We start from the raw sequence: 115343 nt of genomic DNA on the forward strand, positions 1-115343 counted from the left end.
GATGAGCAAGCTGCCTAACGGAATTATCCTGATATCCGGGCCGACAGGAAGCGGGAAGACCTCCACCTTGTACTCCATTTTGCGTGAAATGAAGGATGAAGAGATCAAGATTATCACCGTCGAAGATCCGGTTGAATACCGGTTTAACGGGATTACGCAGGTGCAGGTGAACACGCAGATCGGCATGACGTTTGCTTCCAGCCTTCGTTCCATATTACGTCAGGACCCTAACGTCATCATGGTTGGTGAAATACGTGATCCGGAGACGGCGGCTATCGCGGTTCGAGCTTCATTAACCGGTCATTTGGTATTAAGCACAATTCATACCAACAATGCACTAAGCACCATTAACCGTTTGCAGGATATGGGCATAGAGGGTTACTTGATTGCTTCCTCGCTTGCTTGTGTTACTGCCCAGCGGCTGGTGCGCCGATTGTGCAGTCATTGCGCGGCCAGAACTTTGGCTACGGAAGAGGAGAAGCTATTGCTGATCTCTCACCGTCTCGTCTCTTCCCAAGATGCCCAGCAGCTTCAATTAATGAAGGCAAGGGGATGTGGGGTGTGTGGTCACACCGGTTACCACGGCCGCATCGGCATTCACGAGGTATTGGCTATTGATGCTGACATACGTACCGCTATTGTGGAGAATCGGACCCGCGGCGAGTTTGAGCAACTGCTGGAGGGCAAAGCTTTTCGAACGATGATGGTTGACGGCCTGGAGAAGGTAATGGCTGGACAGACCGATGTACAGGAAGTGTTGAAGGCTGCCTTCAGTGAATGATATCAGAATTGGAGCAGATGCTTATGCCAAGCTTTGTATATGAAGCGGTGAACAAGAAGGGGAAAAGCATTCGCGGCATGTTGTGGGCACAGAACAAGCAGAAGGCTATTCTGGAGCTGCGTAACGGCGGCTTGATGGTGAAGTCGCTGGAAGAGAAGCAGAAATCCGTATTGGACCTGGAGATTCGGCTAGGCAGCAGTATCAGTAAGAAGGAATTCGTTGTGTTCTGCCGCCAGTTCGCCACGCTGATTCGCTCTGGTATTCAGATCGATCAAGCTTTGCGATTGCTCGCCAATCAGACGAAGAGCAGGTTGATGAAGCGAGCATTGTCTGAGGTGCTGGATCACTTGCGCGCAGGGCTACAGCTTTCGGATGCCTTAGCCAAAAGACCCAAGGATTTCCCATCCATGTTTGTGAACATGGTGGCTTCTGGAGAAGTGGGTGGGAATCTCGACGATATTCTGGACCACATGGCCAATCACTATGAGAAGGACAGCAAATCAATAGCGAAGGTACGCTCAGCGTTAACGTATCCCTGTATCGTGCTTGTTATAGCCGCGGGTGTCGTGGTCTTCCTGCTCCGTAGCATTGTGCCAACCTTTGAGGAGCTCTTCGCCGAGCAAGGGGCAGATCTTCCGGTCATTACGAAGTCTGTCGTGGCTGTAAGCAACATACTGGGAACGTATTGGTATGGGGTGCTTGCCCTGCTCATTGTTCCAGTAGTGTTGTTCCGGGCGGTCATTGCCACAAAGACAGGCCGTTACTGGCTGGATTCCCTGAAGTACCGAATTCCGCTGTTTGGCTCGCTGCTGAAGAAGTCGACACTGGCCCGCATGGCCCGAACGATGTCCGCTTTATTTTATGGAGGTATTCCAATCACTCAGATTTTGTCTGTATCGGAGAAAGTGGTACAGAATGAAGCGGCCGCCCGGGTGCTTCAGCGGACAAAGGAGAAGATGATGCAAGGGAAGCAGATGTCTGAGCCTTTCCGCGAGAGTGGATTTTTCCCGGATCTGTTCAACCAGGTTGTACAAGTGGGGGAGGAAACAGGGCAGATGGATGTCATGCTGTCCAAGGTAGCCGATTATTATGAATCGGATGTGGAGCGGGCCATCGAGCAAATCAAGACGCTGATTGAACCGGCGATGATGATGGTATTGACGGCGGTGGTCGGGGTAATCGTCGCTGCAATTATTACCCCGATGTTCTCGCTATATGAGCAAATAATCAAATAACCCACTATACGAATAGGAGTGCTACAAATGGAAGCTGTAACTTTGACGCAACAAAAGTCCGTTGCTATCAAGCGGTTCCGCCCGCTAAAAAACCAAAAAGGCCTGACCCTTATCGAATTGCTGGCCATTGTCGTCATTCTAGGCATTATCGCGCTCATCGCTATTCCATCCATTGGCGGGATCATTAATAACACCAAGAAAAATGCCCACCGGGCCAACGCGCAAATCATTGTGGACGCGGCGAGGTACAAGTTGATTACCGAAGGGTTCAAGCCAGGAACAGGAGCGACAACTCAAGATATCACGTATGAGCAATTGCGCGATGAGGGTTATTTGGAGAAGAAGATCAAGGACCCGCAGGAACCAACCAAGGAATATGCAGATACGACTACTGTAAGAATTGGTCAGCAAACAGGATCACTTAGTTATACCTACGACATTAACTTGCTACGGAGGGGGGCCAGTGACACCGCGACGATTAGGGTTTTTGCCGAGGTTGCCACAGAACTTCGCTATGCTGGCTATGTCCCGGAGGAACAGATCAGAGATATAGGATTTTTCACTACTAATAATTAAGAGTTACCAGGGAGGTCCCTATCATGTTTGCACTCAAGCGTCCCAGACATGCCTGCGGTCTGTACATTACCGATACCCTCATCAAGCTGGTCAAGCTGAAAAGCAATAATAATAGCCTGACGATCCAGCATTGCTCTGAGCTGCCGCTTGAAGAGGGCATTGTATCCAAGGGGACGATTTACCAGGCCGAGGAACTGGCGGCTCAGATTGAACGATTGGCTGTGAACTCCGGAACGAAGGGGGAAAAGGTACATTTATCCGTCCCCATAGGCAAGAGTATTTTACGACGCTTAACCCTGCCGGCTGCTCGTGATGAAGAGATGCGAAAGCAGGTCGATGTTGAAATTCATTCATGGCAGTTCCTGCCCTTTGAGGACTTCTTGTTTGATTATATCGCTCTAGGACCGCCATACATACCGGAAGCAGGGCAGGATGCACAGCGCAAGCGAAAGGGCAAGGAACAAGATGTTCTGGTGTTCGTGACCTCTGGGGAAATCGTCCAGCAGCATGTTGGCGTGGTCAAGCAGGCGGGCCTCTTGCCGGCTTCGGTGGAGCTGGCTCCGCTGGCTTTGCAGCGGATGCTCTACAACATGGACCAGTACGGCTTGCATGGGTTAAGCCCACTGTACGCGATCCTTCATGTGGAGGCCGACGAAGTGAATTTATCCATTTTTGCCGAAGGGGTACCTGTGTTCATGCGGTCCATTCAGACCAACCATGCTGAAGCCGAGCTTGAGATGGAGAAATATTACTTGAACCATACGACACAGATGTTTGCCGCAGAAATTATACGGATGATCAATTATTACGTCTATTCGGTATCGGAGCAGCAAGAGAACGTCAGCACCATCTATTTGGCCGGGGATTTGCGCAAGGTGCAGATGGTAGCGGAATTTCTTGAGAAATCTTTCAAAGGGAAGATTGAGCAGTTACCGTTACAACTGCTCATCCAACAGGCGGAAGATACTCCCTACGATTATATTGTTCCAATCGGACTGGCCATGAAAGGGGCATAGACATGGGGAGTTTGGAACGCGATAACAAGCCCATGGAGATTAACTTTATCCGAAGTCAATCGGGCATCAGTGTTCTAAGAAAACGAGTGCAGAAGTGGGCCGTGGCGACGACATCCACAATTACCTTGCTGCTGCTCGCCTGGATGTGGCTGAGCGCCATGGTCCAAACCAGCCAACTCAATGGAGAACTGGACCGCATCCAATTACGAATCTCTGAATTACAGGCACCTACTCAATTGTCCAGGCAGCCGTCGGTTCAGCAAATTCAGCAACTAGCCGAGCAACTCAAACATAATGAACCGGATCATGTTGAACTGCTGGAACAATTCACCCGAATGTTGCCGGAGCTTGTGAATGTGCAAAGCCTGACGATGGAAGGGGCATCTCAAGTTAAGCTGACAGCTTTGTATGCTACTACAGAGGAACTGGCTCAGTTTGTTCAGTCTCTGCGGGCATCAGAACATTTTACAGTTGCTGAACTGGGTGATGTGGAGAAGGTGGGCCTGATTGTCTCTGGACCCGGTCAGACAGGAACGTCGCATAGTCTGGAACCACCATTAAGAACGACGTTGGTTATTCAAACGGTAAGTCCACCCGAGACAGGCTCCGGGCAGGGAGAAGGTGATGCACCATGACATTTTTGGCAGATACGCAAGTGCGAAGGGGCTTCACTATTGGCTGTGCCATCTTCTTGCTGCTGGTTGCTTATTTCTATTTAGTTCGGCCTTCCCAAGTGGAGCGTGAGGTGGCTTCGCAGATGCTGCTTCGCAAGCAGCAAGAATATCAGTTGCTTCTCAATAACAGCAGCAATTTTAAGGAAGAGGCTGCCAAAGGCAGCTATGAGTTAGCGTTAATTCGCCAGATTGTTCCGGAGCAGGCATATACAGACCAACTGCTGGAGCAGATGAAGAGGCTGGAGACGGTGAGCGGCGTACAGATGAAGGGCTACCAGTTCGCGCTAGCTGATACGCAGGCAGGAGAAGCTGCAACAGGCTTGCGCAAGGTGACGATGACGACTAGTCTAACTGGCACATATGCTCAATTTGTTCGTTTGTTGAAAGAGATTCATGGTTCCACGCGTCTGTTGACTCTGGACAAGTTGGAACTAAATGTGGTGCAAGAGAATGCGGATATCCTCAAGAAAAATGTAAAAGACCCTGAGGTAGCCTGTCAATTGAGTATAGCTGCTTATTATGCACCGGAACTGGCGAGCTTCGGACAATTCCGCAAACCGGCAGCTCCACAGGAAGTATCCGGGAGAAGCCAGTTGCTTTACTGAGTTCTTTACCAGGGTTGTATAAATGTGTGTTCAAAAAGTAGGGTTTACAAGATTGGGGATTCCAAAATGATGGCGGAGGGAGTGTGTGGATTGTGAGAAGAATTATGGTGGTCCTGACGTTGCTGCTGGCACTGCTGACGGTTTCCTTATGGCCGGGGCAGAGCATGAATGCGGCGGGCTCGCCTCAAATGGAAGGAAGTGTATCTGCGAGCAAGACGGATATATTCGTAGGCGAGCAGTTTACGTTAACCTACACAATTCGGCCTACCGAATCGGCAAATTTTAAATTCCCCAAGATTGTCCAGCCGATTCCCTATGGCTTTGCAATCGTCTCTCATCAGGGGGACGTGTTCAATAATGAAGTTGAAATCAAGTATAACGAGTTAAGGATATCCTTTACCGAATATCCTTATGGTTCAGGCCGTGATACCAAACGAGCAACAGTGACGCTGGTATATAAGGGCAAGCCGGCTCGCCATCAGCTAGGTCAGGCGAAGCTGGAGTATACCGTTAATGAGGATTGGAGTACGCGGAATCCAAGAAATCTGAATGCCCCCGCCTTAAGCTTCAAGAACCGGGTGGAGGGTCCCTCGACACGCATGACTGATCCACAATTAAATGGTACGTTGGCAGCCCCAACGTCCACTGTCTACATTGGTGACCCGTTTGCCCTGGAATATTCGCTCACACCCAATATCGAGATCGAACGGCGGGATCAATCGGACTACATTATATTATGGGATATCTCCAAGAGCATGGAGCGAGATGCACCAAATGCCCCTGGAGGGGATCGTCCGCAACGCCTCGATGCAGCCAGGTATGGCATCAGGGCATTTGTCCAGCAATTAAGGCAGTTGTACCCCGATGACCAGCAAGAAAACTATTATGGAATAACCAAAGTCAGTAATGAGACTAATGGTAAATCGGGCTTGAGAGAGAATCAATTCGTCAGCAGTTGGACCAAGAGCAAACCGCTGACGAAGCGAACGGGGCCTCAGGTAGGTAAAGCGCCCCGTGTGACGTTCATTCCGTTCTCCGAGCATATCGTGTACGAGCATATCATTGAGCGTACCAATGATTATTCTTTCTTGATTGAGAAGGCGGATTCTCTCCATGTGACGGGAACACATACCGATGTTACGCGCGTGCTTCATGAGACGATGGATTATGTATTATACGAGCGTGAGCATGGGGATCCCAACTATGAACCGGCGGTGATTCTGATTACCGACGGGGGCTTCGACACGTATACACGTATCTTTAATGAGAAATATGAAGCGCGCTATTCTACCGATTCCAAGATGGCGGGAGAGATCACCAAGGCGGTGGAGGCTACCTATGACTTTGATAATTTGTATCTTGCCATGGGCATCCCCCTGCATCTCATTCGTCTGGATGATCCGGCCAATCAAGAGATGAATTACCGGGAGGGCTTAAAGGCGCTGGAGAACATTGTGCAAAAGAGCGGGGGCCAGCGTTATCTGTCGATGTACCGCGTTGATCGCTCCTATGGGGGTGTGAATTATACAGGTACTGAGGCTGCATTTGCCGATCTGGTTCGACGAACGGAAGCCAAGAGAAAGCCGTGGGGAGATTACCGCAATATCGTAATTAATCAGCCGCTCCCCGCAGGGTACCAATTGGTGGAGGCGCCCAAGGGCGTTACTTTATCAGGTGGCACACTGCGCATACCTATCGACAACTTTATCTACAACAGTGGCAAGCTTACCTTGAAGAACAACATCCGTCTTGCCTATACCGGTCTCCCTGGAACTTATCGACTAGCTGATGCAACTACCAGCTTCCAGGCGAATGGCATTAACCGGACGGCGGCGATTGCGGGTAAAAGCATCGTCTTCAAGTCCAAAAATCCGCCAAAGGTGGAGGTGACTGTGCCTGATGACGATCAACCTGATGTGGTGACCGGGGCTGATTTTATTATTGTTCGTGGTAAGGAGCCGGCATTCTCGATCAAGGCTTCCAGACAGGAGTCCTACGATGATCTTATTCAGCAGATTGAATACGGATTTGCCCAGGACGTGGGTAAGGAGATACGGTTCGAGACGAAGCAGATTAATCCGGAACGGGAGGGTGCCAATTATACCCTTGCTTTTAATAGCGGAGGAGGCAGTGCAAGCCACCGCTTTGAGCAATACGGCTGGTATCAGATGGTGATCAAAGTAACCAATACGGGCGGACTATCTACCACGAAGGAGATGTACATCCTGGTGTTACCGGAACTGGATTTCACTATTGAGATTGATCAGCCCGCTGCAACCGTGTCCTACAAACCGGTTATTGCCATGCTGCGCTGGGGCGATCCTGAACTCAGGATACCCATTGCTCCCAAATTCGGCATGCCGGGAATGACGACCTTAGTGGAATACTCACTATCTGGCCAGCCCTGGAAACCAGCTGTATTTGACAAGATTCATATCATGCGTCAATCCGCGAGCACACAATATATCACGGTCAGAATTGTCCAGAACTTCAACAGCGGGGCCGCAGCGCCGTTTAACGGCATCACCTTTCAGTCGGATCAACGGAAAAACTATGCCATCAATTACGATCAGAAAAAATACTAGCTCCAAGCATCCGGCTGCGGCTCCGGGGAGAAATGAGCATGGGTTTACCTTAATCGAAATTTTGGTAGCCGTCACGATATTGTCTGTTGTATCGCTTGCCTTCATGGGATATTTCGTTACTGCAATGGAGCGCTCGGCTGACAATAACCATCGAACTATTGCCGCCAATTTGGCCCGTTTGAAGGCGGAGGAATTGAAGGAAGCCTTCAGGCAACCCCTTCCGACAGGAGGTAGATATGAGACCTATTACGCACAATTAGTAGAAGCGATGCCTCCTGGAGCCTACGCCCTCATTTTGTCGGCAGATGCAAATACAGGGCAAGGCGTAGCCGGCATGTTCAAGGGAATGCTGGATCCCCACCTTCCGGTTGATGAGGCAGGCGGATCAGTTCACTCGACCCTGTATCGATATCAAGTGGAGATCAGCAACAGATCCGACGAGCGGCTGCAACAACTAAATGCAGCTAATCAGCTTTTGTTCCCGTTACGGATGGAAGAGTCATTGCTGCGGATGGTGGTGACAGTTTTTTGGCAGAACGCGGAAGACGGAAGCCCCGTAGCAACCAAGTCCGTATCTCTGGATACATACCTCATTGGGAGATGAAGTTATTGACGAGATTGAAGCGACTTAACAATCAGAAGGGCTTGTCGATTCTGGAAGTGCTGACAGCCATCTTCATTTTCTCCATGGTAGTGTCCATTGCCTATTCTATGTTATTCATGGCGTTGTCCATTTATAAGAGCGTACTGATCGAAGGCGAGATGCGCAGTAAAGGAGAAGCCTTGTTCAGTGAGCTGATTATGGAGCTAAAGGATGCCATTTATGTGGAGAATGTGCCTGCTGGTTCTGGTTCGGGTGAATGGCAAGCTATCGCTTACATCAAGCGTTCTGCTAATCCAGAGGTGTACTTGGAACAGTATCAGATGACCATGATTCCCGATCAAGGCGATGGGAAAAGCGCTATTGAGGTAACAGATATGCAATCGGGAGCGTTAATCAGAACGTTTGATTTGGGGGAGCGCTTCCGTATCCGTGAGGGACGTTTGGAGGCTGTGGGCAATCAAGATGCCGTACATTTGCTTGTGTTATATGGGCACCGTAATGTCGGGCAAAAGGAGGAGCAGAAGGAAATGAAAATTGATTCGCGTATTCCGCTGCTGCGAGCCAATTAATGCACAGGAACACTAGACCCCGGATATTAGCTTCAGACAAGGGCTCCGCCCTGTTAATTACGCTCTTAGTCGTCACTTTGTTCATTATTCTGGGGGTTGTGCTGCTTGGTGTGGTAAACCAGGGCATTAAATCCAGCGCGGCTGGGGAAGCGAGAATTATTGCTGAATCCCTGGCTCAGAAGGGACTGGATGAAGCCACCGTGGCCCTGCGGGAAGCGGTATCCAGCGCCAATCGAACGGAGCCCGATTATCGGCAAAGGACCGAACTGCTGGAACAGAACTTGCTGGGGATGAATGGGATGAACAGCCTGCTGTCTACGCTGGAAGGGACCTATCCTGGTGCGGAGCCGCGCGAGAGTTACGAGATTAAGATTGTCAGTGACCCGGTAGCGGATTTGAAGTCAACGCCGACAGGCCGAGTAAGCGTTGATCCCGATTATCCCTATGTACGTAAAGTGACGGTGTATTCCACGGGTAAGGTGGATATGATGCCAGCCGTCAGTGTAGCCAAGAGCCGGGTAATGTATGTGAATTCTATCAACCAGGTTATGCGTTATGCGGTATCGGCCAATATGGAAGACGGGGAAGGTAGTCCCCCTGCGCTGACCATGAATGGGGCTGTCTATACGATCGGCGATATGTATGTGCAGGGCGATGTGCAGATGGGGGATCAGGCCACCTTCCTGAAGGAGCCGGGTCAAACGGGACAGATAGCGACCACTTTACCGGCTTTAAGAGGATTCTATAATGCGACAGGTCGTCTGATTAACTCATCAGGACAGACCTTTGACGCCCGCTCCCTGCCCGTTCAGGATACTTCGCTTGAACAAGCTGAGCGGGTAGAGGTAGATCAAACGGTTGCGACCGTTATGAATCGTTATACTGGCGCTTGCACTCTATGTCTGATTCCACCGGAGCCTATGGAATGGCCAGAATGGATCTTGGCGGATGCCGAGCAGGAGGGCTGGAAGCATTATGATCAGGTCTGGGCGCAGATTAGTGGAAGTTCGCTGATCAGGCCGCAGGCTGGAGCCAGACCAGCGGATATATTGCTGACCAACAGCCTGCTTAGTATGGAGCCAGGCTCCGAGTTGACAGTGCAAGGGGGTTCGCTGACGGTGGATTACCAGGACCCCGACCTGGTCGTTGCCGACCTTCAAGGGACAGTGCGACTGGATGAAGGACAGGTCCTCGCCATTAACGGGAACACAGTGATTGGGGACGGATTTCGGCTGGAAGGGGGGCAACTGTTTGTACGTGGGGATTTGAAGGTGTATGGTGCAGTCAAATTGTTCGGCACGGTGTATGTGGATGGGAATGTGGAGCTTCGGGATATAAGTTCGATGAATACGGGGTGCGCGGAGCCATCCGAAGGGTCGTGTCGACCGTTGATTATCGCTGCCTCCGGGTCTATTGAGATCGGTGAATATATCCATGATGACGCAGACACAGAGATTGCAGCCTATCTCTATGCCAACGGGGCGATCAAGCTGTATGGTGTGTATTCTCGTCTTCGGCTGGTAGGAGGAATACATGCCGACCAGGGCCTGGAGCTTAATGCCGTATTGGGTGAGTTATCGCCACTCCCGGGTGCCCCGCAATCGGAGCCGATATGGGAGCGATATGCGATACGTTCCCAGACCGGTCTTGAACCGGAGACATCCCGCCTGCGTATCACTCATGATATTAACCTGTATGAGACCCCGCCTGCCGGGATTCCCCTTGCTCATCAATTTAATCTTTATATTAGCCGCACGGCTTATGAGAGCGGACAGGAGGCATTATGACAAGCTATAAATTCGCCTTAATCGATGATTCTAAGTTTACAAGGCAGTTGTTAAAAGAATTATTGCTCAAGCAAGGCCATAAGGTGGTGGCCGAGCTTGATCTGAATGAGGATGCCATTCAGCGGTGCTGGGAGCTAGATGTGGATATGATCTTTCTCAGCATGTCCTCGTCAGAGGAAGAAGGGATTCGTCTACTGCGTGATCTCATTGCCGCAGGATTGGATGCCCCGATGGTGGTCATTTGTTCAGGCGCTCAACAAGAGTTAATTATGTCGGCTGTTCGATTGGGAGCCAAGGGATATTTGCTCAAGCCCTTCCATGCTGAGGACGTGCGGGAATGTATAGACAAGCATGTTGTGGCGCGGGACACACGGCCAGCTTCATGGAGTACGGATGCTCCTGCTGCCCCAGAGCAAGAAGAGCATAAGGAGCCAGTTTATCAGGATTGGCCAACTAGAGAGAATGTAGAAGAAGTACCTTATGTGGAACCGCCTGTTGTCAAGCCCATACAGGATATCCCTTTTTCCGTTGAACTGGAGTCACCGCAAAGGCTGGTGGAGGCTATTCATCTGGATAGCGGTATTCACTTTACGCGTAAGGAGCTTGAACGACGTGCCTTGACAGAGATGGATAATCCCTCGGCAGATAGCTTCTCCCAAGTTGCCGTTATGGAACGGGAGGAAGCCGAGGAGGAACTTGTAAGCTGGGAAGACGAGACCCTGGCTTTGGAGCAGACGGAAGTAAAGGAACAGTCAGGTCATGAGGAGCTAGAGTTAACAACCATTAAAGAGCAGGAGGAAGAAGTTATGAGAGAAGCGTTGCATGCGGTGGAAGACGTAAAGGCGGAGGAACAGGATTTCAAGAACACGGGAGAAATTGATCGGGGATTAGAGAAAATGGCCCGGATGTTTGAACAGATGCAGACGATGATGGCCCAGATGCCAGCTCCGGTAGCAGCAGCCCAAGAGGTACCAACCTCCGCGGCCTCAACGGATGAGGTGCCTCCCGCACAGAACGATCGTTTAGTTCCCGGCATTCTGCGGGCCCATCCGGATCAGGAGGTGCAAATCCGTAAGCGCATGACCAAAACACATATGTGTAACTGGAATGAAGACATTGACGGGGAGACCAAGCAATATTTAGTCGTATGCACGGAAGGGGAGAACAAGCTGAACATCGAGATGGGCAGCCTGAATAAAAAGCAGACCCTTACCTTTACCTTGGAAGGCTTCTTCGAACTGGTGGGCTGGCTGGAGGAGACTGTTGGACGCAGCGCAAAACGCAAATAAGGTTCATCGGGCAACGACTGGCGGCGGAGTTCGGCGGTGGATACAAGGAGAGAAAGGTACGTTTACCATCGAAGCTTCATTGATCTTTCCGATTTTGTTGCTTGCGAATGTAGCTTTTCTGGTATTTGCTCTCTACGTGTATCAGTTGGTCACGCTGCATATTCACGCGGCAGTTGCTGCTGAACGGATTGTGACGTATTGGCATGTAAGCCCGGCTGAGGGGCGATTACCTCTCTATTGGCGAATTCTGGACAACGGCAGCACCGAGGTGTCCATTCCTAAAACGGGCCATGCCAACTTCAAGGGCGGAAGTATCCAGGAGCAGAAGATTGCCCGGGGCGTCCGCGGGATTCCGGAAGGCATGTCCGGCACGGTAGAGTTTCAGAATAAGGTGATCCGCCAGTTTGTGGTGGTCAAGCTGGAGCATCCCATCAAAGTATCACCGTTCGTTACTTTCTTTCTGCCGGACTTCCAAAGCGATGGCAAGTTACAAGCGAAAGCAACGTCGGAAGTGATGGATTCCACGGAATTTGCCAGGTATATCGATTTCGCCTTCGGCTATGCGCTGAAAACCGAAAAAAATTCGATTTCCGCCACGACTGGAGCCTACAAGAAAATTTTTGACTCTATTCTATCATTTATCAAGTAGGCGACCTTGGGGAAGGGATGGGCATGAGAAAATTTTGGAAGAATAAAAAGGGCTCCGTGTCTCTATTTCTACTCATGATTTTGACGGCAATCTTCTTTTTCGATGCCGTATTGATTGATTATGCAAGAATGATGGCGGCCCACTTGCAGACGGAGCGTGCGTTGGCCGCGGCCAATCGTTCCATTCTGTCCAACTATGATCGTGAGCTTCAAGAGAAATATGGTATTTACGGCACGAATATATTTAAAGACGCTAATCTGGAAGCTATGCTGAAGGATGTTGTAGAGCGTAACGTAACGGTGCCAGAGGGCAGTGAGACGGACTTCCTCAATCTACTATTGGAAGACACGTCATTTAACGGCAATGAGGATGTATCCCTTACTTTGGCCGACCGTAATGTATTTACAATGCAGGTACTCGACGATATGAAGTACAAGGGACCTATTGAATTTTCACTGGCCATGCTGGACCCGTTAAGCGAAATGGCCCAGAAGCTGAAGTCCAATTCCTCCGAAACCAAAGCCTTAGATCGTATGGAGAAGGACAATGAGACGATTCAAAAGGCAATAGACAGTTTGAAGCTGGGCCTGGATGACATTGAGAAGAAATATGATGACAGCTCATTGACGCCGCAGTTTATTTCCTATGCCGTATCCAAGGGCTTTCGCATGAATTATACGACCAAGCTGCCCATCGCTCCTATCGTTACTTATGTACTGATGTATTTGCGAGCAGATATCTACAGACAGTATTTGGATTTGGTCAATAAGGCGGAGACGGATAATTTGGCGGAGGTGGCGCAAGACCCGGGTCTTAAAGAAAGTGTCAATACGTATTTGGGGATGTACATCATCGCCAAGAACTGGATTGAGGCGTCCGCAACTTCCTACGGGGATATTCATAGCAAATTAAAAAGCTTGACCGCTGCCCAATCCGATCTCGATAAGGCTATTGCCGCCTCCAAGCGGATTGATGAGCACAATAACGGCGGTGATCCATACAATACCCGCCAGAATGAAGGTAACTATGACAATGTATCGCAAGCGGCGGAGTCACGCCAAAAGGATACCAAGTCGATTGTTGGCGATAAGCTGAAGGCTGGATTTTTTGGTTCATGTAGCCCTTGTGGGCAAATGGTCAAGGAAGCACAGGACAAGCTGAATAAGTTGAAGGATAAGAAGAAAAATGAAGCGGCCAGCGGTGGTGGTGGCCCTTCCCAGCTAACGAAGGACCTGGAATTAATCAAGAAGGGAATTAAGGATGCAGAAATAGCCATGTCTAACCTAAAGACCAGAGCTGATGAATGGAAGGCGCCGATTGTTGATGGGGGTAAGCCAGTCAGGGAGGATCAGGAGCCGTTTAACTTCTCCGGGTCCAAGGAGATGCTGGAGATAGCCAAGAAGGATATTGAGAAGAAAATTGCTACCCTTCTGCAGGCGTCTAATCCGGGCGACTTTACTGTGGAGAATTCCCCGGCAGATACCTTTGATGCCCAGAAGTTGAAGGACTACGTATCATTCATGCAGTTGATTGGCTTCTCTCAAGGGTTTGAGAATAGTTTAGGCCTGGTTAAGGATACCATCGATAAGCTGAAGCGAGAGAGTGATGAAGCCCGCAAGGAACGAGCGGAAATTATGGGTCTGTTCAATAGCGTGAGCAACTGCTTTGACGATATCTTCAATCTGGGGCAATTTGCTTCCACTACAGCCAACTATCAATCCTATGTACAGAAATATGACAAGATGGCTGGGTACCATGACAAATTTGCTTCGGCCTCCAGCAATGTCAGTCTGAAGGAAATCGGAATGGGCGAAGACCCGGTCGATGCAGCCAAGGGCGGCGGCGATATGCTTGACGAGAAGATGGTCTCCCTGGCTGCCAATCTGGACAGTGGAGATAACTTGTTGATTAATGAGTATACCTTGCTGCGCATGAAGACAGGAGACATTAGTAAAACCGACTACGCGGTGTACAATTTGCTGTTTGATGAAGAGGTCGAGTACGTCATTCAGGGGAGCCATACACCCGGAGATAACTATAAGGCAGTTATGGCCTACACATACCTGATGCGTTTGGGGCTTAATTTTGCCCATATGGTCGTTGCCAAGGAATATGCGCCGATTCGGGCCATTCCGTTCGGGATCGGTTATATTATTTTGCTGGTGCTGGCCATATTCGACTCCTTTATGGATATGGCATGCTTGAAGAAGGGGGAGCGAATTCCGTTGTATAAGGGATTCCCTGAATTGGGCTGGAAGTATAAGGACTATTTGCGGTTCTTCTTAGGCACCCAGAGTAATGCAGAAGAGAAAATTAACCGACTGCAATCCATTATCCAGATTAAAGACCCTCGTTATGATCTCTATACCAAGTATACGAGGATTGATACGGAGGTGGATGTGTCTATGCGATTATGGTTTTTACCCCAGGTATTTAAATGGGTGGACTATGGAGGAGACACCTCTCAGGTGGAAGGGAATCGCTATAAATTCAACAAATCTATGGAGCTAAGTTATTAAGCAGGTAGAGGATGGTTCTAGTGGGAAAGAGACTCCTGGCTTTTGGCAGAGGGACTAAGGGAACTTTGGTTCTTGAATCGGGAATTTTGCTGCCAGCCTATTTGATTTTGCTATTGTTCCTGTTAACGTTGATCAAGCTATCCGTAGTGTTTGCTTTCTCCAATGAGCTTGCTTATAGCACGGCCTCTTATAGTGCTCGCGCCGCTAACTTGTTCGATAGAGCCTACTTCTACTTTGCTGAGGAACAATCCAATGTGGAGGCGTACAGGCAGTTCTTCAAGGCCGCGCAGCAGGCTAATTCGGATAACGGGTTAGGTGAACTGCTGAACGGCATCAGCAATGGCTCCCAGGAATTGACCGACAGCTTGGGCAAGGCGATCCTGGTGGATGTCCGGCTGAAGGAGTTCGAGGACCACGTACTGTTCCGCAAGGATAGCATTGAGGTCGAGAAGGTAAGCTTCGACAATAAGATGGTCGAGGTAGTTATTTCCTACAAGACCACCATCCCCGTTCCTTTCAAGCGGCAGGATTTTGTATTTACTGCCGGAGCCTATGAACGGCAGTGGATTGGCAAATGGTGATGAATGCTCCGGCTTCGGATTTGCTCGCCTCCCGGTACCGTATCCTCTATCCACTGGGGCAAGGGATGGAGGCGATCGTGTTCTTGGCAGAAGATACGAAGCTATGCGGCAGATTAAGGGCGGTCAAGTTATATAAACAAGGGATTGAGAGCCGCTATATACAGGAACGCGATATTCTGGTCGGTCTTCAGCACCCCTTCGTTCCATCCATTGCGGACACAATTGACCCTAGTGAGGGAGCGCCATCCGGAGGGGTGGTTATGGAGTATGTGCAGGGCACTAGTGTGCTGGAGCACTTTCGGGCAAGGGGGAAGACGCTGAATGAATCTCTGGTGCTGGACTGGGGGATACAGCTATGTGCCATCTTGGACTATTTACACAATAGCCTACCCCAGCCGGTCATACACCGGGACCTGAAGCCGGGCAATGTATTGCTGGATGAGCGGGGGCGGCTTCATCTGATTGATTTCGGCAGTGCCAGATGGTATAAGGTCGATGGGTTGCTGGATACGGTCCGTCTGGGCACTACGGGATTTGCTGCGCCCGAGCAATATGAGCATGAGCAGTCGGATGCTCGTACGGATTTATATGGGCTTGGTGGCTTTATGTATTATTTGCTGAATCAGGGCAGGCTGCATTATTTCGCCCAAGCCGATGACAGAAGCAATCATGCAGTGACCGCAAGAACTAGAGGAATTATGAAGAAGCTGCTGGCGTATGAACGTCAAGCTCGATTTCAATCGGCCATGGAAGCCGGACAAGCTATGGAGAAGGCCAGGCGCAAAGCGTTGTCGCTTTGGAACTTATACTGATCTTGATTACTTGAAGAGGGGACAAGCCGATGGTCATAACCGTGCAGACCTTATTTAATTTTGCCAAGAACGTCCAGGCATCGGATATACATATTACCACGGGGGCGTATGCGATGTTCAGAGTTAACGGTCGGCTCCGTCCGCTGCCAAATTCTGCCCTGCTGACATCCCGGGATGCGCAGGATATTGCCAAGCAACTGATGAGTGAAGAGCAACTTGTCCGGTTATATGACCGGGGGCAGACTGAATTTTCTTACACAGATGATATGCAGGCACGTTACCGCATCAGTGTGTTTTTGCAGAAGGGGACCGTCAGTTTGGTCATTCGGCTGTTGGCTTCGCGAATCCCCTCGCTGGAGCAACTGGGTCTACCGCCTGCTATCGTCGAGCTGGCTAACAAGCGACAAGGCCTGCTGCTTGTGACCGGACCTACGGGGAGTGGGAAGACGACAAGTCTGGCAGCCATCCTGGACTATATCAATGATACTTGTGATTATCATATTCTTACACTAGAGGACCCGATAGAATTTGTCCATCCTCATAAGCAATCCATCTTCAACCAGCGGGAGATTGGCCGGGACTCGGAGAGTTTTGCCATGGCGCTGAAGGGAGCACTGCGTCAGGACCCTGATGTGATTCTTATTGGGGAGATGCGGGATTTGGAGACAATACAGATTGCCTTAACCGCTGCGGAGACGGGACATTTGGTACTGGGGACGCTGCATACCGGAGATGCTCAGCAAACGATTGATCGTATCATTAACGTCTTCCCGCCGGAAGGGCAGCAGCAAGTTCGGCAGCAGCTATCGTCCGTGTTGCTCGGCGTCATGTCTCAGCGGCTGATTCCCCTTAAGAATGGCCGGGGGCGGGTAGCCTCCGTGGAGCTGCTGATTAACACACCTGCAATTGCTAACCTGATTCGCTCGGAGAAGGTGCACCAAATCCGCTCTGTCATGCAGACCAGCCAGCTCAAAGGCATGCAAAGCATGGACACCGCCGTGCGTGAGCTGTTGTTAAAGCGGCTGGTAACCGAAGAGGCGGCAGCGGAGGCGTTGGCTGGACTGGTTGAGCTAACATGAGCGGCCTGATCCTGCCTGGCTTTGGTGCTTTGGGCATTATCTTTTGCAGTATACTTGGTTTGCTGGTAGGCAGCTTCATCAATGTGGCTGCAATCCGCATACCCCTGGGTCAATCGATAATAGCCCCGCCGTCTCATTGCATGCACTGCCATCGTCGGTTACAAATCGTTGATCTGATTCCAGTGGCAAGCTATTTGCTGCTAAAAGGAAAGTGCCGCTATTGCGGTATCCGAATATCTGCTCGTTATATCCTCGGTGAACTCATTGCTTGCGCTGCATTTATGTTGCTTGGGCTTTGGTGGGGAGTGGGAACGGAATTGATTGTAGCTCTGGTCTTGGCAAGCGTGCTGCTTACCGCTGCGCTGACTGACTCGCAGGAGCTGATTATTCCGGATAAGCTGATCTGGTTTGCTATTGTGAGTGGGGTTGTGCTGCGTTTATGGATTCATCCCTTGCCATTATGGAACTATGGGCTTGGATTCCTGGCTGGTGGAGGTGTCTTGTACGCCGTAGCCTGGGTCGGCTGGAAGCTGTATGGCAAGGACGTGATGGGCGGAGGAGATATCAAGCTTCTTGCTGTCATTGGCTTGTTTGCGGGACTCCCTGCCGTGGTAGTTACACTGATGGCAGCCAGTGTTCTTGCCCTTGGAGTGACGGGATTGCGAGCCTTGTTTGGGGCATACCACCGCGGAGAAGTCATTGCCTTTGGCCCTTATTTGGCTCTGGGGGGCCTTATGGGGTATCTATGGGCCGAGCCGCTAGCCGCTGGTTACCGTTCCTGGCTATTATCCCTGATGGGAGCTTATTAATTAATAGTTAGTCTATCGTCATGCCGCAAGGGTCTTGTCAATCAGGCATCATTATTCTTATAAAAAACGCTCCCCTTAGAGTGAACAGGTTAGTGTTACACCTGCTACTTCCATGGGGAGCGCGATAATTACTGTAACGAAGATTTCAAATAAACAATGCTGCTGTTATACTGTTCTCCATCCCACCACGTATACACAAGCTGCTCTCCGGTAGGGCTCCAGCAAGTTAGGGCATTTGTAACGTCCACGGCAATCGAGGTGGACTCACCAGCGAGCAGATCATGTACGTATAAGCCGCTGACGGAAGCCCCGTTCTCTTCGCCCTTCATGCTGTACGCAATCATTCGTTGGTCCGGGGACCAGGAAATACCGCCCAGTTCGACGCCCTCAGCAATCTTCTTAAGATTACTTCCATCCGCATCTGCCAACGATAACGTTTGTTTAGCTCCGTTATACTGCAAGACCAGAATTTTGTTCTGATCCGGGGAAGGGTAGAGACCGCCCACATTAGGCAGGTCCAAACTGGTTATATCCCGGGTGGTCAGATTAAGAGCTTGCAGTGTATTGTCGCTGGAAGTATTGTAATAAACCGTATCCTTGACCTTCCTAACAATAAACAGGGCCTCCTGACCAAGTTCAGAGAGAGAGGTTGCTTTTCCCTTCGTATCCGAGATATAAGCCCCATTCATATACCCGGCCCCGACAATGGTGTCCTGATCCGCCCAGTAGGCGCTACCTACATTGCCGATATTCTCTCCGGAGATCTTAAAGCTATTCAGACTATCAAGTTCGAGCACCTCATACGACGGGTCTCCCAGGCTATTTCCGGCATAAAGTAAATACTTATGGTCTGGCGAGAGCTTGGCTCCGCCCAGATTCAGGTTAGGCTCTTCTTTAAGCAAAGTATACTCTTTGGTAGCCAGATTGTATTTGTATAAGCTCCTTGGGTGATGACCAGCCAATTCTTCCAGGGGCATTTCTTCCAAGGACTCATTCTCCTTCGCAACGATGAGCGTGTTCTCATCCAGCCAATCCGAGATTTCCACTTCCTTATAGGCATCGATTTTGACAACGGATATTCCAGGCTCACCCGCATCGCCCTGTTCATCGTCAATAATTGTAATGGAACTCCCTGGCTCCTGAATGGTGACCTTCCCATTCTCCGATGCCCCGTTGCATCCTGCGGCCAGGAGCAAGATGGTCAACATGCATAACGCTTTGGTTAATGTGATAGTTTTCATTTTGTCTTCGCCTCCTCGATAATTAAATTATCAAGAACTTGTTTCGCGGGAATCTACAAATGTAGCCGTCAGGTTAACAATTGTATCCAACTTGTAAACAAAGGGACTCAAGCTGAATCAGATGGGGGAAAGACCATTCTGAACTGGCTGCCCTCAGGTCCGGTGTGGATGAGAGCAATGGAGCCTCCCATCATTTCTGCGTGCTTCCGGGTAAGCGACAAGCCAAGTCCGGCCCCGCCCTGCTCCCTGGACCTATTCTTATCCACCGTGTAGAAGGGTTCAAATATTTTCTCCGCCAGCTCAGGGGGAATGCCGATCCCGGTATCGGCAATCTCAATGTACACCAGGTCAGCGGCTGCGTAGCTTTTAATAGAAATGGTTCCATTCGCTTTATTATATTTAATCGCATTGTCCAGTAAATTAACCAGAACGAGGGTTAAGCTGTCTTTGTCGCCCTGGATATAGGTGTCTTCCAGTTCGACATGAAGCCTAATACCAAACTTATCGATTTTGCCCTTCAAGCTGCCCAGTACCGATTCGATCGCCGGTTTAACCGCCAGCTTCTCAAGCTTAAGCTCGAAATCATATTTCTCCAGCGCCGATAACTGCAAGACCTTATCGACCATCTGATAAAGGCGTTCGGTCTCGCTCTTCACATTGACAATCGCCGTCTGCAGCAGCTTCTCGTCATCGGGATACATTTCCAGCAGGTCGATGTAGGCCTTGATGGAGGTAAGGGGCGTCTTGAACTCATGAGTTACATTACCAATGAATTGCTTCTGCTGTATGTCCAGCAGGGACAATTTGTCGACTGCCAGCTTAAGCTTGTTTTGCTCGTCTTCCATGCCCTGAATGGTTCGTTTGATCTGTCCGCTCATCGCATGAATTCCTTGACTTAGCTTGCCGATCTCATCCTTGCGTTTGAGGGTAGTGGTGTCATAATGACCCTTCCCTATGAGGTCCACCAGTTGATTAAGTTTGATGATGCCTGTGGCAAAGGAATTGAAATATATATTACCAACGAGGAAGCTTAAGATGAATACACCCGCGCCTATATAAATAAACAACTGCCGGATATCGTTATAAAAGGCCAGATGGGTGGAGAGGGAGTAATAGAATTGTATAACTCCAACCTGCTCATTGCCTGCCCGAAGTGGTGTCAGATAAAATAGAGAATCTCCTTCCACAAGATAAGCCGTTTTATGTTCCAGGGCATAGGCGAGGGTTTTCTTGATGTTGTCAGCGGAGAGATTGGCTGTTTTTCTGCTGACGGGTTCTCCTTGCATATTATATAAGACCAGCGATTGCCCGCTAATTAGCTCCAGTTGCTCAGTGAACTCCTGGCCTTTCATCGCGAGAAAGGTCTCAGGGACTTTGCTTTCTTCCGATAAGAGGGTCTGTATAAAATACATGTTTGCCGTCTTGGCTTGCTGGGCTAAATATTGCTCGTATTGATTCTGCTGGTTGTCCTCAATACCTCGTAACACTAGTAAACTTAGCAGAAATACGACAAGGAGCAGCAGGGCGGCCAGAAACAGGCTGAATTTGATTCGGATACTAATTTTCACGACTGCCTCCCAAGGCTTTGTAGCCTATGCCGTATACGGTTTGAATGATGTTGTCAAAAGGCGAGCCGAGCTTCTTGCGTATACGCTGAACATGGATATCCACAGTGCGCGTACCCCCGAAATAATCTATGCCCCACACTGTATTGAGCAATTGTTCTCTGGTGTAGACTCTTTCGGGATGAGCCAGCATCAAAGTGAGCAAGTCATATTCCTTGGGAGTCAACTCCAGAGAGCGGTCACCCGCCAGCGCGATGCGCTTATCCGTAAAAAGTGTGATGCCGCCAACGCTGATTGCATCCGAATCCTGATTAGGCTGGGCCGTCTGAATTCTACGCAACAGAGACTTCAAACGGGCCAGCAGCTCCCGCATGTCAAATGGCTTCGTCATATAATCGTCCGCACCTAATTCAAGGCCCAATACCTTATGGACAATATCTTCCTTGGCGGTCAACATGATGACCCCGACACGTGCTTTTCCTTGAAGCTTCTTCAAAATCTCATACCCGTCCATGCCGGGGAGCATCACGTCCAGAATCAGGGCATCCGGCTGAAATTCTTCCATTCTTTTTAGAGCAGCTTCACCATGATAAACCGCCTCGGCCATATAGCCCTCTCGGGTTAAGGCATAGGTGATGGCATTGGCTATAGTTTGCTCATCCTCTATGACCAGAACTTTCTCCTTCATTGTTAGCCACCACTCCTTTCTGGACATATGTTTTTAGCATATCCATATCCCGGGCTTAACAGTAGCGAATGCTGGGAGGATGGGCTACGAACTCTCCTTCGAGCTTTTACCTATCTGGTGCCGCAAAATTCCCTGCAATAACATAGAACCCAATAAAAGGATCAGTAAAACCCACCATCCGGCCGATTCAAAAATTTCCTGTGGAAAAAGAAAGGTGTAGCCAAAGTAAGCCAAGAACAAAGTGCCCTGAAGTATTTTGAACGTTTTTGCATCAGCTTCATTATTTAAGGCTACAAGCCTTTCGTCATTCTCTCTAATCAGCATACTTCTCATCTTCTCGGGCGAATTCTTAATTCTTGATAATTTCAAGAAAGAAACGAAAGCCATACTAAAAGGCAGGAGCGACAAAGCCAATAATGCCTTATTGTCTGACAGGAATCCGAAATTCAACTGTCTTGTTACAAGACCAATGGCGAGCAGAATAAGACCCGCAATTAGCGATACAGTCATCATTACTTTCGTTTCTTTAACTGTTTTGTCGGCGCTCATATTCATTCCTCCCAAAATAAATCATTTAAAGTTTTGTTCAGTGCTTTGCATATCTCAATACATAACTTAAGGGTGGGGTTGTAGTTACCTGACTCAATTAAATTTATGGTTTGTCTTGTGACTCCGACCATTTCGGCTAAGCGTTCTTGCGATACCTCAGCTTCCACCCTGGCAATCTTCATTTTTTTATTCTTCAAGCTGCCCCAACTCCTTTCAATAACACTGTATCATTACATATTACTAAATGTCAATTATATATTACATTATGTAATGTGGTTTTGGGACGAAAAGAAGCCCAAGCAGATCGTCTGCTTGGACTTCTCAAGGAAAGCAATTGTATGTTATTCACTGTTCATTAATAGTTGGATGCGCTCCACATCCTGACTGAATTTTTTGGTTAGCCGCGCTTTACCAAGGTTGGATTTTACGATTTTCAACATCCGCTTGTCCTCAGTAACGGCGAATTTGGCCAGCAGTTCAAAGCCTGCTTCAGGGGCATGTTCCACAAATACGCTGAGCGCATACTCCAGACCTTTGGACAGGACACGGAATTCTTCCGTGTTATAACGGGTTTGTCCGGCAGCAATCTCATCCAAAATCTGCTCTGACAGCTTCAGCGCATACAAAGCATGAGCAGGCTCCTTGAGCAGGGGAGGGTGGGCCAATGTCGCTATAAAGGCTCGCTTCTCCAGCGCTCCAGCCGTGTCCAGCATCGAATCAAACAAGCTTTGGAGCACTCCAAAATCCTGTTCCCCGATTCGTTGCAGTGCGATTGCTGCCGCCTCACGCATCCGCCATCTGGAATCATTCATTGCCGCTTGGCAACACTGGAGGATGACCTCTTGCTGGGAAGACTCTGCATAACGGTAGTAGGCTCCCATAGCCTGTAGCGCGCAAAAAGGCAAGAACTCGCGGGGATCATCCGTGGGGGCATCCAATACTTGGCTCCATTCCACAATCAATTCCCATGCTTCGCGGGTTACCTCACTGAATGCGAAGGCATCCGCAAAGGCGGAAGCTGCTCCCAAATTCGCCCGTGGTCCTGGAAGATTCGACTCCCCCAGCAATCTGTGCTCAAGCTGTTTGAAATTCCCAGCCTTCTGAAGATCGTCGTAGAAAACGCTTTTTACCACTTTGCTCACCATAGGCCCCTCCTCGTTTTACTGAAGTACCAACTTTGTCACGCACTCCACATGGCTTGTCTGCGGGAACATATCGACCGGCTGGAGCCATTCCAGCTTGTATCCGCCATCCAGCAGGATTTTGCAATCCTTGGCCAGGGTGGAGGGATTGCAGGATACGTACACAAAGCGCTTCGGCTTCGTCCGCAGCACGGCTTCGAGGAACCGGTGATCCAGCCCGGTACGGGGCGGGTCGGCGACGATGACGTCCGGCGAAAAGCCGTTCTTGACCCAGCGGGGCAGCAGTTCTTCGGCATACCCCGTATGGAAAGTAGCATTGGTGCGTTCGTTACGTTCTGCGTTGGCTCTAGCATCCTCGACTGCTTCGGAGATGGACTCGATTCCGCGTACCTCCTTGGCATAAGGTGCCAGCCACAAGCCGATAGTTCCTGTGCCGCAATAGGCGTCAACCACCGTTTCTTGTCCCGTCAATCCGGCTGCTGCGCGTACCGACTCGTACAGCTTGACCGTCTGAAGTGGATTAAGCTGGAAGAAGGCGCGAGGGGACAGGGAGAATTCAAGGTCTCCTAATGATTCCTGAATTCCTTCGGAGCCCCAAAGAATCTCGGTCCGCTGCCCAAATACAAGTGAGGTATTCTTCGGATTCACATTCATCGCCAGACAGGTGAGGTCCGGGAGGGCAAGACGCAATTCCTTGATTAGTTCCTGACGACGGGGGAGCTTGTCACTCGCTGTAACCAGCGTCACTTGAACCTGATCTGATTGAAATCCTACGCGGACCACGATCGTCCGTACCAGACCCTGATTACTCTTCTCCTTATATACCGGTATGTTAAGGCGCTCCAGTATCCCTCGCGTCTTGTCTACCACTTCATTGACCTTGGGATGCTGAATGGGACAACCGGTAATATCAATTAAGCGATGGGAATCAGCCGCGTATAGTCCTGCGATGATGCCCTTCGGGGAGGTGCCAAGCTGAAGCTGGGCTTTGTTGCGGTACCCCCAGGGATGATCCATACCGAGCATCGGCTTCATTCTTAGCTCCTGCAATCCGGCATAACGCGAGAAGGCCTCACGAATGATGTCCTCCTTACCCGCAAGTTGTCCCTCGTATTTAATATGCTGAATCTGGCATCCGCCGCATACGTCAAAAACGGGACAAGGGGCATCCGTACGCCCAGGGGAACGCTTCTCAATATCTTTGATCCGAGCGGTTATATATTTGGGATCAACCTTGGCAACTTCGGCCTTAACGACCTCCCCGGGGATGCCGCCTTCAATAAATACGGCCTTACGGCGATAATATCCTACGCCCTCCCCGTTGATGCCCAGTCTCTTGATCGTGATGACAATACGGTCACCGGCGCGCACTTCTTCCGCTTGTTCGCGTTTGGCGGCATAGGGCTTGGAGCGGTTCGCCGGATTGGCGGAGCTATTCTTTTTGCTATTTCGCGGGGTAGCATGCTTGTTTTCTTTCATTTCCAGTCTCCATCCTCAAAACATTTATACAAGCTCACTATACCACGGGCAGAGGGAATGGTTCCATATCCCGGGTTGGATGGATTCGGTTGCCCAATTCGGCAAACCTCGTTAAACTTAATTCATGAAGTCTTTGAATGGGATGTTAGGAGAAATGCTGAAATGACCACGGATGTATTAACGATGGAACAAGCGCAGCAATTGCTGCAAAAATATTACGGTTATCCCGATTTTCGTGAAGGACAACGGCGTATAGTGGCCAGCGTGCTGTCCGGGGCGGATACCTTGGGGATTATGCCAACGGGCGGAGGGAAATCGATCTGTTATCAGATTCCTGCGCTAATGCTACCGGGTCTGACACTGGTAGTGTCCCCGCTGATTTCGCTCATGAAGGATCAGGTGGATGCACTAACAGCCACCGGGATATCCGCTGCTTATATTAACAGCACTTTGTCGGGAAAAGAGGTCAACGACCGCATCCGCGCAGCACGGCGGGGTGAGCTTAAGCTGCTGTACGTGGCGCCGGAGCGGCTGGAGCTGGATTGGTTCCGCGAGGAAATGAGCGGGTTGACTATCTCCTGCGTAGCGGTTGACGAAGCGCATTGCGTCTCGCAATGGGGACATGACTTCCGGACGAGCTATCTAGCGGTCTCGCCGTTTGTGGAGAGCTTGTCACAGCGGCCGATTCTGGCCGCGTTCACAGCTACGGCCACGCCAGAGGTTATGGACGATATGATTCGACTGCTAAGGCTGGATACGCCAGAGGTGTTCGTCACGGGACTGGGACGTGACAACCTGTCGATGTCCGTACTTCGCGGTGAGAACAAGAAGGAATTTGTGTTGAATTATGCCAATACCCATGCTCATCAGCCGGGGATTGTGTATGCAGCTACCCGCAAAGAGGTGGACGACCTCTATGAGCGGCTCAGCCGCTCAGGTATTCCCGCCGGACGCTACCATGCGGGCTTGGCCGATAAGGAGCGGGAGGAGAGCCAGGAGGCTTTCCTATACGATGATATCCGGGTGATGGTGGCAACGAACGCTTTTGGCATGGGGATCGATAAGTCCAACGTTCGGTATGTCATCCATTACAACATGCCTAAGAACATGGAGGCTTATGTGCAGGAAGCGGGGAGAGCCGGACGGGACGGTGAGCCCAGCGATTGTATTTTGCTGTTCAGTCCGCAAGACATCATGACTCAGAAATTCCTGATCGAACAAAACCCCCAGGACGACGAACGGAAGCGCAATGAGTATCGCAAGCTCCAGCAGATGGTGGAATACTGCTATCAGACGAAGTGTCTGCGCTGGGCGATGCTGGATTACTTTGGTGAGGTGCATGATCATAAGCCCTGTGGCATTTGCAGCTCCTGCCGAGACGAGCGCGAACTGGTGGACATGACAAGGGATGCGCAAATCATTTTCTCCTGTATTCATCGGATGAGGGAGCGGTTTGGTGTGTCCCTAGTCGCATCGGTGCTTAAGGGGTCGCAGAACAAGAAAGTGCTCCAGTATGGCTTCGAGAAGCTCCCTACGTACGGGATGCTGCGCACCCAGACGGAGAAGCAAATCTCTGAGCTGATTAATGTGTTTATTGCCGAGGGGTATCTGGCTTTATCTGAGGGGCAGTATCCGGTAGTTCGCTTGCAGCCGCTGGCCGTGGAGGTACTGAAAAGCCGGGAGCAGGTGATGTTGCGTGCTCCAGAGCCAACAGCGGCCAATCGTCCATCCGGCAGTTCACGGCGTCGCAGCTACGACGATGGCCCATCAGCAGTCAATGAGACCGTGTTCGAGCAATTGCGCTTGATTCGTCGGGACTTGGCAGAGAAGGAACATGTGCCCTCTTATATTATATTTAACGATGCGACCTTGCGGGAAATGAGTGTCGTTTGCCCGACCCGTGAAGCGGACATGCTGAAGATCAAGGGCGTAGGTGAGGTCAAGTATCGTAAATATGGCAAGCCGTTTCTGGATTTTTTTCAAAATATGGAGTAGGGTTGTGAGCCTGTGAAAGTCATATTGGCAACTTTGAACGCAAAATTCATTCATACCTCGCTGGCGATCCGCCTGCTGAAGGCCTATAGCGAAAAGGAATTTGATATTGAACTGGCGGAGTATACCATTAAAGATCCGGTGATGAATATCGTCTCCGATCTATTTCAGAAACGGCCAGACGTAGTTGGCTTCTCTTGCTATATCTGGAACATTGAAGAGACGCTCAAGCTGGCGACTTTGCTCAAAAAGGTGCTGCCGGAGCTTCAAATTATACTCGGTGGCCCGGAAGTATCTTATGATGCCAGACATTTTATGGCGCGGTGTGACGATGTGGACTTTATTGTCATGGGAGATGGAGAGGAGACGTTCCATCATTTGCTTCAAGAGCTGTCAGGTGAAGGGAAGTTCCATTATGTCTTTGGGGCAGCTTATCGCAAGGGCGAGGAGATCGTCGTTAATCCTCCACGTCCCAACTCTGATCTTAATACGTTGCCATCACCACATCGTTTTGCGGATGATATTCCCGATTTGGGCAAGCGCATCGTCTACTTTGAGACGAGTCGGGGCTGTCCGTTTAACTGTCAGTTCTGCTTGTCCAGCGTAGAGGTGGGGGTGCGTTATTACGATATCGAGCGAGTGAAATCTGATATTTTGTACCTGATTGAGCATGGTGCCAAAATCATCAAGTTTCTGGACCGGACCTTCAACATTAACCGCAGCTATGCGATGGAAATGTTCCAATTCCTGATTGAGAATCACCAGGGCTGCGTGTTCCAATTCGAGATTACAGCGGATATCATGCGGCCAGAGGTCCTGGATTATTTGGCGGAGAATGCGCCGCCGGGAATTTTCCGCTTTGAGATCGGAGTGCAGTCGACAAATGATGCGACCAATGAGTTGGTCAAGCGCCGGCAAAATTTCACCAAGCTCACCCGGACGGTTATGAAGATCAAGGACTGTGGGAAAATTGATCAGCATCTTGATTTGATTGCCGGGTTGCCGGGAGAGGACTACTTCTCCTTCCGTAAAACCTTCAACGATGTATTTGCCATGCGTCCGGAGGAATTGCAGCTTGGATTTCTGAAAATGCTGCGGGGAACGGGACTGCGCAATGAAGCGGCCAAGTATAATTATACATTTATGGATCATGCGCCCTACGAGATTTTAGGTAATGATATCCTACCGTTCTCGGATGTAATCCGGTTGAAGCGATTGGAGGACATTCTTGAGAAGTATTGGAATGCCCATCGTATGGATCATACGCTGGAGTATCTGATTAGTCGTGAGTTTGAATCCCCATTCGACTTCTTTCAGGAATTTGGCGACTATTGGGAGGGACAGGGCTGGCAACGCATTGGGCATCAGCTTGAGGATTTATTTACCCGTTTGTATGCGTTCCTGGAGCACCGTGGGATGAACGAGCCGGAGATGGTGCTTGGCTTGTTGAAGCTGGATTATTTGCTGGAACATAAATATAAGCCCCGCAAAATCTGGTGGGAGGACCGCATGAATAAAGAGCGGCGCAGCACAGGCTTTAAGGTGCTGGCAGGGCAGTCGCCGCTGCTTCCGGCACGTTATAAGGCATATGGCCTTGAGGAACGCGATTTGCAAAAGTATGCCGTCTTGGAGGAAGTGCCTTTGGCGTTAAGAGAGCATGTGGATGCCGCTGTTCAGCTTGAGCTTGATCCGATATTGGACACTGCACGAGAGGGCATATTGCCTGAGAGCTTGCTGCTGGTTGTTCTTTATCAGCAGGAGCTAGACGAGCGTCCTGTGTATTTCTTGGTATCACCGAACCAGATGGCTATATCGGGAGGGGCATCGTCCATATAATCAAGTAAGCGGGTAACGAGCCGGGAGGAATCCCACTCGTTACCCGCTATTTCTTTGCGTACTGAGACTGCATTGCAACCAACAACACCATACTGGCGACCGTCTACTCCGGCAGATGCCGCTCCAGCCAGTCACATAAATGCTTCGTGACCTCATCCCGGTTGATTTCATTCAGCATTTCGTGCCGACCATCGGGATATAACCTGGTCTCGACATCCTGGAGGCCAAGTTGTTGGTACAATTCGGCCAAGCGGCGCACACCAGCACCATTCAGGCCAACCGGATCAAGTTCTCCGCCAAAGATATAAACGGGCTTGTGATTCGGAATTTTTTGCATATTGCGGGGCTGATGAATCTCCTGGAGCAAGGTGAAGAAGTCGTAGAAGAAGCCTGCACTGCATAGAAAACCGCATTCCGGATCTTCCAGGTACCGATCCACCTCCTGCTCATCGCTGGACAGCCAGTCAAAGGGCGTTCTGACGGGCAGGAATTTGCGATTGAAGCCACCGAAGGTTACTGCATTTAACAGCAGGCTCCGGTGGCTGTCCCCCTGGAGCCTGGACTGTACACGAGCCAGGCTCTTGCCCAAGGTGAGCAAAGGGCGGGGGCCGTTGGTACCGGAGAGAATAAAGCCGTTATAATGTTCCGGCGCCAGGTACATGACTTTTTGCGTCAAGAAGGAGCCCATGCTGTGACCCATCAGAAATAGCGGCAATCCTGGCTGCTCTTGCCGGATGATTTCGGATAATGCCAGCATATCCTCTGCCATGCCGGTAAAGCCGTCGCTGCCAGGATAGCCGAGTTCCTCCGGGCAGCCCGCAGTACGCCCGTGTCCCCGGTGGTCGCTGGCATACACGATATAGCCGCAGGCAGTCAAGCTACGGGCTAATCGCTCGTAACGCTTGGCCGTTTCTGCCATCCCGTGCGCAATTTGCAGGATGCCCACGGGAGGCGTCTTCGAGTCTTCAGCCCGCCAGCGGTAGACGAAGACGTCATGACCTGTTCCATTATCGAAGGTAAACGTAAGTTCCTCCATACGTCAATCCCTCTCTCACACTCTTTATGTTAGGTCTAACTAATCAGGCCAGAAACGCGGGTTGGAAGAACTCGATTCGTTCCCCATCCGGGCCATTGAAGAAGAAGAAGCGGGCACCACTCGGCAGATCACGAATCTCCGGATCAAGACCGGAGAGGCCCAGTGAAGAAATACGTGCATACTCCTCTTCAATATCACTAGCCGTAAAAGCGAGATGGTGAACCTTGCCTTCATTCGGCAGTTCTTCGCTATCCTTGATGCTGATTAGTTCGACTTCTACCGTTTCCTGCCCGGGAAAGGCTAGAAAAGCCAGACGAAGTCCATCGTCGACTTCCCCAATGGTATGAAGCAGCTTCATACCGATAATTCGTTCATAAAATTCAATGGAGTCCTCCAGCGCCGAAACGCGAACTCCTATATGTTCAATCTTGCGAATCCCCATTAGTATGCCCCCCATGGTATTGTTCATTTCAAATTAATGTTCAAAAAGTCGGGTTTACAGGACCGAGAAGGTTGTATGAATGCAAGATTCGATGTCGAATCTACTCCTCGAACAGCTTCGTCATGGGAAGACGACTTTTTGAACTACCTATTTTAGAGTTTATTTTCGATCAACTGCGACTAAGTATGGTGCAGAGGGTCGCTGCAATTGCCTATAGATGATAGTCTGTCCCATGGACGCAGGCAAAGCTTTCGCCCAATCCTCGACAGCCGCCGCTTCAATCTCCCCGCCCGGATGCCCGGGGTAGAGAACCGCCGTCAAGACACCGCGTGGACGCAACAGACGAAGTCCGGCCTCCAGTGCGGGGATGGTGCTGTCAGGAACGGTAATTAACGCCGGATCAGCCCCTTCGGCTGGCAGGTAGCCAAGGTTGAACATGACGGCAGCCACCTGTCCGTGCACATTCACGGGCAGTTCTTGCTCCATCCGCGCATGACTGGTGTTCAGCAGAGTGACCTCTGCAATCAAGCCGCTCTCTTCCTTGGCCATCCTGGCCTGGGTCAAATCAAGAGCCTGCTGCTGAATATCAAAGGAGAAGACGTGGCCCTTCATTCCGCATGCCTTAGCTAGAAATAACGTATCTGCCCCAGTTCCAGCAGTCGCATCCACGGCGATATCGCCTGGAGTGAGCCGTTCACTCACAAGCTTATGGGCGAAGCTTAACACCGAGAGAAAGCCCATGCCTAGCGTCCCCTCCAGTATTTTCCTTGCCATGTATCCCGTTGCTTCAGTTCATCATCAATGGCATTGAGCACTTCCCACTTCTTCAGGCTCCACATGGGACCGATTAATAGATCGCGCGGGGCGTCTCCTGTCAGGCGGTGGACAATCATGTCCGGTGGAAGAAACTCCAAAGTATCCACGATGAGCTTAACATATTCATCCTGCTCCAGAAATTGCAATAAGCCAGCTTCGTATTGCTTCACCATTGGTGTTTTGCGCATCAGATGAAGCAGATGAATCTTGATTCCCTGCACATCCATGGCGGCAACGGCCCGTCCGGTATCAAGCATCATCTCATGCGTTTCTTGCGGCAGTCCGTAAATAATGTGGGTGCAGACGCGAATGTTTCGTTTGCGCAATTTCTCAACTGCGTCGGTATAGCATTTCGTATCATGGGCCCGGTTAATAAGCTCAGACGTGGATTCATGAACAGTTTGCAAGCCCATTTCCACCCAAAGATAGGTCCGCTCGTTGAGCTCAGCCAGATAATCAACCACATCGTCCGGCAGGCAGTCTGGACGCGTAGCGATAGACAAGCCCACAACACCTGGTTGCTCCAGGATAGCTTCATAGTATTCACGTAGTTGCTCTACCGGTGCATACGTATTCGTATAGGCCTGGAAATAACCGATGTATTTGGCGTGCGGCCATTTCTGGTGCTGTCGGTCGCGAATTGTGCCAAATTGGGTCACCAGGTCTTCCCGGCGGCTTCCGGCAAAATCTCCCGATCCCCGAGCACTGCAAAACGTGCAGCCGCCCTTAGCAATCGAACCATCCCGGTTAGGGCAGGTGAATCCGGCATCCAGCATGACCTTGAATACCTTCTCGCCGAACTGGCCGCGCATTTCCGTATTCCATGTATGAAATCTCTTGTCTCCCCATAAGGTGGGAGAGGTTGTCATCTGTATGCTCATCATAACTCCTTCAATCTGTCACAAAATTTTCTTCTGTATATTTATTCATATAAAAAAACGCAGTAGATTCGCCGCTTCTACTTGCTTCATTGTATCAAATTTTGTGCCAAAAGGGGAATAGAGCCTGCCGTCTTCCTTGCGAAGGGTTACAGAATATGTTATTTTGATAGTATCAAATTCGTGGAACCCCAATTCCAAAATATATCGAAAGAGGAATCATCCGTTCCGTCTCCCCGGCGGCCGTTTGATTCCTTTTTCATTGTGGTCTTTACTTTTACGACGATCTTCGGCAAAATATGCAGGGAATGGATAACACGAAAGCGGAGGAATAGCATGCGTTTACGCGGTAGAAAAGGGATTAGGGAAAACTTGGAGCAGCAACAGGAATTGGTGGTGCTCCATCCCAAGGAATATAAAGGTCGCTGGGCCGAGGTGTTTGGCAATGACCGACCGATTCACATTGAACTCGGCATGGGCAAAGGGCAGTTCATCAGCGGTATGAGTGTCAAATACCCCGACGTTAATTTTATCGGGATGGATATGTATGACGAGTTGATTCGGCGCGGAAGTGAAAAGGTACGGGCGAAGTGGGCCGAGTATGATGGTAGCGAACCGCAGAGCGTCCGCTTGGCGCTGGGCAATATCGAAACGATTGAGGAATTTTTTGCACCTGGAGAAGTTGAACGAATTTATTTGAACTTCAGTGATCCGTGGCCGAAGAAAAAACACTGGCGCAGACGCCTGACGCATCCACGGTTCCTTGAGAAATACCGTACCCTGCTGAACGACGAGGGGGAAATTCACTTCAAGACCGATTCCCGTGTCTTGTTCGAATTTTCGCTTAATGCATTCTCGGCAGTGGGCCTGCAAATGAGCGACATTACGCTCAGCCTTCACGAGGATGGCATTAACGAGGCACATGTGCTGACGGAATACGAAAGCAAATTCGTAGGCAAGGGAATGCCGATCTATCGCTGTGAGGTCATGGTGGGCGAGGCGGCCCTCAAGCGCTACCAAGACCGAAAAATGGATATGTTTTAAGGCTCAATGACCCGGATATCGCGTTTCCCCGAGGCCTATCCGGGCTTCCCTTTTGTGAATTATAGGGAAAAACTCCCGTTAAACCGCTTAAATTCGCCACAAAGCGGGTTTTATAGTGATTTTCTCCTGCTAATCTTGATGGAATCGTCTATTGCTGGGAAAAATCCCAAAATTAACAGGAGAATTTCCCGTTAGTGGTGGGTTCAATTCGTTTACGAATGGTTGTGACCCTGTTTTAGACAAAAAAACCTTCAACTGCACGATCCTGATCAACATGGTCACGATCCAGCGAAGTTGAAGGTTTTTTTTGATAGGTGCTTATTTTCGGATAAAGTTTGTATTCCCAAGGAGATCAATGATGGCTTGAGCACTTTGCATAGGACGATACCCGGCGATGTGGTTGATTACCTCTTGCCGTGAACGTACAACTTCATCATAATTCTCAGTCAGGCGCTTAATCCAAACGGTGATATCATCGAGTGAGTTGATGGGTGTTCCCCAGCCTTGCTGCGTGAAGTAGTGAGAATTCTCCTCCTCTTGTCCTGGAAGCGGCTTGTGGAACAGCATGGGAATTCCCTTGGCCAAACCTTCGGAGCAGGTCATGCCGCCGGGCTTGGTAATCAACAGATCGGAGGCTTCCATCAGCTTATCGATTTCTTTCGTAAATCCGAGAAGATGGATATTCGGATGATCATAGCGGGGGTCCTTCTTCATCTTCTCCAACGACTTCTCATTGTTGCCGAAGCAAAAGATAAGCTGGATCTGTTCCCGGTACGAGGCGAGTAAGGAATAAACAGCCTCATCCTTCATAAATCCCCAACCTCCGCCCATCACAAGCACTGTGGGCATATTGCCAAGCGCAAGCTGCTGGCGGATATCCTCCTTCCGGTGCCGCTCCCAAAAATTCGGGTGTACGGGAATGCCGGTGATGAGAATCTTGTTTCTTTCGACGCCCCGCTCCAGTAATTTCTGCTTCACTTGATCGGTCGAGACCAGATAGCAGTTAACCTCGCGGCTTACCCATGCCCCATGCACGTCATAATCTGTGATGACAGTGGAAAGCGGGACATTCAGCATGCCAATTCTCTTCAAACGTGAGATTACCGCACTCGGGATCGGGTGAGTGCAAACGATAACGTCAGGATGCAGTTGACGAATAATCTGAATGGTACGGGTATAAAAAATCCGATGAAGAGCAAGTGTCGTCAATCGGTTCAAGGATTTCTTGTAATTGCTGCGATACATCATACGAATCAGCCGAGGTTGCGAGGACACCGTCTTCTTGTAGGCGGTAATGATGAGTGGCGCCACTCTAGGATTCAAAAAACTGCCCAACTCCAGCACTTTCGTTTGTACATTCGGCGCGAGCTTTCGCAAACTGCTGGAGAGCGCGTAGGCCGCTTGCGTATGACCGGCTCCAAACCCCTCGGATAAAAGCAAGACTCTTTGTTTTTGCACTGGTTTCACCTTTTCCTGCAAGGTTTTCCTATTGTCTACAATATCCCCTTTAGCTCCACAATGCAACCGTGCCAAGCGCCACAGAAGAGCCGATGACAGCCCCGGCTAAGGTATCGGATGGGTAATGCAAACCCAGGTAAATACGGGAAATTGCCACTAGCAGAGACAAGGGCATTAAGGCCAGAATCAGTCCGGGAGCAGCGGCCATGAAGGGCACGGTCACCGAAAAGATTGCCGTTGTGTGGCCGGACGGGAACGAATGGTCGGTTAGCGGATTACGAAAGGTGTTCGTGCCGGGCAAGGCCAAATAAGGACGTACACGCGGGTAGATTTTCTTAACCAAGGCCACCGGAATGTGGCTGGCCGCCAGCGCAACGCAGGACTGCAGACCGATTTTGCTCCATGGCTGCGGCGCCGCGATCCAGATTAATAAGGAGGAAACGATCGTAAACCATGCTCCACCCAGATGAGTTAAATGATAAAGCCAAAAATTCAAAAAACTGCGATGCAAGCGACCATTAATTCCTACAAAAAGCTTTCGGTCGAGTTGTTGTAACTTATGAAATAAACGAATCATGAAATCCCTCCGCATGATGTTTGACCGCGTGTTGCGGCCTGAAGTGCCTTGCAGCACACCTCTCAAAATCGCTGCCCATCTAAAGTAGCATGGCATTTTCAGGTTAGACTTATCATATTTTTAATCCATGGCCTTTTCAAGGACGTTTTTTCGTATTGGGGGCCACAGGGGCAGAAAATGAGCTTCTTTTTACAATAGGCTGATTCAAATGATAACAAAAAAGTTTAAAGAAGATGGTGCGGAATTGTAAACTTTTTGCCGGGAAGCTTCGTCTGTATACATGTCATGCCGATGAAAACCTTGCCGATCATGAAAAAAAACAGAAAAAAGAAATAAAAAATGCCAAAAGTGATGAAAATAAGATGTAACCGTCCCTGAATGCAGCAAGTAGGGGCCCTGTGTGTCCTAATTGACTAACTTCAAGGTATTTGGGCTGCGAAGGGGCCAGAGTCGTTTTGACAAAAGACGTGAAGTCATGGAAAATCGTAATGGTTTACTTCAACAGAGCAAGGCAATAAAAAACAGAGAGAAAGACGAACCAAAAGAAAAAACAAGGGTCATGACAACAAAACAAACTCCAAACAAAGAGAGAACACAACAACAAAAGGGGTTAAAAGGGGGCAAGAAATCATGTTGGGAGTCTTTTTGATCGCACTTCAGGTCGTGCTAGCAGTGATCGGGGTATATCAATTCGGCTTGGCTTTATTCGGCATGTACAGGAACAAACACAAGGAGCAATTTGCTCCGCGTAAATCATTTGCCGTGCTGGTAGCGGCGCATAACGAGGAAAAAGTAGTTGGGGCTCTAATGGAAAATCTGAAGCATCTCAACTATCCGAAAGAATTGTACGACGTTTTTGTCATTTGCGATAATTGCACAGACAATACGGCAAGCATTGTCCGTAGTCACGGAATGAACGCCTGCGTGCGCAGCAACCCGAACTTGCGTGGGAAGGGCTACGCTATTGAATGGATGCTGAAAGAGCTCTGGAAGATGCCACGGCAATATGATGCCGTAGTCATGTTCGACGCCGATAATCTGGCACATCCGGATTTCTTGCGTGAGATGAACAATGATCTCTGCAGCGGTGCTCGGGTGATTCAGGGCTATATCGATACGAAGAATCCTGAGGATTCATGGATTACCGCTTCTTATGGTATTTCCTACTGGTACTGCAACCGTTTGTGGCAATTGTCCCGGACGAATCTCAAGATGGCCAATTTCCTGGGCGGTACGGGCATGTGCTTCGAAACCGAACTGTTAAAGGAAATGGGTTGGGGTGCAACCAGCCTGGTTGAAGATTTGGAGTTTACAATGCGTTGCGTTGAGCGCGGGGTTTACCCGGTCTTCAATTATGATGCTAAATTGTTTGATGAAAAGCCGCTCACGTTCAAGGCATCTGCTCGTCAGCGTTTGCGCTGGATGCAAGGGCACTTTACGGTTGCCCGCCGTTATTTCTTCCCGTTGCTCTGGAAGAGCATCAAGGAACGGAATATGGTGAAGCTGGATATGGCTTTGTACGGTGCCAATGTGTATGTGGTGCTGCTAACCTTCCTGCTGACGGCCTTTATCTGGGTTGATCAGGCCTTGCTGAACGGTCCGCACTTTGACACGCTTTACGGCTACTTGCCGCTATGGGTTTCTTTTGTGGCGATATTGGCTAATGTATTTATTTTCTTGGCAGCCATGGTGCTGGAGAAGGTTACGTTCAAGAAGGTATATGCTTACCTGATCTTGTTCCCGGTGTACCTGATCTCATGGTGGCCAATTACGTTCTATGCTTTCTTCACTCAGAACAACAAACAATGGAGTCACACGCAACATACGCGGGTGGTCCGCCTGGAAGAAGTGCAAAGCAAACAAGGATAATTGCTGCTTGACGGACTATTCTTGAATGTGATATAGTATCTAAGGTTACAAGAACGACTTTGATACTTGGATTGCAAGTAGAGGCCCTGGCTTCTCACCTGATCGACTTTATGTCGGCTGGTTTTGATCCGTTGATTTGTGAATGGTATGTTCATGAAGATTAACGATCAATGAGGGATGCAGGCAAATGTCTGTATCCCTTTTTTAGTGTGTAAGCCCGGTCACGGTAGATTTAACACTATTTGGAGGTGGAGAATTATCAGTAAGGAACACATGATCAATGACGAGATTCGTGCGAAAGAAGTCCGTCTGGTGGGTGCCGAAGGCGAGCAAATCGGTATTACGCCTCTGCGCGAAGCGCTGCAGATGGCAATTGACCTGAATCTGGATCTGGTGAACGTTGCGCCAACTGCCAAACCCCCGGTTTGCCGGATTATGGACTATGGCAAGTTCCGTTATGAGCAGCAGAAGAAAGAGAAGGAAGCCCGTAAGAATCAGAAGATCGTGGACATCAAGGAAGTATGGTTTCGTGCCAATATCGAGGAACATGATTACCAGACCAAACTTCGTAATGTGGTCAAGTTTTTGAAAGAAGGCGACAAGGTGAAATGCTCAGTTCGCTTCCGCGGGCGGGAAATTACCCATGCTGATATCGGGAAGAAGATTCTCGATCGCGTAAGAGAAGAAGTTACTGAGATTTCTGCTGTTGAGCGCTTTCCGAAGTTGGAAGGCCGCAGTATGATCATGATTTTAGCACCGAAAAACTAACGTTTGTTTTCTATATATAGTGAAGAAAGCGGCGTTCACAAACTTTGAGGGGGAAGTACAATGCCTAAAATGAAAACCCACAGCAGCCTGAAAGGCCGCTTTAAAATTACCGGAACTGGTAAAGTAAGACGTTACAAAGCGAACCGCAATCACTTGCTGTCCCATAAGTCGAAACGTGGTAAACGTGTTTTGGCCAACAGCCCTGTTGCTTACGCCGGTGACGTTAGCCGTATGAAGCAACAACTGGCAAACCTGAAATAATTAAAAACAGACAAATAAACACAATTACCTGGGAGGTTTTATAAATGGCAAGAGTTAAAGGCGGATTCGTCGTTCGTCGTCGTCATAAAAAAGTATTGAAATTGGCTAAAGGTTACTTCGGTTCCAAACACCGTATCTTCAAAACAGCAAATGAGCAAGTGATGAAATCCTTGCTTTACGCTTATCGCGATCGTCGAACGAAGAAACGTGATTTCCGCAGATTGTGGATCGTGCGTATTAACGCTGCGGCTCGCATGAACGGTTTGTCTTACAGCAAGCTGATGCATGGTTTGAAGCTGGCTGAAGTGAACATCAACCGCAAAATGCTGGCAGATCTTGCTGTAAATGATCTGAACGCATTTAATTCCTTGGCTGCTGTTGCAAAGGAAAAGATTAACGCTTAAGAAGAGATGTTAATCAAGGCGCTGTCTCCGGTAAGACACCGGGGCGGCGCTTTTTTTGAGAGTGAATGGAAAAAACAGGCTTTGCTTGCTTGGTAATTGATGGTGTTCTGGCATGGAAATGCAGGGAATTTGGAACACTATAGGCAAGAAGTCGGCACTAGACTTAGCAAACAAAATCGAAGTTCACATGAAGCGAACATTGAATGATATTTTTGTCGTAAGAAAGCGCTTTAAAATGAATAAACCCGAAAATTATTTGACCAAGGGTTGTTAAAGGTATGGATTTTAGCACATTTTGAAGGTATAATCTGTCTGTGTGGTGAAACCTAGACAGGCCACAATATTTTAAGGGGGATATAATCGCAATGAACAAAGCCTTTAAACTATCTTTACTTATGGTGCTGGCACTCACTTTGGTTCTGGCGGGATGCGGCAACAATGCAGCAAACAACGGTGGAGCGGCCAATACCGGGAACACAGGTAATGCCGACAATACGCAAGCAGGCAACGGCGGGGACACCGCGTCTGATGCATCCAAGTTTAAAATCGGTCTCGTAACCGACGTAGGCGGCGTAAACGACAAATCCTTCAACGAATCTGCATGGGAAGCTCTTGAAGCAATGAACCAAGAGCAAGGGATTCAACATCAGTACCTGCAAAGTAATCAAAGCTCGGACTATGTTCCGAACCTTAACCAATTTGTGCAAGGCGGCTACGACCTGACTTGGTCTATCGGTTTTGATCTCGGGGATGCCACTAAACAAGTAGCTGATGCTAACCCGAACTCCAAGCTGGCAATCATCGACAGCGTGGTTGAAGCCCCTAACGTAGAATCTGTTACCTTTTCCGAGAACGAAGGTTCATTCCTCGTTGGTGTTGTAGCAGGTCTGACTACAAAGACGAACAAAATCGGTTTTATCGGCGGGATGGAAAGTCCAGTTATCAAACGCTTTGAAGTTGGTTTCCAAGCTGGTGTAGCTGCTGTGAACCCGGATGCCGAAGTGAAGATTACCTATGCCGGTGCTTATGACAAGCCGGATATCGGTAAGTCCCTGGCTGGTCAATTGTTTGACTACGGCGCGGATATCGTATTCCCTGCGGCAGGACAAACGGGTAATGGCGTATTTAACGAAGCAACAGCGCGCAACAGTGCCGGTGGAGCAAATAAAATGTGGGTTATCGGCGTGGACAAGGACCAATCCATTGAGTTTGGCGATGAAGTAACGCTGACTTCCATGATTAAACGTGTAGACGTAGCCGTTAAGAACGTGACTCAACAAGTAATCGACGGCACTTTTGAAGGTGGTAAAGTTACAACGTTGACGCTGAAAGAAGATGGCGTTGGCTTGCCAGAAGAAAATCCGAACGTAAGCCAGGAGATTCTGGATAAAGTAGAAGAGTACAAGCAAAAAATCATCAGCGGCGAAATTACGGTTCCTGCTGAGTAATGAAGGATAGCAGGTGCTAACTTAAGCCTGCGTCGAAAGTAGAATACAGGTTTCAAGCAGGCAAGGCCAGTGGATCAACTGGCCTTGTTGCTTGCGTTAATCCCAATATGGTGAGGGTGATTTCATGAGTGCTGAGGCTCCGGTAGTCGAGTTAAAGCAAATCACAAAGCGTTTTCCAGGTGTAATCGCAAACGACTCTATTAGTCTGGCTCTGCGCAAAGGGGAGATTCATGCCCTGCTCGGCGAGAATGGTGCGGGCAAATCAACGCTGATGAACATTCTGTTTGGCCTCTATCAACCGGATGAAGGTTTGATTGAGATGAATGGCAAGCCGGTGACCATTGATAACCCCAATAAAGCAATCAAGCTTGGAATTGGGATGGTTCACCAGCATTTCAAGCTGGTACAGCCTTTTACGGTGACCGAAAATATTATTCTTGGTATGGAACCCAAAAAAGGTCTTAATATCGACTATAAATCCGCGTCTGCCCAAGTGGCTAAATTGTCGGAGCAATACGGTCTTCAAGTGAATGCGAACGCTAAAATCCAGGATATTTCTGTCGGGATGCAGCAACGGGTCGAGATCATGAAGATTCTGTTCCGCGGCGCGGATGTACTTATATTTGACGAGCCTACCGCTGTGCTTACGCCGCAAGAGATTCAGGAGCTCATGGAAATCATGAAGCGATTGGTTGCAGAGGGTAAGTCAATCATACTGATTACCCACAAGCTGAAGGAGATCATGGACATTTCTGACCGCGTGACGATTATTCGTCGTGGGAAGGTAATTGATACGGTGGATACAGACAAGACTAACCCGCAGGAACTGGCAGAGAAGATGGTTGGTCGGGACGTCTCTTTCAAAGTGGACAAGCAAGAACCGCAGATCGGACAGCCTGTATTGCAACTAAGCCAGGTAACGCTTAAGGGCAAACATGGTATATCTGTTCTGAACGGGCTGAATTTAGACGTGAAGGCTGGCGAAATTGTTGGTATAGCTGGTGTGGATGGGAATGGTCAAAGTGAATTAATCGAGGCCATAACCGGGCTGCGTAAAATCGATTCCGGCTCCATTCAGCTTGGGGGCAAGGAAATCGCTAATTTGCCTGCGCGAAAAATCATCGAAAATGGACTCTCGCATATTCCTGAGGACCGTCATAAGCACGGGCTAGTACTGGATTTTTCGGTGAGCGAAAATATGGTCTTGGAGACATATTACAAGGAACCCTACAGCAAACGTGGCTTCCTGGATCACAAGACGATTGACGAGCATGCCAAGGCGCTGGTGGAGGCTTTCGACGTTCGTACGCCAAGTGTCGAGACAAAGGCACGTTCCTTGTCTGGCGGGAATCAGCAAAAGGCGATTATTGCGCGGGAAATAGATAAAAATCCGGATCTGCTCATTGCTGCACAGCCAACGCGAGGTCTGGATGTGGGAGCCATTGAATTTGTTCATAAGCAATTAATTGAGCAGCGCGATCAAGGGAAAGCGGTATTGCTCGTTTCCTTTGAATTGGATGAAATTATGAATGTATCGGATCGCATCGCAGTCATTTACGAGGGGCGTATTGTGGGCGAGGTGCTTCCACAGGAAACCAACGATCAGGAGCTTGGCTTGATGATGTCGGGAAGCCTGGAACGGGGAGGTCATAGCGTTGGATAGATTACGCAAAATATTCACTATGGACAGCCTGGTTTTGCCACTGGTGGCCATCATTCTAGGTTTGCTCGTCGGTGCGGTAGTTATGCTGGTTGGCGGCTATAATCCGCTGACAGCTTATGGTGCGCTGATTCAGAGGGTTATTGGAAATCCCTATGACTTCGGGGAAACGATTCGTCAGATAACACCGCTGATCTTTACTGGCCTAGCTGTTGCTTTTGCTTTCCGTTCCGGTATGTTTAATATCGGTGCTGACGGTCAGGTATTGATTGGCATGACCTCGGCTACGGCTGTATCGCTATCCTTGTCGAGCCTTCCATCGGCAGTGGTTGTACCCTTGGCTGTTATCGCAGGGGGGCTGGGAGGTGGCTTATGGGCGGCCATAGCAGGTTATCTGAAGGCTAAACGGGGTATCAACGAGGTTATTACTACAATCATGCTTAACTGGACGGCGTTGTACTTATCGAATTATGTTATTCGTCATTTCTTCCTGCTGAAGGGGCAGAATCGTTCCGAGAATATCGAGGCTTCTGCAGCTATGACATTTTTGAACGACATATTTAACAATGCGCGAATCCATTGGGGAACAGTGGTCGCGCTCTTGGCTGCGGCATTCTTTTTTATCTATCTTTGGAAGACCAAGCAGGGTTACGAAATGCGGTCTGTAGGCTTGAATCCGAATGCTGCTGAATATGCCGGTATGAATGTGGGCCGTAATGTGGTCAAAGCCATGTTCATCAGTGGAGTGTTCGCTGGACTGGCCGGCACCTTTGAGGTGCTTGGAGTGTTCCACTATCAATCTGTCTTTGCCGCTTCGCCAGGCTATGGCTTTGACGGCATCGCCGTGGCGCTGCTGGGTATGAATCATCCCTTCGGCGTGGTGCTAGGCGCCATTCTATATGGTGTGCTGACCTATGGCGCTGCTGGTATGAGCTTTGGCGCCGGGGTTCCCCCGGAAATAATCAAAATTGTCATCGGCTCAATTATATTCTTCATTGCGGCTCAAGGCATCGTCAAACTCATAGTGAAGCCTTTGGTTCTGAAGCGCAAGAAAGAGAAGGTGTTGTAACATGGATGTGCTAACACTACTTGGTCAATTACTTAATTCGACCCTGGTTTTCTCGACGGCTCTGATCTTCACGGCCCTTGGGGGAATTTTCTCGGAGCGCTCAGGCGTAGTTAACATCGGGCTGGAAGGCTTGATGATCTTTGGTGCATTCGCTGCTGGGGTAGGTACTTATTATGCCCAAGAGGCGGGCATGGGGGCGTTTGCTCCATGGATAGGGGTACTGGCTGCCGTCATTATGGGGGGGCTAGGCGCGCTTATCCATGCAGTAGCTACGATTACGTTCAAAGCGGATCAAACGATCAGCGGGATTGTCATCAATTTCCTCGCTGCCGGATTGACCGTTTATATTGTGAAACTTCTGTTCGACGGCTCTGCAGAAACGCCGCTGATCAATGTATTTCACAAGGTTCCGATTCCATTCCTTCGCGACATTCCGATTATCGGTGAGGGTTTGTTCAATGCTTATCCGACGACCTATCTGGCCTTGATTCTCGTGGTTGTCATTTACTTCGTCTTGTTCAAGACTCCGTTTGGGCTGCGGCTGCGTTCTGTCGGTGAACATCCAAGTGCGGCAGACACGCTGGGAGTTAACGTCACGAAGATGCGTTATATCGGCGTGCTGCTCAGTGGTATGCTGGGTGGTATCGGTGGTGCAACCATTACGTTGACCACTACCAGTACCTTTGCGCATAATACCATTTCCGGGCAAGGTTTTATTGCCATCGCGGCTATGATCTTCGGTAAATGGAATCCCCTGGGTGCCTTTGGTGCTGCAGTATTCTTCGGGTTCTCTCAGGCGATCCGCAACTACGTGCAATTGTTCGAATGGTCCAGAAGCATTCCGCAGGAATTCATCTTCATGATTCCTTATGTACTGACCATTATCGTACTTGTGGGAGCGGTAGGACGCTCTTCCGCACCATCAGCATTGGGGACTCCGTACGATCCAAGCAAACGATAATAGCATTTAATCCAGAGGGTTCCGTCTTTTGACGGAGCCTTTTTGGCATGGGCGAAACCGGGAGAGGCAAGCCCGAATTAGCCTGGCAGAGGCGATGGTGCAAGCACAGGGGGAGATTTGCGAATAGGTTAGGTTGAACACAACATAGTCGGCTGGAATGTTCGGACAGGGATGGATGTTCACGGCTATAGGATGTAACCTGACAGGAGGAGTTTGCGATGGGCAAATCGGTGACAAGAAGAGAAGCCGGGAAATGGCTGGGCAAATCAATCACGGCTTATAAAAAAGATGGTACTGTGGTGACGGGCAAGCTGGTGAAAATCAGCGGAAACCGCTTGATTATTCATCAAGCTCCCGGGAAAAAAGTGAAGACTAAGGCGCTCATTCCCCTCGTTCTATTCGACTTGCTGGCAATCGGTACGGCTCCGGGCTTTGGTGGTGGCTATGGCGGCTACGGTGGCTACGGCGGTGGCCCCTATGGAGGTCCTTATGGCCCCGGCCCCGGTTATGGCGGTTATCCTTACCCCTATTTCTGGTAAATTTTGCTCAAAAACGAGCAGGCAGCGTCTTCTCCAGTTCATAGCATTGAGACGTTTGAATATAGCGCAGCGTTCGGTAGCCCAATTTGCGGTAGAACAGGTGGGCTCGGGGATTACTCCGGTCCACCATGACTTTTGCCCGCTTGCAGCCACGGGACAAGGCAAAGTTCTCGGCGTGGGCCATCAGCGTTTTGCCGATGCGTTGACGCTGATGAGAAGAGGCTACTGCCATCATGTCGATGTACAAGAGTTCGCCATGAATCAAGAAATGAATGAAACCGACCGGGTCAGCCTCATAATAAGGCGAGGAGACGAGTGATACCCCTCGTGACATACGTGTAGGAAGCTCGCGTAGAGCCGCTTCGACTTCATGGGAGGGCATATGAGAGAAGGGGACGAGCTCTTTACCAATCAGATCATAGATAAAAGGATCGTCTTGCTTGGGCCTTCTATAACGAATCATACGCAGTTTCTCCTCCTTGCTGTTCGTGTCTGGGCACTATCCTTTATCATATGTTGGCAAGGAAGGAAAGGGTTCCGCATAAAAAACTTTAATTCATTAGGGTATTGACTCGATGTGTGAACTAATCATATAATGTTCCTAAACATTTTAAGACTATATCATGTATCGGCGATGAAGAGGACGAAGGTTTAGGGGCTCTTTGCTCAGAGAGTGTGTGGAATTGCTGAAACCACCACCAAAATCCCTTAAATGCGAGCTCACCTCGGAGCTGTTTTCCTGAAAGGTCGCGAGCCATTCCGCGGTGGCGCTTGCGCTGAAGGCTTATTAGGGAAAATCGTCAGGTCCGCGTTACGGACCACGAGTAAGGACGGCATACGTCTATACTCGTCAAGGCTCGGCATTGCGAAGTGTCGGGTGAAAATGGGTGGTACCACGAAAGATCAAACCTTTCGTCCCTCGGAATAGGAAACTGTTCCGGCGGACGGAAGGTTTTTTTGATTTTGTTTTTTATTTGCTTTAAATGAGGGTTCAAAAAGTCGGCTTTTCAGCACCGAGAAGGTTGGATGAAGCCAGGGGCTGAGCAGCGGAGCGTACGATTTGGGTACGTGAGCAGCGGAGGACCGGGCTGAATTCAAGATTCGACGTCGAATCGCTCTCTGATGTAACTTCGTGATCAAAAGAGGACTTTTTTGAACTACCTTTGGAAGGAGGATGACTGATGAGCGCGCAAATTCCAGAAATGCGGTCTACAGAACAATTACGTGAGAAATGGATGAAACCGGAAGTCATTTCGGGTTCGGAAATACTACTTCGCAGTTTGCTTTTGGAAGGTGTCGAGTGTGTCTTCGGCTATCCGGGTGGTGCGGTATTGTACATCTACGATGCGCTGTACGGATTCACCGATTTCCATCACCTGCTGACAAGACATGAGCAGGGAGCCATTCATGCAGCAGATGGTTATGCACGGGCCACCGGCAAAGTTGGCGTATGCATCGCTACCTCCGGCCCAGGGGCAACTAACACCGTAACCGGAATAGCTACAGCGTTCATGGATTCGGTACCGCTCGTTGTCATTACAGGCAACGTCGTGTCGAGCTTGATTGGCACGGATGCTTTCCAGGAGGCGGACATTACCGGTATTACAATGCCAATTACAAAGCATAGCTACTTGGTGAGAGATGTAGAGGATCTGCCAAGAGTTATTCATGAAGCGTTCCATATCGCCAATACAGGCCGCAAAGGACCGGTCCTGATCGATATTCCGAAGGACGTATCGGCGAACAAAGCTCGCTTTGAACCGGTGCAATCCGTTAACCTGCGGGGTTACAATCCGACGGTTACCCCTAATCGTCTGCAGCTCGACAAGCTGGCAGCGGCCATTCAGGAAGCGGAGCGGCCGGTAATTATCGCCGGAGGCGGTGTTGTGTATTCCGGCGGACATGAGCAGTTGTTCGAATTCGTGAACAAAACGCAAATTCCGATTACGACAACCTTGCTCGGGTTAGGTGCTTTCCCAAGTGGACATGAGCTATGGATGGGTATGCCGGGAATGCATGGCACTCTTACGGCTAACAAGTCCATTCAGGAAGCGGATTTGTTGATTAACATCGGGGCCCGCTTTGATGACCGGGTAACGGGCAAACTGGATGGGTTCGCTCCGAAGGCGAAGATTGTCCATATTGACATCGATCCCGCTGAAATCGGCAAAAACATTCGTCCGGATATTCCGATTGTTGGCGATGTGAAGACGGTACTGGAACTGCTGAACCCGCTGGTAGCGCGTGCCGATAAGGCAGATGCGTGGAGAGCGCAAATCAGCCAGTCCAAGATCGACAAACCGCTGAAATACAAGGATTCCGACGAAGTGCTTAAGCCACAATGGGTCATTGAACTATTGAATGACACGACAGGCGGAGATGCGATTGTCACCACGGATGTGGGGCAGCATCAAATGTGGGCGGCGCAGTATTACAAGTTCAATAAACCTCGTTCATGGATTACCTCTGGTGGACTTGGCACGATGGGCTTTGGCTTCCCTTCCGCAATCGGTGCTCAAATGGGCTTCCCGGACCGACTGGTCATCTCGATTAACGGTGACGGCGGGATGCAGATGTGTGCTCAGGAACTTGCGATTTGTGCCATCAATAACATTCCGGTCAAGGTAGTTGTCATCAACAACCAGGTGCTGGGGATGGTTCGTCAGTGGCAGGAATTGATCTACAACAATCGTTACAGCCATATAGATCTCGAAGGCAGCCCGGATTTTGTGAAGCTGGCTGAGGCCTATGGTGTTAAAGGTTTGCGTGCTACGAACAAAGAGGATGCGAAGCGCGTCTGGCAGGAGGCGCTCGATACCCCGGGACCTGTGCTGGTAGAATTCGTAGTCAGCAAAGGGGAAAATGTATATCCGATGGTTCCTCAAGGTTCTACCATTGATCAAATGCTGATGGGGGACAGTGAATGATGAGAAGAAACCATGCGATTGCCGTATTAGTCAATGATCAGCCAGGTGTTTTGCAACGTGTAGCGGGCTTGTTTGGCCGCCGCGGCTTCAATATCGAGAGCATTACGGTGGGCCAATCCGAGGAGCAAGGGCTCTCCCGGATGGTCATCGTCACAGAAGGTGACGACAAGACGCTCGAGCAAATCGAGAAGCAGCTATACAAATTGATCGATGTCATTAAAGTCGTGAACTTGAGTTCCCGGCCGATGGTGGCTCGTGAGCTCGCCTTGATCAAGGTGAAGGCCGAGCCGGCCGAACGCCCAGAAATTATGGGGGTTGTGGAGACCTTCCGCGCTGCGGTTGTCGATATTGGAACGGCCAGCATGATCGTACAGGTTGTTGGGGATACGGAGAAGATTGACGCGATGATTGAATTGCTTCAACCTTATGGTATCCGTGAATTGTCAAGAACAGGCGTAACCGCCATGATTCGGGGTAACGCTTGACGTAAGAACAGGTGTATAGTTAATCTATGAGTTCACCGCAGTACGCGGATTATATCCTCCGTCAGGGATGGCTGGTGTTTGAGGGGATCGAAGGTATTAGGATCTTGCTTTATTGCTTCAAGGCGTCGGTCCGTTGAAACACCCGCTCATCACCTGGCGGAGGAACCATACCAAATCAAGGGCACAGCTTGACTGTCCCGCAAATTTTAGGAGGGCACTAGAAATGGCAGTTACTTTGTACTATGAGCAGGATGCAGAACTTAGCGTATTGAAAGGGAAAACGATCGCAATTATCGGTTACGGTAGCCAAGGACATGCCCATGCGCAAAACCTGCGCGAAAGCGGACTGAATGTTATTATCGGTCTGCGTGAAGGTAAATCCTTCAACAAAGCGAAGGAAGATGGGTTTGAGGTATTGCCTGTAGCAGAAGCAACCAAACGTGCAGACTTGGTGCAAATCCTGATGCCGGACGAAACACAAGCTGCAGTTTATAATAGCGAAATTGCTCCTAACCTGAAAAAAGGTGCTGCATTGCTGTTTGCGCACGGCTTCAACGTCCATTTCGGCCAAATCGTTCCTTCTCCGGACAACGACGTATTGCTGGTTGCTCCGAAATCTCCGGGCCATATGGTTCGTCGTACTTACGTAGAGGGCTTTGGTGTACCTGGTCTGATTGCTATCCATCAGGATGCAACGGGCAAAGCGAAGGAAATCGGCTTGGCTTATGCTAAAGGTATCGGCTGTACGCGTGCCGGGGTTATCGAAACCTCGTTCCGTGAAGAAACCGAAACTGACCTGTTTGGCGAACAAGCCGTACTTTGCGGTGGCGTAACTGCCTTGATCAAGGCAGGATTTGAAACGCTGACAGAAGCTGGCTATGCTCCGGAAATGGCTTACTTCGAGTGCTTGCATGAGATGAAGCTGATCGTCGACCTGATCTATGAAGGTGGCATGGCTACTATGCGCGATTCGATCTCCAACACGGCAGAATACGGTGACTATGTAACAGGTCCTCGTATCGTTACGGAAGAAACGAAGAAGGCGATGAAGGAAGTGCTTGCGGATATCCAGCAAGGTAAATTCGCTCGTGACTTTATCCTGGAGAACCAATCCAACCGTGCATTCCTGACGGCTACTCGTCGCAACGAAGCCAACCATCCTATCGAGGTTGTGGGTAAAGAACTGCGCGAATTGATGCACTGGATCAAGAAATAAGTCATAAGCCTTAACAGAACTCCAAGGTGGGCGTGCCCTGAGCACGCGGCCTTGGAGTTTTTTTAATCTGAATGAAATAGCTGAATTCGATGCCGAATGTACTTCCTGATCCGCTTCGTGATCAAAAGATAACTTTTTGAACTACCTTATAGGCAAAACCTATTAGTCTAATAGATACTATATCTTTGTTAATCCTCACATCGTATGATAAAACAGAAGAAGATGATGTTTACGAGAGGGAGCGGTAGGAATGGCAGAAGTAAAAAAAATCGCAATAATTGCGGGCGACGGTATTGGCCCCGAGGTGGTGGCCGAAGCAGAGAAGGTATTGAAGCGTACGGAGGAATTGTTCGGTTATCGCTTTGAAACGGAACATGCCTTGTTCGGCGGCATCGCGATAGACGAGAAGGGGACGCCATTACCGCAAGATACACTTGAGGTGTGTCAGCAAGCGGATGCGGTACTGCTGGGGGCGGTTGGCGGTCCTAAATGGGATAACAACTCGAAGGAGCTGCGTCCCGAGACGGGCTTATTGGGTATTCGCAAAGCGTTGGGATTGTTCTCGAATCTGCGTCCGGCAGTCGTGTTTGATTGTTTGAAGGATGCTTCGACGCTTAAGCCGGAAGTGCTGGAGGGTACGGATCTGATTGTGGTTCGTGAGCTTACAGGAGGCATCTATTTCGGGGAGAAGTACCGCCGCGAGACGGAGTATGGACAAGAAGCGGTAGATACCTGTGCATACAATGTTACCGAGGTTGAACGTATCGTGCGGCAGGCATTTGAGATTGCCGGCAAACGTCGCAAAAAGTTAGCCTCTGTGGACAAAGCGAATGTACTGGAAAGCTCGCGACTATGGAGAGAGGTTGTTAATCGGGTAGCTCCCGAATATCCCGAGGTGGAACTGGAGCATGTGCTCGTAGACAACTGTGCGATGCAATTGCTGCGTCGTCCATCCAGCTTCGATGTTATTGTGACGGAGAACATGTTCGGGGATATTCTGAGCGATGAAGCAGCCATGCTGACGGGTTCAATCGGCATGTTGTCCTCAGCTTCCCTGGGCGAAGGCAGCTTCGGATTGTACGAGCCAGTCCATGGTTCGGCACCAGATATTGCTGGACAGAACCTGGCCAATCCGATTGCCACGATTCTGTCGGTTGCCCTGATGTTCCGTATGACCTTCGGGTATGAAGATGCTGCGGATGCCATTGAAGCGGCTGTAGCCGATGTGCTGGATGCAGGTCATCGTACAGGTGATATCGCAGTGGACAAGAGCAAAGCCATCGGTACTCGTGAGATGGGCGATCTGATTATTGCCGCCATTAAGAAATAAGCAGCAGCGAACAAGGCTGGTTTGACTTTGAAAATAGCCGATGATACCATGTGAGTTGTAGGTTTGCAAAGGAGGTTTTTGAAGTGGCAGAACGTTTGGTTGGAAGACCCGCACCGGATTTTGATATGGCCGTAGTGACTGGGGACGGTAAGGAATTTGGACGCAAGAAGCTGTCCGATTATCGTGGTAAGTGGTTGGTATTTTTCTTCTATCCGCTTGATTTTACCTTTGTATGTCCGACTGAAATTACTGCATTGAGCCAGGCGTACGAAGAATTTCAGAAGCTGAATTGCGAAGTTCTTGGTGCCAGTACGGACTCCGAGCATAGTCATAAAGCATGGATTAATACACCTAGGGACAGTAACGGTCTTGGCCAGTTGAACTTCCCGCTGGCTTCTGACATTACGAAGAGCGTAGCGCGCGATTATGGTATCCTCATTGAAGAGGAAGGTATTGCTCTTCGCGGCTTGTTCATTATTGATCCGGAAGGCGAATTGAAGTATGAAGTAGTTAACCATAACGATGTGGGACGTAGCGTGGATGAGACCCTTCGTGTCTTGCAGGCGCTGCAATCTGGTGGACTATGCGCAATGAACTGGAAGCCAGGCGACAAGAATTTGAACGGATAGCATCAATATTTTAGCAGTACCCCCTGTTTGGGCAATGCCCCCGCAGGGGGTTTTTTGCCCCACTATGCATGGTTTGAGCCCCCTGGCGGAAAAGTAAACATAAATGAGATTTTATTGATTTTCGCAGGAATTTGCAGAGGGCTCCACGAATAAATTATATGACATCCCTGCTTGTGTGCACGAATTGGGGAATGAACCAAACGCGGGAAAGGGTGAAGGGGAATGAGTTTTTGCTGCGGAGCCAGTATGTTGGGAACAAAGGGAACATTGAAACATTATCGTACGCAGGTTCATAATGTGCCCCTTTTATTTTGCCCGGTATGCCATCGGGTTGAGGTTCATTATAAAGTCGAAAATGAATATGAAATTTTGGCGGAGTACGCTCATAGCGATGGCGTTTCCGAGATCGACTTTCAGGATTTCATCATGGAGGACGATGATTCGATCTTCGGTAATTGCGTCAATCGGGAGGATGAAGATCCACTCGTTATCGTACAAAGTCAAATTGATATTTCTCTCGATCTTCTGTCTGTAGCCAAGCAAATTGGCGATGAGAAGTGGGAAGATGAGCTGAAGAAGAGGCTGGCCGTGATGAGCCGCCGCAGAGCCAGACTACAGCATAATAACCGCTAAATCCGCAAAATAGTCTTCCGGGAGGAAGGCTATTTTCTTTTTTTAGGACCAGGGTCGTTCTTTTGCGTTGATCCAACCTTTTTCGACAGTATCTCTGGTTGACGGTATTTGGAAAACTTTACTATGATTGAAGCAGGATGCTCTGGGGGACGGCACAGTCAGCGTTATGGCAAGCAGAATCAATAGATATTGCTAAATATAATATTTATGTGCGCCGGTTAGGGTAAAGTTCTTCTCAGGTAGTGATCGTATGTTGTCGGTAGGCAAGTACATCATTTGTGTAAAGGGGGAACCAACTTGTTGAGTGAATTTCAAGAGACACTGCTCCAGTCCGTCAAAGCATTCCAATCAACCCAACTCGTCAAAAACAAGTATGAAAACGTGCTCCAGCACCTGGACAGCGGTATTATGCTGTTTGATAGCGACGGGGTTCTAACCTTCATCAATGTTCAAATGGCCAAGCTCCTCGAACTACCGCGCCAGTCCCTTATTGGCTGTAACTTGCTGCATATGCTCAGGCATCCGCACCTGAACTCCTTCAAGAAACGCAAAATTATGCGGATTTACCGAGAGACCATTTTTCACCGGAAGAAATATCACGAATTAATTGATGAATACGGGAGGCATTGGTTAATCACGGTTACCTATGGGGATCAGATGGACGGAGATTTCTTACTCAGTGTTAAGGATGTTTCCGACTTTAGAAGAATTGAAGAGGCTGCTTACCAAAATGATAAGATGGCGATGCTGGGCAAAATATCAGCCGCAATCGCCCACGAAATTCGCAACCCGTTAACAGCCATTCGTGGATTCATTCAATTGCTGCGACCGCATCTTATGGAGTTGGGCAAGGATGAATATGCCCGGATTATCTTGACGGAAATCGATCGGGCCAATGATATCATTCATGAATTCCTGAACTCGTCCAAGCCGTCAGCTCCACAGAAATCAGCGGAGAGCGTATCTTCCTTGCTGAAGGAGGTTGTTCTATTAACCGAGAGCGAAGCGGTCATGAAGGGCTGTCAAATGATATTGCATGCCCCTTCACAGGAATTGTTCGTCTCCATTGATGTGAAGCAGATTAAGCAAGTGCTGCTGAATATTATCAAGAATGCGATGGACGCTATTGCTGAAGTGGAAGGCGAACATCAGGGAGTTATCGATGTGGGAGCAGAAATGGATGGGAAATTCGTGAAAATCTCCATCCAGGATAACGGCAACGGAATGGATAAGGGGATGCTTGTTCGCCTCTTTGACCCATTCTTCACTACGAAGGAAAAAGGGACAGGCCTGGGGCTATCGGTGAGCTATCGCATTATCCGTAACCATAGAGGGACGATATCTGTAGACAGCCTGAAGGGTGCCGGAACCATCTTTGTCATTTCTCTGCCGGTAGTATAGTAATGAAGCAAAAGGGATCCAATTGAAAAGGCGCCTTGCTCCGCCGTTTGTGGCTGTGGAGTAAGGCGCCTTTATGGGTTAGATTAGGGGGCTAACGTGATGTATAACTGTCCGGCAACGCCTTTGCTTAAGGCCAGCCGGGAGCCCTTGACGTTAACAATCAAGTTGCCGCCGGTTTCACTGACTACTGTAATGGATGCTCCAGGTACGATACCCAGGCCCTCAAGAAACTTACGGGTAGCCTCAGAGGCTTTACAGTCGCGGATGATAGCTTCCTGGCCTGGAGGCAGCATCGTTAGTGGCATATCATGGGTTCCTCCTTGATTTAAGGGCGGTGAGTTGAAGCTTCAGAGCGCTTCTTCGGCTCGCAGCAGGAGCTGAATTGCTCGCAGGAGCCGCTACACCCGGCGCACCCTCCGCCTGATTTCTGACGCTTGATATAGCGATATACGGTGAAGCCGATAATTCCGGCCAAGATAGCAACGATCAGGTAATCGATCATGAATATTCCTCCTTAAATAAGGATACGTATGGATTCAGGCAATGCCGATTCCCAGCAGATGCCCGACTTGATAAACCAGCATGGATATGACCCAGGCAAGCCCGCATTGATAGGCCACCGTGAACAAAGTCCATTTCCAGGAGCCCAGTTCTTTCTTGGCTGTGGAGATCGCCGCCACGCAAGGGGCATACAGCAAGACGAACACCATAACCGAGAAGGCGGCCAGCGGCGTGAAGTGTGCTTGCAAAGCTGTACCCAAAGCGGTGGTAAGCTCTTCGGTTCCCGTATTAATGTAGAGAATTCCAAGCGTACTGACAACGGCCTCTTTGGCGATCAGGCCCGTTAGCAAAGCAGCTCCAATCTGCCAATGAACGACCGTCGAATCCTTCACAAAGCCAAAGCCATTCCAGCTAAACATTGGAGCAATCACTTTGCCGATGGCGCCAAATATACTTTGGGAAGCATCATCCACCATTTGAAAAGAGAAGTTGAAGCTTTGCAAGAACCAGATGACGACGGTCATGGATAGCAGAATGGTTCCGACCTTGATGATATATCCCTTGGCCTTTTCCCAGGTATGAGATACCGTCGATTTCAGCGTAGGAATACGGTAAGGTGGAAGTTCCATTACAAATGGAGCAGACTCACCACGCATTACAGTCCGGTTGAGCAGCAGACAAGACAGCATGGCCATTATAATTCCCAGGAAATATATGCTGAAGACTACAAGTCCCTGATGAGCGGCAAAAAAGGCTCCGGCAAATACGGCATATACAGGAATTCGTGCGCTGCAGGACATGAACGGCATCAAGGTGATTGATAAGCGGCGGCTTCGCTCATCCTCTAGCGTACGCGTAGCCATAATGGCGGGAACTGCGCAGCCATAGCCCATTAACAGGGGCACAAAGGCTTTGCCAGAAAGGCCGAAATGGCGGAAGATCCGGTCCATGACGAACGCTACTCTGGACATATAACCGATGTCCTCCAGAATGGATAGACACAAGAAGAGTATAACGATTTGAGGGAGGAAGGAGAGGACGTTGCCGACGCCTGTAATGACTCCTCCCACTACAAGCCCTTGAATGACCCCAGAGGCCCCGGCCCATTCGAGGAAGCGGGCTGCTGCATCTGGCAGAACTTCGGTCACGAGGGCTCCGAAGGGATCAACGATCAACGCACCGATAGAACCCACGGCCATTTCGAAGATCAGATACATAATGGCGAAGAAGATGGGGAGTCCCAATACACGATGAGTTACAATTTTATCTACTTTGTCGGAGAAGGAGAGCTGGCCTGGCTGGGCCCCTTTCTTGACATGACGGGAGATGGCATCACTGATGTACTGGTAACGCAAATCCGCAATCAAGGTTTCTAGCTCGCCATTCGCTGCTCGTTCAGCTTCATTAACGATGTGGTCAATCGAGGACTCCAGAGCAGCAGGGAGCTTGAGTGTTGGCTTGATCTTCTCGTCCTTCTCCAGCAGCTTGATAGCATGGAACAAGGTATTCTCGTATCCACCTGCCTTCAATGCCTCGCTGATCTCCATCATCGCCCCATATAACTTCGTATTCTTGAGCGGGCCCTCAGGAGCAGTCCGGGATTGATGATGGAAGGCGACGGCCTTCTCCAGTAATTCCTTAATACCCTGGTGCTTGGTGGCCACAATCGGAACAATTGGAACCCCCAGGCGTTGTTCTAGTCCTGCAATGTCGATCTGGTCTCCGCGAAGCTCCACTTCATCCATCATATTGAGCGCAATGATGCTGGGAATTCCTAATTCCAGCAGTTGTGTCGTCAAATATAAGTTGCGCTCGATGTTGGTGGCATCAACAATGTTAATGATGACGTCAGGCTGGTCGTTAGCCAAAAAATCCCGGGCAACAATCTCTTCGGCAGTATAAGGGGAAAGAGAGTAGATTCCGGGCAAGTCGATAATTACGATATTTTCTTGGCTCTTCTTGCATCTTCCCTCGCGTCGTTCCACTGTGACACCAGGCCAGTTGCCAACGTGGGCATTGTTGCCTGTCAAATGATTGAAGAGGGTTGTCTTGCCGCTATTGGGGTTGCCCGCTAATGCAAACCGGTAGGCCATCGTTCTTCATCCTTCATTTATAAATTTACTTTCTCTACTGTGATTTGTTCTGCTTCTGATTTGCGTATGCTCAAGTCGTAGCCGCGGATATGGATTTCCAGCGGATCGCCAAGGGGAGCGACTTTCTTCATTATAATTGTGGCTCCGGGAGTAATTCCCATATCCATTAGCCTGCGCCGGAGAGGACCGCTGGCTCCGATGCCTTTGATAATGCCACTTTCTTTAGGTTTTAACTCTTTCAAGGATACAATCATCCGGGTAACCTCCAAAATACCAGTGTAAACTTAATTGAGAATCAATCTCAATTAGACCCAAATGTAATATATCACGCAGTTTGAAGCCGTACTGTGAACAAAATCATATCGAGAACGGCTTTACTTTTAGAAGCAGCATCAAGTAAGATGAATAGTAAAACCAAGACGGAGAGGAACATGCAGGGATGAAGGCCAATCAATGCAAGATTGTAGACTGCACCATACGAGATGGTGGTTTGGTGAACAACTGGGATTTCAGCGTCGAATTTGTCCAAAAATTGTACGCCGGGTTAAATGAAGCAGGCGTGGACTATATGGAAATCGGCTATAAAAACTCCCCCAAATTGTTAAAGGGAGCCGATGAGGCAGGACCTTGGCGGTTCCTGAACGATGATTTTCTGCGTAAAGTCATTCCGCAAAAGGGAACAACCAAGCTGTCTGCGCTGGTAGATATCGGCCGCGTAGACGAGAGTGATATTTTACCGCGTAGCGAAAGCCTGCTCGATTTGATTCGGGTAGCTTGTTACATTAAAGATGTGGATAAGGCGCTGCAATTGGTTCAGTTATTCCATGACCGCGGTTATGAAACGACAATCAACATCATGGCACTTTCTAACGTAATGGAGAATGAACTGCTGGAAGCCTTTGAGATGATTAAGCAAAGCGTCGTTGACGTCGTTTATATCGTCGATTCTTATGGCAGCCTTGACTATAAAGACATGCAATATCTGGTGAACAAATTCAAGACTCATCTGCCAGACAAGCGGCTAGGGGTGCATACGCACAACAACATGCAACTGGCGTTCTCCAATACGCTGGTGGCGGCTGATCTTGGCGTTGAACTGCTGGATGCATCCGTTTACGGTATGGGACGCGCGGCGGGTAACTGCCCTACAGAGCTTCTGGTCACGCATTTGAAGAATACAAATTATAACTTGCGTCCGGTACTCAGCGTACTGGAGGAACTGCTAATTCCACTTCGGGAGAAGGAAGAATGGGGTTACTTGATTCCTTATATGATTACGGGCACGCTTGACGAGCATCCACGCTCGGCGATGGCGCTGCGGGCTTCGGACGACAAGGACAAAGCCGTTGATTTCTATGACAAGCTGACGACTCCGGAAACGACCGTTATTCGCGCTAAAAAATAAGCAGGGCGGGTGGTATTCCAACCCGCGCAAGAGTCTTCATTCCCCGGTAATGGTGTGGGGATGAAGACTCTTTTTTAATGCTTTTATTTAAAGCGGCTGGAAAAGTTGTCCTTTTTCTCGACAAAGTTAGATGGGAAGGCAGGAAAAGAGAGGAAAATGTTGAATTAATAGCATTAGGTACTTTCAGTGCATCGCACGTAACCTACCTTTGGAGGATGATAGACATGAGGATGGGGACAGAAGAGAAAGCGACAATCATCCAAGGGATTATTGGTTTGGCGGCGATGATTGCGATTATTCGTTTGTCGTCTGCAATAACCTGGCCTGAATCGGCCCGATGGCCTGTTCTGATTGGTTTGCTCCTGCTGTACTTTGCGGCAGGATTAGTAGTGTGGCTGCGCCAACGTCAGCAGGGACTGCGTTCCCCGGCTAGGTTGACGCTTATTCGTGCGTTGGTGTTTATGTCTATGGGGCATTTATTGCTGATCCTGCCACAGGAAGAGGGTTATGGGTTGGCTCAAGCGGCCGGGCAGTGTTATATGTTTATCTCCTATTATATTGTATTAATGGGTGCGTATCGCCTGACAGTAGAGGAACCCCTGCGTGGCCAACAACAGGTCGAAGCGCAGATGAAGCACATGGCTTACTATGATGACTTAACCGGACTGCCCAATCTGCGGCAGATGAGAGAGAAGCTTAGCGAGTCATTGGGAATGCCTCATACTTCAACAGGGGTAGGGGTGATTCATATTGATCGGTTCAAGGCGATTAACGACTCGTTGGGCTATGGAGCAGGGGACAAGCTGCTGACCGAACTTGGCAGCCGTTTGGCAGCGCTATGCCAAGGAAGAGAGCAGGTCTATAGAATGAGTGAGGCCGAGTTTGCGGTCTTACTGCCCGATATGCCGGATATTGATGCGCTTGAAGGCCGGGCGAAGCAGTTAATTCATGCTATAGATCCAGAAGTGCTGATTGATGATACCGAGTATCATATCACCTTAAGTATGGGCTTGTCCGTCTACCCGGATGATGGGAACTCCGTTAATCAGATGATTCAATATGCCGATATGGCAGTGCATCAAGCCAAAGAGCAAGGTCATGATTTTATGCGATATAACGCGGCTATGAAGCAACGCACCCAACTGCGAGTAGAACTGGAGAACGACATGAGGAAGGCGCTGGAACGCGAAGAATTTTTCTTGGAGTTTCAACCGCAAGTCAACCTGGACACGGGGAAAATGGTCGGTATCGAAGCGCTCGTTCGTTGGAATCATCCCAAGCGGGGGTTGCTCCCACCTAATGAGTTCATACCGCTGGCTGAGGATAGTGGCCTGATCGTCCCGCTCGGCGAGTGGGTGTTGAAAACGGCTTGCAGCTACAACAAGCAATGGCAGTTGGAGGGATATGAGCCGATTTGCGTATCTGTCAATTTGTCGATGCGGCAGTTCCGGCAATATAATTTGGCTGAGCGGGTGGGGACAATTATACGCGAGGTTGGTCTGGAACCGCGGTACCTGGAGCTGGAAGTCACGGAGAGCATGACGTATGATATCGCCACGGCGTTAGAGCAATTAAACGCTTTGAAGAAGCTGGGAATACATATTAGCATTGACGATTTTGGTACGGGCTACAGTTCACTATATTATTTGAAGAGCTTGCCCATCGACCGCTTGAAGATTGATCGTGCTTTTGTTCGGGAGGTTATGTATGATGGCAATGATGCGGCGATCGTATCCACGATTGCCACGATGGCCCATCACTTGAAGCTTAAGGTTACTGCCGAAGGTGTAGAGAACGAGGAACAGCTTGAATTTCTGAAGTTGCAGAAATGTCACGACGCCCAGGGCTACTTATTCAGCAGACCAGTATCCGCAGGAGTGTTGGAACGGGAGTTTCTGATTCGGTTGGTTAGCTAATGTAATTTGGACGGTGGATTTGCGTACATGCGCAGGTCCACCGTATTTTTAATAGTAGTTATAAGAAAATGCCCCTTGTGAGAACAAGGGGCATTTCTACGAATAAGACGAAAGCGGGTGATGGGAATCGAACCCACGCTACCAGCTTGGAAGGCTGGAGTTCTACCATTGAACTACACCCGCAACATATAATGGTCGGGATGACACGATTTGAACATGCGACCCCCTGGTCCCAAACCAGGTGCTCTACCAAGCTGAGCTACATCCCGAAAGCAAAAAAATTAGCGAAGACAAAACATAATATACCATTTCCCAGAATGAGATGCAAGAACTTTTTCATGGATGAATGTTCTTCACTCGGCCAACCTGCCCGTCCTGCAGACGGACCTTGATTCCGTGGGGATGCTTGGGGGAGTTAGTCAAGATATCCTTGACGATACCGCGGGTTAGCTTACCAGTCGGCTGATCCTGTTTTAATACAATATCCACGGTCAAGCCGGGAGCAATATTTTTGCGTTCGTTGCCGTTCATTGTTGAGAACTCCTTTAATTTAAAATGTGGGTCCATCAAGGATAACATATTTAGGCCGCAGCTTGCCAATGCCGTGAGCTTTAGCTTATAATAGCAGGGTGAAAGCCGCATATGGGTCGGCTGAGGTGCTCTGAGACAGATAGAGCCATAGTGATATACATGCAATGATGGAGAAGAGTAAGCAATAGCCTCCTGACAGGGAAGAGACGCCAGTGATTGAGAGCGCCTCTAAGGGTAGACGGCTTTGCCGAAGTTCACTCCGGAGCAGTTCCTTGAACCGCTGATTACAGGACGCTTGTCGGCCTAATTACAAAAGCGCAGTAGAGGATACCGGCTGCGAGCCGTTATCTCGTCAGAGTGAAAGCAGCATTTGCTGTGCAGTCCATAGAGGCCGCGCATGCAATGCCGTTTTAACAAGGGTGGTACCACGGTCTTTTCGTCCCTTACGGGAGAAAGGCCTTTTTATTTTGTTTTATTAGGAGGAGCTACTAATGAAAGAACGTTTGGAACTACTCAAGACGGAGGCGCTTAAAGCGCTGGCGGAGACGTCCGATGCGGGACATTTGAATGAACTGCGGGTTAAATATTTAGGTAAAAAAGGTGCATTGACCGAGATTTTGCGCGGTATGGGTGGACTCAGTGCCGAGGAGCGTCCGGTGATTGGGCAAGTTGGTAATGAGGTGCGCGCGGCTATTGAAGCTGTTATTGAAGAGAAACAGTCTTATTTCCAGCGACAGGAGACGGAGGCGCGTTTGGCGGCGGAGAAAGTAGATGTAACCTTGCCAGGACGACTTCTTAAGCAGGGAAGCGTTCATCCTCTGAATCAGGTCATTCAGGAGATTGAAGATATCTTCATCGGGATGGGCTACCGGGTTGCTGAGGGACCGGAGGTCGAAACCGACTATTATAATTTTGAGGCGCTCAATTTGCCGAAGAATCATCCGGCTCGTGATATGCAGGATTCCTTCTACCTGACCGAGGATTTGCTCATGCGGACGCAAACTTCTCCGGTTCAAGTACGGACGATGGAAGCGATGAAGGGTGATGTCCCTGTGAAGGTGATTTGCCCGGGCCGCGTGTTCCGCCGGGATGACGATGATGCAACTCACTCGTTCCAATTTCATCAGATCGAAGGTCTGGTGGTGGGCAAAAGAATTCGCATGAGTGACCTGAAAGGGACTCTTCTGGAATTCACGCGTAAAATGTTTGGGCAGGATACGCAAATTCGTTTGCGCCCAAGCTTCTTCCCCTTCACGGAGCCCAGCGTTGAGGTTGACGTGACTTGTGTGAAATGTAGCGGTCACGGTTGCCGAGTGTGCAAGCAATCCGGTTGGTTGGAGATTCTTGGCAGCGGGATGGTGCATCCACGGGTGCTGGAGATGAGCGGTTATGATCCCGAAGAATACAGTGGCTTCGCCTTCGGGATGGGAGTTGAACGGATCGCTATGCTCAAATATGGGGTGGATGATATCCGCTACTTCTTCAATAATGATCTGCGGTTTCTCCAACAATTTGCCAGAGTTTAATTTTACCGTGAGGAAGGAAGGGAACAAATATGAAAGTATCAACCGAATGGTTGTCAGACTATATTTCTCTAGATGAAGTCAATATTAAGGAACTGGCTGAACGAATTACTCGCTCCGGGATCGAAATTGATTCTGTTGAGAACCGGAACCAAGGCGTAACAGGAGTTGTCGTTGGTTTTGTCAAAAGCAAGGAAAAGCATCCTGATGCGGATAAGCTGAACATATGTACTGTCGATGCCGGACAGGAAGAGGATTTGCAGATCGTTTGCGGCGCCAAAAATGTGGATGCCGGGCAGAAGGTACCTGTGGCATTGGTTGGGGCTAAGCTGCCAGGCGGCTTGGCGATCAAGAAAGCAAAGCTTCGCGGGGTTCTTTCGCAAGGTATGATTTGCTCTGCCAAGGAACTTGGAATGAATGACAAGCTGTTGCCTAAGGAATTGCAGGAAGGCATTCTTGTATTGCCTGAGGACACAACAGTAGGAACGCCAATTACTACGTTGCTTGGTCTGGACGATCAGGTGCTCGATTTTGATCTGACGCCGAACCGCTCCGACTGTTTGAGCATGCTGGGAGCTGCTTACGAAGTGGGAGCCATTTTGGGCCGTGATGTACAGTTGCCGCAGCCGAATCAAGAGTTGACCGAGTCGTCGCAGCAAGCGAAGGAACTAATCAAGGTTCATATCGATGCCCCTGAACTTTGCAGCCATTACGCAGTACGCTACATCTCCGGTGTCAAAATCGGAACCTCACCGTTATGGATGCAAAATCGCTTGATGGCAGCCGGCATTCGTCCCATCAATAACATTGTTGACATTACGAACTATGTGATGCTCGAATATGGACAGCCGTTGCATGCCTTTGACGCCGATCGAATTCGCGGCGGAGTGCTCGGCGTTCGCGAGGCCAAGGCGGGCGAGAAGCTGGTCACCCTGGATGGTCAGGAGCGTTCGTTGGAAGCTGGAGCCCTCTTCATCGTAGACGGAGAGGATCGGCCGGTAGCTCTGGCTGGCGTCATGGGTGGACAAGATACGGAAGTCACGGAGCAAACGGTCAATATTGTGCTGGAGTCGGCCAAATTTGATGGCGGTACGGTTCGCAAAACTTCCCGTACACTAGGTTTGCGTTCGGAAGCTTCGCAGCGCTTCGAGAAGGAAGTTGATCCGCAGGCCGTCATTCCGGCACTCGACCGCGCAGCGGCATTAATGTCAGCCCATGCAGGTGGCAGCGTCAGCGAAGGTATCGTAGAAGTGGTGCAAGGTCTACCGCAGCAACTGGTGATTGAGCTGTCGTTACAGAAGGTCAATGACTACTTAGGTACTGACATTTCCTTAACGGAAGCAAAAGGCATTTTCGATCGTTTGCATTTTGAAACCACGGAGATGCAAGGCGCGTTAAAGGTACAAATTCCAACTCGGCGGGGAGATATTACCCGTGACGTTGATTTGATTGAAGAGGTAGCAAGATTGTACGGCTATGACCAAATCCCGACGACAATGATTGAAGGCGAAACGACGGCGGGAGGCTACACCAAGCCGCAACGCTTGCGGCGTTCCTTGCGTAGTCTGCTCGTTCACGGCGGTTGGCAGGAGGTTATGGGGTATTCCTTTATTCGTGAAGGAGCAAGTGCCAGCTTCCCGCGGCTTGTCGAAGAGGAGCAAGAGATTCATTTGGCTATGCCGATGAGCGAAGACCGCAGCGTGTTACGCGGGAGCTTGCTGCCAGGCATGATGGAGATTGCCGCCTATAACCGAAATCGGAAGCAGGATAATCTGGCTTTGTTCGAGTTCGGCACGGTATTCCTGTCCCATGAAGAGAAGCTGACTCAGCAACCCCACGAATTCTCAGTGCTTGGACTGCTCTTAACAGGTGAACGTACGGAGAAGCGCTGGAATGTGGCAGCAGAGAAGGTGGATTTCTTTGATCTGAAGGGAGCGCTTGAAAGTCTGTTTGCTTACTTGGGGCTGGAGGAGCATGTATCCTATGAAGCGGATCAGCCGAAGGGCTTCCATCCAGGGCGCTCGGCTTCCATTTATTTAAATGGTCCGGAAGGCAAGCAGAAGCTGGGTTCGCTGGGACAACTTCATCCGGAGTTGCAACGTGAGCAGGACCTTGATGATACCTATGTAGCAGAACTGCTCTTGGAGCCATTGTTCCATGATGCCGGGGAAGCGGTGGCTTACCGTGAATTGCCACGTTATCCGGCGATGCAACGCGATATTGCGGTTGTGGTGGACGATGAGGTGGAAGCTGGAGCGCTTATAGCTGCTATCCATGAGACCGGAGGAGAGTGGCTGGAATCGGTGCAAGTATTCGATGTGTTTACCGGAGCCAAGCTGGGTGAAGGCAAGAAGAGCGTAGCCTTGTCCCTGGTATACCGTGATAAGGAACGGACGCTGACAGATGAAGAGGTGACTACAGTTCATAACCAGGTCGTGGACCGTTTGTCGCAAACTTTTGCGGCCGAGCTTAGAAAATAGCAGGAATTGGGCAAAGTCACATCGAATCAAAGTAAGATAACCGATTCGATGTGACTTTTGTGCATGATCAGACATCATGAGACGACACAGAGGAACAAAGGAGGCACAAAGCTTTGAGTAACCCAGGCCGAATTAGCGTGAATGTAGAAATCTATGGAAATTCTTATAAAATCGTTGGCAGCAGCGCGGAGTACATGAAGCAGGTTGCTCGCCGCGTAGATGAACATATGCGTAGCATCTCTCAAGTTTATACTCATTTAGATACCCCCCGTCTGGCGGTACTGGCCGCCGTACGAATGGCTGAGGAAGCTATCAAGGTAGAGCAAGTGCAAGCTGAATTGCACAGCATTAAGCAAGAGAAGGCGGTTCTGGATCAGGAGAAGGGCGTTCTCCAAGGCCTGCAAGCCAAGCAGGAGGAGATGTACAAGGCCCTCCAGGAAGAGCATCAGAAGATAAAGGATGAGCGAAAGCAGCTTGCTGAGCAGAAGGAGAAGCTGGAGACTTCATTGCAAGGCCAAGAAGGCGATGTCCGCAAGCTTCGCAGCCGGGTGCAGGAATTGGAGCGTCAGCTTGGGGAGCAGCGGAATAGTAATTCCCAACTTCAAGCCAAGTTGCGTCATGCTGAGCAGCAAACCTCTAAGGAGAAGGAAGTGGGAGCGAAGCTGGGACAGCAGCTTCAAGAGGCACAACGCAATGAGCAAGCGGCGAAGACCGCAGAACAGCGGGCACAGCACCATAGCGGCAAGCTGGAACAGCAATCCAAGGAGCTTCAGGATACGCTCTTTGGCGTCGAAGCCGAGGCCAAGCAGTTGAGGCAGCAATTGCAGGAAGCCAAGGGCCGGGAGGACAAGCTCCGTTCTGAAGTAGCGGCAGCGGTGCAGAATGAGAAGTCCTGGCAGAAGCTGGCAGAGAAGAGAAATGAGGAGCTTAGTGGATTGGAAATTAATCTGCTGGACGCTGAAGGACGCAACGAGCAATTGTCCGAGCAGCTTCAAGCACAGGGTACGGAGCTTGAGCAGACCGTCAACAAGCTTAAGGCAGAGCAGGACAAGGCGGCTACCCTGGCCGGAGATTTGGATGCGTTGCGCTTGAAGCTGGAGCAGGGAGATCGAGAGCGGGAAAGCGCTATGCTCTCTGCGAAGTCTGCAGCCGAAGAAATGCGACGTTTGAAGGAAGAACTGGATGAATGGCAAGGCCGCATGCAAGAAATGGAGAACGAGCGCAAGGAAGCTACGAATCTGGAAGAGGAACTGGAGCAATTCAAGCTGTCGGCTGAGGAACGGGAGCAAGTATGGAAGAAGCAATGGGCTTCTGCAGAGCGAGAATTGAATTCCTGGCGCGAGAAGGAAAGTGAAATGCAACGCCAGCTTGATGAATGGCAGCAGGAAAGTGCAGCAGGCAGCGAGCAGGCCTTGACTCTTGTCCAGGACGTAGAGTCCCTGGAGGAACAGAAGCAGCAGCTTGCCGATCAATTGCAGCAGGTGACCGACAGTTATGAGGTTGTCTCGCATGAATACCGACTAATGCAATTAGAACGTGAAAATGAGCGCGAGAAAATGGCCAAGCAGGAAGAGGAATATCAGCGCTTGAAGAACGATTACGCCAAGCTGCAGACCGAATTCAATGAATGGATTGAATTGATTGAGCAGGACCAAACCTGATCCAAACGATCCAGAGCCCCGGCTAGGTGCCGCGGGCTCTGTTTGCAGTGCGCCCGGCATGGGCGATAACTAGGCGGTGAAAGTCCGCTACAGGCTTGGCAGTAGGAACTGTTAACCAAAGGCAAGGGTGTCCGTCGCGAGGCGGAATCTGAAGGAAGCCGGAGGCAAACCCTCGGTCTGACGAACAGAAATCACATACAAGGCAGGGTGGGACGGACGAGCTTGCTGCACAAAGTAAAGTCCAATACTGCCCGAATCCCATCCTGTAAATGTGGCAGATAGATGAGGGGAAGGTTATCGCTCTTACCCGGGGAGGTCTCACAGACGTCCGGTGGAAAAAAAACCGGAAAACGGAGTAAAGCTTGCTGTGAGAAGTCAGCAGAGGCCATAGTACCGAGTTTTTTTTCGGGAAGGGCCGAACAATCGTAAGTCTCGAGTACAAACGGAAAGGAGAGTCGGTGCGATGAAAGCAGAAAACCGAAAGGGCTACCGGCAAAGGAATAACGTGGAACGTGAAGAGTATGCCGGAGCGCGGAGCACCGAAACTCGGGAGCGTAGAGAAAGAGACGGTGCAGAGGACTTATTGGAGCTCATAGTGGATAAGGATAATCTAAATCGAGCCTACAAGCGGGTGAAAAGCAATCACGGGGCGCCGGGCATCGATGGAATGACCGTGGAGGCGGCGCTACCGTGGTTGCGAGAACACGGAGACGAGCTATTGCAAAGGATCCGGGAGGGAAGCTACAAACCGAGCCCGGTACGACGCAAGGAAATTCCCAAACCAGATGGAAGCGGCGTGCGAAAGCTGGGTATACCCACGGTCATCGACCGGGTGATCCAGCAAGCCATCGCGCAACAATTGAGTCAAATCTTCGAACCGCTGTTCTCGGACGGAAGCTACGGCTACCGGCCGAAACGCAGCGCGCAGCAAGCGATCCGAAAGGTGAAGGCCTATGCGGAAGAAGGATATAACTACGCGGTAGAGATGGACCTGTCGAAATACTTCGATACGCTAAACCATGAATTACTGATGAACCTGCTGCGAAGCCAAATCGAGGATACCCGGGTGACGGAGCTGATCAAGAAATACCTGAAAAGCGGCGTGATGGAGAATGGAGTGGTGATCCAGACGGAGGAAGGCTCGCCGCAAGGCGGCCCCCTGTCGCCGCTGCTGGGGAACATCTACCTGAACGAGTACGACCAGGAAATGGAAAGCCGGGGGGTCAAGGTGGTACGGTACGCGGACGATATCGTGGTGCTGGCGAGAAGCAAACGAGCGGCGAGCCGCTTGCTGGAGTCCAGCAGGAGGTATCTGGAAGGGAAGCTCAAGCTGCAGGTGAACGAAGAGAAGAGCCGAGTGGTTAGCGTGCTCTCCCGGAAGCATTTCAAGTTTCTAGGCTTCTGCTTGGGAAAGAACGGGAACGGTAGGTATATTCGAGTCCATCCCAAATCCCTGGCGAAAGCGAAGAAGAGACTGAAAGAGCTGACGGGACGTAGCCAAGGGAAGAACGTACGTCAGGTGATGGAGCAGGTCAAGGTCTACATCCGGGGATGGCTGAATCATTTCTACGTAGCGGATATGAAGCGAATCCTGCAAAGCTGGAGCGAATGGTTGCGAAGACGCATACGCATGTACATCTGGAAAGGGTGGAAGAAGCCACGAACGAAGGTAGAGAACCTGCGAAAGCTGGGGATACCGGAGTGGCAGGCGTACCCGTGGGGGAACACAAGGTTGGGTTACTGGCGAGTAGCCGGAAGTCCCGTATTGTCCCGCTCCATAACCAACGAAAAGCTCGCACGAGCAGGATATTATGACTTTCCTGCTCAATACGAGCGACTACGAGAAATGCACTCAAACGATTGAACCGCCGTATACCGAACGGTACGTACGGTGGTGTGAGAGGTCGGCTACTCAACTAATGGGTAGCCTCCTACTCGATTGTCCTATTCAACGATAATGGTGGAGACCATGGAGCCGTGTCCCGAGCCACACATGATCGAGCAGGCAACTTCATATTCCCCTGCCTCGGTGGGCACGATGACGGTAGAATCATTTTTCTGATCTAACTGTACTCTTAGTCCGGGGATAAGTACGCCGTGGTAGCCCGAGTCATTCTTGAAGGTGATTTTGACGGGAACGTCCTTCTTGAGATGATATTGCTGTTGATCAAATTGATAATTGCTGGCTTTGATGAGGAGTTCTGCTTCGGGAGTTATTCCGTTGTTGCCAGTAGTGTTCGCCCCTCCCGCATTATCTGTGTTACAGGCTGTAACAAGGAGTAACAAAACGGAACTCGCGGCGATGGCTATGCTTTTCTTCACATTCATCCCTCGCAATACGGTATATTTGTGACGATTTCAAAAACATCATACCGTATTTTTGCAGCAAGAAAACTTAGCGAGTTTGACTAATTGTTGAACACTCGGAAACCAAGAGATATGTATGAGACAAAAAGGCTCCTGTTCCGTATGAAACGGGAGGAAGCCTCTTTGCCTGAGCGGTACACCCGAATTACCGGGCAGATCTGTCTCTCCCTGCATCAAACGGGGTTGCTACAGGAATGAACAGGTCGATAATACCAATGACCAATGCTGCCAGTAGAGCACCGATGACGGAGACAGATACGCCAGCAATGATGAACTGGGCAAGCCAGATCACAAGCGCGCTTGTAAGAAAGCCGACGATTCCGCGTCCGAAGGGAGTAACCCTTTTGCCGAAGATGCCTTCAATAGCCCAGCCCATAAGAGCAATGACCAAGGAGAGCAACAGAGCGCTGCAAAAACCGCCGATGCTGAATTGCGGTACAAGCCACCCTACAACGAGCAAGACCAGGGCGGAAACAATAAATCTTACAACATGTCCTAGAAAATTCATGTACATAGCCTCCTTCTTGGAAATGTGTATACTGGCTATTACACAATTAGCATGTTCCATGAAACGTGTTCTTATGTGCGCAAGGGGCAAATGGCGAAAAATGAATGGTTTCGTTATAATAAAATTATAGCTCGAGGGGAGTCGTGAACGTTTTTGGATGAGAAAATATTGAAAACAATGGAATATCGAAAAATTATAGATCAGTTAGTCCATTTTTCTCAAACGCCTATTGGCAAGCAAGCGGCGGAAGCCTTGCTTCCTATTAGCGATTTGGAGGATGTCAAGCGCATGCTTCAGGCTACTGATGAAGCGTTTAAGGCGGATCGTCTCAAGGGAGCGCCTAGCTTTGGCGGTATCGTAGATATTACACCCGCGGTCAAGCGAGCTCGAATTGCCGGAACGCTAAATCCGCATGAGTTGCTCGGCATCGCTACCACGCTTGAAGGGTCGCGTCGAATCAAGCGTTATATGGCAGCGATGCATGAGGAGCATGTGTTGGAGCTGTTAGTTACGCTTAGTGAGGCTCTTAGTGATCAGAAGGCTCTTGAGGAAGCCATCAAGCGTTGTATTGATGATAACGGAGAAGTCCAGGATTCGGCTAGCTCCGAGTTGTCGCAGATTCGCCGCGAGCTGCGCGGCGGAGAAGTGCGAATCAGAGAGAAGCTGGATGCGATGATTCGTTCCTCCAGTGTAGCAAAAATGTTGCAGGATCAATTGATTACCATTCGAGGTGACCGCTTTGTGATTCCGGTGAAGGCAGAGTACCGTTCTCATTTTGGCGGTATTGTGCATGATCAGTCCGGATCGGGAGCAACGTTGTTCATTGAGCCAGAATCGATTGTGGCGATGAACAACAAGTTGCGGGAGACGAGACTTAGAGAAGAACGCGAAATCGAAGTTATCCTGCAGAAGCTGACAGCGCTTGTGGGAGATCAGGCTGAGCTATTGCTGTATGATAGCGATGTGCTGGGACAGTTGGATTTTATATTTGCCAAAGCCAGATTGGCCCGGGAAATGAAGGGAACGCTGCCGCGGATGAATGACCGTGGCTTCCTGAAGCTGAAGAAAGGGCGACATCCGCTGATTGCACCTGACAAGGTCGTACCGATTGACGTAGAGCTGGGGAACCAGTACACAACGATCATTGTTACTGGGCCGAATACGGGCGGGAAAACAGTGACGCTCAAGACCATCGGCTTGCTTAGCTTGATGGCGATGTCCGGGCTGTTCGTTCCGGTAGAGGAAGGAAGCCAGCTTTGCGTATTTGATGCAATTTATGCAGATATCGGGGACGAGCAGAGTATTGAACAAAGTCTCAGTACCTTCTCCAGCCATATGAAGAATATCATCTCCATTCTATCCAGAATGACGCCCAAGAGCCTGGTGCTCCTGGATGAGCTTGGCGCAGGCACCGATCCTGCTGAGGGCTCGGCCCTGGCAGTAGCGATTCTGGAACATATTCATACGCTGGGCTCCCGGATGGTGGCAACGACCCACTATAGCGAATTGAAGGCATATGCTTATGAGCGGAAGGGTGTCGTTAACGCCAGTATGGAGTTTGATGTGGCTACCCTAAGCCCCACTTACCGTTTGCTAGTGGGGGTTCCTGGTCGAAGCAATGCCTTCGCGATTGCCGAGCGTCTGGGCCTGCCTGTCGAGATTCTCGACTACGCTAGGGGTGAAGTGGACGAAGAGGATATGCGGGTAGAGAATATGATTGCTTCTCTGGAGCAGAATCGCCTGGGGGCGGAGCAGGAAAGAGAGACGGCTGAGCAACTGCGGCGGGATCTGGAAGCTCTGCGCAGCCGCCACACCGCTGAGCTGGAGAAGCTGGAACAGCAGCGGGATAAGCGCCTTGAGAAGGCAGAAGACGAGGCGGCTTCCATCATCGCCAAGGCGCGTCAGGAAGCTGAGAAGATTATTACAGAACTGCGCCGCTTGGCTCAAGAGGAAGGAGCGGCGGTCAAGGAGCATAAGCTGATTGCTGCTCGCAAGCAACTGGACGATGCCGAGCCACAGAAGCGGAAGAAAACAGCAGTGGCACGAAAAGCGGACAAGGCGCCTCGGCAAATCGAGGCGGGTGACGAGGTAATGGTGTACAGCCTCAACCAGAAGGGGCATGTTGTGGAACTGTCTGGCAGCAAGGAAGCGGTGGTCCAACTGGGCATTATGAAAATGAAGGTCAGCGTGGACGATATGGAGCTGATCTCGGCCGCAGCGGCGCCCAAGCCGGCACAACGTAATGTGACCAATCTTAAGCGTACGCGGGATGATCAGGTGCGGAGCGAACTCGACCTGCGTGGCTCCAATCTGGAAGAGGCACTGATCGAGGTTGACCGTTTTATTGATGAAGCGTACCTTGGCAACCTGGGCCAAATTTATATTATCCACGGGAAAGGAACGGGCGTTCTTCGAACGGGGATATCTGATTATTTGCGCAAGCACAAGCATATCAAGAGCTATCGCCTGGGCAACTATGGAGAGGGCGGAGCCGGAGTAACTGTAGCAGAATTGAAGTAAAGCACGGAAGCAAGAATGGAGGACGGGCTTGAAACATAACATTGATCCGTTGTTGGAGCAGCCGCTGGGACTTATGCTCGGTTACTTTTCCGTAGCGGTGCTGGAATTGATCGTTTTTCTTTCCTGTTTTGAATTGCTAGCGAGGTATCGTTGCTGGCAGGAAATCAAACGCGGTAATATGGCAGCATCGCTGGCAACCGGAGGCAAGATATTCGGGTTGTCCAACATTATTCGCTATGCGGCGGATCATCCTTCCATTTATGATTTTATGATCTGGTCCTCCGTTGGAGCCGGACTGTTGCTGGCAGCTTATGTGCTATTTGAATTTTTGACGCCGGTATTCCGAATCGACGAAGAAATTGCAAATGGAAATACCAGCGTTGGTTTTATAGCGTTGGCAGTCTCCGTTTCGGTCTCTTTTCTGATTGGGGCTTGGGTGGTTTAGGTTAGATTCGAGGAGGCAGCGCAGGATGAAAAATCTCATAAGAGTATTATTTATCGCCGCCGTGCTGTTTTTGGCCGCAGGAATTATTTTTTTGACGAAGGGATGAGCATTGAGATGGAAACGACAATTTGCCCATGGTGCCAAACGGAAATCGTCTGGGACGAAGAGCTTGGTCCGGAGGAAGAGTGTCCGCATTGCCATAACGAGCTTAAGGGCTATCGGACGCTGAGCATTACCCTTGGGGAGGATAACGACTTTGAGGACGAGGCGGAGGACCATCCCTTCAATGACCGGAAGCATCAGCATGATGAAGAGGATCAGGACGACGACAACGCCTATTGGGATGACGAAGAGGAGACTTCCCAGGTTGGCGGGATACATCGGCTGGGCGCATTGGCGGCTGCCGGAGGCGATTTGCTGAAATATGAATCTGGTGTGGAAAAGCTGCTTGATGGTCAAGAGGAAGTGCCTGAATGTCCACATTGCCGTGAGTATATGCTATATGCCGGCAAGCAACCATTAACGGCGGAGCATGGGTTTGGGGTCGTGCAGCCTGCCGGTCTTAAGGGGCCATTACTGCCGGACTCTGCTGAGCTTAACGTGTATGTATGCACAGCCTGCTTCCATGTTAGCCGTTTTCTAACGGAGGAAGCCCGTCTTTCCCTCATGCGTGTGATTAGTGGAGAAGAAGAAAGCTGATTTTGCAGCTACTTCCCAAACTGGTTAATTTTTATAATATTAAGAAGCCCTGTCCAAATAAGGACAGGGCTTCTTTAGTGGTACGTCTATTTCGGATTTGGCCGGGTAGTTCGTGTCAGTGAGAACATAGCCATATCCTTGCGCGGCGTCCCGGTAAGGGTGTCGACGATCATTTCGGCGGCAATCGTGTTGCAGACCGTTCCATTCCCCCCGTAACCTTCCAGGAAATAAACACCGGGAAAATCAGGATGAGGTCCAATGTAAGGCAAGCCGTCCCGAGTTTCTCCAAAAACCGCTCCCCAAGCATACTCGCAGCTTAAAGATTGATATTCGGGAAAAAGACGATGAAGTTCCTCCAGCAGCATTTTACTCTGATGAATTTCCCGGCCTTCTTGCAGCCCATCCGGTGGCAGGGGTTCGTCGAGGCCTCCGGCGATAATTCGTCCGTCCCGAGTCGTACGCATGTAAAGATACGGCCTTGCCGTCTCCCAAATCAGACTATTCTCATACCAAATCTGCTCTTTGTTTACCTGCTCGGTAACAATGGCATAGCTCGCGGTTAAGGTGGCTCCGCTCTCTTTCTTGAACTGCTGGGTTTCATAACCGGTGGCCCAAATGACATGCTTGGCAGAAACGCTGCCTTCCCCGCAGTGCCAGCGGATTCGACCGCCATCAGCTTGCTCGTGCCCGTGGACCGGACTATGCTCGAACACTCGGACACCTTGCTCTTTGACCCGGCAGAGGATGCCGTGAATAAAGGCGAAGGGGTTTAATTCGGCATCTCCCGGGGTATAGATTGCTCCAGGGTATTGGAACGGAAATTTTTCGTTAATGGTCTCAGGTGTCCACCACTCGGCCGGGAAGCCAAACCGCTGTAAGGTTTCAAATTCCTCCTTAAGCTTCTGCGCATCCTGCTCCGAACTGGCCAAATAAACGCTGCTTCGTTCCGTCAGCCGCTCGGCTTCCTTGAGTTCAGCGCTGATCTGCTTTAAGGTCTCCAGGGCTTGTTGACTTAGGCGGTAAAAATGGACTGCTGGCTCTTCTCCAAAAGTGTTGATGCATGAGGTTAATGTTTTATCGCTGGCATATTGCAGCAGTCCTGTGCTGGCCAGAGAACTGCCACCCGCGATTTGGCCGCGCTCGACCAATATGGTATCCACGCCTTGCTCAGCCAGCAGGTGGGCTGATAGCGCGCCTCCAATACCGCCGCCTACGATCAAGACTTCACACTTCAACTCTTCTGTAAGCGTGGGGTATTGAGGGACGGGCGGCATTTCTGACGGCCAGTAATAGTGCCCCGTGTGCAGTTTCATAAAATAGCCGCTTCTCCTTTCATCCGGGAAAATGGGATTGTCTAATTATACCCATTCGTCGGACATTTCAAATCCACGTTTCTAAAAGCTAACCTGGCATGGCTTGTTTTTCTAGTCAGATATCATAAATTCATGTAATATAAGTATTAAATTGTTCCGATGGCTACTGGATAACCCGGGGCGTCGGAAGCATCGCTGGAGGATGAGGAATGAAACAACTAAGCGAATTGAAGCTCAAACTGCTGGACCTCCTCAAAGAGGATGCCCGCCGTGATGCGAACTTATTGGCAACGCTTGTGGGCGTTTCGACGGAAGAAGTGGCGGAAGCGATCAAGGAACTGGAAGATGACCATATCATCGTTAAATATGCGACAGTCATTAACCCGAGCAAGCTGGATGACGACAAGGTTACGGCGTTGATTGAAGTGCAAATTACCCCGGAGCGGGGACGTGGTTTCGAGGCCATTGCTGAACGAATTTATCTGTTCCCTCAAGTGAAATCTGTATATTTGATGTCCGGGGCTTATGATTTACTTGTCGAGGTAGAAGGCCAGAATTTGAAGGAAGTCGCAAGTTTTGTTTCTGACAAACTGTCGACTTTAGAGTCTGTTTTGTCAACAAAAACGCATTTTATCTTAAAAAAATATAAGCAGGACGGCATTATCTTTGAGGACCCGGAAGAAGATCGCCGCTTGCTGATTTCTCCGTAAAGGAAGTAATGAGATGAGCATTCAATCACAAGGTGCCGAGCAGTCTGGGAAAACGATGTCATCCTATTTGGCTCCACTGGTCAGAGAGATTCAGCCTTCGGGCATTCGCCGTTTTTTTGATCTGGTCAGCGGAAGCAAGGATATTATTACACTTGGTGTGGGCGAACCTGATTTTATTACGCCGTGGCATGTACGGGAGGCTTGTGTATATTCTCTGGAGCGTGGTTACACGAGTTATACGTCCAATGCCGGGACGCCTGAGCTACGCGAGGCTATCGCCGAATATTTGTACACGAGCTATAACGTGAAGTACAACCCTAAGGATGAAGTTCTGGTTACCGTGGGAGGTAGCGAAGCCATTGATTTGGCCTTGCGTGCCTTAATCGAGCCTGGTGATGAAATTCTGGTCCCCGTGCCTTGCTATATTTCATATTCGCCGATCGCTTCCATTGGTGGAGGGATACCCGTCGAAGTTGAGACGTATGCCCGCCACGAATTCAAGCTGCAAGCTGAGGATTTGCGGGCCAAAATTACACCCAAATCAAAGGTACTTATCTTGAACTATCCGAGTAATCCAACGGGTGGCATTATGACTTACGAGGATTGGCTACCCATCGCCAAACTGGTAGAAGAGCATGACTTGATCGTCATTTCAGATGAAATTTATTCGGAATTGACGTATGGGCAAAAGCATGTAAGCTTCGCTTCAATTCCGGGTATGCAAGACCGGACCATTCTGGTTAATGGCTTCTCCAAAGCATTCGCCATGACGGGCTGGCGTATGGGCTATGCTTGCGGGCACCCGGATTTGATCTATGCCATGCTTAAGATTCACCAGTATACCGTGATGTGTGCCCCCGTGATGGGTCAAGTAGCTGCTCTCGAAGCATTGAAGAACGGGCTGGAGGAGAAGGACCAAATGATCGAATCCTATAACCAGCGGCGGCGTTTGGTTGTCCAGGGATTACGGGACATCGGTCTGGAATGTCATGAACCGCAAGGAGCGTTCTATGCTTTTCCTAGTATTGAATCGACGGGTCTCGGTTCGGAAGAATTTGCCCAGCGCTTATTGCTTGAAGCTAAAGTAGCGGCGGTACCAGGTAATGTGTTTGGGGCTGGTGGAGAAGGGTTCTTGCGTTGCTCTTATGCAACCGGGGTCAATCAACTAAGCGAAGCCTTGCATCGCATGGGTGAGTTTGTTCACCGCCTAAAGCAGGGGTAGAAGAAATGAATCGCCGGGAAATGGGGCTTATTAACAATTCTTTCATTTTCTAATTGATCAATCATTGATTACCATGGTATAATTCGATTTTGGAAGAAGCTTAAGTTTCTCAGGGAGGGATTTCTTTGCGCTGTGGTGGATACAACCTGCCATTCAATAACTTTTTAATTGCTGAAGGACATGATACGAATCCATGGATGGACGGACCGGACGGGTCGAATTCACCACATGCTGTTACGTTAGAGGATGAAATTTATCTGCTGCGCAGTAAGATGGAGAAGCTGTTTCTGGAGGAGAAGTCCTTCACCTCGGATATTGTGGTAGAGATCAGCAGCTTGTTGGATCTGAAAATAAATGAGTTTATGAGAATATCCCACAAGAGTAGATAATGATAACTATATATGGATTCACTGAATAAGGAGACCGTGAACCGGTCTCCTTATTCATATGATGCAGCCGATTGTTGGGGGAAGTCTCTTATCCAGCGGGACTTGGTTTTATGATAAAATGGAACGGTAGGATGCAAATAGGAGGAATCTCAAATGGCTATTTATACACGTACCGGTGATCAGGGTCAAACTTCGGTCATTGGAGGTAGAGTTGATAAAGATGATGCACAGGTAGAGGCTTACGGCTCAATAGATGAGTTGAATTGCTTCGTAGGTCAGGCCTGCAGTCTGATCCATGAAGAACCGTTTATCAATCTGCGAGAAGAGCTACTGCAAATTCAACAGGAATTGTTCGATTGCGGTTCAGATCTTGCCTTCGTGAAATTGTCGGATAGCCGGCGCTACAAGATGACAGGGGAGCCCATCCAACGTCTGGAGACCTGGATTGACCAGCATCAGGCAGAGAACCCCTCACTGGAGAAGTTTATTATCCCTGGAGGAACACAGCTTGCATCCGCATTACATGTATGCCGGACCGTATGCCGCCGGGCGGAACGCCGGGCTATTACGCTGAGCCACAGCAAGGAACTTAACCAGGAGGCGCTCAAATATTTGAACCGCCTGTCCGATTATTTCTTTGCCGCTGCTCGTACGGCGAATCGCCTTGCTGAGGTGGCGGATGTTGAATATTTGCGGAGCCGGAAGGTGTTTGGCAATAAATCATGAGTGAATATTATGATCCGATCACTTACCTGGTGACCGAGGCTGAGCAGGGGTGGACGGTCAAGAGCGTGCTGCAGAGGCGGCTTGGGGTATCCCGCAAGCTGATGTCTCGTATTAAATTGACGGAGCGCGGAGTTGAGTTGAACGGAGAACGAGTGTTCATCAGTGTGACAGTCAAGGCTGGTGATATGGTGAGTGTATCGCTGGAGAAGGAAAGCTCCGATGATATTCTCCCAGAGCCAATTCCGTTTGATATCGCCTATGAGGATGAAGCTTTGCTGGTTGTTAATAAAGCTTCCGGAATCATTGTCCATCCGACCCATGGCCATTATACAGGCACGCTGGCTAACGGGGTGGTGCATTACTGGCAGGAGAAAGGTGAACAATTTCGCTTTCGGCCAGTACATCGGCTGGACCAAGAAACGAGTGGACTGATTGCTATCGCCAAAAATGCCTATGTGCATCAGCACATTTCCGAGCAGATGATTGCAGGCAAGGTGATCAAGAAATACACAGCTTTGGTGCATGGCTGCCCGTCATCGGTTGAGGGCACGCTTGATGGTCCGATTGACCGCGATCCCGCCGAGCCTCACCGCCGAATCGTAACACCATCGGGCTATCCGGCGTTAACCTTCTACCAGGTTGCTGAATGTTTTGGAGAAGGGGCGCGCGTAGAGTTGCGTTTGGGTACAGGCCGAACTCACCAGATTCGTGTGCATATGACGGAGTTGGGTCACCCGCTTATTGGGGACAAGCTCTATAATCTTCCCCAGAAGCAGGAGTTGGATCATGCGGATAGTCCCGTGATACAGCCTCCTCAAGTATGGAATGAGGCGATAGGCAGACATGCTCTGCATGCTTCAGAACTGGGCTTTCGCCATCCCTTAACGGGGGAAGACCTGCTGTTTCAAGTAGAGCTACCCGAGGATATGCAGCGTTTGCAGCAACTGATGAGGGCGGGAAGACACGTCACCTAATGAATCCATATCAAACCAGGAGGATGACTGAATGAGTAAATTAACCGTGTATCATTATCCGCGCTGCGGAACTTGTCGCAAGGCTATTCAGTGGTTGAATGCCAGGGGGCATGAGCTGGATTTGCGGCCTATTCATGAAACGCCGCCAAGCGCCGAGGAATTGAAGGAACTGGTGGAATTCAGTGGACTGGAATTGAAGAAATTCTTTAATACGAGTGGAGAGGTATATAGAGAACTGGGCCTCAAGGATAAGCTGGCCGGGATGACAGAAGCGGAGCAACTTGCGCTCTTGGCTTCGAATGGAATGTTGATTAAACGTCCTATCGTTCGAAACAATCACCAGCTTGTGACAGTAGGGTTCAAGGAAGAAGAGTACGAGCGAGTTTGGGGTTAAGGCAGAACCAATACGTATTAGGAATGGAACCAAAGTGTTCAGGAAGGTGGCTGGGCCGGAAGTGAATTTGGTACAAAGTGGGAAAGATACGATCATGTTGGTCGATGGCATGGCCTTGATGTTCCGGGCTTATTATGCATCGGCGGCTTCGGGCTATATCCGCCGGACAAAAGCGGGATTGCCGACAAATGCAGTGTATGGATTTATGCGTTATTTCTGGGATGCTGTGCAGCGGTTTGGACCAACACATATTGCTTGTTGCTGGGATTTGGGGAGCAAGACGTTTCGAACTGAGCAATTCAGCCAGTACAAAGGGAATCGTTCAGAGGCTCCGGATGAGCTGATTCCGCAGTTTTCCATCATTCGTGAAGTGATGGATAGCTTGGGAATACCTAATATTAGCTGTCCTGGCTATGAGGCGGACGATTGCATCGGGACCCTTTCTTCCCGTTTTGGACAAGAGGGCATGGATGTACTGGTGCTGACAGGAGATCATGATATGTTGCAACTGGTCAGCGAGCGTACTCATGTCCTTATTATGAAAAAGGGCCATGGCAATTATATGGTATATACGCCAGAAGTCTTGAAGGAAGAGAAAGGCTTGACTCCAGAGCAGATCATCGATTTGAAGGGCTTGATGGGAGATACAAGCGATAATTACCCTGGTGTGCGGGGCATTGGAGAGAAGACGGCCCTGAAGCTGGTGCAGGAATATGGCTCTATTGAAGGCATCTTGGCCAGCCTGGAGCAGTTATCCAAATCGATCCGAACCAAAATTGAGACCGATTTGGATATGCTGCATTTATCCCGGCAATTGGCAACGATCCGTTGCGACGTAGAATTGAACTGTGAGGCTGGTGTCTGCCGCTTTGAGCTCAATCCTTCGCTGGTCATATCGAAATTTGAGGAGCTGGAAATGGCGAGCGTTAGTTCATGGCTTGGTGTTGTCTAGGTCATTAATCCGTAAAGTAGGGATCGCCGAGGACTTGATAGAGAAAGGTGCGAAGCTCACCAGCTTCCTCTTCGTTTAAGCTAAAGAGATGTTCGAGATAACCCTCTTCATCCAGATCATCGGTACCAAGAATAGCGGTTCGGCCATTCTGCATGTCGGCTACCAGCTTCTTGCCGTAGAAACGGCTGGTTGTAGTAACGGCCAGGTCAAACCGTTTTAACGAACCGCCGATGAAGGTAACAAATCGGGTTGAGGTACTCTCCGTGCTATCGGATAGGAAATCAAGTTCTTGACGTGGCGCATTCATCGGTTAAGCCTCCTTAGGTATGAGTGCGAGTTGAACACCCTCTATTTGAGGAAATGTTTGTCACTATTATACCGAAAAAAATAGAGATAGGTAGCATCAATAATTCTGCATTGACAGCCAAATAGAATGTGGTATTATTAGGGATATTAGGTTACGTCTGGAGGAAGCACCTCTGTTGCGCTTAGCGCACAGAGGTGCTTTTTTGCGTTTTTCTTGAGCAGACAAATGCCTATATAAGTTATTCTCGTCTGCTTTTTTGCAGATTTATTATTTTAACTTATATAGCTTCCGTAACCGAACATTTAAGGAGGCGGGATGGATGCGAATTGTATTTCTGAACAGCTTGGAGAAGAAGGCTGATGGGGTAGTGAAGAAAGGAGCCCAGGTTTGGATCGGGGAAGAAGAGGGGGTATGGCAGATGGGCTGGAACGAGTTGACGGCTGATGGACAGCAGGAGGAGTTGTGGTATGAGGGAGCCTCCTGGTCGGAGATGCTCTACATTTATCGTCACCGCCTGGCAGCCAGAATGGCGGAGGGGTTTCACCCCGTTGTAGAAGGAATCTGGAGTGAAGGACAAGCTCTCAGTAGACGTGGCTTAGCGGCGCAGAAGCTATTTTGTTATAGCGAAATTCATGAGAATGCCCCGGTGTATGACAAACTGGCAGCTTGGCGGAGAAAGAAAGCCTCCGCGGAACATAAAGCTCCCTATCTGATCGGCAGCAATCGATTGTTGCGGATGATCAGTGTGTTCCTGCCTCAGACGGAAGAGGAACTATTGCAATTGCCAGGTGTCGGACAGAACAAGGCGAGTGAATATGGTGCCGAGGTGCTGGATATCACCCGAGGAGAGCCGCAAGTACGGGCCTTTCCTTTGGATTGGGTAGACGCGGAACTGGACGCGGAGGTGTTCCGTTCCTGGATGTACAAGCAGAAGGAAAATAAATACCGCGAGGAGATGGAGAAGTACAGTGTTCGCCGGGCTGTGCTGGAGGCATTGGCCGCCGATCTTAAGTTAGCAGACATTTGCGAAAGAACTGGACTGGAACGCAGGGAGGCCATTGAACTGCTAGAGGATTTGGGCAAGGAGGGCTACAGTACCGAGCAGCTAGTTGGATTGGAGCTTGCAGAGATGCCTGAAGAAGAACAGCAAGCGGTCTGGCAAGCATACGAAGAACTGGGCGATGCTCTGTTGAAGCCGGTGCTACAAAAGGTGTATGGTGAGCATACTGCCGATGGCGGAGGAGTTGATACGCTGTATGAGCGCTTGCGGCTCATTCGCATCCGCTACCGCCATCATCAGGAAAGCATTCGTCAGGCAGGCTAAGGTAGCACATGAATAAAGGCCAACGATAGGGCAAGTAAAATTGCCCCCGTTAGCCTTTATCAGCTTTATATCCAATCCCTTTTTCGGAAGATGAAGAACATGCCGAAGCCAAGTACAGCCATAATGCCCAGGACAATGAAATATCCGTAAGGGGAATGCAGCTCAGGCATGTTATCGAAGTTCATTCCGTAAATACCGGTAATCAGCGTAAGCGGAATGAAGATCGTCGTAATCGCCGTAAAAACACGCATGATCTCGTTGGCTCGATTGGCGATGGCGGCTTGATAAGCTTCACGTAAGTTGCCTACCAGTTCTCGAAATGTATCAAAGTTCTCCGATATTTTAACCGCATTTTCATGTATATCGCTAAAATACTTCTGCAATTGGTCATCAATAAGCCGCAAATCTTTCTTGTTGAGTATATTGATGACTTCCTTTTGAGGGCCGAGCACTTTCTTTAACCACAAAATTTCGCTTCGTAGCCCGATGATTTCGTTAAGATGAGAGCGCTTGGTGTGCATCAGAATATCCTCTTCGAGCTTCTCAATCTTGACTTCGATCCGGTCACCAACCGTGAAGTAATTATCGACGACTAAGTCGACTAACAGGTATAAAAAGCGGTCCGGTTCGCTAACCTCTTGCTCCCAGAGAATTGGTTTTACCGCCCGCAATTCGTTAATTTTTTGTTTAGTAACCGTAATAATATAGTGCCGCCCCAAGAAAATACTCAAAGCGCGCAGGAAAATTTCCTCGTCATCGTAGCGAATGCTGTTAACCACGATAAAGTAATGGTTATCATAAGTTTCAATCTTGGGACGCTGCTCCTCTTCGGTCAGGCAATCCTCTACAGCCAAATCATGCAAGGAGAATAATGGCTGTAACAATGCCAGATCACTTGCATCCGCATCAATCCAGTAGAAGCCTTCCTCCGGTGCGGTAGTCGTTAACTCCACATTCTCAACCGTAGTGAATACGCCGGCTTTGACATGACGGATTTTCATAAACTTTCACTCCCTTTCCCCCAGACACTTGTGGCCAGGGTTTGCTCTGCTTAGAGCATAGGAAAGAGAAGGCTGGTTACCTCGTAACGTCAAAAAAGGCGTTTATGCAAACACCGGGAAACGAAAGTGCCGCAAGCGTTCCGCGGGCACCCAGCGGTTCGGTTTCCTATGCAATTGTAATACCTGGGTAGTCCTCTGCGGACTCGGGTCGCCTTCCATCCTCGGTTTCACCTCACTATTGCCAGTTTTGTTCGCGTTAAGCGTTGGCCTTAAGCCTAATCGGGCTCTCAAGGCACTTGTCTAGTATAACGCCTGCCAATGACATGTTTCAACCTAAAACATATATTGTGATTTTTCTCCCAGGTTCTTGACGGAATGCTATCTGATACATTAAAGTGATGACAGGGAGTAGGCATTAGAGCCGTATTTCCTTAAACCAATTAAATATAGCGAAATCTTATCAAGAGCAGGTGGAGGGACTAGCCCGATGATACCCGGCAACCGGCGATGTAACCCATCGCAGCGGTGCTAATTCTTGCAGAGCGAGCAAGCTATGATGGTTTGTCCGTTTCTGAGAGATGAGAGAGGCGCATACAGGATACGTAATGACCTTTCTCCCCCGTGAGAGAGGTCATTTCTTGTACTACTATGCCCCTTCGTTCAAACGATATGATTTGACGCTACAACAAGAAGGAGTTGATCTTAAACCATGCCGATCAAAGTACCGGATCACTTGCCGGCCAAGGAAGTGCTGACGAGCGAAAATATTTTCGTCATGGACGAGAGCCGCGCCTATCAGCAAGATATTCGTCCTCTGCGCATCGCGATTCTGAATTTGATGCCAACCAAGGAGACGACAGAGTCTCAAATTTTGCGTTTGCTCGGTAATACACCGCTTCAAGTGGAAATCGTATTGCTGCATCCTGGTTCACATACTTCAAAGAACACCCCGGCAGAACATTTGGAAATGTTCTACAAGACCTTTGAGGAAATCAAGAATCTCCGGTTCGACGGAATGATTGTGACAGGGGCTCCGGTGGAACAACTGGAATTTGAAGAGGTCAATTATTGGTCGGAATTGCAGGAGATCTTCGAGTGGACCAAAACACATGTGACTTCCACCATGCATATTTGTTGGGCGGCGCAAGCCGGCTTGTATCACCATTACGGGGTACGGAAGATACCACTGGAGAAGAAGTGCTTTGGCGTGTTCTCCCATGCGGTTACCGATCCCCATGTGAAGCTGCTGCGCGGGTTTGATGAAGCGTTTCAGGTTCCGCATTCCCGTCATACCGATGTATTGCGTTCTGATATTGAACGTCAGCCGGAGCTCAAGATATTGGCAGAATCCGAGGAGGCAGGCATTTATCTGGTGGCTGGTCAGGATGGCAAGCAAATCTTCGTGACTGGACATTCGGAATATGATCCCCATTCTCTGAAATGGGAATACGACCGGGACGTCGCCAAAGGGATGGAGATTGAATTGCCGGTGAACTATTATCCAAACGATGATCCTTCCAAGGCGCCCAGGTCTACCTGGCGTGCCCATGCCAACCTTTTGTTTTCCAATTGGCTAAACTACTATGTGTATCAAGAAACGCCATATGACATCGATCAGTTGGCGGACTTTGTATATCAAATTTAAGGCAGGAGTGATTACAGGTGGGGGAGCAACGAAAAGAGTGGCGCATTGAGAGTATATTGGCACAAATCGGTTCATTGGAAGAGCCGGTGACGGGTGCCGTTAACTATCCTATTTATCAAGCAACGGCATTCCGCCATCCTCGGCTGGGTCAAAGCACGGGGTTCGATTATGCCCGCACGAAGAGTCCAACCCGCGCCGTATTGGAGGAAGCGGCCGCAGCTTTGGAGTCCGGTGATGCCGGGTTTGCCTGTAGCTCCGGGATGGCTGCCTTGCAGACGGTCTTTATGCTGTTTGCCCAAGGGGACCATCTCATCGTGTCTTTGGACTTGTATGGAGGGACTTATCGTTTGCTGGAACGGATTATGTCCAAATATGGCGTGACGTCTTCTTATGTGGATACCAATGACCTCACAGCACTAGAAAGCGTTCGTCAACCTAATACCAAAGCAGTAATTATTGAATCACCGACAAATCCGCTGATGATGATTACGGACATTGAAGCCGTAGCTGATTGGGCTCGTAGCCACAATCTGCTGACGATTGTGGATAACACGCTGTTGACTCCTTATTTCCAGCGGCCGCTGGAACTGGGAGCCGATATCGTCGTGCACAGTGCCACTAAATATCTGGGTGGACACAATGATGTACTGGCGGGTCTTATAATAACAAAGGGGCAGGAGCTGTCCGCTGAAATTGGAATGCTGCATAACTCGATTGGGGCGGTGCTGAGTCCCTCGGATTCCTATCAGTTAATGCGCGGCATGAAGACTTTGGCGCTACGGATGGAACGACATCAGAGCAATGCATTGACCATTGCTAAATATCTGCAGACGCACCCGCAGATTGCCGAGGTATTTTATCCGGGTCTGGAGGAGCATGCGGGATATGCAATTCAACGCAAGCAATCCAGCGGTAATACCGGGATATTCTCTTTTAAAGTGACGGATGCCCGTTATGTGGAGCCTGTGTTGCGCCACCTGAAACTGATTGCTTTTGCCGAGAGCCTGGGCGGCGTGGAGTCCTTGATGACTTATCCTGCCGTGCAAACCCATGCGGATATCCCAGTGGAAATCCGTGAGGCCGTTGGCGTTGACGATCGCTTGCTGCGCTTCTCCGTCGGGATTGAACATGTAGACGATTTGATTGCTGATCTGAGCGCGGCGCTGGAAGCGGCACGTCAGGAAGTTGAAGGAGGACAAGCTTAATGAGCGAGCAAGAGCGGCAGGGGCAAGAGCCCAAATTCGGAACGAAACTGATTCATTTCGGCAATGAAGTAGATAAGGAAACGGGTGCATCCAGTGTACCTATTTATCAAGCTTCCACATTCCATCATCACGATATTTTCAATCCGCCATTGTATGATTACAGCCGTTCGGGCAACCCTACGCGCCAGGCGTTAGAGGATTATATCGCCGTGCTTGAGGGCGGGGTGCAAGGCTTTGCTTTTGCCAGCGGAATGGCTGCGATTTCTTCCACCTTCATGATCTTCTCAGCAGGAGATCACATCATCGTGACCGAAGATGTCTATGGGGGAACGTATCGGCTTCTGACGAGCATTTTAAGCCGGATGAATATTGAAGCCACCTTTGTGGATATGACCAAGCCTGAAGAAGTGAAGGCCGCGATTAAGCCCAATACCAAGGCCGTATACATGGAGACTCCCTCCAATCCGACACTAAAAATCACAGACATTGCTGACATCGCTGCGTGGGCGCGGGAGCATCAACTGATTAGTATCATTGATAACACGTTTATGACTCCTTATTATCAACGTCCTATCGAGCTTGGTGCGGATATCGTGTTGCATAGCGCGACCAAATTTCTTGGCGGTCACAGTGATGTGCTGGCGGGATTGGCCGTAGCGCGAACAGAAGAACTGGCCAAACAACTCAAGTATGTGCAAAATGGTCTAGGAACGGTGCTGGGTCCTCAGGATTCCTGGTTACTCATGCGTGGCATGAAGACGCTAGCGACACGTATGGCGCATTGCGAGATCAGCACTCGTAAGCTTGCCGATTGGCTGAGCCGCCGCGAGGATATCGAAGCGGTCTTCTATCCAGGATTGCCAGATCATCCGGGACGGGCTATTCAGGAGAAGCAATCCAGTGGGTATGGTGCGGTGGTTTCCTTCGATGTAGGCTCCGGCGAGCGGGCTAAGCAGTTGCTGAATTTAGTTAAGCTGCCACTGGTAGCGGTAAGCCTCGGAGCAGTGGAGAGCATCCTGTCTTATCCGGCAATGATGTCCCATGCTTCCATGCCACCAGAGGTTCGCGCAGAGCGGGGGATTACCGACGGACTGCTGCGTTTCTCGGTGGGTCTGGAGGATATCGATGATTTGATTGCCGATTTGGAGCAAGCCTTAAAAAATTGCTGATGTTAGGGGTTAATTCTAAAGGCCGCGCGGTAGCGGCCTTTTTTTCTTTTGTTTTTCTGCCCGTGATTGTGTTACGATTGAGCTATCATTTTAAATTTTCAGCATTTATATTTCTATTTTTATAGTGTTAAGGAGGCAGTGAAGCCGATGACTGCAATTGACGATATATTGAACAAAGCGCTCCAAGGCGGACGTTTGGACCTGGAGGATACGGTCCAGTTGTTTGAATCCGATGAAGTGGAGAAGATAGGGCACACCGCTAACATTTTGATGGAACGCAGACACCCAGAACCCATTACTACCTTTGTCATTGGACGGAATGTCAACTATACGAATATTTGTGATGTTTATTGCCGTTTCTGCGCGTTTTACCGCCGTCCCGGTTCCGAAGAAGGTTACGTGCTGCCAGATGAGGCCATCTTCCAGAAGATCCAGGAGACGATCGATGTTGGTGGAACAGAAATTCTTATGCAGGGTGGAACAAACCCGAATTTGCCGTTCAGCTACTACACAAATTTACTCAAAGCCATCAAAGAACGGTTCCCGGATATTACGATGCATTCCTTCTCCCCAGCCGAAATATTGAAAATGAAGGATGTATCTGAAGGCTTGTCACTGGAGGAAGTAGTGCGCCAGATTCATGCAGCAGGCCTGGATTCGCTGCCAGGTGGTGGAGCGGAAATTCTGGATGATCGTACACGTCGCAAGATTAGCCGTTTGAAGGGCTCCTGGCGAGATTGGATGGATGTGATGCAGACGGCTCACAAAATCGGAATGAACACTACGGCAACGATGGTGATCGGGTTCGGTGAGTCGATGGAAGAGCGTGCGCTGCATCTGTTGCGGGTACGCGAAGCTCAGGATGAATGTATTGCGAACAAGTACCCATCGGAAGGATTCTTGGCCTTTATCCCATGGACCTTCCAGCCGGACAATACCAACCTGAAGGCCGAGCGCCAAACGCCGGAATCCTATTTGAAGACGGTAGCCATCAGCCGCATTGTTCTTGATAATATTAAGAATTTCCAATCCTCTTGGGTTACGATGGGACCAGAGGTCGGCAAACTCTCCTTGCAATATGGCTGTAATGATTTTGGCAGCACGATGATCGAAGAGAATGTTGTATCATCGGCTGGTGCAACGTATAAGGTGAACATTGAGTCCATATTGTCCATCATTCGTGAAGCGGGGAAAATCCCGGCACAGCGCAATACCAGATATGATATTCTACGCAAGTTTGATGAAGAGAGCACGATTGAGCGCGACTTCATTATGCAAAACTAAATATTACTCTGGCAGCTTGATGGTAAAGTTGCCTTTCATTCCATGAACGGTTTTCTGTATATCCGTTTCCTCACCACCATATACTTGGAGGAGGAAGCGGAAGGGGGCCAGGTTCATGGATTTTTTCTCGGTACGAATCGATTGCGCCTCCGCGGAAGCGGATGAGCGATTTAAGGATACGATATATGAGGTTGTACGTAAATTGCAACATGTACACGATCTTAAGGTAAGTGTGAGCTTTGGTATGGCTCCTGGAGAATGGCTGGAAGCGGTGCTGGGAATGGAAAGCTCGATGTCGCCTCAGGGAGGACAAGATGGCAACTCCTTGATCAATGTTCTGGCGCGGGAGTTAGCGAAATATCTGGTTGAAGTAGAGGAACCGAAGCGTGTGCTACGCATGATGAAACGAGAGTACAGCTTTGCTTCGTATGAAGAGGAGCAACTCATTGGAGAGGCTGTCATGAGTATGCTGACGAATCATCCGGAGAACGGGGAGTGGGGGCGGAGGACCGCCTTAATCCATAAGGAATTGGTTCATTATCTGCTGACTAGTCCGCAGCTTCATTTAAGCGGCTTTGCTGCGTTTCGACTAAAGGCATATGATGCTTTGCTAAGCGAAGCCATTGACCTGGCAACGGATGACTATTTGCATGATCAGCAATATGAGGAGTTTATCAGCTTGCTTCAGTATTTTGTTGGCTTACAGGAGACGCTGACACCTCTGGTACACTTAATGCATAAGCAGGGTCCGGAATTTTCCATCCTGAATGAGCAATTCACATCCATTCAAGTTCCTAGCTCAGGTGGCGTGGTTGCTCGAATTGCCGATCAGGAAATTCAAATGGAGGACGTGATCGTAAGCACCTTAATCTCATTGTCCCCCGAACGTATTTTATTGCATACGCAGGAGCCCGATGCGCAGATTGTAACAACGATCAGGCGTATTTTTGGAGAACGGGTGGAATTATGCCTGTTGTGCCCGCATTGCCAATTGTTTCATCAAGAGATGCGCAAGCTTGGATCAGCGGCTCTAACCCGGGAGTTCTAAGACCCGGGCTCTTTGCCTTGACGAGTAAGGGAGAATTGGCTTATAATTACTCCGAAGTTGAAAAGCGTTGACAAAGACATGAATCAAAAGGCTTGAACAGCTCAGAGAGAGGGAACTTGGCTGAAATTCCCTTCGGTTTCAATTTTGGTTTACCCCTTTGTAGCTGCATTCCCGAACCTCTACCGTTCTTGGCAGTAGTAGGGATTGCCGGTTCATTGCCGTTACTCAATGCCGAATAAGGGTCTGTCTCGTTGGTATTAAATGCAGCGGGGAGGCCGAATGAGGGTGGAACCACGGGTATATAACGCTCGTCCCTTTCCGGGACGGGCGTTTTTTGTTTTGTCCGCCTCCGGATCTACCATATTTCAAGGAGGAGAAGACAGTGACAGTATCTATTTCATTGCCGGATGGTTCGGTCCGGGAATACGCCAAAGGCAGCAGCTTTGAGGATGTTGCAGCTTCCATCAGCAGCGGCCTGCGTAAAAGTGCATTGGCGGGTAAGTTAAACGGGGTTGCGGTGGATTTAAGTACAGAACTAGTGGATGGAGCCAAGGTGGAAATTATCACAGGTGACAGTAGCGATGGCCTGGAAATCATGCGCCACAGCAGTGCTCACTTGATGGCTCAAGCCGTGAAGCGCTTGTTCGGCAACAAAGAGGTTAAATTGGGGATTGGACCTGTAATCGAGGATGGGTTCTACTACGATATGGATTTGGAACAACCATTAAACCCTGAGGATTTGCAGAAGATCGAGAAGGAAATGGAACGCATCATCGGTGAGAATTTACCGATTACTCGCCGGGAAGTGAGCCGGGAGGAAGCGGTCGCCATCTTCACGGAACTTGGTGATCCTTACAAGTTGGAATTGATTCGCGATTTGCCCGAGGATAGCGTGATCTCTATTTATGATCAAGGCGAATTCTTCGACCTGTGCCGGGGGCCTCACGTACCTTCTACTGGCAAAATTAAAGTATTCAAGCTGTTAAGCGTGGCCGGGGCTTACTGGCGCGGTAACAGCAATAATAAAATGCTGCAACGTATTTATGGCACAGCGTTCATGAAAAAGGCGGAACTGGAGCAGCATCTGCATTTCCTGGAAGAAGCGAAGAAGAGAGACCACCGCAAGCTAGGGAAGGAACTCAACTTCTTTACGTTCAATAATCTGGTCGGTCAGGGCTTGCCGATCTGGCTGCCGAAGGGTGCTACTCTGCGCCGTACGCTGGAGCGCTATATCGTGGATATTGAGGAACGGCTTGGTTACCAGCATGTGTATACTCCGGTGATGGGCAATGTTGAGCTCTACAAAACCTCCGGGCACTGGGAGCATTATCAAGAGGACATGTTCCCGAAGATGGTGCTGGATAATGAGGAATTTGTTCTACGTCCGATGAACTGTCCGCACCATATGATGGTGTATAAGAGCGAGATGCGCAGTTATCGTGACCTGCCAGTACGCGTAGGGGAACTGGGCTTGATGCATCGTTATGAGATGTCCGGGGCTCTTACCGGGCTGCACCGGGTTCGCGCCATGACGCTTAACGACGCGCATATCTTCTGTCGTCCTGATCAAATCAAGGAAGAGTTCGCCCGTGTAATCCAGTTGATCCAACAGGTATATGAGGATTTCGGCATCAAGGAATATCGCTTCCGCTTATCCTATCGTGATCCGGCGGACACCGAGAAGTATTTCCCGGATGACGAAATGTGGGAAATGTCGCAACGGATGCTACGCGAGGTTGTCGAGTCCCTGGAACTTCCATTCTATGAGGCAGAAGGGGAAGCTGCGTTCTACGGGCCAAAGCTGGACGTACAGATCAAGACAGCCCTCGGCAAGGAAGAAACATTGTCCACTTGCCAGCTAGACTTCTTGCTGCCAGAACGCTTTGAACTGGAATATGTCGGGGATGATGGACAGAAGCACCGTCCGGTTGTTATTCACCGCGGTATCATCAGCACGATGGAGCGCTTCACTGCTTTCTTGCTAGAGAACTTTGCCGGTAATTTGCCACTGTGGCTGTCTCCAGTACAGGCGAAGGTGATCCCGGTATCCGGCAATTTTGAAGCCTACGCTCGTGAAGTTGAGGATCAACTGCGTGCAGGGGGCATTCGCGTAGAAAGCGACTTGCGCAACGAGAAGTTGGGCTATAAAATACGCGAAGCCCAGTTGGAGAAGCTGCCATATATGTTCGTCGTTGGCGAAAACGAGCAAAGCAGCGGCTCATTGTCGGTTCGTAAGCGTGGCGAAGGCGACCTTGGCGCGAAGCCGGTAGCTGAAGTGATTGCAGCCTTGCAAGAAGAAATTCGTAACCACGTCATCTAATAAGGGCTACATCTTTTGTGTATAAAGTATGGCGCATGTGGAAAACCTTCGGAATAAAGGGGGAGGTTTCACATGCGTCATTTTCATTTGGGGCAAAGGTTCATCAAGCGGGGATTGCTTGGCGGCTTGCTGGTATTCGTGGTGGCTGCCGATTTGCCCGGATATACGGTTGCGCCACCGCAGCAACCGCAGGCTGATAGTCAAGCTCACATACAGAATGAGCGGCGGGGGATCAGCACGGCTGAAGGTAAACAAGGAAAGCCTGAGTCGCCTGCCAAGGCGGTAGCAACGGTAAAGGTTATGGCTACGGGATATACCGCAGGCGTTGAATCCACCGGCAAGAAGCCTGATCATCCGGGGTATGGCATTACGTATTCCGGCGTGAAGGTGCGGCGGGATAAAAACACCGTATCGACCATCGCCGCTGATCTGAAGCTGTTTCCAATTGGAACGATATTGTATATTCCAGGTTATGGATACGGCGTGGTGGCAGATAAAGGTTCAGCCATTCGTGGACATAAAATAGATCTTTACTTTGATACAACGAAGCAAGTATATAAAGAGTGGGGCAAGAAGGAAGTTGAGGTTCAGATCGTCCGTAAAGGCAGCGGCAAGCTGACTGAGGCGATGCTGAAGGAGCTTGGTCAAGCGATGGAAGTCGGCAAGGAAATCCCGGAGCACTTGTGGGAGAAGGCAATTTGACCTTCGGCCCCATTCATCGCATATTTTGACTCGCCTGTTCGCATAATAAGCTACGTGGCCAGCGTGACAGGAGCCACAAAAGCGGTGAAACCTTAAGGGTTTTGCCGCGTTATGCGACAGGGAGGTGAAACTCATGAAAAACCAAAAGAAAACAGCTTCTCCAGGTTACAAAACACCTAACGAGAAGTTTAATGCGGAATTTGCTGAGGAAAGCAACGCAACTGTAACGCAAAAAGCGAAGGCTTCCCGTAATGCAACAACTCCTGAAAGTAAACAACAATAGTTATAGCGCAGAGAGCAGGAGCATCCAGATACGGGTGCTCCTTTTATTTGTTTGGGGCAGGTCCTCCGTCTCGAGACCGAGGCCCCTTTCCGTCCTGCGCCGCTGTTCAGCCGTCATGGCTTCAAGTAAAATGGCATTAACGGATTGTTTACGGGAGGTTATTCTAATGAAACACGGTTTTTTTGGAAGGTTATTAACCAGCATTCTGCTGATTGGGGCAGGAGTGATTTTCTTACTGAATCTGCTCGGCGTGGTCTATCTCGACATCGGTGAGTTGGTTCGGACTTATTGGCCAGCGATCCTTATTTACTTTGGCCTTATTCAATTCGTAGGCAGTGGTGTCCGGGGAGGAAGCTTTATTGGGGCCTTGGTACTGATGTTAGTCGGGGGCTACTTACTGGCCCGTAATATGGGGTATGTGATGTTAAGCCCAAGGGAAATGTTTCCTTACTTAATCCCGGTGGTCTTGATTGCAGGCGGATTGCATTTATTATTAAAACCAAGATTACGAGGGCCACGTCAACCTAAAGTCGATATGCCGCCTCCGCCGCCCCCTAATCCTTTTGATGCCCCACCTGCGTATCATCCCGAAATGAAGTCCCCGCTGGATTCCATTTTCGACACGATGGAGCAGAAGGAAGAGGCAAAGAAGAACCAAGCCGGATCAGGTCCGAAGTTTGCAGATTCCAGTCATTATTATGAACATACCGCAGAGCATCAAGGGCCTGTAGTTCAGAAATCTGGCTTTATCGGGGATGTTCATGTAGGACAGGATTATTTCCAGCTTGCGCCGATGAACATCTCTCATTTTATCGGGGATACGGTCATTGATTTGACGAAAGCGCAAATTCCTTACGGGGAAACTCGTATTAACGTCTCGGCGTTCATTGGGGATGTGAAAATTTTTGTCCCCGATGATATGGATATCGGAGTTGTGGCCGAGTCCAGTGCTTTTATCGGCGACTTGAAGCTGTTTAACCAGAAGCAAGGTGGTTTTATGAGTAGCCTTACTGCAGAATCTTCGTATTATGGGGAAGCCAGTAAGAAGGTCAAACTGGTCGTCAGCGTATTTATTGGTGATATCAAAGTAAATATGGTGGGTTAGCGTATGATTGTACAACGGATTCTAAAAAACACGAAATGGGAGCTGCTCTGTTACTTTCTGTTGACCAGCAGTTTGTCGGGAGTTGCCTTCTATATCGGAACCAATACCGGAATCATTGTAGTTAAGGATTCTTCGGTATGGCTCTATAATATAGCGGGCATCTTCTTTTTGTCGCTGATTATAGGGTATATTGCCGGTCGGCGTATTCAGCAGAAGATTGATGCCTTGCACTTGAGTATGCTTCAGGTAGCGAAGGGCAACCTGTCTGTACGCTTGCCGGAGATGGCCGATCAGACCTTCAGTGGTGTGTATCAGGAATTCAACAACATGAGCGAAGCGGTTGAGAAAAAGATGCAGCTTCTTCAGCAGTTAGGTGAGCAGGAGGTCGTGGAGAAGGAACAGTCAGCCGAGAAGGCGGTATTGGAGGAACGGCGACGCCTGGCTAGGGATTTACATGATACGGTGAGTCAGCAGTTGTTCGCCATACATATGTCGGCCTCCTCTCTACCCAAGGTACTTGAGCTTAATCGTGCACAGGCGGACATGGTTATGAGTCAGTTAATTCAGATGTCCAATACGGCTCAGAAGCAGATGCGGGCTTTGATTGCCCAATTGCGCCCTATGGAATTGATGGGCAAGACACTGGCCGAGGCGCTTGATCAATGGTTCCCGGATTATTGTCGGCAAAATGGACTGAAGGGCGTCAAGGATGTTGATATTCAGGGGAATGTGTCAGAAGCGAAGGAACATCAATTGTTCTTGATTATTCAGGAGGCCATGGCTAATATCGTCAAGCATGCGGAAGCGGGTATGGTCAGTTTGTCCTTACGCGAGGGAACGCACCGGATCGTGCTTAGCATTAGTGATGATGGACAGGGATTTGTAAATGGGCATCCCAAGCAGGGTTCGTATGGGCTAATGACGATGAGCGAGCGTGCTGAGAAGCTGGGAGGCAATGTGGAAATTATCAGCAAGCCTGGTGCTGGCACGACGATTCGGGCTCACATTCCGAAATTTGAGGATAATCAAGGGGGAAGCCGTGATGAGCAAGATTAAGGTAATGATCGTGGATGATCATGATATGGTGCGGATGGGCTTGAAAACCTATCTGATGCTCGATGCCGGATTCGAAGTTATTGCCGAGGCCGGAGACGGACAAGCGGCAGTAGATTTACTGGAACAAGGGGTTCCGGGGGGCCCTCCTGATATTATCCTCATGGATTTGATGATGCCGGTCATGAACGGAGCAGAAGCGACCAGGGAGGTGCTGCGCAGATTTCAGGATATGAAGATCGTTATCCTCACCAGCTTTCTTGAGGATGATCTGGTGGTGCAGGCGGTAGAAGCGGGTGCAATCAGCTATGTCCTTAAGACGGTGTCAGCCGAGGAGCTCATCTATGCCCTGCAAGGAGCGTATCGGGGGATGCCCGTAATGACGGGCGATGTCTCGCAGGCACTTGCAAGGGGATTGCGTCAACGTACAGTTCAGGGCGATGAACTCGGCATGACCGAGCGCGAGAAGGAAGTGCTGTTGTTGATTGCCGAGGGGAAGAGCAATAAGGAAATTGGCGAGGAATTACATATCAGCATTAAGACGGTTAAGACGCATGTCAGTAATCTATTGATGAAGTGTGAATTGGAGGACCGGACGCAATTGGCTATCTTTGCTCATCGCCAGGGCTGGGTCCAGCTCTAGTCAAGAAATCTCGGATTGATCTATGTTTTTGCTTTTATCTCCTTTTTAATTGTTTTTAAGGTGTATTTAAGGTTTCTGGTACAGAATAAAAACAAGAAAACAAGTTGCCCCTAAGTGATACGGGGGAAGGAGGTCAAACGTCATGGACGATAATCAAAAGAACAAGTCAGGCCAATCTTTTGGAGAGAACGGGAACGAGGTGGAACCTAAATCGCAACCATCTCCGGAGTCGGGCTCTTCATACTATTATGCCTACGGTCCTTTTCAATCTTATGGCAAGCCAGGTGAGGAACAACAAGAGGTGCCAGGTAGCTCCCATGAACGCAATGAGTACGGCGAAGTGGAGATTACCAGACCGCAACCGGTCAAACCGCTTCCTTCATCCTACGATATGATCCGACGCAGTTCCGAGAATGGTGGCGCCGGTGGTGGTGACGGGTTAGGCAAGCCTGCCGCAAAGAACGGCGGGAATTGGCAGTACAACAAGCCGCCGAGAAGATCTTCGGTCCGCTCGGTAGTAGCTGGTGTTCTGGCGGGGATGCTCATCGTCACTTGTGCGATGTTCTTTGCCGATCGGCAAAATTTATTTACCCCGAACCAAGCCGCTACGACGACGGCACCAGCAGCAAGCACTTCGTCGGCAGCGAACTCGTCTTCAGCGAACAGAGCATCCACTGCGGTATACCCTATGACGAATTCAGGGGATGTCACCAATGTGGTCAATCAGGCCGGTCCGGCAGTGGTCAAGATTGAAACGCTTGCCGAAGCCGGCAAGCAAAGCAGCAGTACCAGCCCTTACGGCAGCGATCCGTTCTCCCGCTACTTTTTCGGCGATGATATCTTTGGCTTTGGTGGCAACGGGAATGGCAGCAATAATGACGGAGGTTCCTCTTCCGGCTCAGGGTCGGGGCAATTAGTGCCGACAGGAATTGGTTCCGGGTTTATTTTTGATAAAACAGGCTATATTCTGACAAACGAGCATGTGGTTCATAATGCTGACGTGGTTCAAGTGACAGTCCAAGGGACGGATAAGCCTTATGAAGCCAAGGTGCTGGGCAAGAGCTATGAACTTGATCTGGCTGTACTGAAGATTGAGGGCGACGATAATTTCCCATCTATTCCATTGGGGAATTCGGATGATACCCAGGTTGGAGAATGGCTGGTTGCCATCGGTAACCCGCAGGGCTTTGATCATACGGTAACGACCGGGGTGCTTAGCGCGAGAGAACGGGATATTACGATTCCTGGGGATAACGGAGAGAAGGACCGTGAGTACGAGCATTTATTGCAAACGGATGCTTCGATTAATCCGGGGAACTCCGGTGGCCCGTTGCTGAACTTGAACGGAGAAGTTATCGGTATCAATGTGGCGGTTAGCTCCGATGCTCAGGGAATTGGCTTTGCGATTCCTACCAGCACGGTGACTGAAGTGATTGAACAGCTGAAGAATAATGAGGAAATTCCACAAAAGCCGGTTCCGTTCATTGGGGCCACCCTGATGACGATGACGGATGAGGTTGCCAAGCAAATGGAGACCGATGTGAAGGAAGGCTCGATTGTGACGGATATCGTCTTCAAGTCACCAGCTTATAATGCTGATCTTCGCCCTTACGATATTATTACTGGAGCCAACGGAACAAAATTTGCTACGAAAGAAAAGCTGATTGAGTTCATTCAACAGCAGCAGGTTGGCCAGAAGGTGACGCTGAACGTGGTACGTGATGGAAGAACCATCGATCTTGACGTGACGATCGGCGATAGAAATCAATTCTCCAACGTGCAATAAGTGACGCCAAACGGCAAATGGCGGCGAGCAAAGGCGGCAGGCACTTAAAGCCTGCTGTCTTTTTGCATCCGATGGGACGAAGCGTTTTCTTTTGGTACAATGGGATTAGCAGGAAGAGATTGAGCGGTCAAAAAAGGAGAGATTTGGGTGAGATCGGGAATTCTAGTAATTGATGATGATGAGAAAATCACGTCCATGCTGCGTCGTGGCCTGGCGTTTGAGGGATATGATGTGTCTACGGCCCGCAACGGGGCTGAAGGCCTGTCCATGATATTGAGCGAGGACCCGGACTTGATTATTCTGGACGTCATGATGCCTCAGGTGGACGGCTTTGAGGTGTGTCGCCGTCTGCGCGAGGGGGGGAGCACCGTTCCTGTTCTCATGTTGACAGCCAAGGATGAGGTGGAAAACCGAGTCAAGGGCCTGGATACGGGAGCGGATGACTATCTCGTTAAGCCCTTTGCTCTGGAGGAGCTGCTGGCCCGGGTGCGAGCCTTGCTGCGCCGGAAGGAAGGGAATGGCGAGAACAGCAGCCAGAGGCTGATTTTTGAAGACATCGTAATGGATCTGGACTCCCGCGAAGTCGTGCGTGGTGGACAACGGCTGGAGCTGACGGCTAAAGAGTTTGAGTTGCTTCATTTATTTATGCAGAATCCGAAGCGGCTGTTAACCCGTGACTTAATTATGGACAAAATATGGGGTTATGATTATAGCGGAGAATCAAATGTGCTGGAGGTCTACATCGCCATGCTACGCCAAAAAACGGAGGAATCGGGTGGTAAACGCATCATTCAAACGATTCGCGGCGCTGGCTACATCTTGAGAGGAGACGCTTGACATGTCGATTCGGCTGCGGCTGACAGCATGGTATACGGGAATATTAGCGGTCACGCTGATTCTATTTGGCGCTTCTCTGTATGCGCTAGTGTGGTTCAACACGTACCAAGAGGTGAAAAAGCGGGTCGTAGAGCAGGCTGAGCAAATACTCAGCACACAGAACATTACGCTAACCCAGGGCTGGGATATGCAATTGGAGCCTGAGCAGATCATCCGCTTGGAGGATGCCAGAATTTTCTGGCAACTGAATAACTATGTCAAAAGCAACATTCGGCGTTCTCCAGCATTAACCGAGAGAGAGATCAGATTTCCCGTGCCTGAGATGAAGGATATTATTAATGGAAAATTCCAGAGAATTTCGATTAACGGAAATTCCTACCTATTATATGAGCGGGCCTTGGCGCTGGATTCGCATACGATTGTGGGGCTGCTCCAATTGGCCGCAGATACCAATGCAGAGGATCGGCTGATGAAGCAGATGCAAACGATGCTGCTATTCGGTTCGCTAATTACGATTGTGTTCGCCAGCTCACTGGGGCTGTTCCTTGCCCGAAAATCAATGGCGCCTATTGGCAAGATTATCGAAGCGGCAAATGGGATTCAGACAGGTAATGATCTGAGTGTGCGTATTGACTACGACGGACCCAATGATGAGATTGGTCGAATGATTGGCACAATTAATCATATGTTGGAACGTACCGATGGCTTCTATCGGGAGCTGGATGAGGCTTATTCAACGCAACGTCGCTTTGTATCAGATGCTTCTCATGAGTTGAGAACGCCGCTTACAACCATCCGGGGCAATGTTGACTTGCTCAAACGAATGTGGAACCGGGATATAGACAGCCTGGAGCCTGCCGAGGACGAACAGGTAAGGAACTTCTCGCTGGAGGCCGTTGATGATATCGCCGCCGAATCCGAGCGGATGAGTCGACTAATCAATGATATGCTGTCTCTGGCCCGGGCTGATGCCGGACAGACGCTGAACAAGGAGCAGCTCCTGTTCCGTCCTGTGGTAGAAGAGGTTGTTCGGCGGGCTCAGTTCCTGCCGAGGAAGGCGGAGTGGGTACCGGGTGATCTGAGCGCTCTTGATGGAGCCATGATTCATGGCAGCAAGGACTACTTGCAACAGATGTTGTTCATTTTCATTGAAAATGCGTTTAAATATACGGAGGCTGGCAGCGTAGGGCTGGATGCGGTCAGAGTAGACAATCAGGTGGGGATTCGCGTGGCAGATACGGGAATCGGTATGGACCGCAGTGAGGTGCCCCATATCTTTGAGCGCTTCTACCGGGCAGACCCGTCTCGGGGAATCATCCAGGGAACCGGTCTGGGTTTGTCAATTGCCAAGTGGATTATTGACGAGCATGATGGCTCGGTGGAGGTAATGACCAAGCGGGGGGAAGGCACGACCTTCCTGATTTGGTTGCCCGTGTCCTTTAATGCCCTGCCGGAATGAGCTATAATAGAAGGGTCCTCTCCGTCAGGAAATTCAGGGGATGAGAAAGCAGGGATATGACAGTATGGAAGTCTTGAAAATTTCGCCGCGTGGTTATTGTTATGGTGTTGTGGATGCGATGGTTCTGGCCAGGCAAGCCGCCAAAAATCTTGATCTGCCGCGGCCAATTTATATATTGGGGATGATTGTGCATAACAGTCATGTTACCACTTCGTTTGAGGATGAGGGAATCATCACGCTGGATGGTCCTAACCGGGTGGAAATATTGAGCCAGGTGGAGAAGGGAACGGTCATATTTACCGCCCATGGTGTCTCGCCAGAGGTTCGCAAGCTGGCCCGGGAGAAGGGACTCACCACCGTGGACGCGACTTGCCCGGACGTAACGAAGACGCATGTGTTGATCAAAGAGAAGGTGGCTGAAGGCTACGAGGTCATCTATATCGGCAAGAAGGGCCACCCTGAACCGGAAGGTGCGGTGGGCGTGGCTCCGGACAAGGTCCATCTGATTGAGAAGGAAGAGGACATTGATGAATTGCAGCTTGCGACTAGCAAGCTTGTCATTACGAACCAGACGACGATGAGCCAGTGGGATATCAAGCACATTATGAAGAAGCTGCTGGAGAAATATCCAGGTGCTGAGGTTCATAATGAAATATGCCTGGCTACACAGGTGCGCCAGCAGGCTGTTGCTGAGCAAGCGGGAGAGGCCGATTTGGTCATCGTGGTGGGAGACCCCCGGAGCAATAACTCCAATCGCTTGGCTCAAGTGTCGGAGGAAATTGCTGGAGTGACGGCATACCGGATTGCTGATTTGGGGGAACTGAAGCGGGAATGGCTGGAAGGAGTACACAAGGTAGCTGTCACTTCTGGTGCTTCTACGCCTACGCCGATTACCAAGGAAGTGATTCAGTATCTGGAGCAATATAATCCTGAAGATGCGTCAACCTGGGAGATTGTGCGTACGGTAAATATGCAAAAGCTATTGCCTCCGGTGAAGGTAGGGGCTAAGAGTAAAGAAAGCTGATTTCCAATATTTGCGGGGCTCCATCTTGTGGCCATTCATGTTATGCTTTCTGAGGAAAGGTTACAAAAGTGTAACCACTCCAGAATTTATAATCAAGGAGATGACCACATGAATCAATCCCCACGATGGAAAAGATGGATGATGGGCGGAACGACGGCTTTATTGGCAGCAGCCATTCTATTGCCGGCATCAGCCTCAGCGACGGCTAAGGTCGATACACAGACGGTAAAAACATATAGCACTTATACATTGTACACAAGCTTTGGCTCCAGTCCTTGGGCTAATGTCGACTACTGGATGCCTTGGATATCTTATGGGCAACCGCAAGCACCTGAGGACAACGTAGATGATGCTGAGCCGATTGATGGCGATACGCAGAATGGCAATGTTCCTGGGCAAGTGCCTGATCAGCCTGCCCCTGCTCCGGTAGACAATACGCAAGGGACAGAGGTAGAAGAGAAATCGCAATTTGCTACTGAGGTTATCTCGCTTGTTAATCAAGAGCGGGCCAAGCAAGGGCTTGCTCCATTGTCGGGCGATACGGCCCTCAACGGAATGGCACTGGCCAAAGCCAAGGATATGAATGACAATCAATATTTCAGCCACACCTCACCTGTGTACGGCTCACCCTTTGACATGATGACGAGCTTTGACATTGCGTACAGTTATGCGGGTGAAAATATCGCCATGGGACAGAAGAGCCCGTCAGAGGTAGTTACGGCGTGGATGAACAGCGAAGGCCACCGAGCGAACATATTGAATGCTAACTACAACTTAATCGGAGTTGGCTACTATAACGGTTACTGGGCTCAGGAGTTCGTGGGACGGTAGGCTAAAGGTAATCTGATAGTAAAAGACGATAGTAGAGGCGGGAGAGTGATCTCCGGCCTCTTTCTTTTTTCCGGTGAGCCAGACTTTTAAGTCTTGACGGAAGAGGCAGGATTCGCTATAGTTACTTTAATGAATAAAAGCTTAAAAGCGAACAAGCGTCTAAGTGAAAAAGTGAAATATAAACTAGCTATTAGATGAATATTACCCAGAGAGGATGAAGATGTGATGATCGTCATTACTTCCAACCAAACGCCAGAGGAGCGCGTGCAAGAAATTATCGGGGTCATTGAGAAGGAAGGTCTGCAAACCCATGTATCGCGAGGAAAGGATCATACAGTTATTGGCCTGATCGGCTCCATCGAACCGAAGCTAGCTGAGCACTTGCGACAAATGCAGGGCGTTGAAAATGTCATAAAAATTTCTAAATCTTATAAATTGGCCAGCCGGGATTTTCATCCGGAGAACACGGTCATCTCTATTGGCGATGTGAAGATTGGCGGAGGTGACCTGGTCGTTATGGGCGGACCTTGTGCGGTAGAATCTCCAGAGCAGATTGACGAGATTGCCAAACTGGTCAAGGCGGCCGGTGGGCAGGTGTTGCGCGGAGGCGCCTTTAAGCCTCGTACGGGCCCGTACAGCTTCCAGGGGGTTGGCGTAGAGGGTCTGATTATGATGGCTGAAGCAGGCAAGAAGCATGGCTTGCTGACCATTACTGAGGTCATGACACCGGAGTATGTTGACGTATGCGCAGAATATGCAGATATCCTGCAAATCGGGACACGTAATATGCAAAACTTCGATTTGCTGCGTAAGTTGGGGACTTGCGGCAAGCCAGTGCTGCTGAAACGCGGCTTCAGCGCTACCTATGACGAATTCCTCAATGCGGCGGAGTATATATTGGCCGGCGGGAATCCAGATGTGATGCTGTGTGAGCGTGGTATTCGTACGTTCGAGACTTATACTCGTAATACGCTGGATCTGTCGGCGATCCCTGTACTGCAAAGCCTCAGTCATCTGCCTGTCATTTCTGATCCAAGCCATGGCACCGGACGGCGCGAATTGGTAGAGCCTATGACGAAGGCTTCCGTAGCAGCCGGAGCGGATGGCTTGATTATAGAGATGCATACAGATCCGGATAATTCGATGACCGGGGATGGCGTGCAGTCTCTGTTCCCTGATCAATTCGCCAATTTGCTGCAGGATTTGGAAAAGTTGGCTCCGCTTGTAGGCAAAAGGTTCGATACACCAAAGACTCCGCTGGAGGTTTAAGCATAGAGATTTGGTCATGAAAATTCGGATTTTCTTCAGAGTCCGAGCGCCCACTCTCCTTAAGGGGAGTGGGCTTTTATACTTTTTGTCGTTTAATTTGTACTGAGTGTAACAATACCTTACATGAGGAATAAAAATACCTTACATAGCTATTGACGATTAACCTTCAAAGGTCCTATAATGACGACAGAATAAAACAAAAGGATGAACGTTAATCGCAGCAAAGGGGTTTAATGTTCGTGATTTGGGGAGGAAAGAGTTATGTCAGCAGAGTTCGTTTTAAAAACAATCAAAGAAAAGCAAATCGAGTGGGTAGATTTTCGCTTTGTTGATCTATCGGGACGAGCGCACCATATCACTCTTCCGGCTAAAGAAGTGGATGAGGATACTTTCACAAACGGGGTTGCCTTCGACGGTTCTTCGATTCCGGGTTTCCGGGGCATTGAGGAATCTGACATGGTGATGATGCCGGATTGCGGCACAGTGTTTGTTGATGCATTTACCGCCCATCCAACGTTGAACGTGTTTTGTGATATCTATACGCCAGACGGCGACCGTTATGAGCGTGATCCGCGCAGCGTGGCTGTGCGTGCCGAAGAATATCTGAAACAAAGCGGCGTAGGTACAACTGCCTTCTTCGCACCAGAATCCGAGTTCTTCATCTTTGATGATGTTCGCTATGAGAACGGTATGAACAAGACCTTCTATTCGGTAGATTCAGAGGAAGCGATCTGGAACACGGGACGTACGGAAGAGGGAGGTAACCTGGGCTACAAAGTGCCTGTTAAAGGCGGTTATGTACCGGTTGCTCCAACGGATAAAGGACAGGACCTTCGCAGTGAAATGTGTCGTTTGCTGGAAGAAGCGGGCATTCAGGTGGAACGTCATCACCATGAGGTGGCTACAGCCGGTCAAGCGGAAATCAACTTCCGTTTTGACACACTGTTGAAAACAGCCGATAACCTGATGGTATACAAATATATCGTGCACAACACGGCTGCTCAATTTGGTAAAACGGCAACCTTCATGCCAAAACCGCTGTTCGGTGATAATGGTAGCGGGATGCACGTTCACCAATCCATCTTTGATGGCGATACTCCGTTGTTCTACGAAAAAGGCGCTTATGCTAACCTGAGTGAAACGGCGCTGCACTACATCGGTGGTATTCTCTACCATGCACCAGCTATCATCGCCTTCACAAATCCAAGTACAAACTCATTTAAACGCTTGGTACCTGGCTTCGAAGCACCAGTAAATCTGGTATATTCCAAAGGTAATCGCTCGGCTGCGGTACGTATCCCTGTAGCTGCTGTAACTCCAAAGGGCTGTCGTATCGAGTTCCGTACACCGGACTCCACAGCTAACCCTTACCTGGCTTTCTCGGCTATGCTGATGGCTGGTCTTGATGGTATCAAGAACAAAATTGATCCTAACAAATTGGGTTACGGACCATTCGATAAGAACATCTATGAATTGTCTGATGAAGAGAAAGCAGGCATTCGCAGTGTTCCAGGCTCGCTGGACGAAGCACTTACCGCTTTGGAAAGCGACTATGAGTTCTTGACTCAAGGTGGAGTATTCACGAAGGCGTTCATCGACAACTTCGTTGAAATGAAGCGTGCTGAAGCAAGAGCTGTTTCCGTAAGAGTACATCCTTATGAATTCGGACTTTACTACGACCTGTAAACCAACCCCGCTATACTACCCATACATTTGTAAGCCAAGAGAACCGTCCCGCTATACCGGGACGGTTCTCTTGTGCTATTGCAAGGATGACGGCATTACCTCTTGCTTCCGCAGGAATCGCGAATGACTAACTCGGGCTCCACCACCACATTGCTTGCCACAGACTGGTTATTAATCAGATCATAAAGCAAGGAGGCGGCCAAGCGTCCGATCTTCTCTTTATTCTGACGAACCGTCGTAAGCGGAGGCAGTGTATATTGGCAGGCTTCGATATCATCACAGCCGATGATGGCCACATCCTGGGGAATCCGCAGATGATGCTCCTTCAAAGCCCGCATGGCACCAATGGCGAGCAGATCGGAGGCGGCAAAGATGGCTGTTGGCAATGGGCCGGCCTCAATCATCTGCTTCATGGCCTCGTATCCGCTCGACTCGAAGAAATTGGTGCCGTTCACGAACCAGGCATCATTTTGCGGCAGTCCAAAGCTCTCGATGGCATCCGTATATCCTCGCTCCCGCAAATTCGAAATATCAGACTCCAGTGTGCTCCCAATGTAGCCTAAATCACGGTGGCCCTGCAGGTAAAAATGCTCCACCACCTTGAAAGACATCTTGTAATTGTCGGACATGACGTATCCGGACATCTGCCCACTTAATTGAATATCAACTCCGATGCAGGGAATATCGCTTTGATCCAGTTCGCGAATGGATTCCTCCACCTCCTGCCCGGTGATAATCACGCAACCGTCTACCTGAAAGTGCAGGCAACGGGCCAAATAATCCCCATCCGAGGAACGGAATTTCTCATTCGAGAAGAAGAGCAAATCATAGCCTAGCAGGCCCATTTGCTTCTTGAACGAGTTAAGAACTTCTACAAAGAAAGGATGCATGAGATCTACATTCAGCTTGCCCGCAAAAATAACACCAATTAAGTTCGACTTTTTGGTTGCTAGCGTTTTCGCTGAATTGGAAGGCGTATATCCCGTTTGTTTCATAATTTCGAGAACTTTCGTTCGGGTTCCTTCGGAAATATCACTGTAATTATTAATAATCTTGGAGACGGTGGATACGGATACACCAGCCATCTCTGCGATTTTCTTAATATTCATCGACAAGGTATAGCCTCCTTAACATATTACCAGGCCCCTCTTGAAATAGAGAAGTTGCTAATCGTTTACGAAACACTTTCGTAACTAGTGTACCTATCCTGCTGGTATTCGTCAATGATTTTGATTCAAATTGCCTTGCGTCCAAGCGGCGTAAGGCGAGAGGGATTTTTGCAGTCCTGGCTTGCTAAGCGGGGGTATAAAAAGAACTTTACAAACTAAAAAGTTGGTGTAATAATGTGTTTGACGAAACCGCTTTCGTAAAAATAAAGATAATATTATTGTTTATCTCATTTTTACGAAAATTTCGGAAGCTCTATCCGTTAGATAGATTAATCTGGAGGCTGAAGGGATGAGCGGTGTCATGTCATTAAATTATGTAGGGGGTAAAAAGCAAATGACGAAGAAGATTTGGGCCTTGGTTTTGGTCAGCGCACTGACACTCAGCCTAGCGGCATGCGGGGGCGGCAATAAAGGCGGCAGCGCAGCCTCGGAAGGAGACGGGGGCAGCAAGGCAAGCGGAGACAAGAAGGTCGTTAAAATTCTTCACTGGAAGCAAGAGAACATCAATAAAGCGATGGAAGAAATTAACGCAGACTTCGAGAAGAAATATCCCGAATATAAAGTGGACTATACGACTACCGGTCCGGATGATGAATACAAGCAGGCTCAGAGAGCAAGAATCACGGCCAATGATGTAGACATTCTGGCGGATCTGTCGGGGATGCGTTTGTCTCCGCAAGATTGGACGCCGGGTGCGAAGGTACCGGATTGGCAGCAATGGATCGATTCCGGTCTGATCGCTGATTTGTCCGGTCAAGATTTCCTTAAGAATTGGAATGCGAATGACATCGAGAAGGCCGGTACTTATAACGGTAAAGTGTATGCGGTTCCTACAGGTAAGGTCGCGATGTCTGGCCTGTTCTACAATAAAGAAATTTTTGAGGAAAATGGACTTTCTGTGCCGACAACCTGGAGTGAACTCATTCAGCTTGGTGAGGATTTGAAGGCGAAGGGTATTACGCCGATTGGCGTGGCCGGTAAAGATGTCTGGCCGCTGAAATTGCCAGTGTTCGCTTTGCAAGCCAAGATTTTGGGTGGCGGCGATCAGCAGAAGTGGATCGAGGGCGTTTGGAAAGGCGAGACGGCCTACAATGACGCTGAGGCTGTAGAAGTATTGGATAAGATGAAAACGCTGCAAGACAACTATATGATTGATGGATTTATGGGTATCGACTACGCTTCGGCTCCAGCTATCTTTGCTACAGGCAAAGTAGCCATGCTGGCTGATGGCTCTTGGGATGCACCTACCATTGCAACAGCAAATCCTGATTTGAAATTTGGCTACTTCCCGCTTCCAGCGACAGAAGACGCTGCGAAGAATGCTTCGTTCGTTGGTAAATACGACGTAACCTGGTATGTGACTGAGAAAGGTCCAAACCAGGAGGGTGCACTTAAGTGGCTGGAATTCTTCTCTCAACCTGAGAACTATACGAAATTTGTAAAAGCAGCCGGATTTATCCCGACTCAGGATAATATCTCCACGGACAGTGAATTCATTGATAAAGAGTTGACACCGTACCTAGGCGATTTCGAGCTGGCTTATGAAATTATGATGATTAATCGTGAGAATGTTGGGGAGCATCTTGCTGCCGAAGGCGTGCACACCGAATATCTCGCTCCAGGCGGGGAGTTCAAGTCCGCGAAAGAACTGGCTGATGTTCAACAAAAAGAATGGGAAGCTGCGGCTCCTAAATAAGTAAAGAAACATTCAGGCCATACTGTTATCGGGGTCCGGTACTCACGGGCCCCGATCATTTATTGATTTGGATCAGCGAGGTGAGAGACATGTATCCATTTGGAAAAGGCTTTGCCCGTTATTTACCTTTTCTTCTATTACTTATTCCCGTAGCATTGTACGTCATCTTTTATTTTGGCCCGTCCATGCTGACGGTTATTTATTCTTTCACGGACGTCAAGAACGTACCGGGGAGCCCGGTTCATTTTGTAGGTCTGGACAATTATTATGATTTATTCTTCTCTGGAAATTCGGGAGAGCGGTGGCGCTCCATTGCCAATACATTGATCTTTATGCTTGTCGTAACGATCGTACAGAACGGCGTGGCTTTATTCGTCGCTGTACTGATTAACCAAAGGCTGCGGGGAGATTATTTCTACCGGGCGGTGTTCTTTCTTCCAGTAGTGCTGGGTGTCGCTGTTGTTGCCCTGATTTGGGGCATGATGTTCGATCCGCTGAGCGGTCCGGTGAACATGCTGTACGGCTGGTTGTTTGGCTATAAGGATATGTTCTTCTCCAGCTTCACTCATGCGTTTGGCTATATTATTTTCGTACAAATCTGGATGTATATGGGCTACTCCATGCTGATCTTTCTGGCTGGTCTGCAGACGGTGCCCAAGGATTTGTATGAAGCAGGCTACATTGACGGGACGAGTAAGTGGCAGTCCTTTCGCCATATTACCTTCCCGCTAATTTCGCCTTCTTTTACCGTCAATATGCTGCTGTCTATTATCGGGGCTATGTCGACGTTCGATATTATTCTGGCAACAACGGATGGTCGTTTTAACACCAGAACCATGGCCTACGACGTATACAAGGAAACCTTCCGCGGCAGCTTGGAGATGGGTCTTCCTTCCGCCTTGTCGGTCATACAGTTCTTGATGATCCTTGCATTCGTTGTCTTTGCGGTTAAGCAAATGCGTAAGAGAGAGGTGGAATATTAATATGAAAAACTCCAAATCCTTTCTTATTTTATCTTACGCCGTCATTGCCGTTTTATTGGTTCTGTATGTCGCGCCGCTTATTCTGGTGCTTAATGTCTCGCTCAAGTCCTATCCGGAGTATTTGATCAATCCGATCGGGCTCGTCAAAGAGGTGCAATGGAGCAACTATATCAGCGCTTGGACGGAAGGGAACTTCACGAACTATTTTCTGAACAGTGTGATTTATACCGGGGTTGCAACTGTACTTACCATTATCGTGTCCGTGCTGGGGGCGTTCCCGGTGGCGCGAGGGTATGTCAAATGGAGTGGCTTCATCTATTTGTTCTTCTTGCTATCCCAATTCCTCCCCAATCCGATGGTTGCGCAGTATAAGCTGATGCTGACGTTCAAGGAAAGTATGGACTTCTTCGGTTACGATACCAAGCTTGGTTATATCATTCTGAAAACAAGTGGTACTGGTGTGGTATTCATGATGTTCGTGGGTTACATCAAATCGATTAGCCGTGATCTGGATGAAGCTGCCGGAATGGACGGGTCGGGATATCTGCGGTATCTGTTCCAAATTATCCTCCCGTTAATGAAGCCGGTCATTGCGACCGGAGTTATTCTGACGGCGATCGGGATCTGGAATGATTTTGTTGGACCTATCATGTATTTGCCAAGCAAAGCCAATTATCCAATCACTTTCGGATTAAAGGAGTTCAAAGGGCAGTATGGCAATAACTGGCCGCTATTGGCCTGCGGAATTACCATTGTCGCTACGCCGCTGATCGTTCTGTACACCTTCATTCAGAAATATCTGGTGGACGGAGCATTAGCCGGAGCTGTCAAATCCTGATTGAATTTAATTAAGAGTGAGAGGGAGAAATGATTATGAAGCACCAGGGCTGGAAGTTTGAGGGGAAGGAAGGGGAATTCAGGCTGGAGCAGCCCGAGCTTACCAGCTATCTTTACTTCCCATTAGTGAATGAAGCGGGGATGATGTCGGCTGTTGCTCCTAATCTGCATGGTGAGATTACAACCGGACATAATACGTTTTTGCTGGAGCCTATCTCGGTGGAAGACTTGCACAACTCCAAAGCGGCCCGGAATTTTTGGGTGTATGCCGAAGGCTTTGGTCCTTGGTCTGTGGGTGGCAACTCCGCAAAGCAAAATGCAGATGTATTCTCAGAGGATAAGGACCGGACTGAACTGAAAGCCGGGTTCTTATGGCATAGTGTGACGCGGGAGAACGCGAAGCTTGGCATTAAGGCAGAGACAGTCAATTTCATTCCGGTTACGGATGATAAGGTCGAATTGATGAAGGTGCAGTTGACCAACTCAGGAGCTACTGCCTTGAGGCTGACACCAACGGCAGCGATTCCACTCTATGGTCGTTCGGCGGATGATCTGCGTGATCATCGGCATGTTACCTCCTTGTTGCATCGGATTTATACCTCGGCTCATGGCATTGAGGTGCAGCCGGCATTATCCTTTGACGAGCGTGGACACCGGGTGAATAAGGTAACCTACGGCGTGCTAGGGGCGGAAGCGGGCGGCGCAGCGCCAATCGGTTATTTCCCCATTGTCGAGAATTTCATAGGGGAAGGCGGGGCGCTGGATTGGCCGGAGTCCGTTGTGTCCAACCTGCCCCCAAATGTTGCTTCTGATGTTGCTTTGGAGGGATACGAGGCAGTTGGAGCTTTGCGCTTTGCTGATGTAGAGTTACAGCCGGGCGAAACGGCCTCGTACATTATAGCCATGATGATTGCCGATGACCGGATTGATCAAGAACAGGCTGTAGCCCAATATTTGACGGAACAACGCTTTGATGAACTGCTGGAGCAGAATCGTAGCTATTGGCGTGAGAAGCTGGATGTAGTCTCGTTCCATTCCGGGGATATGGAGCAAGATTTATGGATGAAATGGGTTACCTTACAGCCGGTATTGCGTCGGTTGTATGGCAACTCCTTCTTACCGTACCATGATTACGGCCGCGGAGGCCGTGGATGGCGCGATCTGTGGCAGGATTGTCTGGCCTTGATGGTGATGGAGCCGGACGAGGTGGGCTTCCTGCTGCACAACAATTATGCCGGTGTTCGCATTGACGGCACCAATGCGACGATCATCGGCAGTAAGCCAGGTGAATTTATCGCGGATCGGAACAATATTCCCCGTGTCTGGATGGACCACGGAGCGTGGCCGCTACTGACAACCCTGCTGTACATCCATCAGAGTGGGGATACCGGATTTCTGCTACAGCCTCAGACCTATTTCCGTGATGTGTTCGTGAAGCGCAGCCGGGAACGGGATGAAAGCTGGTCGTCAGAGCAAGGCAACAAGCTGCTTGCGGCTAACGGGGAAGTGTATGAAGGGACAATCCTGGAGCATATATTGCTACAAAATGTGGTGCCATTCTTTAATGTCGGGGAGAACGGAAACATCAAGCTGGAAGGTGCCGATTGGAACGATGGCCTCGATTTGGCTCCCGTTAAGGGAGAGAGCGTAGCCTTTACAGCATTTTACGCCAGCAACCTGGCGGACTTGGCCAAACTCTTGATGCATTTGCAGCAGGCAACCGGAATTGGGGAGATTGAGGTTGCCGAGGAAATGGGGATCTTGCTGGATAGTCTGAATGAGCCGGTATCCTATGATAGTATTCAGGCCAAGCAAGCACGGCTGGACCGTTATTATGATTCTGTGACTCCATTGGTAAGTGGGCGCAAGCTGAAGCTGCAGGTTGCTAAGGTCGCTGAGGATTTGGAGCGGAAGGCGAACTGGATGGTCAACCACTTACGTACACAGGAATGGGTTCGTAGCGAGGCTGGGCTTGAGTGGTTCAACGGTTACTACAATAACGATGGCGAGCGGGTTGAAGGGGATCACCCGCAAGGCGTACGAATGACGTTAACCGGACAGGTATTTCCGATTATGGGCCAGGTAGCAACCGACGAGCAGGTGGGGCACATCACGGCGGCGGTAGACCATTATCTCAAGGACGAGCGGATTGGTTATCGACTGAATTCCCGCTTTGGAGAAATTCAGCAGAATTTGGGCCGCGCCTTCGGCTTTGCCTTTGGACATAAGGAGAACGGTGCCATGTTCAGCCATATGACCGTGATGTATGCCAATGCCTTGTACAAACGGGGATTCGTCAAGGCTGGCAAGGAAGTGCTGGATTCCGTGTACCGTCTGTCTACGGACTTCGCTAATAGCCGGATGTACCCAGGGGTTCCGGAATATATTAACGAACGGGGCCGGGGCATGTATACTTATTTAACGGGGTCAGCGAGTTGGCTGCTGCTTACGCTGCTTACGGAAGTCTACGGAGTCAAGGGTCATTACGGCGATTTGTACATTGAGCCCAAGCTGGCAAGAGAACAATTTGATGCTAACGGAGAGGCCTCCGTAGTGACGAGCTTTGCCGGACGCAAGCTTCATATCGTATTCCGCAATCCCCAGGGGAAGGATTACGGAGATTACGAGCTCAAGGGAGTTGCCCTGGGCGATGCGCCATTGTCCTATAAACCTCAGGGACAAGGCTGTGTGATTCCGCGCAGCGAGCTTGCTGCATTGGCAGACGAAGCTGTTCACCGTATAGAAATCACGCTTGGCGTGTAGGAATAACAAGGTGGTAAGATAGATGGCTTATTTGCTAAAGAATGATGTATTAACGGTTGAGATTGCAGGCTTGGGTGAGTCCTATTCGGGAGTCCGCTTTGATGGATCGGGTATTATTACCGGGGTTACGCTGGCTGAAGGGGGACACCACTTCTGCGTGAAGGAGAGCTTGACCCCTGAAGGGGGAACGGGCGGCATTGGCTTATGCAGTGAATTCGGAATTCGAAAGGCGATCGGGTACGAAGAAGCCAAGGCTGGGGAAGCCTTTCCGAAGCTTGGGGTAGGACTTCTTACGCGCCCCGACGACACAGGTTACTTGTTTTACAGAGATTACGCCTGTCAGCGCTTTACTACCCGAGTTGAACAGCATGGGCCAGAGCGGATCAGCTTTATTACCTTGCCGCTTGAGTACCAGGGGTATGCTGCCTATATGGAGAAGCATATTGAAATTAGCGAGGGCCGACTTACCGTGGAATACGTGGTAGAGAATACGGGAACGAAGCCGCTTGATACCGACGAATACTCACATAATTTTCTTGGTATAGACGGTCATAAGGTCGGTCCGGAATATGTGCTGCGGTTCCCTGAGCCCATTCAGCCATGGAGCGATGATCCGGCAACACTGAAAGGCGTGCGTTTTACAGGAAATGAAGTGTCCTGGGATCGTGAGCCGACGGAGGACTTCTATTTCTGTCTACAGCCACAGGATGGGCATGAACAGTCCTGGCTGTGGGAGCTTTCCCATCGGCCAAGTGGAGCTACGGTACGTGAACTGAGCAAGCTTCCGTTATCCGAGGCGGCGGTCTGGGGACATGGTCATGTGGTGGCTCCGGAGATGTTCGTTGAGGTGAAGCTGGCTCCTGGAGAACGGCAAAGCTGGACGCGCATCTACGAGTTCATGAAGGTGGTTTGAATCGGAAGAATGGCGATGCGAGGGAGCTCGTGTCGCCATTTTTTTATGATCATAGATTTATAAGTTGATGGCGAAGGGGTGATTCCCTCTTTACAATGGCATGAATTTAAAGTATATATGATAATGATAATCATTATCATATATACTGATGCTGAATTGGAGGTTCATATTGATGCAGGTTTTATTGAGAAGAAAAGTTTCAATTGGGGTTATATTGGTGTTATTGCTAGCGATTGTTGCCGGTTGCGGTTCGGTAGCATCTCCGGAAGACAGCTTGACAGGCCAGGAGAATGCAGGGAGCAACAGCGCAAGCTCCAGCGGTGAGGAAGGCGTGGCTGGTTCAACCAGCTATCCGCTTACGATTGTTAATCATGCTCTGTCAGGCGAAGGAGGAACATGGACGGCGAAGGAGCAGCGCTTCGAGCAGTCGCCAGAGAAGGTGGTGGCCAATACCCAGCCCGCAGCGGAACTTCTTATCCGGCTTGGCTTGACGGAGAAAATGGTGGGTGTAGCGGCACTCTACGGTGAAGTGGCGCCTGATATCGCCGATGAATTTGCTACCATTCCCGTCTTGTCCAAGGACTATGTCGGTAAGGAGTTGGTCTTGGGTGCCAACCCGGATCTTGTCTTGGGCCGCGGCGATTTGTTCGCTGATGCGGATTGGGGAGTAGGCACGGTTGATGCTTTAAATGAACTCAGCATTAAGACGTTTGTGCAGAATACCTCCGTTAAGGGAGCAGATTTGGAATCCTTATTCCAGGATATCGAGCAAATCGGGCAAATCTTTGATATTCAGGAGCGGGCTACCCAGTATGCTGAGGATTTGCGGAAGCGGGTGGAAACGATAAAATCCATCACTCCCGCAGCCGAAAAGCCGGTTAGCTTCGCTTATATTTCCAGCAGCGAGAAGGGGGCTGTAGCTGTGTATAGCGGGGCTAACGATACCTTCCAGGCGGATGCCCTTCGTCTCTTAAACCTCGAAAATAGCTTTGGCGAGGCTGACGGGGAGGTTGGTGTGGAGCAGCTTATTTCCACCAATCCCGATATCCTGCTAATCTCCTATTACAGCGGCGGTCCTGATACAGAGGAGATGGTAAATCACCTTTATGACAACCCTGCACTACAAAGCATGTCGGCTATTAAGGACAAGAAGATTTTTATTATTGATTTCAACCAATTCTGGGGTTACGGAGATCAAATCTTCGATGGTGTGGAGAAGTTGGGCGGGCAACTCTACTAAATCTACGTTAAACGTTACAGTTTCACTATGCTTACTATACGAAAATGCCGGGCAGCCATGTTATGGTTGTTGCGGCATTTCTTTTTTTCAAAATAAACATTGCAAGCGATTTCAAATGTCCGTAGACTTCAAGTGAACATAGATTCCAGATACGGGGGTCAGCGCATGAGATTCATAATTTCGTATATTGAGAAAAACAGGTGGAGCATCTCGCGGATTTTGAATACTTCCTTTTTCCTGATGATTACTATTCCGATCTTGTTGGTGACTTTATTTGCGGTACGCTCCCTGAACTCTATCATGCTGGGCAATTTGACCAACCAGGCCCTGCAAACCCTTGAGCAGCAAGCGGATAGCTTCGACGCCAAGGCCCGAATGATGATTAATACGGTATCAGCCATCGCCAATGATGATCAGATCATCTCAACCTCTGCGGCGATCCATAAGAACGAAGGCCAAGCGAGTCAATTTGAGCTGCGCAAATCGCTCGACAAGCAGTTGAACAATTATTTTCACTATACATCTGATGTGGTGAGCGTGTTGTTTTTCTTCAAAAATCAAGGTTCCTACGCTTATAAAAGAAATATGGACCTTGATCTCTCTCATCTGCAAGCCATGGACTGGTATCGTGAAGCGGAGCAGCAGAAGAATCGGGTGAGCCTGTTCGGTGTGCAAGAGAGCGCAATCAGTCTGGGTCAGGGGGACGGTTATTTTACGGCTGCGGTGTCGCCTAAATACAGCACATTGTTCTATAACGTGGAAATGATATATTTCGTTTTCCGGTCTTCTGACTTTCTGGAGCGGCTGGATGCCAGCAGAGGAGATAGCGGGGATATCTACGTGCTTGGCTCGGGTGGTGATGTCATTGCTGCCAATGATGTAACCGCCATGCAGCAAGGGATCGGCGGGCGGCTCTATTTGGGGGAGGCCTTGGAGCGAGAGCATGGTAGCTATGTCAAGAACATTGATGGTAATCAATCCTTTATTATCTATACCACGTCTGATTTGGGCTGGAAATATATCAAGGTCGTGCCTTATGGACAACTGGTCGATCAGGTCAGAAGTGTGTTCCTTAGCATGATTATTTTTTCCATTGGGGGTCTGGTTGTGTTCCTGCTGGTGTCCTATGGCCTGGCTCATAGCATCGTCAACCCGATCCTATCCTTATTCCGAGGGATGTCCCAGACCAAAACCGGTAATCTCAAGACAAGGTTAGCTCCTTCTGGCCCGTTGGAAATTTACGTATTGGGGACAGCCTTTAACGAGATGAATGTGAACATGGAACGGCTGATCGGAGAGATTAAAGATCAGGAAACGCAGAAGCGCCTGCTGGAGATCCGGGCGTTGCAATCGCAGATTAACCCTCATTTCCTGTTGAATACCCTTAACACCATCAAGCTGATGGGGGCTATATCCAAGGCGGATCATATCGTCAAAATGACGGATGCGTTAACCCGACTGTTGTCTTCCACACTGAACAAAGGTGGAATGTATACAACGGTGGGTCAGGAGATAGGCTTGCTAGGTGAATATCTTCAAATTATGAAGACGCGTTACGGTGATCTGTTTGATGTACATTACGAAATCGATCCTGCCCTGGATGATGCTTATATTCTAAAACTTCTGCTTCAGCCTATTATGGAAAATGCCATTCTGCACGGCTTACACGAGAAGGAGACGCGTGGCAACATCTATATATGGGGTAAGCTGCGGGGGGATGACTGCTGCTTTGTCATCGAGGACGATGGCATGGGTATAGCCCCTGATAAGCTGCCCTCATTGTTATCTTCCCATCAGCCAAGCAAAGAGAGCTTTAGCGGCTTGGGACTACGAAATGTACATGAACGCATTCGCCTGAACTATGGCGAGGCTTACGGTCTCCAGATTGCTAGTGTACAAGGCGAGGGCACCCGAGTGGAGCTACAGTTACCGTGGCTTAAGGAAAATCCTGAGGAGGAGAAAAAGGATGATTCGAGTATTACTGGTTGACGACGAACCTATCGTACGCATTGCCATGCGCGAGTTGATTCCGTGGGAGCGCTTTGGTTGCGATATCGCGGGTGAAGCCGCCCATGGCCGTGAAGCTCTAAAGAGAATAGAGGAAGGCGGCATTGACTTACTACTGGTGGACATGCAGATGCCTCATATGAATGGCATTGAGCTGATTCGAGAGCTCCATGCTCGCGGTCTTATGGAGCAGTTGGTCGTCATCGTGCTTAGCGCTTATTCGGACTATGAGTATGTCAGAGAGGCCTTTCTGTACGGGGCATCGGATTATATGATCAAGAACGATCTGGAGGAGGCCAAGGCAACTCCGGTCATCAGCAAGGCAGTGGAGATCATTCGTCAGCGGATGAATGCGTGGGAGCGCAGAGATGAAGAGACGCGGTCCCAGGAGCAGAAGCTGAAGGCTACCTGGCTGATAAATGCCATTCAATGGAACGGAAGCGTCACTCCTGTAGCGGGGCTTGCCCCGGAGGAAGTTAGCGTGGAGCACGAAGAGAACACGGAGCAGAATGCTTTTCTTAAGTGGTGGAGCGAAGAGGGGGGACGTGACCGGCAGTACATTGCTTGCTTGCTGCTGGACCCCTGTCATCGGGCCAAGCAAGGTGAAGATCAGGAGCAGCAGGACCGCTTTGTCATGCATACCGTTCGGCAGGTTATCGACGGATACGGCCATCAATTGATTATCGTGCCGATTGCTCCCGGCGAATTTGCCATCCTTCTGTGGGGGACGGAGCGGATGGAAGGACAGCATGACCGAACGAGACTGACGGAGATGTTCTATAAGACATTTTCACATTTGCAGCAATATGTCGGCGTCAGCGGGTCCATTGGTCTGACCGAGCCTTGCTCGCATTGGCAGGTGTGGCAATCTCGCTACAAGGAGGCGCATTTGCTTGCACAGCTTCGTTATTTTCGAGGCGTGGGAGAGGTGTTTTTCTCGGAAGCCTTGCCTGTGCAGGTGGGGAAAGAGCAACGCGCACCGGTGTGGAATATCTCGGGTTTGATTCGCAACCTTGAGCTAGGGGGCGGGGATTGGGAGAGGGAGCTTCGGGAGGGGATGGTCCGCCTGGAACAGTCGGGACATGCTTCGGTTGAGGTGCTTCTTCAGCCTTATTTTGCTCTGCTATGGGAACTTGGGTCGCTGTTGCGCGCCCGGAATCTGGATTGGAGCGATCTGGTGGGAGCAGGAAGCCCATCTCCGGCGGCGCAGATAAAGCAGCTTAATTTCCTGCCGGAGGTAGAGGATTATATTACAAACCTGGTTCGGCGGACTGCCGAGATGGTTCATCCGCTATCCCTTGTGACAGAAACGACTCCAAGGTTGGCAGCCAAGGTCAAGGATTGGATTGATGAACATTATCACGAGCCGATCTCCCTGACCCTTGCCAGCGAAATGGCGGGCATCAGCGAAAGCTATCTCAGTAAAGTTTTTGCCAAGGAAATGGGTGAGACCTTCGTAGAATATGTAGCCCGGCGGCGTATAGAGAATGCCATAGTTATGCTGCAAAGCGGGATGAAGCTATATGAAATTGGGGAGCGGGTGGGGTATCCGAATCCCGGACATTTTACGAAGGTGTTTAAGAGGATTACGGGGAAGACGCCCCTGGAATACCGTGAACAATTAAAAGAGGTTGTTCAAAAAGTCGTCTTCCCAGAACGAAGCTGATCAAGGAGTACATTCGACATCGAATCTTGAATTCAGCCGGGCCTTCCGTTGCTCACGTAGATCTGTCTACGCTCCGCTACTCAGTCCCTGACTTCATCCAACCTTCTTGATCCTGTAAACCCGACTTTTTGAACTCTCACTTAAAGGATAAAAAGAGAGAAGAAAAGAATAAGCAGAGATAATTGAAAGCGTAATCAAAGAAAATATAATGGACTTGTAAACGGATTCATATTGCGAGTATATAAG

105 protein-coding genes, 2 tRNA genes and 1 riboswitch (1 of these 108 cut by a window edge) are annotated in these 115343 nt (G+C 49.6%); of the genes, 80 read left to right on the forward strand and 27 right to left on the reverse strand.

The genetic code is table 11. The features are described from left to right. The 17 genes from BN3279_RS13335 to BN3279_RS13415 all read left to right on the forward strand — a co-directional run. Positions 1–781, forward strand: the final stretch of a protein-coding gene (locus BN3279_RS13335; RefSeq protein ID WP_059051553.1) for a GspE/PulE family protein. The gene continues 893 nt to the left of window position 1, outside the view; the window shows 781 of its 1674 coding nt (coding positions 894–1674); the start codon falls outside the window, past its left edge; it ends in the stop codon at positions 779–781. Then, positions 778–2016, forward strand: a complete 1239-nt coding sequence (locus BN3279_RS13340; protein ID WP_059051555.1) for a type II secretion system F family protein — start codon at positions 778–780, stop codon at positions 2014–2016. Before BN3279_RS13335 ends, BN3279_RS13340 begins: the two co-directional genes overlap by 4 nt. Before the next feature lie 27 nt (positions 2017–2043). Continuing rightward, the gene (locus BN3279_RS13345; protein ID WP_059051557.1) at positions 2044–2592 is read left to right on the forward strand and encodes a prepilin-type N-terminal cleavage/methylation domain-containing protein; all 549 of its coding nucleotides are present in this window, start codon (positions 2044–2046) and stop codon (positions 2590–2592) included. 23 nt (positions 2593–2615) lie between these two features. Then, positions 2616–3608, forward strand: coding sequence for a type IV pilus biogenesis protein PilM (pilM, locus tag BN3279_RS13350; protein WP_059051558.1), 993 nt, complete (start codon positions 2616–2618; stop codon positions 3606–3608). Between the two features lie 2 nt (positions 3609–3610). Then, positions 3611–4243, forward strand: a complete 633-nt coding sequence (locus BN3279_RS13355) for a PilN domain-containing protein (protein ID WP_059051560.1) — start codon at positions 3611–3613, stop codon at positions 4241–4243. Further along, positions 4240–4887: a type 4a pilus biogenesis protein PilO gene (gene pilO / locus BN3279_RS13360; protein ID WP_059051562.1), complete on the forward strand. Its 648-nt coding sequence runs from the start codon at positions 4240–4242 to the stop codon at positions 4885–4887. The genes BN3279_RS13355 and pilO overlap by 4 nt, the downstream gene beginning before the upstream one ends. Before the next feature lie 92 nt (positions 4888–4979). After that, complete coding sequence (locus tag BN3279_RS13365) at positions 4980–7472, forward strand: vWA domain-containing protein (RefSeq protein WP_148466846.1); 2493 nt, start codon at positions 4980–4982, stop codon at positions 7470–7472. Next, positions 7441–8076, forward strand: a complete 636-nt coding sequence (locus tag BN3279_RS13370; protein ID WP_059051566.1) for a type IV pilus modification PilV family protein — start codon at positions 7441–7443, stop codon at positions 8074–8076. The genes BN3279_RS13365 and BN3279_RS13370 overlap by 32 nt, the downstream gene beginning before the upstream one ends. Positions 8077–8081: 5 nt before the next feature. Further along, entirely contained in the window at positions 8082–8645 is a 564-nt protein-coding gene (locus BN3279_RS13375) for a type II secretion system protein (RefSeq protein WP_059051567.1), read from the forward strand. Continuing rightward, complete coding sequence (locus BN3279_RS13380; RefSeq protein WP_148466848.1) at positions 8645–10432, forward strand: hypothetical protein; 1788 nt, start codon at positions 8645–8647, stop codon at positions 10430–10432. Before BN3279_RS13375 ends, BN3279_RS13380 begins: the two co-directional genes overlap by 1 nt. Beyond that, the gene (locus tag BN3279_RS13385) at positions 10429–11721 is read left to right on the forward strand and encodes a response regulator (RefSeq protein ID WP_059051569.1); all 1293 of its coding nucleotides are present in this window, start codon (positions 10429–10431) and stop codon (positions 11719–11721) included. The genes BN3279_RS13380 and BN3279_RS13385 overlap by 4 nt, the downstream gene beginning before the upstream one ends. Then, on the forward strand, positions 11696–12370 hold the full coding sequence (locus tag BN3279_RS13390; protein ID WP_059051570.1) for a hypothetical protein: 675 nt from the start codon (positions 11696–11698) through the stop codon (positions 12368–12370). The genes BN3279_RS13385 and BN3279_RS13390 overlap by 26 nt, the downstream gene beginning before the upstream one ends. A gap of 23 nt (positions 12371–12393) precedes the next feature. Then, positions 12394–14889: a DUF5702 domain-containing protein gene (locus tag BN3279_RS13395; RefSeq protein ID WP_059051571.1), complete on the forward strand. Its 2496-nt coding sequence runs from the start codon at positions 12394–12396 to the stop codon at positions 14887–14889. A 20-nt stretch (positions 14890–14909) separates the two neighbouring features. Further along, the gene (locus BN3279_RS13400) at positions 14910–15470 is read left to right on the forward strand and encodes a vWA domain-containing protein (protein WP_059051573.1); all 561 of its coding nucleotides are present in this window, start codon (positions 14910–14912) and stop codon (positions 15468–15470) included. Continuing rightward, entirely contained in the window at positions 15452–16282 is an 831-nt protein-coding gene (locus BN3279_RS13405) for a serine/threonine protein kinase (protein ID WP_148466851.1), read from the forward strand. The genes BN3279_RS13400 and BN3279_RS13405 overlap by 19 nt, the downstream gene beginning before the upstream one ends. Positions 16283–16311: 29 nt before the next feature. Next, positions 16312–17361 carry a type IV pilus twitching motility protein PilT gene (locus BN3279_RS13410; protein ID WP_059051577.1) on the forward strand — a complete coding sequence of 350 codons (1050 nt, stop codon included), beginning with the start codon at positions 16312–16314 and terminating at the stop codon, positions 17359–17361. Beyond that, complete coding sequence (locus BN3279_RS13415) at positions 17358–18170, forward strand: prepilin peptidase (RefSeq protein WP_059051579.1); 813 nt, start codon at positions 17358–17360, stop codon at positions 18168–18170. Before BN3279_RS13410 ends, BN3279_RS13415 begins: the two co-directional genes overlap by 4 nt. 128 nt (positions 18171–18298) lie before the next feature. On the opposite strand, the gene BN3279_RS13420 is transcribed toward BN3279_RS13415, so the two are convergent. The 7 genes from BN3279_RS13420 to rlmD form a co-directional block, all read right to left on the reverse strand. Then, on the reverse strand, positions 18299–19411 hold the full coding sequence (locus BN3279_RS13420; protein WP_059051581.1) for a TolB family protein: 1113 nt from the start codon (positions 19409–19411) through the stop codon (positions 18299–18301). A 107-nt stretch (positions 19412–19518) separates the two neighbouring features. Beyond that, complete coding sequence (locus tag BN3279_RS13425) at positions 19519–20979, reverse strand: sensor histidine kinase (protein ID WP_059051583.1); 1461 nt, start codon at positions 20977–20979, stop codon at positions 19519–19521. After that, the gene (locus BN3279_RS13430) at positions 20969–21664 is read right to left on the reverse strand and encodes a response regulator transcription factor (protein WP_059051585.1); all 696 of its coding nucleotides are present in this window, start codon (positions 21662–21664) and stop codon (positions 20969–20971) included. The genes BN3279_RS13425 and BN3279_RS13430 overlap by 11 nt, the downstream gene beginning before the upstream one ends. Before the next feature lie 84 nt (positions 21665–21748). Then, positions 21749–22213 carry a hypothetical protein gene (locus BN3279_RS13435; RefSeq protein ID WP_059051587.1) on the reverse strand — a complete coding sequence of 155 codons (465 nt, stop codon included), beginning with the start codon at positions 22211–22213 and terminating at the stop codon, positions 21749–21751. A 2-nt stretch (positions 22214–22215) separates the two neighbouring features. Then, the gene (locus tag BN3279_RS13440; protein WP_059051588.1) at positions 22216–22410 is read right to left on the reverse strand and encodes a helix-turn-helix transcriptional regulator; all 195 of its coding nucleotides are present in this window, start codon (positions 22408–22410) and stop codon (positions 22216–22218) included. A gap of 144 nt (positions 22411–22554) precedes the next feature. Then, a complete protein-coding gene (locus tag BN3279_RS13445) occupies positions 22555–23355 on the reverse strand; it encodes a hypothetical protein (protein ID WP_187377792.1) in 801 nt (266 codons plus the stop codon). Positions 23356–23373: 18 nt separating this feature from the next. Continuing rightward, complete coding sequence (rlmD, locus tag BN3279_RS13450) at positions 23374–24834, reverse strand: 23S rRNA (uracil(1939)-C(5))-methyltransferase RlmD (RefSeq protein WP_059051592.1); 1461 nt, start codon at positions 24832–24834, stop codon at positions 23374–23376. Between the two features lie 162 nt (positions 24835–24996). Here rlmD and recQ point away from each other — a divergent pair, with 162 nt between their 5' ends. Both recQ and BN3279_RS13460 read left to right on the forward strand, forming a co-directional pair. Continuing rightward, a complete protein-coding gene (gene recQ, locus BN3279_RS13455; RefSeq protein WP_059051593.1) occupies positions 24997–26829 on the forward strand; it encodes a DNA helicase RecQ in 1833 nt (610 codons plus the stop codon). Between the two features lie 12 nt (positions 26830–26841). Further along, the gene (locus BN3279_RS13460; protein ID WP_059051594.1) at positions 26842–28662 is read left to right on the forward strand and encodes a B12-binding domain-containing radical SAM protein; all 1821 of its coding nucleotides are present in this window, start codon (positions 26842–26844) and stop codon (positions 28660–28662) included. Positions 28663–28765: 103 nt separating this feature from the next. Here the strand turns inward: BN3279_RS13460 and BN3279_RS13465 are convergent, their stop codons facing one another. The 4 genes from BN3279_RS13465 to BN3279_RS13480 all read right to left on the reverse strand — a co-directional run bounded on the left by BN3279_RS13465 (position 28766) and on the right by BN3279_RS13480 (position 31837). Continuing rightward, positions 28766–29698 carry an alpha/beta hydrolase gene (locus tag BN3279_RS13465; protein WP_059051597.1) on the reverse strand — a complete coding sequence of 311 codons (933 nt, stop codon included), beginning with the start codon at positions 29696–29698 and terminating at the stop codon, positions 28766–28768. A 43-nt stretch (positions 29699–29741) separates the two neighbouring features. Continuing rightward, positions 29742–30140, reverse strand: coding sequence for a VOC family protein (locus BN3279_RS13470; protein WP_059051599.1), 399 nt, complete (start codon positions 30138–30140; stop codon positions 29742–29744). Positions 30141–30299: 159 nt separating this feature from the next. Beyond that, the gene (locus BN3279_RS13475) at positions 30300–30881 is read right to left on the reverse strand and encodes a tRNA 5-(aminomethyl)-2-thiouridylate-methyltransferase MnmM (RefSeq protein ID WP_059051600.1); all 582 of its coding nucleotides are present in this window, start codon (positions 30879–30881) and stop codon (positions 30300–30302) included. Positions 30882–30883: 2 nt separating this feature from the next. Continuing rightward, positions 30884–31837, reverse strand: coding sequence for a tRNA modification radical SAM protein MnmL/YtqA (locus BN3279_RS13480; protein WP_059051603.1), 954 nt, complete (start codon positions 31835–31837; stop codon positions 30884–30886). A gap of 333 nt (positions 31838–32170) precedes the next feature. On the opposite strand from BN3279_RS13480, the gene trmB reads away from it, so the two are divergent. Then, positions 32171–32878 carry a tRNA (guanosine(46)-N7)-methyltransferase TrmB gene (gene trmB, locus BN3279_RS13485; protein WP_059051605.1) on the forward strand — a complete coding sequence of 236 codons (708 nt, stop codon included), beginning with the start codon at positions 32171–32173 and terminating at the stop codon, positions 32876–32878. A gap of 318 nt (positions 32879–33196) precedes the next feature. Here the strand turns inward: trmB and BN3279_RS13490 are convergent, their stop codons facing one another. Then, positions 33197–34336 (reverse strand): MGDG synthase family glycosyltransferase, encoded by a 1140-nt coding sequence (locus BN3279_RS13490; RefSeq protein ID WP_089153469.1) that lies wholly within the window; start codon positions 34334–34336, stop codon positions 33197–33199. A 49-nt stretch (positions 34337–34385) separates the two neighbouring features. Then, on the reverse strand, positions 34386–34913 hold the full coding sequence (locus BN3279_RS13495) for a phosphatase PAP2 family protein (protein ID WP_059051607.1): 528 nt from the start codon (positions 34911–34913) through the stop codon (positions 34386–34388). Positions 34914–35388: 475 nt separating this feature from the next. Between BN3279_RS13495 and BN3279_RS13500 the strand changes: the two genes are divergently transcribed. The 10 genes from BN3279_RS13500 to BN3279_RS13545 all read left to right on the forward strand — a co-directional run bounded on the left by BN3279_RS13500 (position 35389) and on the right by BN3279_RS13545 (position 43892). Beyond that, complete coding sequence (locus BN3279_RS13500; RefSeq protein ID WP_157686456.1) at positions 35389–35562, forward strand: hypothetical protein; 174 nt, start codon at positions 35389–35391, stop codon at positions 35560–35562. Beyond that, positions 35544–36782 (forward strand): glycosyltransferase family 2 protein, encoded by a 1239-nt coding sequence (locus tag BN3279_RS13505; RefSeq protein WP_059051611.1) that lies wholly within the window; start codon positions 35544–35546, stop codon positions 36780–36782. Before BN3279_RS13500 ends, BN3279_RS13505 begins: the two co-directional genes overlap by 19 nt. A gap of 273 nt (positions 36783–37055) precedes the next feature. Continuing rightward, entirely contained in the window at positions 37056–37550 is a 495-nt protein-coding gene (gene infC / locus BN3279_RS13510; protein WP_059051613.1) for a translation initiation factor IF-3, read from the forward strand. A 60-nt stretch (positions 37551–37610) separates the two neighbouring features. Further along, on the forward strand, positions 37611–37811 hold the full coding sequence (gene rpmI, locus BN3279_RS13515) for a 50S ribosomal protein L35 (RefSeq protein WP_018753037.1): 201 nt from the start codon (positions 37611–37613) through the stop codon (positions 37809–37811). 44 nt (positions 37812–37855) lie between these two features. Then, positions 37856–38215, forward strand: a complete 360-nt coding sequence (gene rplT / locus BN3279_RS13520; protein ID WP_059051615.1) for a 50S ribosomal protein L20 — start codon at positions 37856–37858, stop codon at positions 38213–38215. A gap of 365 nt (positions 38216–38580) precedes the next feature. Next, positions 38581–39663: a BMP family lipoprotein gene (locus BN3279_RS13525; RefSeq protein WP_059051617.1), complete on the forward strand. Its 1083-nt coding sequence runs from the start codon at positions 38581–38583 to the stop codon at positions 39661–39663. 124 nt (positions 39664–39787) lie between these two features. Then, the gene (locus BN3279_RS13530; protein ID WP_059051619.1) at positions 39788–41326 is read left to right on the forward strand and encodes an ABC transporter ATP-binding protein; all 1539 of its coding nucleotides are present in this window, start codon (positions 39788–39790) and stop codon (positions 41324–41326) included. Continuing rightward, positions 41319–42392: an ABC transporter permease gene (locus tag BN3279_RS13535; RefSeq protein WP_059051621.1), complete on the forward strand. Its 1074-nt coding sequence runs from the start codon at positions 41319–41321 to the stop codon at positions 42390–42392. The genes BN3279_RS13530 and BN3279_RS13535 overlap by 8 nt, the downstream gene beginning before the upstream one ends. Before the next feature lies 1 nt (position 42393). Further along, positions 42394–43353, forward strand: a complete 960-nt coding sequence (locus BN3279_RS13540; RefSeq protein WP_059051622.1) for an ABC transporter permease — start codon at positions 42394–42396, stop codon at positions 43351–43353. 218 nt (positions 43354–43571) lie between these two features. After that, the gene (locus tag BN3279_RS13545; RefSeq protein WP_059051624.1) at positions 43572–43892 is read left to right on the forward strand and encodes a hypothetical protein; all 321 of its coding nucleotides are present in this window, start codon (positions 43572–43574) and stop codon (positions 43890–43892) included. A gap of 7 nt (positions 43893–43899) precedes the next feature. Here BN3279_RS13545 and BN3279_RS13550 read toward each other — a convergent pair whose 3' ends face one another. Next, positions 43900–44355 (reverse strand): GNAT family N-acetyltransferase, encoded by a 456-nt coding sequence (locus BN3279_RS13550; protein WP_059051626.1) that lies wholly within the window; start codon positions 44353–44355, stop codon positions 43900–43902. Positions 44356–45073: 718 nt separating this feature from the next. Here BN3279_RS13550 and ilvB point away from each other — a divergent pair. The 7 genes from ilvB to BN3279_RS13585 all read left to right on the forward strand — a co-directional run bounded on the left by ilvB (position 45074) and on the right by BN3279_RS13585 (position 52513). Beyond that, positions 45074–46819 carry a biosynthetic-type acetolactate synthase large subunit gene (gene ilvB, locus BN3279_RS13555; RefSeq protein WP_059051628.1) on the forward strand — a complete coding sequence of 582 codons (1746 nt, stop codon included), beginning with the start codon at positions 45074–45076 and terminating at the stop codon, positions 46817–46819. Beyond that, positions 46819–47304, forward strand: coding sequence for an acetolactate synthase small subunit (ilvN, locus tag BN3279_RS13560; protein ID WP_059051832.1), 486 nt, complete (start codon positions 46819–46821; stop codon positions 47302–47304). Before ilvB ends, ilvN begins: the two co-directional genes overlap by 1 nt. Before the next feature lie 223 nt (positions 47305–47527). Further along, positions 47528–48520: a ketol-acid reductoisomerase gene (gene ilvC, locus BN3279_RS13565; RefSeq protein WP_059051629.1), complete on the forward strand. Its 993-nt coding sequence runs from the start codon at positions 47528–47530 to the stop codon at positions 48518–48520. 250 nt (positions 48521–48770) lie between these two features. Next, entirely contained in the window at positions 48771–49850 is a 1080-nt protein-coding gene (gene leuB, locus BN3279_RS13570) for a 3-isopropylmalate dehydrogenase (RefSeq protein WP_059051632.1), read from the forward strand. Between the two features lie 83 nt (positions 49851–49933). Then, positions 49934–50479: a peroxiredoxin gene (locus BN3279_RS13575; RefSeq protein WP_059051634.1), complete on the forward strand. Its 546-nt coding sequence runs from the start codon at positions 49934–49936 to the stop codon at positions 50477–50479. A gap of 222 nt (positions 50480–50701) precedes the next feature. Continuing rightward, on the forward strand, positions 50702–51112 hold the full coding sequence (locus BN3279_RS13580; protein ID WP_059051636.1) for a hypothetical protein: 411 nt from the start codon (positions 50702–50704) through the stop codon (positions 51110–51112). Between the two features lie 297 nt (positions 51113–51409). Then, positions 51410–52513 carry an ATP-binding protein gene (locus BN3279_RS13585; RefSeq protein ID WP_059051638.1) on the forward strand — a complete coding sequence of 368 codons (1104 nt, stop codon included), beginning with the start codon at positions 51410–51412 and terminating at the stop codon, positions 52511–52513. 83 nt (positions 52514–52596) lie between these two features. Here BN3279_RS13585 and BN3279_RS13590 read toward each other — a convergent pair whose 3' ends face one another. The 4 genes from BN3279_RS13590 to BN3279_RS13600 are packed head-to-tail and all read right to left on the reverse strand — an operon-like array spanning position 52597 to position 55361. Continuing rightward, on the reverse strand, positions 52597–52818 hold the full coding sequence (locus BN3279_RS13590) for a FeoA family protein (RefSeq protein ID WP_059051640.1): 222 nt from the start codon (positions 52816–52818) through the stop codon (positions 52597–52599). Between the two features lie 20 nt (positions 52819–52838). Continuing rightward, positions 52839–53015 carry a FeoB-associated Cys-rich membrane protein gene (locus BN3279_RS23440; RefSeq protein WP_082673071.1) on the reverse strand — a complete coding sequence of 59 codons (177 nt, stop codon included), beginning with the start codon at positions 53013–53015 and terminating at the stop codon, positions 52839–52841. Between the two features lie 34 nt (positions 53016–53049). Then, entirely contained in the window at positions 53050–55107 is a 2058-nt protein-coding gene (gene feoB, locus BN3279_RS13595) for a ferrous iron transport protein B (RefSeq protein ID WP_059051642.1), read from the reverse strand. A 17-nt stretch (positions 55108–55124) separates the two neighbouring features. Next, positions 55125–55361, reverse strand: a complete 237-nt coding sequence (locus tag BN3279_RS13600; RefSeq protein WP_059051644.1) for a FeoA family protein — start codon at positions 55359–55361, stop codon at positions 55125–55127. 185 nt (positions 55362–55546) lie between these two features. Here BN3279_RS13600 and BN3279_RS13605 point away from each other — a divergent pair, with 185 nt between their 5' ends. Together BN3279_RS13605 and BN3279_RS13610 are read left to right on the forward strand one after the other, a co-directional pair. Then, on the forward strand, positions 55547–56512 hold the full coding sequence (locus tag BN3279_RS13605) for an aldolase catalytic domain-containing protein (RefSeq protein ID WP_059051646.1): 966 nt from the start codon (positions 55547–55549) through the stop codon (positions 56510–56512). Positions 56513–56736: 224 nt separating this feature from the next. Then, a complete protein-coding gene (locus BN3279_RS13610; protein ID WP_059051648.1) occupies positions 56737–58428 on the forward strand; it encodes a putative bifunctional diguanylate cyclase/phosphodiesterase in 1692 nt (563 codons plus the stop codon). A gap of 112 nt (positions 58429–58540) precedes the next feature. On the opposite strand, the gene BN3279_RS13615 is transcribed toward BN3279_RS13610, so the two are convergent. From BN3279_RS13615 to BN3279_RS13625, 3 genes are all read right to left on the reverse strand, one after another. Continuing rightward, positions 58541–58611 (reverse strand) — tRNA-Gly (locus BN3279_RS13615). A 9-nt stretch (positions 58612–58620) separates the two neighbouring features. Then, positions 58621–58697: transfer RNA gene (locus BN3279_RS13620), tRNA-Pro, on the reverse strand. 67 nt (positions 58698–58764) lie between these two features. Next, positions 58765–58959, reverse strand: coding sequence for a YwbE family protein (locus BN3279_RS13625; protein ID WP_059051651.1), 195 nt, complete (start codon positions 58957–58959; stop codon positions 58765–58767). Between the two features lie 491 nt (positions 58960–59450). Between BN3279_RS13625 and pheS the strand changes: the two genes are divergently transcribed. From pheS to ltrA, 4 genes are all read left to right on the forward strand, one after another. After that, positions 59451–60485, forward strand: a complete 1035-nt coding sequence (pheS, locus tag BN3279_RS13630; protein ID WP_059051654.1) for a phenylalanine--tRNA ligase subunit alpha — start codon at positions 59451–59453, stop codon at positions 60483–60485. Between the two features lie 29 nt (positions 60486–60514). Continuing rightward, complete coding sequence (gene pheT / locus BN3279_RS13635; RefSeq protein ID WP_059051655.1) at positions 60515–62962, forward strand: phenylalanine--tRNA ligase subunit beta; 2448 nt, start codon at positions 60515–60517, stop codon at positions 62960–62962. 113 nt (positions 62963–63075) lie between these two features. Next, positions 63076–64623: a cell division protein ZapA gene (locus BN3279_RS13640; protein ID WP_059051657.1), complete on the forward strand. Its 1548-nt coding sequence runs from the start codon at positions 63076–63078 to the stop codon at positions 64621–64623. Between the two features lie 463 nt (positions 64624–65086). Further along, entirely contained in the window at positions 65087–66487 is a 1401-nt protein-coding gene (gene ltrA / locus BN3279_RS13645) for a group II intron reverse transcriptase/maturase (RefSeq protein ID WP_059051658.1), read from the forward strand. A gap of 80 nt (positions 66488–66567) precedes the next feature. On the opposite strand, the gene BN3279_RS13650 is transcribed toward ltrA, so the two are convergent. Together BN3279_RS13650 and BN3279_RS13655 are read right to left on the reverse strand one after the other, a co-directional pair. After that, entirely contained in the window at positions 66568–66951 is a 384-nt protein-coding gene (locus BN3279_RS13650) for a cupredoxin domain-containing protein (protein WP_316245757.1), read from the reverse strand. A gap of 184 nt (positions 66952–67135) precedes the next feature. After that, complete coding sequence (locus BN3279_RS13655) at positions 67136–67498, reverse strand: phage holin family protein (RefSeq protein WP_059051662.1); 363 nt, start codon at positions 67496–67498, stop codon at positions 67136–67138. A gap of 153 nt (positions 67499–67651) precedes the next feature. Between BN3279_RS13655 and BN3279_RS13660 the strand changes: the two genes are divergently transcribed. The 3 genes from BN3279_RS13660 (at position 67652) to BN3279_RS13670 (ending at position 71162) form a co-directional block, all read left to right on the forward strand. After that, entirely contained in the window at positions 67652–70018 is a 2367-nt protein-coding gene (locus BN3279_RS13660; protein WP_059051664.1) for an endonuclease MutS2, read from the forward strand. A gap of 28 nt (positions 70019–70046) precedes the next feature. After that, positions 70047–70463 carry a DUF350 domain-containing protein gene (locus BN3279_RS13665; RefSeq protein ID WP_187377794.1) on the forward strand — a complete coding sequence of 139 codons (417 nt, stop codon included), beginning with the start codon at positions 70047–70049 and terminating at the stop codon, positions 70461–70463. A gap of 114 nt (positions 70464–70577) precedes the next feature. After that, positions 70578–71162, forward strand: coding sequence for a hypothetical protein (locus BN3279_RS13670; protein ID WP_059051834.1), 585 nt, complete (start codon positions 70578–70580; stop codon positions 71160–71162). A gap of 86 nt (positions 71163–71248) precedes the next feature. Here the strand turns inward: BN3279_RS13670 and BN3279_RS13675 are convergent, their stop codons facing one another. Further along, the gene (locus tag BN3279_RS13675; protein ID WP_059051666.1) at positions 71249–72475 is read right to left on the reverse strand and encodes an NAD(P)/FAD-dependent oxidoreductase; all 1227 of its coding nucleotides are present in this window, start codon (positions 72473–72475) and stop codon (positions 71249–71251) included. Between the two features lie 209 nt (positions 72476–72684). On the opposite strand from BN3279_RS13675, the gene BN3279_RS13680 reads away from it, so the two are divergent. From BN3279_RS13680 to BN3279_RS13710, 7 genes are all read left to right on the forward strand, one after another. Next, complete coding sequence (locus BN3279_RS13680) at positions 72685–73185, forward strand: Lrp/AsnC family transcriptional regulator (protein ID WP_059051668.1); 501 nt, start codon at positions 72685–72687, stop codon at positions 73183–73185. A gap of 13 nt (positions 73186–73198) precedes the next feature. Beyond that, positions 73199–74407 carry an aminotransferase class I/II-fold pyridoxal phosphate-dependent enzyme gene (locus tag BN3279_RS13685; protein WP_059051670.1) on the forward strand — a complete coding sequence of 403 codons (1209 nt, stop codon included), beginning with the start codon at positions 73199–73201 and terminating at the stop codon, positions 74405–74407. Positions 74408–74604: 197 nt separating this feature from the next. Continuing rightward, positions 74605–74796, forward strand: a complete 192-nt coding sequence (locus BN3279_RS13690) for an aspartyl-phosphate phosphatase Spo0E family protein (protein ID WP_082673082.1) — start codon at positions 74605–74607, stop codon at positions 74794–74796. 153 nt (positions 74797–74949) lie between these two features. Beyond that, positions 74950–75522, forward strand: coding sequence for a cob(I)yrinic acid a,c-diamide adenosyltransferase (locus tag BN3279_RS13695; protein ID WP_059051672.1), 573 nt, complete (start codon positions 74950–74952; stop codon positions 75520–75522). Continuing rightward, the gene (locus BN3279_RS13700) at positions 75519–76496 is read left to right on the forward strand and encodes an RluA family pseudouridine synthase (RefSeq protein WP_059051674.1); all 978 of its coding nucleotides are present in this window, start codon (positions 75519–75521) and stop codon (positions 76494–76496) included. Before BN3279_RS13695 ends, BN3279_RS13700 begins: the two co-directional genes overlap by 4 nt. A 31-nt stretch (positions 76497–76527) precedes the next feature. Beyond that, positions 76528–76890 carry an arsenate reductase family protein gene (locus BN3279_RS13705; protein WP_059051676.1) on the forward strand — a complete coding sequence of 121 codons (363 nt, stop codon included), beginning with the start codon at positions 76528–76530 and terminating at the stop codon, positions 76888–76890. Between the two features lie 94 nt (positions 76891–76984). Next, entirely contained in the window at positions 76985–77842 is an 858-nt protein-coding gene (locus BN3279_RS13710) for a 5'-3' exonuclease (protein ID WP_089153480.1), read from the forward strand. Between the two features lie 4 nt (positions 77843–77846). On the opposite strand, the gene BN3279_RS13715 is transcribed toward BN3279_RS13710, so the two are convergent. Then, the gene (locus BN3279_RS13715) at positions 77847–78149 is read right to left on the reverse strand and encodes a DUF3055 domain-containing protein (protein ID WP_059051678.1); all 303 of its coding nucleotides are present in this window, start codon (positions 78147–78149) and stop codon (positions 77847–77849) included. Between the two features lie 319 nt (positions 78150–78468). Between BN3279_RS13715 and BN3279_RS13720 the strand changes: the two genes are divergently transcribed. Next, positions 78469–79473 (forward strand): HRDC domain-containing protein, encoded by a 1005-nt coding sequence (locus BN3279_RS13720; RefSeq protein ID WP_059051680.1) that lies wholly within the window; start codon positions 78469–78471, stop codon positions 79471–79473. A gap of 65 nt (positions 79474–79538) precedes the next feature. Here the strand turns inward: BN3279_RS13720 and corA are convergent, their stop codons facing one another. Continuing rightward, complete coding sequence (corA, locus tag BN3279_RS13725; RefSeq protein ID WP_059051682.1) at positions 79539–80474, reverse strand: magnesium/cobalt transporter CorA; 936 nt, start codon at positions 80472–80474, stop codon at positions 79539–79541. 454 nt (positions 80475–80928) lie between these two features. Beyond that, positions 80929–81059: riboswitch (SAM riboswitch) on the forward strand. A 124-nt stretch (positions 81060–81183) separates the two neighbouring features. On the opposite strand from corA, the gene metA reads away from it, so the two are divergent. From metA to glnA, 18 genes are all read left to right on the forward strand, one after another. Continuing rightward, complete coding sequence (gene metA, locus BN3279_RS13730; protein ID WP_059051684.1) at positions 81184–82119, forward strand: homoserine O-acetyltransferase MetA; 936 nt, start codon at positions 81184–81186, stop codon at positions 82117–82119. 17 nt (positions 82120–82136) lie between these two features. Next, the gene (locus BN3279_RS13735; RefSeq protein WP_059051686.1) at positions 82137–83324 is read left to right on the forward strand and encodes an aminotransferase class I/II-fold pyridoxal phosphate-dependent enzyme; all 1188 of its coding nucleotides are present in this window, start codon (positions 82137–82139) and stop codon (positions 83322–83324) included. Beyond that, positions 83324–84493 carry a trans-sulfuration enzyme family protein gene (locus BN3279_RS13740; RefSeq protein WP_059051688.1) on the forward strand — a complete coding sequence of 390 codons (1170 nt, stop codon included), beginning with the start codon at positions 83324–83326 and terminating at the stop codon, positions 84491–84493. The genes BN3279_RS13735 and BN3279_RS13740 overlap by 1 nt, the downstream gene beginning before the upstream one ends. 147 nt (positions 84494–84640) lie before the next feature. Further along, the gene (mqnC, locus tag BN3279_RS13745; protein WP_059051690.1) at positions 84641–85777 is read left to right on the forward strand and encodes a cyclic dehypoxanthinyl futalosine synthase; all 1137 of its coding nucleotides are present in this window, start codon (positions 84641–84643) and stop codon (positions 85775–85777) included. A 115-nt stretch (positions 85778–85892) separates the two neighbouring features. After that, positions 85893–86825 (forward strand): putative sporulation protein YtxC, encoded by a 933-nt coding sequence (locus BN3279_RS13750; protein WP_059051692.1) that lies wholly within the window; start codon positions 85893–85895, stop codon positions 86823–86825. A 382-nt stretch (positions 86826–87207) separates the two neighbouring features. Then, complete coding sequence (gene thrS / locus BN3279_RS13755) at positions 87208–89145, forward strand: threonine--tRNA ligase (protein WP_059051693.1); 1938 nt, start codon at positions 87208–87210, stop codon at positions 89143–89145. A 72-nt stretch (positions 89146–89217) separates the two neighbouring features. Beyond that, on the forward strand, positions 89218–89847 hold the full coding sequence (locus BN3279_RS24265; RefSeq protein WP_059051695.1) for a 3D domain-containing protein: 630 nt from the start codon (positions 89218–89220) through the stop codon (positions 89845–89847). A 133-nt stretch (positions 89848–89980) separates the two neighbouring features. After that, entirely contained in the window at positions 89981–90130 is a 150-nt protein-coding gene (locus BN3279_RS24015; RefSeq protein WP_187377795.1) for a hypothetical protein, read from the forward strand. A gap of 166 nt (positions 90131–90296) precedes the next feature. Continuing rightward, the gene (gene liaF / locus BN3279_RS13765) at positions 90297–91235 is read left to right on the forward strand and encodes a cell wall-active antibiotics response protein LiaF (RefSeq protein WP_059051697.1); all 939 of its coding nucleotides are present in this window, start codon (positions 90297–90299) and stop codon (positions 91233–91235) included. Between the two features lie 3 nt (positions 91236–91238). Beyond that, on the forward strand, positions 91239–92291 hold the full coding sequence (locus BN3279_RS13770; RefSeq protein WP_059051698.1) for a sensor histidine kinase: 1053 nt from the start codon (positions 91239–91241) through the stop codon (positions 92289–92291). Beyond that, entirely contained in the window at positions 92278–92931 is a 654-nt protein-coding gene (locus BN3279_RS13775) for a response regulator (protein ID WP_059051700.1), read from the forward strand. Before BN3279_RS13770 ends, BN3279_RS13775 begins: the two co-directional genes overlap by 14 nt. A 142-nt stretch (positions 92932–93073) precedes the next feature. After that, positions 93074–94717 (forward strand): S1C family serine protease, encoded by a 1644-nt coding sequence (locus BN3279_RS13780; RefSeq protein WP_059051702.1) that lies wholly within the window; start codon positions 93074–93076, stop codon positions 94715–94717. Between the two features lie 147 nt (positions 94718–94864). After that, positions 94865–95554 (forward strand): response regulator transcription factor, encoded by a 690-nt coding sequence (locus tag BN3279_RS13785; RefSeq protein ID WP_059051704.1) that lies wholly within the window; start codon positions 94865–94867, stop codon positions 95552–95554. A 1-nt stretch (position 95555) separates the two neighbouring features. After that, positions 95556–97013 (forward strand): sensor histidine kinase, encoded by a 1458-nt coding sequence (locus tag BN3279_RS13790; RefSeq protein ID WP_059051706.1) that lies wholly within the window; start codon positions 95556–95558, stop codon positions 97011–97013. 64 nt (positions 97014–97077) lie between these two features. Then, positions 97078–98037: a 4-hydroxy-3-methylbut-2-enyl diphosphate reductase gene (locus tag BN3279_RS13795; protein WP_059051837.1), complete on the forward strand. Its 960-nt coding sequence runs from the start codon at positions 97078–97080 to the stop codon at positions 98035–98037. Between the two features lie 108 nt (positions 98038–98145). Beyond that, positions 98146–98868, forward strand: coding sequence for a CAP domain-containing protein (locus tag BN3279_RS13800; protein ID WP_232436845.1), 723 nt, complete (start codon positions 98146–98148; stop codon positions 98866–98868). Positions 98869–99093: 225 nt separating this feature from the next. Further along, positions 99094–100137, forward strand: coding sequence for a 3-deoxy-7-phosphoheptulonate synthase (gene aroF, locus BN3279_RS13805; protein WP_059051708.1), 1044 nt, complete (start codon positions 99094–99096; stop codon positions 100135–100137). 261 nt (positions 100138–100398) lie between these two features. After that, complete coding sequence (gene glnA / locus BN3279_RS13810; protein WP_059051710.1) at positions 100399–101823, forward strand: type I glutamate--ammonia ligase; 1425 nt, start codon at positions 100399–100401, stop codon at positions 101821–101823. 95 nt (positions 101824–101918) lie between these two features. Here glnA and BN3279_RS13815 read toward each other — a convergent pair whose 3' ends face one another. Continuing rightward, positions 101919–102932: a LacI family DNA-binding transcriptional regulator gene (locus tag BN3279_RS13815; RefSeq protein ID WP_059051712.1), complete on the reverse strand. Its 1014-nt coding sequence runs from the start codon at positions 102930–102932 to the stop codon at positions 101919–101921. A 394-nt stretch (positions 102933–103326) separates the two neighbouring features. Between BN3279_RS13815 and BN3279_RS13820 the strand changes: the two genes are divergently transcribed. The 8 genes from BN3279_RS13820 (at position 103327) to BN3279_RS13855 (ending at position 115097) form a co-directional block, all read left to right on the forward strand. Next, a complete protein-coding gene (locus tag BN3279_RS13820; protein ID WP_059051839.1) occupies positions 103327–104688 on the forward strand; it encodes an ABC transporter substrate-binding protein in 1362 nt (453 codons plus the stop codon). A gap of 89 nt (positions 104689–104777) precedes the next feature. After that, positions 104778–105671, forward strand: coding sequence for a carbohydrate ABC transporter permease (locus tag BN3279_RS13825; RefSeq protein WP_059051714.1), 894 nt, complete (start codon positions 104778–104780; stop codon positions 105669–105671). A 1-nt stretch (position 105672) separates the two neighbouring features. After that, positions 105673–106509, forward strand: a complete 837-nt coding sequence (locus BN3279_RS13830; protein WP_059051715.1) for a carbohydrate ABC transporter permease — start codon at positions 105673–105675, stop codon at positions 106507–106509. A 35-nt stretch (positions 106510–106544) separates the two neighbouring features. Further along, a complete protein-coding gene (locus BN3279_RS13835) occupies positions 106545–109271 on the forward strand; it encodes a GH36-type glycosyl hydrolase domain-containing protein (RefSeq protein ID WP_059051717.1) in 2727 nt (908 codons plus the stop codon). Between the two features lie 22 nt (positions 109272–109293). Next, a complete protein-coding gene (locus tag BN3279_RS13840) occupies positions 109294–110184 on the forward strand; it encodes a hypothetical protein (protein WP_059051719.1) in 891 nt (296 codons plus the stop codon). Positions 110185–110356: 172 nt separating this feature from the next. Further along, entirely contained in the window at positions 110357–111424 is a 1068-nt protein-coding gene (locus BN3279_RS13845; RefSeq protein WP_059051720.1) for an ABC transporter substrate-binding protein, read from the forward strand. A 219-nt stretch (positions 111425–111643) separates the two neighbouring features. Beyond that, a complete protein-coding gene (locus BN3279_RS13850; RefSeq protein WP_187377796.1) occupies positions 111644–113413 on the forward strand; it encodes a sensor histidine kinase in 1770 nt (589 codons plus the stop codon). Next, on the forward strand, positions 113391–115097 hold the full coding sequence (locus BN3279_RS13855) for a response regulator (protein ID WP_059051725.1): 1707 nt from the start codon (positions 113391–113393) through the stop codon (positions 115095–115097). The genes BN3279_RS13850 and BN3279_RS13855 overlap by 23 nt, the downstream gene beginning before the upstream one ends. Positions 115098–115343 lie beyond the last annotated feature (246 nt).

The organism is Paenibacillus senegalimassiliensis (assembly GCF_001486585.1).
Taxonomy (GTDB): Bacteria; Bacillota; Bacilli; order Paenibacillales; family Paenibacillaceae; genus Fontibacillus; species Fontibacillus senegalimassiliensis.

Coding starts and splice junctions, on each gene's coding strand:
- BN3279_RS13340 (WP_059051555.1), top strand. CDS start 778: ATGATATCAGAATTGGAGCAGATGCTTATGCCAAGCTTTGTATATGAA.
- BN3279_RS13345 (WP_059051557.1), top strand. CDS start 2,044: ATGGAAGCTGTAACTTTGACGCAACAAAAGTCCGTTGCTATCAAGCGG.
- pilM (WP_059051558.1), top strand. CDS start 2,616: ATGTTTGCACTCAAGCGTCCCAGACATGCCTGCGGTCTGTACATTACC.
- BN3279_RS13355 (WP_059051560.1), top strand. CDS start 3,611: ATGGGGAGTTTGGAACGCGATAACAAGCCCATGGAGATTAACTTTATC.
- pilO (WP_059051562.1), top strand. CDS start 4,240: ATGACATTTTTGGCAGATACGCAAGTGCGAAGGGGCTTCACTATTGGC.
- BN3279_RS13370 (WP_059051566.1), top strand. CDS start 7,441: ATGCCATCAATTACGATCAGAAAAAATACTAGCTCCAAGCATCCGGCT.
- BN3279_RS13380 (WP_148466848.1), top strand. CDS start 8,645: ATGCACAGGAACACTAGACCCCGGATATTAGCTTCAGACAAGGGCTCC.
- BN3279_RS13385 (WP_059051569.1), top strand. CDS start 10,429: ATGACAAGCTATAAATTCGCCTTAATCGATGATTCTAAGTTTACAAGG.
- BN3279_RS13395 (WP_059051571.1), top strand. CDS start 12,394: ATGAGAAAATTTTGGAAGAATAAAAAGGGCTCCGTGTCTCTATTTCTA.
- BN3279_RS13410 (WP_059051577.1), top strand. CDS start 16,312: ATGGTCATAACCGTGCAGACCTTATTTAATTTTGCCAAGAACGTCCAG.
- BN3279_RS13415 (WP_059051579.1), top strand. CDS start 17,358: ATGAGCGGCCTGATCCTGCCTGGCTTTGGTGCTTTGGGCATTATCTTT.
- BN3279_RS13420 (WP_059051581.1), bottom strand. CDS start 19,411: ATGAAAACTATCACATTAACCAAAGCGTTATGCATGTTGACCATCTTG.
- BN3279_RS13430 (WP_059051585.1), bottom strand. CDS start 21,664: ATGAAGGAGAAAGTTCTGGTCATAGAGGATGAGCAAACTATAGCCAAT.
- BN3279_RS13435 (WP_059051587.1), bottom strand. CDS start 22,213: ATGAGCGCCGACAAAACAGTTAAAGAAACGAAAGTAATGATGACTGTA.
- rlmD (WP_059051592.1), bottom strand. CDS start 24,834: ATGAAAGAAAACAAGCATGCTACCCCGCGAAATAGCAAAAAGAATAGC.
- recQ (WP_059051593.1), top strand. CDS start 24,997: ATGACCACGGATGTATTAACGATGGAACAAGCGCAGCAATTGCTGCAA.
- BN3279_RS13465 (WP_059051597.1), bottom strand. CDS start 29,698: ATGGAGGAACTTACGTTTACCTTCGATAATGGAACAGGTCATGACGTC.
- BN3279_RS13470 (WP_059051599.1), bottom strand. CDS start 30,140: ATGGGGATTCGCAAGATTGAACATATAGGAGTTCGCGTTTCGGCGCTG.
- BN3279_RS13475 (WP_059051600.1), bottom strand. CDS start 30,881: ATGGGCTTTCTCTCGGTGTTAAGCTTCGCCCATAAGCTTGTGAGTGAA.
- BN3279_RS13480 (WP_059051603.1), bottom strand. CDS start 31,837: ATGAGCATACAGATGACAACCTCTCCCACCTTATGGGGAGACAAGAGA.
- trmB (WP_059051605.1), top strand. CDS start 32,171: ATGCGTTTACGCGGTAGAAAAGGGATTAGGGAAAACTTGGAGCAGCAA.
- BN3279_RS13495 (WP_059051607.1), bottom strand. CDS start 34,913: ATGATTCGTTTATTTCATAAGTTACAACAACTCGACCGAAAGCTTTTT.
- BN3279_RS13500 (WP_157686456.1), top strand. CDS start 35,389: ATGGAAAATCGTAATGGTTTACTTCAACAGAGCAAGGCAATAAAAAAC.
- BN3279_RS13505 (WP_059051611.1), top strand. CDS start 35,544: ATGTTGGGAGTCTTTTTGATCGCACTTCAGGTCGTGCTAGCAGTGATC.
- infC (WP_059051613.1), top strand. CDS start 37,056: ATGATCAATGACGAGATTCGTGCGAAAGAAGTCCGTCTGGTGGGTGCC.
- rpmI (WP_018753037.1), top strand. CDS start 37,611: ATGCCTAAAATGAAAACCCACAGCAGCCTGAAAGGCCGCTTTAAAATT.
- rplT (WP_059051615.1), top strand. CDS start 37,856: ATGGCAAGAGTTAAAGGCGGATTCGTCGTTCGTCGTCGTCATAAAAAA.
- BN3279_RS13525 (WP_059051617.1), top strand. CDS start 38,581: ATGAACAAAGCCTTTAAACTATCTTTACTTATGGTGCTGGCACTCACT.
- BN3279_RS13530 (WP_059051619.1), top strand. CDS start 39,788: ATGAGTGCTGAGGCTCCGGTAGTCGAGTTAAAGCAAATCACAAAGCGT.
- BN3279_RS13540 (WP_059051622.1), top strand. CDS start 42,394: ATGGATGTGCTAACACTACTTGGTCAATTACTTAATTCGACCCTGGTT.
- BN3279_RS13545 (WP_059051624.1), top strand. CDS start 43,572: ATGGGCAAATCGGTGACAAGAAGAGAAGCCGGGAAATGGCTGGGCAAA.
- BN3279_RS13550 (WP_059051626.1), bottom strand. CDS start 44,355: ATGATTCGTTATAGAAGGCCCAAGCAAGACGATCCTTTTATCTATGAT.
- ilvB (WP_059051628.1), top strand. CDS start 45,074: ATGAGCGCGCAAATTCCAGAAATGCGGTCTACAGAACAATTACGTGAG.
- ilvN (WP_059051832.1), top strand. CDS start 46,819: ATGAGAAGAAACCATGCGATTGCCGTATTAGTCAATGATCAGCCAGGT.
- ilvC (WP_059051629.1), top strand. CDS start 47,528: ATGGCAGTTACTTTGTACTATGAGCAGGATGCAGAACTTAGCGTATTG.
- leuB (WP_059051632.1), top strand. CDS start 48,771: ATGGCAGAAGTAAAAAAAATCGCAATAATTGCGGGCGACGGTATTGGC.
- BN3279_RS13580 (WP_059051636.1), top strand. CDS start 50,702: ATGAGTTTTTGCTGCGGAGCCAGTATGTTGGGAACAAAGGGAACATTG.
- BN3279_RS13590 (WP_059051640.1), bottom strand. CDS start 52,818: ATGCCACTAACGATGCTGCCTCCAGGCCAGGAAGCTATCATCCGCGAC.
- BN3279_RS23440 (WP_082673071.1), bottom strand. CDS start 53,015: ATGATCGATTACCTGATCGTTGCTATCTTGGCCGGAATTATCGGCTTC.
- feoB (WP_059051642.1), bottom strand. CDS start 55,107: ATGGCCTACCGGTTTGCATTAGCGGGCAACCCCAATAGCGGCAAGACA.
- BN3279_RS13600 (WP_059051644.1), bottom strand. CDS start 55,361: ATGATTGTATCCTTGAAAGAGTTAAAACCTAAAGAAAGTGGCATTATC.
- BN3279_RS13605 (WP_059051646.1), top strand. CDS start 55,547: ATGAAGGCCAATCAATGCAAGATTGTAGACTGCACCATACGAGATGGT.
- BN3279_RS13610 (WP_059051648.1), top strand. CDS start 56,737: ATGAGGATGGGGACAGAAGAGAAAGCGACAATCATCCAAGGGATTATT.
- BN3279_RS13625 (WP_059051651.1), bottom strand. CDS start 58,959: ATGAACGGCAACGAACGCAAAAATATTGCTCCCGGCTTGACCGTGGAT.
- pheS (WP_059051654.1), top strand. CDS start 59,451: ATGAAAGAACGTTTGGAACTACTCAAGACGGAGGCGCTTAAAGCGCTG.
- pheT (WP_059051655.1), top strand. CDS start 60,515: ATGAAAGTATCAACCGAATGGTTGTCAGACTATATTTCTCTAGATGAA.
- ltrA (WP_059051658.1), top strand. CDS start 65,087: ATGAAAGCAGAAAACCGAAAGGGCTACCGGCAAAGGAATAACGTGGAA.
- BN3279_RS13650 (WP_316245757.1), bottom strand. CDS start 66,951: ATGAATGTGAAGAAAAGCATAGCCATCGCCGCGAGTTCCGTTTTGTTA.
- BN3279_RS13655 (WP_059051662.1), bottom strand. CDS start 67,498: ATGAATTTTCTAGGACATGTTGTAAGATTTATTGTTTCCGCCCTGGTC.
- BN3279_RS13670 (WP_059051834.1), top strand. CDS start 70,578: ATGGAAACGACAATTTGCCCATGGTGCCAAACGGAAATCGTCTGGGAC.
- BN3279_RS13675 (WP_059051666.1), bottom strand. CDS start 72,475: ATGAAACTGCACACGGGGCACTATTACTGGCCGTCAGAAATGCCGCCC.
- BN3279_RS13680 (WP_059051668.1), top strand. CDS start 72,685: ATGAAACAACTAAGCGAATTGAAGCTCAAACTGCTGGACCTCCTCAAA.
- BN3279_RS13685 (WP_059051670.1), top strand. CDS start 73,199: ATGAGCATTCAATCACAAGGTGCCGAGCAGTCTGGGAAAACGATGTCA.
- BN3279_RS13690 (WP_082673082.1), top strand. CDS start 74,605: ATGGACGGACCGGACGGGTCGAATTCACCACATGCTGTTACGTTAGAG.
- BN3279_RS13695 (WP_059051672.1), top strand. CDS start 74,950: ATGGCTATTTATACACGTACCGGTGATCAGGGTCAAACTTCGGTCATT.
- BN3279_RS13700 (WP_059051674.1), top strand. CDS start 75,519: ATGAGTGAATATTATGATCCGATCACTTACCTGGTGACCGAGGCTGAG.
- BN3279_RS13705 (WP_059051676.1), top strand. CDS start 76,528: ATGAGTAAATTAACCGTGTATCATTATCCGCGCTGCGGAACTTGTCGC.
- BN3279_RS13710 (WP_089153480.1), top strand. CDS start 76,985: ATGTTGGTCGATGGCATGGCCTTGATGTTCCGGGCTTATTATGCATCG.
- BN3279_RS13715 (WP_059051678.1), bottom strand. CDS start 78,149: ATGAATGCGCCACGTCAAGAACTTGATTTCCTATCCGATAGCACGGAG.
- BN3279_RS13720 (WP_059051680.1), top strand. CDS start 78,469: ATGCGAATTGTATTTCTGAACAGCTTGGAGAAGAAGGCTGATGGGGTA.
- corA (WP_059051682.1), bottom strand. CDS start 80,474: ATGAAAATCCGTCATGTCAAAGCCGGCGTATTCACTACGGTTGAGAAT.
- metA (WP_059051684.1), top strand. CDS start 81,184: ATGCCGATCAAAGTACCGGATCACTTGCCGGCCAAGGAAGTGCTGACG.
- BN3279_RS13740 (WP_059051688.1), top strand. CDS start 83,324: ATGAGCGAGCAAGAGCGGCAGGGGCAAGAGCCCAAATTCGGAACGAAA.
- mqnC (WP_059051690.1), top strand. CDS start 84,641: ATGACTGCAATTGACGATATATTGAACAAAGCGCTCCAAGGCGGACGT.
- BN3279_RS13750 (WP_059051692.1), top strand. CDS start 85,893: ATGGATTTTTTCTCGGTACGAATCGATTGCGCCTCCGCGGAAGCGGAT.
- BN3279_RS24265 (WP_059051695.1), top strand. CDS start 89,218: ATGCGTCATTTTCATTTGGGGCAAAGGTTCATCAAGCGGGGATTGCTT.
- BN3279_RS24015 (WP_187377795.1), top strand. CDS start 89,981: ATGAAAAACCAAAAGAAAACAGCTTCTCCAGGTTACAAAACACCTAAC.
- liaF (WP_059051697.1), top strand. CDS start 90,297: ATGAAACACGGTTTTTTTGGAAGGTTATTAACCAGCATTCTGCTGATT.
- BN3279_RS13770 (WP_059051698.1), top strand. CDS start 91,239: ATGATTGTACAACGGATTCTAAAAAACACGAAATGGGAGCTGCTCTGT.
- BN3279_RS13775 (WP_059051700.1), top strand. CDS start 92,278: ATGAGCAAGATTAAGGTAATGATCGTGGATGATCATGATATGGTGCGG.
- BN3279_RS13780 (WP_059051702.1), top strand. CDS start 93,074: ATGGACGATAATCAAAAGAACAAGTCAGGCCAATCTTTTGGAGAGAAC.
- BN3279_RS13790 (WP_059051706.1), top strand. CDS start 95,556: ATGTCGATTCGGCTGCGGCTGACAGCATGGTATACGGGAATATTAGCG.
- BN3279_RS13795 (WP_059051837.1), top strand. CDS start 97,078: ATGGAAGTCTTGAAAATTTCGCCGCGTGGTTATTGTTATGGTGTTGTG.
- BN3279_RS13800 (WP_232436845.1), top strand. CDS start 98,146: ATGAATCAATCCCCACGATGGAAAAGATGGATGATGGGCGGAACGACG.
- aroF (WP_059051708.1), top strand. CDS start 99,094: ATGATCGTCATTACTTCCAACCAAACGCCAGAGGAGCGCGTGCAAGAA.
- glnA (WP_059051710.1), top strand. CDS start 100,399: ATGTCAGCAGAGTTCGTTTTAAAAACAATCAAAGAAAAGCAAATCGAG.
- BN3279_RS13815 (WP_059051712.1), bottom strand. CDS start 102,932: ATGAATATTAAGAAAATCGCAGAGATGGCTGGTGTATCCGTATCCACC.
- BN3279_RS13820 (WP_059051839.1), top strand. CDS start 103,327: ATGACGAAGAAGATTTGGGCCTTGGTTTTGGTCAGCGCACTGACACTC.
- BN3279_RS13825 (WP_059051714.1), top strand. CDS start 104,778: ATGTATCCATTTGGAAAAGGCTTTGCCCGTTATTTACCTTTTCTTCTA.
- BN3279_RS13830 (WP_059051715.1), top strand. CDS start 105,673: ATGAAAAACTCCAAATCCTTTCTTATTTTATCTTACGCCGTCATTGCC.
- BN3279_RS13835 (WP_059051717.1), top strand. CDS start 106,545: ATGAAGCACCAGGGCTGGAAGTTTGAGGGGAAGGAAGGGGAATTCAGG.
- BN3279_RS13840 (WP_059051719.1), top strand. CDS start 109,294: ATGGCTTATTTGCTAAAGAATGATGTATTAACGGTTGAGATTGCAGGC.
- BN3279_RS13845 (WP_059051720.1), top strand. CDS start 110,357: ATGCAGGTTTTATTGAGAAGAAAAGTTTCAATTGGGGTTATATTGGTG.
- BN3279_RS13855 (WP_059051725.1), top strand. CDS start 113,391: ATGATTCGAGTATTACTGGTTGACGACGAACCTATCGTACGCATTGCC.